This is a genomic window from Mesorhizobium sp. ESP6-5 (genome assembly GCF_020164695.1).
GTDB classification, from domain to species: Bacteria; Pseudomonadota; Alphaproteobacteria; order Rhizobiales; family Rhizobiaceae; genus Mesorhizobium; species Mesorhizobium australicum.
Map to the genome: position 1 here is coordinate 57,096 of NZ_JAIUGR010000010.1, position 110,193 is coordinate 167,288.

At 63.5% G+C, this 110,193-nt stretch carries 120 protein-coding genes and 1 tRNA gene (2 of these 121 running past the window's edge); 59 read left to right on the forward strand and 62 right to left on the reverse strand.

The window, feature by feature from the left end:
• The 4 genes in view from LB524_RS17645 to LB524_RS17660 are tightly spaced (at most 11 nt apart) and all read right to left on the reverse strand, a layout consistent with a single transcriptional unit that may run on beyond the window.
• Nucleotides 1–2,254: the 5' portion of a sarcosine oxidase subunit alpha gene (locus LB524_RS17645; RefSeq protein ID WP_224528817.1), read on the reverse strand. It extends 740 nt beyond the left edge of the window; only the first 2,254 of its 2,994 coding nucleotides appear in the window; the start codon lies at nt 2,252–2,254; its stop codon lies beyond the left edge, outside the window.
• Nucleotides 2,251–2,547, reverse strand: coding sequence for a sarcosine oxidase subunit delta (locus LB524_RS17650; protein ID WP_015315781.1), 297 nt, complete (start codon nt 2,545–2,547; stop codon nt 2,251–2,253). The genes LB524_RS17645 and LB524_RS17650 overlap by 4 nt, the downstream gene beginning before the upstream one ends.
• Before the next feature lie 11 nt (nt 2,548–2,558).
• Nucleotides 2,559–2,981, reverse strand: coding sequence for a hypothetical protein (locus tag LB524_RS17655; RefSeq protein ID WP_041163669.1), 423 nt, complete (start codon nt 2,979–2,981; stop codon nt 2,559–2,561).
• A 2-nt stretch (nt 2,982–2,983) separates the two neighbouring features.
• The gene (locus LB524_RS17660) at nt 2,984–4,237 is read right to left on the reverse strand and encodes a sarcosine oxidase subunit beta (RefSeq protein ID WP_140661744.1); all 1,254 of its coding nucleotides are present in this window, start codon (nt 4,235–4,237) and stop codon (nt 2,984–2,986) included.
• 230 nt (nt 4,238–4,467) lie between these two features.
• Here LB524_RS17660 and LB524_RS17665 point away from each other — a divergent pair, with 230 nt between their 5' ends.
• From LB524_RS17665 to LB524_RS17700, 8 genes are all read left to right on the forward strand, one after another.
• The gene (locus LB524_RS17665; protein ID WP_224528819.1) at nt 4,468–4,809 is read left to right on the forward strand and encodes a DUF2568 domain-containing protein; all 342 of its coding nucleotides are present in this window, start codon (nt 4,468–4,470) and stop codon (nt 4,807–4,809) included.
• Nucleotides 4,810–4,911: 102 nt separating this feature from the next.
• Nucleotides 4,912–5,670: an SDR family oxidoreductase gene (locus LB524_RS17670; RefSeq protein WP_224528831.1), complete on the forward strand. Its 759-nt coding sequence runs from the start codon at nt 4,912–4,914 to the stop codon at nt 5,668–5,670.
• Between the two features lie 127 nt (nt 5,671–5,797).
• Nucleotides 5,798–6,184, forward strand: a complete 387-nt coding sequence (locus LB524_RS17675; protein WP_140661742.1) for an SET domain-containing protein — start codon at nt 5,798–5,800, stop codon at nt 6,182–6,184.
• Between the two features lie 175 nt (nt 6,185–6,359).
• Complete coding sequence (gene rpsU / locus LB524_RS17680; RefSeq protein ID WP_010911429.1) at nt 6,360–6,626, forward strand: 30S ribosomal protein S21; 267 nt, start codon at nt 6,360–6,362, stop codon at nt 6,624–6,626.
• Between the two features lie 139 nt (nt 6,627–6,765).
• Nucleotides 6,766–7,608, forward strand: coding sequence for a tetratricopeptide repeat protein (locus LB524_RS17685; protein WP_015315775.1), 843 nt, complete (start codon nt 6,766–6,768; stop codon nt 7,606–7,608).
• A 208-nt stretch (nt 7,609–7,816) separates the two neighbouring features.
• Nucleotides 7,817–8,293 (forward strand): DUF992 domain-containing protein, encoded by a 477-nt coding sequence (locus tag LB524_RS17690; protein ID WP_224528833.1) that lies wholly within the window; start codon nt 7,817–7,819, stop codon nt 8,291–8,293.
• A gap of 90 nt (nt 8,294–8,383) precedes the next feature.
• Nucleotides 8,384–8,866, forward strand: a complete 483-nt coding sequence (locus LB524_RS17695; protein WP_015315773.1) for a DUF992 domain-containing protein — start codon at nt 8,384–8,386, stop codon at nt 8,864–8,866.
• Nucleotides 8,867–9,143: 277 nt separating this feature from the next.
• Nucleotides 9,144–10,580 carry an MFS transporter gene (locus tag LB524_RS17700; RefSeq protein WP_224528835.1) on the forward strand — a complete coding sequence of 479 codons (1,437 nt, stop codon included), beginning with the start codon at nt 9,144–9,146 and terminating at the stop codon, nt 10,578–10,580.
• A gap of 24 nt (nt 10,581–10,604) precedes the next feature.
• On the opposite strand, the gene LB524_RS17705 is transcribed toward LB524_RS17700, so the two are convergent.
• The 8 genes from LB524_RS17705 to LB524_RS17740 all read right to left on the reverse strand — a co-directional run bounded on the left by LB524_RS17705 (nt 10,605) and on the right by LB524_RS17740 (nt 19,874).
• Nucleotides 10,605–11,294 carry a response regulator transcription factor gene (locus LB524_RS17705; RefSeq protein WP_015315771.1) on the reverse strand — a complete coding sequence of 230 codons (690 nt, stop codon included), beginning with the start codon at nt 11,292–11,294 and terminating at the stop codon, nt 10,605–10,607.
• Nucleotides 11,291–14,026 carry a sensor histidine kinase gene (locus LB524_RS17710; RefSeq protein ID WP_224528838.1) on the reverse strand — a complete coding sequence of 912 codons (2,736 nt, stop codon included), beginning with the start codon at nt 14,024–14,026 and terminating at the stop codon, nt 11,291–11,293. Before LB524_RS17710 ends, LB524_RS17705 begins: the two co-directional genes overlap by 4 nt.
• Before the next feature lie 57 nt (nt 14,027–14,083).
• The gene (gene kdpC / locus LB524_RS17715; RefSeq protein ID WP_140721236.1) at nt 14,084–14,647 is read right to left on the reverse strand and encodes a potassium-transporting ATPase subunit KdpC; all 564 of its coding nucleotides are present in this window, start codon (nt 14,645–14,647) and stop codon (nt 14,084–14,086) included.
• 11 nt (nt 14,648–14,658) lie between these two features.
• Complete coding sequence (gene kdpB / locus LB524_RS17720; RefSeq protein ID WP_224528840.1) at nt 14,659–16,752, reverse strand: potassium-transporting ATPase subunit KdpB; 2,094 nt, start codon at nt 16,750–16,752, stop codon at nt 14,659–14,661.
• Nucleotides 16,749–16,964, reverse strand: coding sequence for a hypothetical protein (locus LB524_RS17725; RefSeq protein WP_015315767.1), 216 nt, complete (start codon nt 16,962–16,964; stop codon nt 16,749–16,751). The genes kdpB and LB524_RS17725 overlap by 4 nt, the downstream gene beginning before the upstream one ends.
• Before the next feature lie 7 nt (nt 16,965–16,971).
• Nucleotides 16,972–18,675 (reverse strand): potassium-transporting ATPase subunit KdpA, encoded by a 1,704-nt coding sequence (gene kdpA / locus LB524_RS17730; RefSeq protein ID WP_224528844.1) that lies wholly within the window; start codon nt 18,673–18,675, stop codon nt 16,972–16,974.
• 20 nt (nt 18,676–18,695) lie between these two features.
• Nucleotides 18,696–18,785: a K(+)-transporting ATPase subunit F gene (kdpF, locus tag LB524_RS17735; RefSeq protein WP_015315765.1), complete on the reverse strand. Its 90-nt coding sequence runs from the start codon at nt 18,783–18,785 to the stop codon at nt 18,696–18,698.
• A gap of 369 nt (nt 18,786–19,154) precedes the next feature.
• Nucleotides 19,155–19,874, reverse strand: coding sequence for a Crp/Fnr family transcriptional regulator (locus LB524_RS17740; protein WP_015315764.1), 720 nt, complete (start codon nt 19,872–19,874; stop codon nt 19,155–19,157).
• A gap of 219 nt (nt 19,875–20,093) precedes the next feature.
• On the opposite strand from LB524_RS17740, the gene LB524_RS17745 reads away from it, so the two are divergent.
• The gene (locus tag LB524_RS17745; protein ID WP_140721227.1) at nt 20,094–20,330 is read left to right on the forward strand and encodes a DUF6894 family protein; all 237 of its coding nucleotides are present in this window, start codon (nt 20,094–20,096) and stop codon (nt 20,328–20,330) included.
• A gap of 120 nt (nt 20,331–20,450) precedes the next feature.
• On the opposite strand, the gene LB524_RS17750 is transcribed toward LB524_RS17745, so the two are convergent.
• Nucleotides 20,451–20,753 carry a DUF982 domain-containing protein gene (locus tag LB524_RS17750; protein WP_140661736.1) on the reverse strand — a complete coding sequence of 101 codons (303 nt, stop codon included), beginning with the start codon at nt 20,751–20,753 and terminating at the stop codon, nt 20,451–20,453.
• 270 nt (nt 20,754–21,023) lie between these two features.
• Nucleotides 21,024–21,113, reverse strand: a tRNA-Ser gene (locus LB524_RS17755).
• A 370-nt stretch (nt 21,114–21,483) separates the two neighbouring features.
• On the opposite strand from LB524_RS17755, the gene LB524_RS17760 reads away from it, so the two are divergent.
• From LB524_RS17760 to LB524_RS17775, 4 genes are all read left to right on the forward strand, one after another.
• Nucleotides 21,484–22,212, forward strand: coding sequence for a DUF2569 domain-containing protein (locus LB524_RS17760; RefSeq protein WP_224528846.1), 729 nt, complete (start codon nt 21,484–21,486; stop codon nt 22,210–22,212).
• Nucleotides 22,213–22,342: 130 nt separating this feature from the next.
• Entirely contained in the window at nt 22,343–22,666 is a 324-nt protein-coding gene (locus LB524_RS17765) for a hypothetical protein (RefSeq protein WP_140661735.1), read from the forward strand.
• Between the two features lie 245 nt (nt 22,667–22,911).
• Complete coding sequence (locus LB524_RS17770; protein ID WP_015315759.1) at nt 22,912–23,901, forward strand: BMP family protein; 990 nt, start codon at nt 22,912–22,914, stop codon at nt 23,899–23,901.
• 94 nt (nt 23,902–23,995) lie between these two features.
• Nucleotides 23,996–24,472 (forward strand): GNAT family N-acetyltransferase, encoded by a 477-nt coding sequence (locus tag LB524_RS17775; protein ID WP_224528850.1) that lies wholly within the window; start codon nt 23,996–23,998, stop codon nt 24,470–24,472.
• Here the strand turns inward: LB524_RS17775 and LB524_RS17780 are convergent.
• A complete protein-coding gene (locus LB524_RS17780; RefSeq protein WP_224528852.1) occupies nt 24,451–24,849 on the reverse strand; it encodes a hypothetical protein in 399 nt (132 codons plus the stop codon). The genes LB524_RS17775 and LB524_RS17780 overlap by 22 nt on opposite strands.
• Before the next feature lie 22 nt (nt 24,850–24,871).
• Nucleotides 24,872–25,078 (reverse strand): SlyX family protein, encoded by a 207-nt coding sequence (locus LB524_RS17785; protein ID WP_224529122.1) that lies wholly within the window; start codon nt 25,076–25,078, stop codon nt 24,872–24,874.
• Between the two features lie 216 nt (nt 25,079–25,294).
• Here LB524_RS17785 and LB524_RS17790 point away from each other — a divergent pair, with 216 nt between their 5' ends.
• From LB524_RS17790 to deoA, 6 genes are all read left to right on the forward strand, one after another.
• Nucleotides 25,295–26,827, forward strand: a complete 1,533-nt coding sequence (locus LB524_RS17790) for an ABC transporter ATP-binding protein (protein ID WP_224528854.1) — start codon at nt 25,295–25,297, stop codon at nt 26,825–26,827.
• Entirely contained in the window at nt 26,824–27,963 is a 1,140-nt protein-coding gene (locus LB524_RS17795; protein ID WP_224528856.1) for an ABC transporter permease, read from the forward strand. Before LB524_RS17790 ends, LB524_RS17795 begins: the two co-directional genes overlap by 4 nt.
• 1 nt (nt 27,964) lies before the next feature.
• On the forward strand, nt 27,965–28,936 hold the full coding sequence (locus LB524_RS17800; protein WP_015315754.1) for an ABC transporter permease: 972 nt from the start codon (nt 27,965–27,967) through the stop codon (nt 28,934–28,936).
• A gap of 63 nt (nt 28,937–28,999) precedes the next feature.
• Complete coding sequence (gene cdd / locus LB524_RS17805) at nt 29,000–29,392, forward strand: cytidine deaminase (protein WP_140618828.1); 393 nt, start codon at nt 29,000–29,002, stop codon at nt 29,390–29,392.
• 13 nt (nt 29,393–29,405) lie between these two features.
• Entirely contained in the window at nt 29,406–30,215 is an 810-nt protein-coding gene (locus LB524_RS17810) for a purine-nucleoside phosphorylase (RefSeq protein WP_140713251.1), read from the forward strand.
• Complete coding sequence (deoA, locus tag LB524_RS17815) at nt 30,215–31,534, forward strand: thymidine phosphorylase (protein ID WP_224528858.1); 1,320 nt, start codon at nt 30,215–30,217, stop codon at nt 31,532–31,534. The genes LB524_RS17810 and deoA overlap by 1 nt, the downstream gene beginning before the upstream one ends.
• A gap of 6 nt (nt 31,535–31,540) precedes the next feature.
• Here deoA and LB524_RS17820 read toward each other — a convergent pair whose 3' ends face one another.
• The 3 genes from LB524_RS17820 to LB524_RS17830 form a co-directional block, all read right to left on the reverse strand.
• Nucleotides 31,541–32,104, reverse strand: a complete 564-nt coding sequence (locus LB524_RS17820; protein ID WP_015315750.1) for a TIGR02281 family clan AA aspartic protease — start codon at nt 32,102–32,104, stop codon at nt 31,541–31,543.
• Nucleotides 32,105–32,225: 121 nt separating this feature from the next.
• Nucleotides 32,226–32,855: a uracil phosphoribosyltransferase gene (gene upp, locus LB524_RS17825; protein WP_015315749.1), complete on the reverse strand. Its 630-nt coding sequence runs from the start codon at nt 32,853–32,855 to the stop codon at nt 32,226–32,228.
• A 142-nt stretch (nt 32,856–32,997) separates the two neighbouring features.
• Nucleotides 32,998–33,972: an adenosine deaminase gene (locus LB524_RS17830; protein WP_224528860.1), complete on the reverse strand. Its 975-nt coding sequence runs from the start codon at nt 33,970–33,972 to the stop codon at nt 32,998–33,000.
• 133 nt (nt 33,973–34,105) lie between these two features.
• On the opposite strand from LB524_RS17830, the gene ubiE reads away from it, so the two are divergent.
• The 3 genes from ubiE to coaBC all read left to right on the forward strand — a co-directional run bounded on the left by ubiE (nt 34,106) and on the right by coaBC (nt 38,088).
• Entirely contained in the window at nt 34,106–34,882 is a 777-nt protein-coding gene (ubiE, locus tag LB524_RS17835; protein ID WP_140661727.1) for a bifunctional demethylmenaquinone methyltransferase/2-methoxy-6-polyprenyl-1,4-benzoquinol methylase UbiE, read from the forward strand.
• A 70-nt stretch (nt 34,883–34,952) separates the two neighbouring features.
• A complete protein-coding gene (gene ubiB, locus LB524_RS17840) occupies nt 34,953–36,527 on the forward strand; it encodes a 2-polyprenylphenol 6-hydroxylase (RefSeq protein ID WP_224528862.1) in 1,575 nt (524 codons plus the stop codon).
• A gap of 88 nt (nt 36,528–36,615) precedes the next feature.
• Entirely contained in the window at nt 36,616–38,088 is a 1,473-nt protein-coding gene (gene coaBC / locus LB524_RS17845) for a bifunctional phosphopantothenoylcysteine decarboxylase/phosphopantothenate--cysteine ligase CoaBC (protein WP_224528863.1), read from the forward strand.
• Nucleotides 38,089–38,146: 58 nt separating this feature from the next.
• Here the strand turns inward: coaBC and LB524_RS17850 are convergent, their stop codons facing one another.
• Both LB524_RS17850 and LB524_RS17855 read right to left on the reverse strand, forming a co-directional pair.
• Complete coding sequence (locus LB524_RS17850) at nt 38,147–38,728, reverse strand: invasion associated locus B family protein (protein ID WP_224528865.1); 582 nt, start codon at nt 38,726–38,728, stop codon at nt 38,147–38,149.
• A gap of 36 nt (nt 38,729–38,764) precedes the next feature.
• A complete protein-coding gene (locus LB524_RS17855; protein ID WP_224528867.1) occupies nt 38,765–39,097 on the reverse strand; it encodes a hypothetical protein in 333 nt (110 codons plus the stop codon).
• 71 nt (nt 39,098–39,168) lie between these two features.
• Here LB524_RS17855 and LB524_RS17860 point away from each other — a divergent pair, with 71 nt between their 5' ends.
• Nucleotides 39,169–39,477: a hypothetical protein gene (locus LB524_RS17860; RefSeq protein WP_140618839.1), complete on the forward strand. Its 309-nt coding sequence runs from the start codon at nt 39,169–39,171 to the stop codon at nt 39,475–39,477.
• Nucleotides 39,478–39,603: 126 nt separating this feature from the next.
• The gene (locus tag LB524_RS17865; protein WP_224528868.1) at nt 39,604–40,080 is read left to right on the forward strand and encodes an NUDIX hydrolase; all 477 of its coding nucleotides are present in this window, start codon (nt 39,604–39,606) and stop codon (nt 40,078–40,080) included.
• Between the two features lie 3 nt (nt 40,081–40,083).
• Here the strand turns inward: LB524_RS17865 and LB524_RS17870 are convergent, their stop codons facing one another.
• From LB524_RS17870 to LB524_RS17890, 5 genes are all read right to left on the reverse strand, one after another.
• Entirely contained in the window at nt 40,084–40,935 is an 852-nt protein-coding gene (locus LB524_RS17870; protein WP_224528870.1) for a citryl-CoA lyase, read from the reverse strand.
• Nucleotides 40,932–42,116 carry a CaiB/BaiF CoA transferase family protein gene (locus LB524_RS17875; RefSeq protein ID WP_224528871.1) on the reverse strand — a complete coding sequence of 395 codons (1,185 nt, stop codon included), beginning with the start codon at nt 42,114–42,116 and terminating at the stop codon, nt 40,932–40,934. Before LB524_RS17875 ends, LB524_RS17870 begins: the two co-directional genes overlap by 4 nt.
• Before the next feature lie 15 nt (nt 42,117–42,131).
• Nucleotides 42,132–43,655, reverse strand: coding sequence for a tripartite tricarboxylate transporter permease (locus tag LB524_RS17880; protein WP_224528873.1), 1,524 nt, complete (start codon nt 43,653–43,655; stop codon nt 42,132–42,134).
• A gap of 4 nt (nt 43,656–43,659) precedes the next feature.
• Complete coding sequence (locus tag LB524_RS17885) at nt 43,660–44,196, reverse strand: tripartite tricarboxylate transporter TctB family protein (RefSeq protein ID WP_224528875.1); 537 nt, start codon at nt 44,194–44,196, stop codon at nt 43,660–43,662.
• A 151-nt stretch (nt 44,197–44,347) separates the two neighbouring features.
• Nucleotides 44,348–45,325 (reverse strand): Bug family tripartite tricarboxylate transporter substrate binding protein, encoded by a 978-nt coding sequence (locus LB524_RS17890; protein WP_015315736.1) that lies wholly within the window; start codon nt 45,323–45,325, stop codon nt 44,348–44,350.
• A gap of 184 nt (nt 45,326–45,509) precedes the next feature.
• Here LB524_RS17890 and LB524_RS17895 point away from each other — a divergent pair, with 184 nt between their 5' ends.
• Nucleotides 45,510–46,280, forward strand: coding sequence for an IclR family transcriptional regulator (locus tag LB524_RS17895; protein WP_140661720.1), 771 nt, complete (start codon nt 45,510–45,512; stop codon nt 46,278–46,280).
• Nucleotides 46,281–46,457: 177 nt separating this feature from the next.
• Here the strand turns inward: LB524_RS17895 and LB524_RS17900 are convergent, their stop codons facing one another.
• The 3 genes from LB524_RS17900 to nth form a co-directional block, all read right to left on the reverse strand.
• On the reverse strand, nt 46,458–46,991 hold the full coding sequence (locus LB524_RS17900) for a GNAT family N-acetyltransferase (protein ID WP_224528876.1): 534 nt from the start codon (nt 46,989–46,991) through the stop codon (nt 46,458–46,460).
• A gap of 109 nt (nt 46,992–47,100) precedes the next feature.
• Nucleotides 47,101–47,214 carry a YdeI/OmpD-associated family protein gene (locus LB524_RS29105; protein ID WP_224529124.1) on the reverse strand — a complete coding sequence of 38 codons (114 nt, stop codon included), beginning with the start codon at nt 47,212–47,214 and terminating at the stop codon, nt 47,101–47,103.
• A gap of 65 nt (nt 47,215–47,279) precedes the next feature.
• Nucleotides 47,280–48,092, reverse strand: coding sequence for an endonuclease III (gene nth / locus LB524_RS17910; protein WP_224528878.1), 813 nt, complete (start codon nt 48,090–48,092; stop codon nt 47,280–47,282).
• 22 nt (nt 48,093–48,114) lie between these two features.
• Between nth and LB524_RS17915 the strand changes: the two genes are divergently transcribed.
• From LB524_RS17915 to LB524_RS17960, 10 genes are all read left to right on the forward strand, one after another.
• On the forward strand, nt 48,115–48,609 hold the full coding sequence (locus tag LB524_RS17915; protein ID WP_140713227.1) for a DUF2244 domain-containing protein: 495 nt from the start codon (nt 48,115–48,117) through the stop codon (nt 48,607–48,609).
• 212 nt (nt 48,610–48,821) lie between these two features.
• A complete protein-coding gene (locus tag LB524_RS17920; protein WP_140713225.1) occupies nt 48,822–49,700 on the forward strand; it encodes a methylated-DNA--[protein]-cysteine S-methyltransferase in 879 nt (292 codons plus the stop codon).
• A 222-nt stretch (nt 49,701–49,922) separates the two neighbouring features.
• Nucleotides 49,923–50,393, forward strand: coding sequence for a hypothetical protein (locus LB524_RS17925; protein ID WP_140721178.1), 471 nt, complete (start codon nt 49,923–49,925; stop codon nt 50,391–50,393).
• Between the two features lie 20 nt (nt 50,394–50,413).
• Nucleotides 50,414–50,806, forward strand: a complete 393-nt coding sequence (locus LB524_RS17930) for a hypothetical protein (protein ID WP_015315728.1) — start codon at nt 50,414–50,416, stop codon at nt 50,804–50,806.
• Nucleotides 50,773–51,291 (forward strand): hypothetical protein, encoded by a 519-nt coding sequence (locus LB524_RS17935; protein WP_015315727.1) that lies wholly within the window; start codon nt 50,773–50,775, stop codon nt 51,289–51,291. The genes LB524_RS17930 and LB524_RS17935 overlap by 34 nt, the downstream gene beginning before the upstream one ends.
• A complete protein-coding gene (locus LB524_RS17940; protein ID WP_140713223.1) occupies nt 51,266–51,748 on the forward strand; it encodes a hypothetical protein in 483 nt (160 codons plus the stop codon). Before LB524_RS17935 ends, LB524_RS17940 begins: the two co-directional genes overlap by 26 nt.
• Before the next feature lie 86 nt (nt 51,749–51,834).
• A complete protein-coding gene (locus LB524_RS17945) occupies nt 51,835–52,740 on the forward strand; it encodes a ribokinase (RefSeq protein WP_015315725.1) in 906 nt (301 codons plus the stop codon).
• A 1-nt stretch (nt 52,741) separates the two neighbouring features.
• The gene (locus LB524_RS17950) at nt 52,742–54,187 is read left to right on the forward strand and encodes an amidase (protein ID WP_224528880.1); all 1,446 of its coding nucleotides are present in this window, start codon (nt 52,742–52,744) and stop codon (nt 54,185–54,187) included.
• Between the two features lie 91 nt (nt 54,188–54,278).
• The gene (locus LB524_RS17955; RefSeq protein WP_140661711.1) at nt 54,279–54,893 is read left to right on the forward strand and encodes a LysE family translocator; all 615 of its coding nucleotides are present in this window, start codon (nt 54,279–54,281) and stop codon (nt 54,891–54,893) included.
• Between the two features lie 48 nt (nt 54,894–54,941).
• Nucleotides 54,942–55,349, forward strand: a complete 408-nt coding sequence (locus LB524_RS17960; RefSeq protein ID WP_181173958.1) for a hypothetical protein — start codon at nt 54,942–54,944, stop codon at nt 55,347–55,349.
• A 45-nt stretch (nt 55,350–55,394) separates the two neighbouring features.
• Here the strand turns inward: LB524_RS17960 and LB524_RS17965 are convergent, their stop codons facing one another.
• Nucleotides 55,395–56,339, reverse strand: coding sequence for a nucleoside hydrolase (locus LB524_RS17965; RefSeq protein WP_224528882.1), 945 nt, complete (start codon nt 56,337–56,339; stop codon nt 55,395–55,397).
• A 333-nt stretch (nt 56,340–56,672) separates the two neighbouring features.
• Between LB524_RS17965 and LB524_RS17970 the strand changes: the two genes are divergently transcribed.
• A complete protein-coding gene (locus LB524_RS17970) occupies nt 56,673–57,098 on the forward strand; it encodes an Hsp20 family protein (protein ID WP_013893014.1) in 426 nt (141 codons plus the stop codon).
• A gap of 64 nt (nt 57,099–57,162) precedes the next feature.
• Nucleotides 57,163–57,420 carry a DUF1150 family protein gene (locus LB524_RS17975; protein WP_015315721.1) on the forward strand — a complete coding sequence of 86 codons (258 nt, stop codon included), beginning with the start codon at nt 57,163–57,165 and terminating at the stop codon, nt 57,418–57,420.
• 71 nt (nt 57,421–57,491) lie between these two features.
• Here LB524_RS17975 and ptsN read toward each other — a convergent pair whose 3' ends face one another.
• The 6 genes from ptsN to lptC form a co-directional block, all read right to left on the reverse strand.
• Nucleotides 57,492–57,956: a PTS IIA-like nitrogen regulatory protein PtsN gene (ptsN, locus tag LB524_RS17980; RefSeq protein ID WP_015315720.1), complete on the reverse strand. Its 465-nt coding sequence runs from the start codon at nt 57,954–57,956 to the stop codon at nt 57,492–57,494.
• Nucleotides 57,957–58,013: 57 nt separating this feature from the next.
• Nucleotides 58,014–58,598: a ribosome hibernation-promoting factor, HPF/YfiA family gene (gene hpf, locus LB524_RS17985; RefSeq protein WP_015315719.1), complete on the reverse strand. Its 585-nt coding sequence runs from the start codon at nt 58,596–58,598 to the stop codon at nt 58,014–58,016.
• A 263-nt stretch (nt 58,599–58,861) separates the two neighbouring features.
• A complete protein-coding gene (rpoN, locus tag LB524_RS17990; protein ID WP_224528885.1) occupies nt 58,862–60,385 on the reverse strand; it encodes an RNA polymerase factor sigma-54 in 1,524 nt (507 codons plus the stop codon).
• A 200-nt stretch (nt 60,386–60,585) separates the two neighbouring features.
• Complete coding sequence (gene lptB / locus LB524_RS17995) at nt 60,586–61,398, reverse strand: LPS export ABC transporter ATP-binding protein (protein WP_140713210.1); 813 nt, start codon at nt 61,396–61,398, stop codon at nt 60,586–60,588.
• On the reverse strand, nt 61,398–61,991 hold the full coding sequence (locus LB524_RS18000; RefSeq protein ID WP_015315716.1) for an LptA/OstA family protein: 594 nt from the start codon (nt 61,989–61,991) through the stop codon (nt 61,398–61,400). Before LB524_RS18000 ends, lptB begins: the two co-directional genes overlap by 1 nt.
• Nucleotides 61,978–62,691 (reverse strand): LPS export ABC transporter periplasmic protein LptC, encoded by a 714-nt coding sequence (gene lptC / locus LB524_RS18005; protein WP_140661709.1) that lies wholly within the window; start codon nt 62,689–62,691, stop codon nt 61,978–61,980. The genes LB524_RS18000 and lptC overlap by 14 nt, the downstream gene beginning before the upstream one ends.
• 353 nt (nt 62,692–63,044) lie before the next feature.
• Here lptC and sppA point away from each other — a divergent pair, with 353 nt between their 5' ends.
• The 4 genes from sppA (at nt 63,045) to LB524_RS18025 (ending at nt 65,789) form a co-directional block, all read left to right on the forward strand.
• A complete protein-coding gene (gene sppA / locus LB524_RS18010) occupies nt 63,045–64,001 on the forward strand; it encodes a signal peptide peptidase SppA (protein ID WP_224528887.1) in 957 nt (318 codons plus the stop codon).
• A 79-nt stretch (nt 64,002–64,080) separates the two neighbouring features.
• The gene (locus tag LB524_RS18015; RefSeq protein WP_006200394.1) at nt 64,081–64,365 is read left to right on the forward strand and encodes an integration host factor subunit beta; all 285 of its coding nucleotides are present in this window, start codon (nt 64,081–64,083) and stop codon (nt 64,363–64,365) included.
• 52 nt (nt 64,366–64,417) lie between these two features.
• Nucleotides 64,418–64,786 carry a DUF1049 domain-containing protein gene (locus tag LB524_RS18020; protein ID WP_224528890.1) on the forward strand — a complete coding sequence of 123 codons (369 nt, stop codon included), beginning with the start codon at nt 64,418–64,420 and terminating at the stop codon, nt 64,784–64,786.
• Between the two features lie 37 nt (nt 64,787–64,823).
• The gene (locus LB524_RS18025; protein WP_224528894.1) at nt 64,824–65,789 is read left to right on the forward strand and encodes an ornithine cyclodeaminase family protein; all 966 of its coding nucleotides are present in this window, start codon (nt 64,824–64,826) and stop codon (nt 65,787–65,789) included.
• On the opposite strand, the gene LB524_RS18030 is transcribed toward LB524_RS18025, so the two are convergent.
• Nucleotides 65,779–66,216, reverse strand: a complete 438-nt coding sequence (locus LB524_RS18030) for an EVE domain-containing protein (protein WP_140721160.1) — start codon at nt 66,214–66,216, stop codon at nt 65,779–65,781. The two genes, LB524_RS18025 and LB524_RS18030, sit on opposite strands and share 11 nt — an antisense overlap.
• Before the next feature lie 149 nt (nt 66,217–66,365).
• Here LB524_RS18030 and LB524_RS18035 point away from each other — a divergent pair, with 149 nt between their 5' ends.
• From LB524_RS18035 to LB524_RS18065, 7 genes are all read left to right on the forward strand, one after another.
• Nucleotides 66,366–66,854, forward strand: coding sequence for a DUF1772 domain-containing protein (locus LB524_RS18035; RefSeq protein WP_224528897.1), 489 nt, complete (start codon nt 66,366–66,368; stop codon nt 66,852–66,854).
• 116 nt (nt 66,855–66,970) lie between these two features.
• Nucleotides 66,971–68,053, forward strand: a complete 1,083-nt coding sequence (locus LB524_RS18040; RefSeq protein ID WP_224528900.1) for a class I SAM-dependent rRNA methyltransferase — start codon at nt 66,971–66,973, stop codon at nt 68,051–68,053.
• 1 nt (nt 68,054) lies between these two features.
• Nucleotides 68,055–68,912 (forward strand): TrmH family RNA methyltransferase, encoded by an 858-nt coding sequence (locus LB524_RS18045; RefSeq protein ID WP_015315708.1) that lies wholly within the window; start codon nt 68,055–68,057, stop codon nt 68,910–68,912.
• 13 nt (nt 68,913–68,925) lie between these two features.
• On the forward strand, nt 68,926–69,423 hold the full coding sequence (gene lspA, locus LB524_RS18050; protein WP_224528902.1) for a signal peptidase II: 498 nt from the start codon (nt 68,926–68,928) through the stop codon (nt 69,421–69,423).
• Between the two features lie 53 nt (nt 69,424–69,476).
• Nucleotides 69,477–70,466, forward strand: a complete 990-nt coding sequence (locus tag LB524_RS18055; RefSeq protein ID WP_224528905.1) for an MDR family oxidoreductase — start codon at nt 69,477–69,479, stop codon at nt 70,464–70,466.
• 144 nt (nt 70,467–70,610) lie between these two features.
• Nucleotides 70,611–72,905, forward strand: coding sequence for a PAS domain-containing hybrid sensor histidine kinase/response regulator (locus LB524_RS18060; protein WP_224528908.1), 2,295 nt, complete (start codon nt 70,611–70,613; stop codon nt 72,903–72,905).
• 240 nt (nt 72,906–73,145) lie between these two features.
• Nucleotides 73,146–74,021: a GNAT family N-acetyltransferase gene (locus LB524_RS18065; protein ID WP_224529127.1), complete on the forward strand. Its 876-nt coding sequence runs from the start codon at nt 73,146–73,148 to the stop codon at nt 74,019–74,021.
• 93 nt (nt 74,022–74,114) lie between these two features.
• Here the strand turns inward: LB524_RS18065 and LB524_RS18070 are convergent, their stop codons facing one another.
• Both LB524_RS18070 and grpE read right to left on the reverse strand, forming a co-directional pair.
• A complete protein-coding gene (locus LB524_RS18070) occupies nt 74,115–74,747 on the reverse strand; it encodes a trimeric intracellular cation channel family protein (protein WP_140618884.1) in 633 nt (210 codons plus the stop codon).
• Nucleotides 74,748–74,850: 103 nt separating this feature from the next.
• Entirely contained in the window at nt 74,851–75,483 is a 633-nt protein-coding gene (gene grpE, locus LB524_RS18075) for a nucleotide exchange factor GrpE (protein ID WP_015315702.1), read from the reverse strand.
• Nucleotides 75,484–75,721: 238 nt separating this feature from the next.
• On the opposite strand from grpE, the gene LB524_RS18080 reads away from it, so the two are divergent.
• Complete coding sequence (locus LB524_RS18080) at nt 75,722–75,922, forward strand: hypothetical protein (RefSeq protein WP_023781176.1); 201 nt, start codon at nt 75,722–75,724, stop codon at nt 75,920–75,922.
• An 89-nt stretch (nt 75,923–76,011) separates the two neighbouring features.
• Nucleotides 76,012–77,034 (forward strand): fatty acid desaturase, encoded by a 1,023-nt coding sequence (locus tag LB524_RS18085; RefSeq protein WP_224528911.1) that lies wholly within the window; start codon nt 76,012–76,014, stop codon nt 77,032–77,034.
• A 42-nt stretch (nt 77,035–77,076) separates the two neighbouring features.
• On the opposite strand, the gene LB524_RS18090 is transcribed toward LB524_RS18085, so the two are convergent.
• The 6 genes from LB524_RS18090 to cysG form a co-directional block, all read right to left on the reverse strand.
• Complete coding sequence (locus LB524_RS18090) at nt 77,077–77,697, reverse strand: DJ-1/PfpI family protein (RefSeq protein ID WP_224528914.1); 621 nt, start codon at nt 77,695–77,697, stop codon at nt 77,077–77,079.
• Between the two features lie 150 nt (nt 77,698–77,847).
• The gene (locus tag LB524_RS18095) at nt 77,848–78,381 is read right to left on the reverse strand and encodes a DUF934 domain-containing protein (RefSeq protein WP_140618888.1); all 534 of its coding nucleotides are present in this window, start codon (nt 78,379–78,381) and stop codon (nt 77,848–77,850) included.
• A gap of 169 nt (nt 78,382–78,550) precedes the next feature.
• Nucleotides 78,551–79,315 (reverse strand): phosphoadenylyl-sulfate reductase, encoded by a 765-nt coding sequence (locus tag LB524_RS18100; protein ID WP_023770638.1) that lies wholly within the window; start codon nt 79,313–79,315, stop codon nt 78,551–78,553.
• Entirely contained in the window at nt 79,290–80,960 is a 1,671-nt protein-coding gene (locus LB524_RS18105) for a nitrite/sulfite reductase (protein WP_140618890.1), read from the reverse strand. Before LB524_RS18105 ends, LB524_RS18100 begins: the two co-directional genes overlap by 26 nt.
• 45 nt (nt 80,961–81,005) lie before the next feature.
• Nucleotides 81,006–81,299, reverse strand: a complete 294-nt coding sequence (locus LB524_RS18110; RefSeq protein ID WP_224528917.1) for a DUF2849 domain-containing protein — start codon at nt 81,297–81,299, stop codon at nt 81,006–81,008.
• Complete coding sequence (cysG, locus tag LB524_RS18115; RefSeq protein WP_224528919.1) at nt 81,296–82,744, reverse strand: siroheme synthase CysG; 1,449 nt, start codon at nt 82,742–82,744, stop codon at nt 81,296–81,298. The genes LB524_RS18110 and cysG overlap by 4 nt, the downstream gene beginning before the upstream one ends.
• A 380-nt stretch (nt 82,745–83,124) precedes the next feature.
• Here cysG and LB524_RS18120 point away from each other — a divergent pair, with 380 nt between their 5' ends.
• The gene (locus LB524_RS18120; protein ID WP_224528929.1) at nt 83,125–83,574 is read left to right on the forward strand and encodes a host attachment protein; all 450 of its coding nucleotides are present in this window, start codon (nt 83,125–83,127) and stop codon (nt 83,572–83,574) included.
• Nucleotides 83,575–83,798: 224 nt separating this feature from the next.
• Nucleotides 83,799–85,583: a cation:proton antiporter gene (locus LB524_RS18125; RefSeq protein WP_224528932.1), complete on the forward strand. Its 1,785-nt coding sequence runs from the start codon at nt 83,799–83,801 to the stop codon at nt 85,581–85,583.
• A 95-nt stretch (nt 85,584–85,678) separates the two neighbouring features.
• Here LB524_RS18125 and LB524_RS18130 read toward each other — a convergent pair whose 3' ends face one another.
• From LB524_RS18130 to LB524_RS18165, 8 genes are all read right to left on the reverse strand, one after another.
• Nucleotides 85,679–86,431 carry an SDR family NAD(P)-dependent oxidoreductase gene (locus LB524_RS18130; protein ID WP_140713189.1) on the reverse strand — a complete coding sequence of 251 codons (753 nt, stop codon included), beginning with the start codon at nt 86,429–86,431 and terminating at the stop codon, nt 85,679–85,681.
• A 78-nt stretch (nt 86,432–86,509) separates the two neighbouring features.
• Nucleotides 86,510–88,783 (reverse strand): transglycosylase domain-containing protein, encoded by a 2,274-nt coding sequence (locus tag LB524_RS18135; RefSeq protein ID WP_224528933.1) that lies wholly within the window; start codon nt 88,781–88,783, stop codon nt 86,510–86,512.
• Nucleotides 88,784–89,088: 305 nt separating this feature from the next.
• Nucleotides 89,089–90,003 carry a hypothetical protein gene (locus LB524_RS18140; protein ID WP_140721128.1) on the reverse strand — a complete coding sequence of 305 codons (915 nt, stop codon included), beginning with the start codon at nt 90,001–90,003 and terminating at the stop codon, nt 89,089–89,091.
• Between the two features lie 25 nt (nt 90,004–90,028).
• The gene (locus LB524_RS18145; protein WP_140661693.1) at nt 90,029–90,175 is read right to left on the reverse strand and encodes a hypothetical protein; all 147 of its coding nucleotides are present in this window, start codon (nt 90,173–90,175) and stop codon (nt 90,029–90,031) included.
• 25 nt (nt 90,176–90,200) lie between these two features.
• Complete coding sequence (locus LB524_RS18150) at nt 90,201–90,455, reverse strand: GlsB/YeaQ/YmgE family stress response membrane protein (protein WP_015315687.1); 255 nt, start codon at nt 90,453–90,455, stop codon at nt 90,201–90,203.
• 108 nt (nt 90,456–90,563) lie between these two features.
• Nucleotides 90,564–90,767: a hypothetical protein gene (locus LB524_RS18155; protein WP_140661692.1), complete on the reverse strand. Its 204-nt coding sequence runs from the start codon at nt 90,765–90,767 to the stop codon at nt 90,564–90,566.
• Between the two features lie 13 nt (nt 90,768–90,780).
• Nucleotides 90,781–91,401, reverse strand: coding sequence for a ribonuclease D (locus LB524_RS18160; RefSeq protein WP_140618902.1), 621 nt, complete (start codon nt 91,399–91,401; stop codon nt 90,781–90,783).
• A gap of 78 nt (nt 91,402–91,479) precedes the next feature.
• Nucleotides 91,480–92,865, reverse strand: a complete 1,386-nt coding sequence (locus tag LB524_RS18165; RefSeq protein ID WP_224528936.1) for a M20/M25/M40 family metallo-hydrolase — start codon at nt 92,863–92,865, stop codon at nt 91,480–91,482.
• 426 nt (nt 92,866–93,291) lie between these two features.
• Here LB524_RS18165 and polA point away from each other — a divergent pair, with 426 nt between their 5' ends.
• The 5 genes from polA to LB524_RS18190 all read left to right on the forward strand — a co-directional run bounded on the left by polA (nt 93,292) and on the right by LB524_RS18190 (nt 99,136).
• A complete protein-coding gene (gene polA, locus LB524_RS18170) occupies nt 93,292–96,249 on the forward strand; it encodes a DNA polymerase I (protein WP_224528939.1) in 2,958 nt (985 codons plus the stop codon).
• A 73-nt stretch (nt 96,250–96,322) separates the two neighbouring features.
• Nucleotides 96,323–97,267 (forward strand): IS1595 family transposase, encoded by a 945-nt coding sequence (locus LB524_RS18175; RefSeq protein ID WP_224528942.1) that lies wholly within the window; start codon nt 96,323–96,325, stop codon nt 97,265–97,267.
• Nucleotides 97,268–97,275: 8 nt separating this feature from the next.
• Entirely contained in the window at nt 97,276–98,058 is a 783-nt protein-coding gene (locus LB524_RS18180; protein ID WP_224528946.1) for a hypothetical protein, read from the forward strand.
• Nucleotides 98,045–98,788: a type II toxin-antitoxin system VapC family toxin gene (locus LB524_RS18185; RefSeq protein ID WP_224528949.1), complete on the forward strand. Its 744-nt coding sequence runs from the start codon at nt 98,045–98,047 to the stop codon at nt 98,786–98,788. Before LB524_RS18180 ends, LB524_RS18185 begins: the two co-directional genes overlap by 14 nt.
• A 111-nt stretch (nt 98,789–98,899) precedes the next feature.
• Nucleotides 98,900–99,136, forward strand: a complete 237-nt coding sequence (locus LB524_RS18190; protein WP_224528952.1) for a hypothetical protein — start codon at nt 98,900–98,902, stop codon at nt 99,134–99,136.
• Between the two features lie 42 nt (nt 99,137–99,178).
• Here the strand turns inward: LB524_RS18190 and LB524_RS18195 are convergent, their stop codons facing one another.
• From LB524_RS18195 to LB524_RS18230, 8 genes are all read right to left on the reverse strand, one after another.
• Entirely contained in the window at nt 99,179–99,583 is a 405-nt protein-coding gene (locus LB524_RS18195) for a Fur family transcriptional regulator (RefSeq protein ID WP_224528954.1), read from the reverse strand.
• A 305-nt stretch (nt 99,584–99,888) separates the two neighbouring features.
• Nucleotides 99,889–100,935, reverse strand: coding sequence for an L-glyceraldehyde 3-phosphate reductase (gene mgrA / locus LB524_RS18200; RefSeq protein ID WP_224529130.1), 1,047 nt, complete (start codon nt 100,933–100,935; stop codon nt 99,889–99,891).
• Nucleotides 100,936–101,069: 134 nt separating this feature from the next.
• The gene (locus LB524_RS18205) at nt 101,070–102,227 is read right to left on the reverse strand and encodes a Gfo/Idh/MocA family protein (protein WP_140823905.1); all 1,158 of its coding nucleotides are present in this window, start codon (nt 102,225–102,227) and stop codon (nt 101,070–101,072) included.
• Between the two features lie 11 nt (nt 102,228–102,238).
• Entirely contained in the window at nt 102,239–102,985 is a 747-nt protein-coding gene (locus LB524_RS18210) for a sugar phosphate isomerase/epimerase family protein (RefSeq protein ID WP_140787865.1), read from the reverse strand.
• Nucleotides 102,986–103,039: 54 nt separating this feature from the next.
• Nucleotides 103,040–104,143, reverse strand: a complete 1,104-nt coding sequence (locus tag LB524_RS18215; RefSeq protein ID WP_411909923.1) for an ABC transporter ATP-binding protein — start codon at nt 104,141–104,143, stop codon at nt 103,040–103,042.
• Nucleotides 104,143–105,078, reverse strand: a complete 936-nt coding sequence (locus LB524_RS18220; RefSeq protein WP_224528957.1) for a carbohydrate ABC transporter permease — start codon at nt 105,076–105,078, stop codon at nt 104,143–104,145. The genes LB524_RS18215 and LB524_RS18220 overlap by 1 nt, the downstream gene beginning before the upstream one ends.
• Nucleotides 105,071–105,964 (reverse strand): carbohydrate ABC transporter permease, encoded by an 894-nt coding sequence (locus LB524_RS18225; RefSeq protein ID WP_015315676.1) that lies wholly within the window; start codon nt 105,962–105,964, stop codon nt 105,071–105,073. The genes LB524_RS18220 and LB524_RS18225 overlap by 8 nt, the downstream gene beginning before the upstream one ends.
• A gap of 97 nt (nt 105,965–106,061) precedes the next feature.
• Nucleotides 106,062–107,300, reverse strand: a complete 1,239-nt coding sequence (locus LB524_RS18230) for an ABC transporter substrate-binding protein (RefSeq protein ID WP_224528960.1) — start codon at nt 107,298–107,300, stop codon at nt 106,062–106,064.
• Between the two features lie 402 nt (nt 107,301–107,702).
• Here LB524_RS18230 and LB524_RS18235 point away from each other — a divergent pair, with 402 nt between their 5' ends.
• Nucleotides 107,703–108,752 carry a LacI family transcriptional regulator gene (locus LB524_RS18235; RefSeq protein ID WP_140823907.1) on the forward strand — a complete coding sequence of 350 codons (1,050 nt, stop codon included), beginning with the start codon at nt 107,703–107,705 and terminating at the stop codon, nt 108,750–108,752.
• Here the strand turns inward: LB524_RS18235 and LB524_RS18240 are convergent.
• The gene (locus LB524_RS18240) at nt 108,734–109,606 is read right to left on the reverse strand and encodes an NAD(P)H-dependent oxidoreductase (protein WP_140618915.1); all 873 of its coding nucleotides are present in this window, start codon (nt 109,604–109,606) and stop codon (nt 108,734–108,736) included. The genes LB524_RS18235 and LB524_RS18240 overlap by 19 nt on opposite strands.
• A gap of 95 nt (nt 109,607–109,701) precedes the next feature.
• Here LB524_RS18240 and LB524_RS18245 point away from each other — a divergent pair, with 95 nt between their 5' ends.
• Nucleotides 109,702–110,193 carry the 5' portion of a LysR family transcriptional regulator gene (locus LB524_RS18245; RefSeq protein ID WP_224528962.1) on the forward strand. 441 nt of this gene lie beyond the right edge of the window, so the window shows 492 of its 933 coding nt (coding positions 1–492); its start codon is at nt 109,702–109,704; its stop codon lies beyond the right edge, outside the window.

Consider the following 110,193-nt stretch of genomic DNA (forward strand, 5'->3'; position numbering starts at 1 on the left):
AGACATTAAGATGCGGGAACTCGGTCTGGAGGTAATCCTCCATGTGGTTCATGACGCGCGGCGCGCCGCCCGTCGTCGTCGTTACATGGAAGCGGTCCGGCGCCAGCCTGCCGACGACGCCGTCATCATAGATGAAGCCGTCCTCGCGCAGCATGATGCCATAGCGGCAGCGGCCGGGCTCCAGCTTCTCCCACGGATTGGTGTAGAGCAGTTCCATGAACTTCGCCGCGTCGGGGCCGACCACTTCGATCTTGCCCAGCGTCGACGCATCGAACAGGCCGGCCTGGTTGCGCACCGCGACGCATTCGCGGCCGACCGCCGCATGCATGTCCTCGCCTGCCTTGGGGAAGTACCAGGCGCGCTTCCACTGGCCGACATCCTCGAACACCGCGCCTTGCGCCTCGGCCCAGGGATGGATCGCGGTTCTGCGTGTCGGGTCGAACAGCGGCCCACGCGCGTGGCTGACGATCGCGCCGAAGGTGACAGGCGTGTAGGGCGCGCGGAACGTGGTCAGGCCGACTTCCGGGATCGGCTTGCCCAGCGTTTCGGCGGCAATCGCCAGTCCGTGCATGTTAGAGGTCTTGCCCTGGTCGGTCGCCATGCCGTTGGTGGTGAAGCGCTTGACATGCTCGATCGAGCGCATGCCTTCATGCACCGCCTGGCGGATGTCCTTGGCGGTCACGTCGTTCTGGAAATCGACGAAGGCTTTCACCGTCGTGTCCGGCCCGGCGCCGGGGCCAGCACCCAGCATGCCGCGCGACCAGCTTTCCGAGGCTTCGACCTTCGGCTTGGTGCCCTTGGACGCCTTGCCGCCTGTTTCTTTCGCCGCCTTGGCGCCCGCCGCATAGGCCTCGTCCACGGTCGCCGTCAGGCCGTCGGTGCCGTTGCAGGCGCCGACCGACACGCAGTCCTGCGCGTAGGTGCCAGGCACGAAGCGCTTGGTCTCGTCGTTGAAGGCAACCTTGCCGCGCGATTGCGAGAACAGATGCACCGACGGCGTCCAGCCGGCGGACATCAGGATCGCATCGACGGGAATAGTGCGTTCGCCGCCGCCATTCTTCGGCTGCACCGTCATCGACGACACGCGTAGCTTGCCGCCGGCGCGGATCACTGCACGGCCGAAATTGATCTCGATGCCGAGGGCCCTGGCCTCATCGATCACCGGGCCGGTCGGGTTGTCACGCAAATCGACGATCGCCGCCACGTTGATGCCGGCCTTCTTCAGGTCGATCGCGGCGCCGTAAGCCGAATCGTTGGCGGTGTAGACGCCGACATTCCGGCCAACCGCGACACCATAATGGTTGAGGAAGGTGCGCGCCGCACCCGCCAGCATGATGCCGGGCCTGTCATTGTTGGCAAACACCATGTGACGCTCGATGGCGCCGGAGGCCAGCACCACGCGCTTGGCGCGGACCTGCCAGAGCCGTTCGCGCGGCAGATCGTGGCCGGGGACCTTCAGGTGATCGCTGACGCGCTCGACCAGACCGACGAAATTCTGCGCGTAATAGCCGAACGCCGTGGTGCGCGGCAGCACCCGGACATTGTCCATCGCGCTCAGTCTGGCGATCGCCGCTTGTGCCCAGGCAAAGCCGTCCTGGCCGTCGATCTTCGCACCAGATTCGAAGCGCAGGCTGCCGCCGAACTCGGCCTGCTCGTCGGCCAGGATGACGCGCACGCCGGTCTCCGCCGCGGCAAGTGCCGCCGCGATGCCGGCCGCGCCGCCGCCCAGAACCAGCACGTCGCAATGGGCGTAGCGCGACGAATAATGGTCGGGATCGGGTTTGTCGGGCGAAACACCGAGGCCGGCGGCTTCGCGGATCTTGGGTTCGTAAAGGCTCTTCCAGGCCGCCTTCGGCCACATGAAGGTCTTGTAGTAGAAGCCGGCCGAGAACAGCGGCGAGGCCAGGTCGTTGACCGCGCTGACATCGAAGGACAGCGACGGCCAGCGGTTCTGCGAATTGGCGGCGAGCCCGTCATAGAGCTCCTGCACGGTGGCGCGCACGTTCGGCGTCTTGCGCGCGTCGTCGCGCACGATCTGCACCAGCGCGTTGGGCTCTTCCGCGCCGGCCGACAGGATGCCGCGCGGGCGGTGGTACTTGAACGATCGGCCGACCAGATGCACGCCATTGGCGAGCAGCGCCGAGGCCAGAGTGTCCCCCTCGATGCCCTCATAGGACTGGCCGTCGAAGCTGAACCGCGCGGTCTTGGCCTGGCTGAGGCGTCCGGCGCCGGGAATGCGCAACGCGCCGCTCATTTCGCTACTCCGGGCAGCTTGGAGGGTTTCGGTTCGCCGGCCTTGTAGGTCATGACGAACTTGTCAGTGACGGTGTCACGCACCGCGTTGAAGAAGCGCGCGCAGCCATGCATGTGGCGCCAGCGCTCATAGATAATGCCCTTTGGATTGGAGCGGATGAAGAAGAACTTCTCGAAGTCGTCGTCGCTCTCGCCTGATATGTTGGCCGAGCGTGCGATGTGCGCCTCGCCGGCGTTGCGGAATTCGAGTTCCGGGCGCTCTTCCTCGCAATAGGGGCAGCGGATGAGAAGCATCGTGTTTGTTCCTACAATTCGCCGTGGCCGACGCGCGCGCCAGCCGGTTGATCGCAAAGCTTCTGGCCCATAGTCATGAAGGGAGCGACGAGCCGCAGCCGCTCCTCGACGCTCGTCGCCGCGCTGAACAGATCGCGGTTGGCCATGTTGCCGAGCGTCAGCTGCATCGGATCTGTCGTAACGATGACGCCACGCGGCTGGAAATCCTCGTCTTCATCCAGCCCGTACGGCCTGCCTTCGAAGAACATCACCACTTTCTGGCCGACACTCCAGACGCAGGCGAGCATTCCCTCGTCGACAGAAAACGGCCAGCCGGTCTCGTTTCCCGCACGGCTGATCGGCTGCAGCCGCACTTCCTGCGCCGTCGGAACATGGAACATGCCCTGTTCCCCCGCCAGCATCAGCGGCACCGCGACTGCCACCTCGGCCATCATCATCAGTGCGCCACCGCCGCGGCCGCCGCCTCGTCGATGAGGCGGCCTGTGCGGAAGCGCTCGATGGTGAAGGGCGCGTTGATCGGGTGCGGATCGTCCTTGGCGATGGTGTGGGCAAAGACATGCCCGGACCCCGGCGTCGCCTTGAAGCCGCCCGTGCCCCAGCCGCAATTGACGTAGAGGCCGGGCACCGGCGTCTTGGCCAGGATCGGCGAGCGGTCGGGTGTGACGTCGACGATGCCGCCCCACGACCGCAGCATCTTCATGCGCGTGAAGATCGGGAACATTTCGCAGATGGCGTCGAGCGTATGCTGAAGAATGTGCAGCCCACCGGTCTGCGAATAGGAGACATACTGGTCGGTGCCGGCGCCGATCACCAGTTCGCCCTTGTCGGACTGCGAGATATAGGCGTGCACCGTGTTCGACATCACAACGCAAGGCACGACCGGCTTGATCGGCTCCGACACCAGCGCCTGCAGCGGATAGCTTTCCAGCGGCATGCGCACGCCGGCCATGTTCATGATGACGGAGGAGTGTCCGGCGGCGACGACGCCAACCTTCTTGGCGCCGATGAAGCCGCGCGTCGTGTCGACGCCCGTCACCGCGCCATTGGCGGCCCGCTTGACGCCGGTCACCTCGCAGTTCTGGATGATGTGCACGCCGCGCGCCGAGGCGCCGCGCGCATAACCCCAGGCGACCGCGTCGTGGCGCGCCGTGCCGCCGCGACGCTGCAGCGCCGCACCGACCACCGGATAGCGTGCGTCCTTGGACGTGTTGAGCGGCGGGCAGAATGCTTTCGCCTGCTCGGGTGTCAGCCATTCATTGTCAATGCCGTTGAGCCGGTTGGCGTGCACATGGCGCTTCAGCACCTGGATGTCGTGCACATTGTGCGCCAGCATCATGACGCCACGCGCCGAATACATGACGTTGTAGTTGAGCTCCTGGGAGAGCCCGTCCCAGAGCTTCAGCGCATGGTCATAAATCCCGGCGCTCTCGTCATAAAGATAGTTGGAGCGGATGATGGTGGTGTTGCGGCCGGTATTGCCGCCGCCCAGCCAGCCCTTTTCCAGCACCGCGACATTGGTGATGCCGTGCACGGTCGCGAGGTAATAGGCGGTCGCGAGCCCATGGCCGCCGGCACCGACGATGATGACGTCGTATTCCTTCTTCGGCTCCGGCGAGGACCATTGTTCCTCCCAGCCCTTGTGGCCGCGCATGGCTTCGCGGGCGATGGCGAATACCGAATATTTCTTCACGTTCCAGCCTCGCAAATGGCAGCCGGGCGTTCATCATCAAGCCCCGGCGCGCGAGGTGTATCACTAGCGAAACAGCGCTGCCACCCTTGCGCTGTTTGCGACGGCGCTTGCCGTTTTGCGCCGCGCTGAAAAAGAGCTATCCGGCCTGGCTCCCATGATTGCCTTCAGTCACACTTCTCGGCGCTGGGATTCGGAGGATGATGATGGGCAACGCCTGGTGGAATCTCACATTGCGCTTCCTGCTGGAGCTTGCCGCCTTGCTCGGCCTCGGCATGGCAGGCTGGAGCCTTTCGGACGAAGCGTGGCGTTGGGTCCTCGCCATTGCCTTGCCGCTCGCCGCAGCCGCGGCATGGGGTATCTTTGCGGTCCTCAACGATCCAAGCCGGTCGGGCCGGGCACCGGTGCCTGTGCCGGGCGCTGTCAGGCTGGCGCTGGAATTCATCGTCCTGTTCGGCGGCGCCGCGGGTTTCCATTTGGCGGGCCATACCATTACGGCCATCATCATGGCCTTGCTGATCGTCATCAGCTACGCGTTCTCGCTGGATCGTCTGGCATGGCTGCTGCGGCGGTAGTGGCGCGAATCTCTGCAGCTTTCGGGTGGCTGCTGTTCTGCCGATTTGCGACCAAGCATCCGATCGCCGGCGAAGCTGGCGCGAAGGACAAGGATGCCAAACATGCTCGCACTCGCCAACAAGATCGCCATCGTCACCGGTGCCAGTTCCGGCATCGGCCGCGCCACGGCAAAGCTGTTCGCCGAGGAAGGCGCCAGGCTCGTCATTTCCGCTCGCCGCCAAACGGCGCTTGATGCACTCGCAGTCGAAATCGAGGACGCCGGCGGCACGGCCGTCGTTCTCGCGGGAGATGTCACCGACGAGACCTATGCGAAAGCCCTCGTCGAGTTGGCGGTCGGCAGCTTCGGCGGCCTCGACATCGCATTGAACAATGCCGGCTCCGTCGGACTGATGGGCTCCGTCCCCGACATGTCGGCACAGACATGGCACGGGACGATGGATACCAACCTGACCAGCGCCTTTCTCGGCGCGAAGTATCAGATACCCGCCATGCTGGAGCGCGGCGGCGGCTCGCTGATCTTCACATCGAGCTTTGTCGGTTACACCGCCGGCATGCCCGGCATGGCCGCCTACGCTGCCGCCAAGGCAGGCCTGATCGGTTTGACGCAGGTGCTGGCCGCCGAATATGGACCGAAGGGACTGCGCGTCAACGCGCTGCTGCCGGGTGGCACCGACACACCGGGTGCGACGACGACCACACCCGAGGCCCGCGCCTTCGTCGAGGGCCTCCATGCCCTGAAACGCATGGCCCAGCCGCAAGAGATCGCCCGCTCGGCGCTTTACCTTGCCTCTGACGCCTCGAGCTTCACCACGGGTACCGCGTTGTTTGCCGATGGCGGTGTGTCGATCAACCGGACGTGAAGGATTTTTACGGAGAACTGCCTGTTCGTCGTTGTGACGCAGGCCGCCGCTCTTGCTTTTTCGGCGCGATTTGGCGATTCCGTTTCCTGTCGAAACGGGTCTTCTTGCCAAGACGGGTTGTGAAACCATGATGCTGGTCCGAACCTATGTCGCCCAGAGCGCAATCGAAGGCGTCGGCATGTTCGCCGCCGAACCAATCCGGAAGGGCGCCTCGATCTGGCGCCTGGATCCGGATTTCGACCGGCTGATTCCGATGGACAAATATGAGGCCGCACCCCAGCCCCTGAAGGAATTGCTCGACCGCTATGCCTATCCGAGCCCGGACAAGCCCGGTTTCATGGTCTACGAGGTCGACAATGGCCGCTTCATGAACCATTCGGCGACCCCGAACACCGACTTTTCGCAATATGGCGGTGCGACCGCGACCCGGGATATCGCCGTCGACGAGGAGATCACCTGCGACTACGGTGAGTTCTTCGAGGATTTCGAGCGGCTGCACCTGGCGACGGCGTAACGGGCACACTATCTCAAGGCGACGTGGCAATTTGGCTGTCGTCTCTCATTTCGACTGTGGACAGCGAGGCTTGATTCTGCTATCAGCCGCCACAATTCGTGGTGTCGAGCGCCGCGGAGGCTTGCGGCTATGGCTGCTTGCCTGTTGATATCAAACCCGAAAGACAGGATTGCCCGTGCAGGTACTCGTCCGCGACAATAACGTTGATCAGGCGCTTCGCGCGCTCAAGAAGAAGATGCAGCGCGAAGGCATTTTCCGCGAAATGAAGATGCGCGGCCACTACGAGAAGCCTTCCGAGAAGCGCGCCCGTGAAAAGGCCGAAGCCGTTCGCCGCGCCCGCAAGCTGGCCCGCAAGCGCGCACAGCGCGAAGGCCTGCTGCCAATGACCCCACGTCCGGTCGCTGCTGGCGGTGCCGCCGGTGCAGCGCGTCCGCCGCGCTGACTATCGCCAATATTTCGTCCTTTTCGAAGGATACCAGGGTGGCGCGATGCGGAATCGCCGCCACCCTTTTATTTTGATGTGACCGGCCCGGAGGGGGGAACCGGACCTGAACGACGGCGCAAGTGAGGACAGGGCAGACATGAACGCAACAAGCGTGGAGCGCGGGACCGCATTGCGTGGTTTCGCCCTGACAGCGGCCCTGCTTTCCGGACTGATGCTTGCCGGCTGCCAGACATCGGGGCCGGCCGGTGAATTCAACAACATCGACAAGGCGCAAGGGTCGAGCGAGAATATCTCCTCGCTGTCGGCGGTCATCCAGCGCAATCCCCAGGATCCGGAAGGCTATAATGTCCGCGGCTCGGCCTATGGCCGCGGCGGCCAGTACCAGGCGGCGCTCAAGGATTTCAACCAGGCCATCCAGCTCAATCCGAATTTCTACCAGGCCTATTCGAACCGGGCCCTCATCCAGCGTTTCCTCGGCAACCAGGAAGCAGCCCTTGCCGACTACAATCGCTCGATCCAGATCAACGGCAATTATGACGCCGCCTATATCGGCCGCGGCAATCTCTACCGTAAGGCGGGCCGCACCCAGGATGCGTTCAACGACTTCCAGAAGGCGATCCAGCTCGACACGACGGACGCCCGCGCCTATCACAATCGCGGCCTGATCTATCAGAGCCAGGGCCAGCACAAATTCGCCATTGAGGATTTCTCGACCGCTATCTCGCTGGCCCCCGACGCCGCCGAACCCTACAACGGCCGTGGCCTCTCCTATCTGGCGACCGGCGACGAGGATAACGCCTTCTCCGATTTCAACATGGCCATCAAGCTCGACGGCCAGAACGCCGAGGCCTGGGCCAACCAGGCGCTGATCTACGAACGGCGCGGCGACAAGGCAAAGGCGGCGAAGGCCTATCGCGAGGCTGTGCGCCTCAACCCCAGCTACCAGCCGGCCAAGGACGGCCTCGCCCGCGTCAGCTGACGTCGGCTCATCAGGCCCACGGCAAGGTGCGCACTGCATCGTGCGTATCCGAAAGGACACGCGGCGTTGAAGATCGCCGCCAATCCGGCAACCCTGTATTAACCCCCGCGACAAGCCGTTAACCCTCGCCTTGTTCGCGCCAAGTTTTCGGCGGAACGGTCGCGGCGCTCGAGACGTTACTGAAGACCGATTGCGAAAGGACCCTCCCATGATCAAGAAACTCGTCTGCGCTGCCGCCCTTGCAACGACTATGTTCGCTGCCGCCCCGGCCAGCGCCGGCAGGTTGCAGCTCGGCACGCTCGACTGCACCATCGATGGCGGCACCGGCTATCTCGTGACCTCCAACAAGGGCGTGTCCTGTGTGTTCCGGCCCTATCATCACGGGCCGTCTGAAATTTACACCGGCGTCATCTCGAAGCTCGGCGTCGATCTCGGCAAGACGCACCAGGGCCAGTTGGTCTGGGCGGTGTTTGCCGCGACCCGCGACCGTGACGCGGGCTACCTTGCCGGCAGCTACTACGGCGTCAACGCCGAGGCGAGCGTCGTCACCGGCGGCGGCGCCAACCTGCTGGTCGGCGGCTTCGACAGCGCCTTCATGCTGGAGCCGCTCAGCGTCCAGGCGCAGACCGGCGTCAACCTGGCGGTCGCCGTCACCTCGCTGGAGCTGATCCACTCGCTCAAGTGATTGCACGGAGCCACGCGCTCCACGACCCCTCACCCTGCGGCGCGGAACCAGATAGTATGGTTCCGCGCCGTTTGATTTTGAGGGACCGCCATGTTCAGGACAGCCATCGCCGCTGCCGCGACCACGATCATGCTTGCGGGCGCCGCACGAGCGCAGGACCAAGGCATCGAACTCGGTGCGCTTGAATGCGCCATATCGGGCGGCACCGGCTTCATCTTCGGCTCGAGCAAGGATTTGAGCTGCACCTTCACCCCGGCCGACAAGAGCTTCGCGCCGGAAGCCTATTTCGGGGCCGTCAACAAATACGGCCTCGACATCGGCACGACCAAGCAGGCGGTGATGCGCTGGCTGGTGCTGACGCCGCTGAAGAACATCTACGCGCCGGGTGCATTGGCCGGCGACTATATCGGCGCCAGCGCCGAAGTGACCGCCGCCGTCGGCGCCGGCGCCAATCTCCTGGTCGGCGGCTCCTCGCAGGCCTTTACCCTGCAGCCGCTCAGCCTGCAGACGCAGACCGGCATCAATCTCGCCATCGGCGTCAGCCAATTCCAGTTGCGCAGCACCGAGAATTGACTGGGCCATGAGGGCGGCTTCCGCAGCGATTCGTCATCCACGGGCGGAGCTAGGAGCGTAGCGACGCGGCGCAGACCCGAGGATGACGAAATTGAGAGGCTTCGCGACGTCTGCAAAAAAGCCGCTTGAACTCAACCATGCTTGAGGTTTTAGAAGCCTGCCCTTGGGTAGACAGCGCCTGGATACGGCGCTGTCGATCCTTATGGTCCTGCCGGAAGCCCGCACTGGCCTCTGGCACCATGCGCTACAAGCGAGATAGGCAAAGGCAGGGGTGAACATGACTGAAATCACCAGCAACAAGGTCGACTGGCGCGCATTGTGGGCAAGCGGCGACCTCGCCCGCTTCTGCTTCATCAGCCTCGGCATCCTGCTGCACGCCACCAATGAGACGATGGTGGCGACGGTCATGCCGGCCATGGTCAGCGAACTGGCCGGCGTACAGCTCGTCGGCTGGTCCCTGGCGATCTACGAACTCGGCGCCATCGTCGCCGGTGCCGCCGCCGGACGCCTGGTGAGTTATGTTCCGCTGCGCACCAACATGGTGGTCGCGGCCCTGCTTTATGCCGCCGGCGCGCTGATCTGCGCCACCTCGCCGTCGATGCAATTGTTCCTTGCCGGCCGCTTGATCGAGGGCCTCGGCGGCGGCGCGCTGGTATCGCTGGCCTTCGTCTCGGTCGAGCGGCTGTTTTCGCGTGCCATCTGGCCGCAGCTTTTCGGTATCATGTCGGCTATCTGGGGCGTCGCGGCGTTCAGCGGACCGTTGCTCGGCGCTGTTATGACCGAATTGCTGTCCTGGCGCTGGGCCTTCGGCGTCTTCACACTCGGTGGCACCGCCATGGCGCTGGCAAGCTTCCTCGTACTCAACACGCCGGAGGCGAAGAAACCCAGCACGAGTGCCGGCAAGGCGCCGCCCTTCCCTTTCGTGGCGCTTGGTTGTCTTGCCGTCGCCGTGCTGCTGATCGCCTCGGCCGGCGTCGACATCGCCCTGTTGCGTTCCTCGCTGCTGATCTTGTTGGGCCTGACGGGCCTCGCGCTGTTTTTCTACGTCGACGCGCTGAAGCCGCGCTCCAGGCTGTTCCCGGCGCGGCTGTTCTCCTGGCGCACGCCGGTCGGCGCCGGCATGACGATGGTCGCCGCCTTTTCCATCGCGACCTGCTCCTTCGGCGTCTACGGGCCGCTGCTCTTGACCAGCCTGCACGACATTCCGCTGCTGACCACCGGCTACATCATCGCCGCCGAATCGATCGCCTGGTCGATCCTGTCGATCCTCGTCGCCAACGCGCCGCCGCGACGCGAAAGGCTGATCATCGTCTGCGGCGCGCTGATGATCGCGGCGGGCATCGCCGGCTTCGCCTACACGATACCGCTGGGCTCGATCCCGCTGATCCTGGTCTGCGCCCTGCTGCAGGGCGGCGGCTTCGGCATTGCCTGGCCGTTCCTGACCCGCGTCATCGTCGCCTCCGCACCGGACGACGAGCAGACCATCGCCTCGGCGGCGGTGCCGACCATGCAGCGCATCGGCTATGCCGTGGGCGCCGCTATTGCCGGCATCGTCGCCAATGCCAGCGGCTTTTCGCAAGGCCTGAATCACGACGCGGCGGCCAATGTCGCGAGCTGGCTGTTCCTTGCCTTCGTGCCACTCGGCATTCTGGGCTGTCTCGCCGCCTTGCGGATATCGGCGGCGGCAAATCGGCCTCTGGAGGCGATCGGCTGACGCAGGTTTATCGGACAGGCTATTTCACTCGACACGCAGGCGATAGCCGACACCGGTCTCGGTGGTGATGTAGCGCGGCTGGTCGGGGGTTTTTTCGATCTTCTGCCTGAGCTGGCGGACATAGACCCTGAGGTACTGCACGTCTGTCGAATCGTCCCAGATCTGCTTCAGGATGAAGTGGTGGGTCAGCACCTTGCCGGCATGCTGCACCAGGATGCGCAGTATGTCGTACTCTTTCGGCGAGAGCTTTACCTCCCTGTCCTCGACCTTGACGACGCGCTTGACCAGATCGACGCTGAGGTCACCGCTCTGGAATATCGGCTTCTCACCCTGTTGCTGGAACTTGTGGCGCAGCGCCACCCGGATGCGTGCCACCAGTTCGTTCATGCCGAACGGCTTGGTGACATAGTCGTCGGCGCCGAGTTCGAGCGCGCTGACGATGCCGGCCTCGTCGGTGCGGCTGGAGAGGATGACAACGGGAACGTCGACGCCCTCCTCACGCCATTTGCGCAGGAGGTCATGGCCCCCCATGCCGGGCAGGCCGAGATCGAGCAGCACCAGGTCCGGCTTCTCCTGTTCCATCAGCTCGATCGCCAGCTTGGCGTTCGGCGCCTCGCTGACCGCGTAACCCTGGCTGCCAAGGCCGACCCGCAGCAGCTTGCGGATCGGCGGCTCGTCGTCGACGACCAGTATCCTGACATTCGAATTGGTCATCGAGGCTGATCCATGCCGGGCTCGTCGCCGCGGTTGCCGATATCGCGCGCTTGCGCCGGCACCGGCATCGTGACGGTGAAGGCGCCACCGGGGCGGTCGGTCCGGTTGGCGGCCGCGATCGTGCCGCCCATCGCCTCGACGAAGCCACGGCAGATCGACAGGCCGAGCCCGGTGCCGGCGCGCACCTGATCGCCCTTGCGCACCCGGTAGAAGGTATCGAAGACACGTTCCAGGTCCTGCGCCGGAATGCCCGGTCCCTCGTCCATGATCCGCACGATGATGGAGCCATTGTCCGCCCAGGCCTGGACGCGGATCGTCGAGCCGGGCGGCGAATATTTCGAGGCATTGTCGAGAAGGTTGAACAGGACCTGTTCGAACAGCACGGGATCGAGCCGCAGCATCGGCAAGTTGGGCGGAATATCGACCTCGATCTTGTGCTCGCTGGTGATCTTGCGGGCACGGTCGAGCGCCGTGCCGACGATATCACCAACATAATGGAGGGCGTAGTTCGGCTCCATCGCCCCGGATTCGATCTTGGTCATGTCGAGCAGGTTGGCGATGAAGCGGTTCAGCCGCTCCGATTCGTCGATCACGGTCGACAGGAGCTCGGCCCTGTCCTGCTCAGGGAGGTCGGGCGCGAATTCCTTGAGCGTGCCGGCCGCGCCCATGATGGCGGCGAGCGGCGTTTTCAGGTCATGCGAAATCGAGGTCAGCAGCGCCGAGCGCAGCCGGTCGGCTTCGGCCGCGAGCTTGGCGCGGTCGACATCGGCAACGAGCTGGATGCGTTCGATCGCCACCGCCGCCTGATCGGCCAGCGCGTCGAGCAGCCGCTGCTGCTCGGGCGTCAGAAGCGGGCCCTGCTTGTCATTGTCGAGGCCGACGACGCCGATTGCGGTGCGTCCCGTGCGCAAGGGAAGATAGAGGCGCTTGGCGCCAGGAAGCGTGTCGGCGCCGCGTCCGGCGGCACGGTTGTGCTCCCAGGCCCAGCGTGCGGCGGCAATGTCGGCCTCGGCCAGCGTGTCGTCGGGCGGATAGCCTGCCTTGACGGTGATCGTGCCCTCTTCCGGCAGCAGCAGCACCACGCGCAGCTTCAGCATCGAGGCGATCTGGAAGGCGGTGGCCCAGAGCACGTCGTCGAGCGTGCCGGCGCCTGCGAGCTTCTTGGAGAACAGATAGATGTCCTCGGTTGCCCGCGCCCGCGAGCGGGCGGCGGCGGCCTGACGCTGCACGCGCGCCGTCAGGTTGCTGGCGATGACGGCAACGGCGACGAAGACGGCAATCGCGACGATGCTCTCGGGATCGCGGATCGTCAGCGTGTAGCGTGGCTCGAGGAAAAAATAGTTGAAGGCAAGGACACTGAGGAAACAGGCGTAAAGCGCCGGCCAGAGACCACCAGCCACCGCCGACGTCAGCACGGAGAGCAGGAAGACGATCGCCAGATTGCGAACGTCGAGGAACTGGTCGAGAACGGTGCTGACGGCCAATGATCCGGCAACGTAAGCCGTGGCGAGCAAATACGGCTTGGCCTGGAAATGCCTTTCCTCGGCTGCCGCGTTCACTCTCCTGGAAGACGTTTCGGTGTCCCGCTCCGTTCCGGAGATGACATGGACGCTGATGTCGCCGGCATTGCGGATCAGATCATAGGTGAGCGACCCTTCGATCAGTTCGCGCCAGCGCGACCGGGTCGGCCTGCCGACCACGATGTGGGTGAAATTGTTGGCCGTCGCATGGCGAACGATGTCCTGCGCGACGCTCTGGCCCGGGATGGTCGTCACCTCGGCACCGAGCTGCTCGGCAAGGCGCAGCAGTGTGGCGAGCCTGTCCTTGTCATCCTCGGACATGCCGGCGGAGCGGGGCGTGTCGACATGAAGCGCCGTCCATGGCGCACGAAGCCTGTCAGCCAGCCTGCGTGCGTAGCGAATGCGGGCTGCCCCGCCCGGACGGGCATCGACGCAGACAAGAACCCGCTCCCCCGCCGCCCACGGACCCTGGATGGCGTGGGACTGCATGTGGTTGAGCAGTTGCTCGTCGACGCGCTGGGCGGTTCGGCGCAGCGCCAGTTCCCGCAACGCCGTCAAATTGCCGGGCGAAAAATAGTTCTCGACGGCGCGCTGCGCGGTGTTGGGGAAATAGACCTTGCCCTCCTCCAGCCGCTTGATCAGGTCGTCGGGCGTCAGATCGATGATCTCGACATCATCCGCCTGGTCGATGATGGAGTCTGGAACCGTCTCGCGCACCCTGACCCGGGTAATCTGGGCGACGACGTCGTTCAGGCTTTCGACATGTTGGATGTTCAGCGTCGTATAGACGTCTATGCCCCGCGCCAGGATTTCCTGGACATCGAGATAGCGCTTGGGGTGGCGGCTGCCGGGCGCGTTGGTGTGGGCGAGTTCGTCGACCAGGACCAGCGCCGGACGCCGGGCAAGGATGGCATCGATATCCATCTCGTCGAGGACGCGCCCCTTGTAGTCGACCCTGCGGCGGGCAATGACTTCATACCCCTCGACCAGGGCCTGTGTTTCCTTGCGGCCATGCGTCTCGACCACGCCGATCACCACGTCGGCACCGTCGGCCACCCTGGCACGACCCGACATCAGCATCTCGTAGGTCTTGCCGACACCGGGTGCCGCGCCCAGGAATATGCGCAGACGGCCGCGCCCTTCCCGCTCGGCATGCTCTAGCAGCGCGTCGGGAGATGGTCTGTTTTCGACGTAGCTTCTGTCGTCCGGCATCGGGTCCGATCATGAATGGCGCCGGGGACCGTGTCGATCCCCGGCGCCGGACATCACCTACTTCGCGGCATCCAGCGCCAGGTTGAGGGCCAGCACATTAACCGCCGGCTCGCCGAGCACGCCCAATTCCCGGTCCTCGACCTGGCTGTCGACGAGCGCCTTGACCTTGGCCTCGTCGATGCGCCTTGCCTTGGCCACGCGCGGAACCTGGGAATAAGCGGCCTCGGGACTGATCTGCGGATCAAGGCCGCTGCCGGACGTCGTCACCAGGTCCATCGGCACCGGCTGGTCCGGGTTCTCAGACTTCAGCTTTTCCGCGTCGCCCTTGATGCGCTCGATCAGCTTCGGGTTGGTCGGACCGAGGTTGGAGCCGCCGGAGGCGCTGGCATCGTAGCCGTTGCCGGCAGCCGACGGCCGTCCGTGGAAATACGTGTCGCTGGCGAAAGCCTGGCCGATCAGTTCGGAGCCGATCACCTTGCCGCCCCTCTCGATCAGGCTGCCATTGGCCTGGCGCGGGAACAGCGCCTGGGCGATGCCGGTCATGCCGATGGGATAGACGAGCCCGGTCAGCACGGTGAAGAAAACGATCATGATGATCGCGGGTCTGATCTGCTTGAGCATCGGAATGATCCTTATGCAAAGCCAAGGGCGGTGACGGCCATGTCGATTGTCTTGATGCCGACGAACGGCACGACGATGCCGCCGAGACCGTAGACGAGAAGGTTGCGGCTGAGCAGCGCACCCGCGCCGATCGCCCGGTACTTCACACCGCGCAGCGACAGCGGGATCAGCGCGATGATGATCAGCGCGTTGAAGATGATGGCCGACAGGATGGCGCTCTGCGGTGTCGCCAGATGCATGATGTTGAGCGCTTGCAGCGGACCTGTGGTCTGGCCGGGCGCGACGTAGAAGACGGCGAACATGGCCGGGATGATGGCGAAATACTTGGCCACGTCATTGGCGATCGAGAAGGTAGTCAGCGAGCCGCGGGTCATCAACAGCGCCTTGCCGATTTCGACGATCTCGATAAGCTTGGTCGGATCGCTGTCGAGGTCGACCATATTGCCGGCCTCGCGAGCAGCGACCGTGCCGGTGTTCATGGCGACGCCGACATCGGCTTGCGCAAGGGCTGGCGCATCGTTGGTGCCGTCGCCGCACATGGCGACCAGTTTGCCCTTGGCCTGCTCGTCGCGGATCAGCTTCAGCTTGTCCTCCGGTGTGGCCTGGGCAAGGAAGTCGTCGACGCCGGCTTCGGCCGCAATGGCGGCTGCCGTCATCGGGTTGTCGCCGGTGATCATGACCGTGCGGATGCCCATCTTGCGCAGCTCGGCGAAACGCTCGCGGATGCCGCCTTTGACGATGTCCTTGAGGTGCACGATACCCAGCAGGCGCCCGTCCCGCTCGACCGCCAGCGGCGTGCCGCCGGATTTCGCGACGTCGTCGGCGATCGCCTGCAAATCCCTGATCGTGTCGCTGTTCGGGCGCGTCGCGCAGCTGGTCGATGTCGCCTGGCTGACATGGGCGAGCACGGAATCCACCGCGCCTTTGCGTACCGACGAACCGTCGATGTCGACGCCGCTCATGCGGGTCTGGGCGGTGAAGGGCACGAAGGCAGCATGCAATGTCGCCATGTCGCGGGCACGGATGGCATGCTTTTCCTTGGCCAGCACCACGATCGAGCGGCCTTCCGGCGTCTCGTCGGCGAGCGAGGCAAGCTGTGCCGCGTCCGCCAGTTCCTGCTCGCTGACGCCCTTGACCGGGCGGAATTCCGTCGCCTGGCGGTTGCCGAGCGTGATGGTGCCGGTCTTGTCGAGGAGCAGCGTGTCGACGTCGCCGGCGGCTTCGACGGCGCGACCCGACATGGCCAGCACATTGAAGCGCACCAGCCGGTCCATGCCGGCAATGCCGATGGCCGACAGCAGCGCGCCGATCGTGGTCGGGATAAGCGTCACGAACAGCGCGACGAGCACGGTCACCGAAATATAGCCACCCGAGTAGTGGGCAAAGCTCGGGATGGTCGCTGTGGCCAGCACGAAGATCAGCGTCATGCCGACGAGCAGGATGTTGAGCGCGATCTCGTTGGGCGTCTTCTGGCGCTCGGCGCCTTCGACCAGCGAGATCATGCGGTCGAGGAATGTGTGGCCCGCGGCGGCGGTGATGCGCACGCGGATCCAGTCCGACAGCACCTGCGTGCCGCCGGTGACGGCCGATCGGTCGCCGCCGGATTCGCGGATCACCGGCGCGGATTCGCCCGTTATCGCCGCCTCGTTGACCGAGGCGACGCCTTCCACCACCTCGCCATCGGACGGGATGATGTCGCCGGCTTCGACGAGAACGATATCGCCGACCTTCAGGCTGGTGCCGGGTACCAGCTTGAACCTGGTGCGGTCCACGCCGGTCAAAAGCTTAGCCTGGGTTTCGGTGCGAGCCTTGCGCAGCGAATCCGCCTGCGCCTTGCCGCGCCCTTCGGCGACGGCTTCGGCGAAATTGGCGAACAACACGGTGAACCACAGCCAGATGATGATCTGCAGCGTGAACAGCAAATCACCGCCGCCGGTGACGAGGTCCTTGACGAACAGCACCGATGTCAGCGCCGAGACGACGGCGACGACGAACATCACCGGGTTGCGGGCCAGCGTGCGCGGATCGAGTTTGCGGAAGGCGCCGCCGATGGCGGGCCACAGGATGCCGGCATCCATGATGCTGGCTGACTTTGACTGACTCATTTTGAAGCTCCGGCTTCAGTGTTGGTGTGCGGCGGCGATTGGTCGGATGCCGAAAAAAGATGAGGAAGCCCGTAGGCCAGCAGCCAAAGCGCGATCATGGCGGCGGCAAGCCCAAGAAACGTCGACATGGTCGGGAAGGGAGGCGGCAGCCCCTCCTTCCCCGGATCGGCCCGATGCCTGATATTGCGGCGCTTGTTGCTGAACCAGGACATGTCTGCCTCAGAATGTCTGTCCATGGATCATCGCCAGGTGCTCGACGACAGGTCCGACGGCGAGCGCCGGGAAGAAGGTCAGGCCGCCGACGATGACGATGACGCCGACCAGCAGCCCGACGAACAGCGGACCGTCGGTCGGGAAGGTGCCGGCTGAGGCGGGGACGGTCTTCTTCGCCGCCAGCGCGCCGGCGATGGCGAGCGCCGGGATGATGACCAGGAAGCGGCCCATCAGCATACCGATGCCGAGCGTGATGTTGTACCAGGGCGTGTTGCCGCTGAGGCCGCCGAAAGCCGAACCGTTGTTGGCCGCCGCCGAGGTGTAGGCGTAGAGAATCTCGGAGAAGCCGTGCGGCCCGCCATTGGCGATCGACGCCACCGCGCTCGGCAACACCACCGCGATCGCCGTGAAGATCAGCGTCGCCAGCGGCAGGCATAGGATCGCCAGCATCGCCATCTTGACCTCCTTCGCCTCGATCTTCTTGCCGAGATATTCGGGCGTGCGGCCGACCATCAGGCCGGCAACGAAGACGGCGATCAGGATGAACATCAGCATGCCGTAGAAGCCGGCGCCGACGCCACCGACGATGACCTCGCCGAGTTGCATGTTGATGAGCGGAATCATGCCGCCGAGCGCGGTGAAGCTATCGTGCATGGCGTTGACCGCGCCGCAGGAAGCGGCCGTCGTGATGACGGCGAACAAAGCCGAGAGCGCGATGCCGAAGCGGGTCTCTTTCCCTTCCATATTGCCGCCGTCGATGCCCAGCGCATGCACCAGCGGATTGCCCGCGGCTTCCGCCCAATAGCAGACAGCGACGCCAACGATGAACAGCACGCCCATGGAGGCGAGGATCGCCCAGCCCTGGCGCTGATTGCCGACCATGCGGCCGAAGACGTTGGTCAATGCGGCGCCGACGACGAAGATCGACAGCATCTGGATCAGGTTGGAGACGGCGTCGGGATTCTCGAATGGATGTGCCGCGTTGGCATTGAAGAAACCGCCGCCATTGGTGCCGAGCATCTTGATGGCGACCTGCGAGGCGACCGGCCCCAGCGCGATGGTCTGCTTGGCGCCCTCAAGCGTCGTGGCGTCGACGTAAGGCCCCAGCGTCTGCGGCATGCCGAGCCAGACATAGACCAGGGTGAGCACGACGCAGAGCGGCAAGAGCACATAGAGCGTGGCGCGCGTCATATCGACCCAGAAATTGCCGATCGATCTTCCGGAAGCGCGGGCGAAGCCGCGGATCAGCGCGATTGCAATGGCGATGCCGGTGGCGGCCGAAACGAAATTCTGGACCGTCAGCCCGGCCATCTGCACGAGGTAGGACATCGTGCTTTCGCCGCCGTAGTTCTGCCAGTTGGTGTTGGTCGTGAAGCTTACGGCGGTGTTGAAGGCGAGCGCTGGGTCGACCGCGCTCATGCCGGCCGGATTGTAGGGCAGACTGCCTTGCAGGCGTTGCAGGACATAGAGCAGCAGGAAGCCCGCCAGGTTGAACATCAGGAGAGCCACCGCATAGGTGGTCCAGTGCTGTTCTTCCCGCTCGCTGGTTCCGCAAATGCGGTAGAGCCCGCGCTCGAGCGGGCCGAGGACCGGTGAAAGCGGTGTGCGATCGCCATTGAAGACGCGGTGCATGTAGAAGCCAAGCGGCTTCACCAGCAAAACGAGGATCCCGCAATAGAGGAGTATCTGTATCCATCCGTTCAGTGTCATGGCTGTGGCTTTCCGTGCCTTCAGAAGCGTTCTGGACGAATGAGCGCGTAGGTGAGGTAGGCGAGCAGGAACAAGGTCACGCCACCGCCGAGGATGTAATCGACAAGCATGGTTCGATCCTTCAGCTTAAATTCTGTCGCAAGCTTTGACGTAGACGATGGACAGGCCGAAGAACAAAACCCCGATCCCAAGAACAATAATGTCCATTGTGCTTTTCCTTGCTTCCAGTTTCTACTGTTCGCCTGCCAAAGACAGGTCGGCAATACCGTGAGACGGCGCACTGCACTGGGCGGCGTCCGAGGGCTTTTGCTCGACGTGAATATGACCCGATCGCCATAAAGGTTCGAGACGGGGCGGATGGGAAAGAAATAGGAATTCTATAAAGGTTTCCGGCGCGGCTCGCCGTCGAAGAGCAGCTCGTCGACGCGGATTGCCGGGAAGGATATGCCGCCGCGCTTTGCGGCCTTGCTGGGAACGCTCTACCGCGGCTCCCGCGTCAGGCTGAGATAGGTCGGATCGAACTCGGCGATTTCCTGGAGCCTGTGCCAATCCAGGATTGTCACCGTGTGATTTGCCCAGTTGACGACGCCGACTTTGCGCAAGGCACCGATGACGCGGTTCATGTGTACGACGGAAAGACCGAGCACATCGGCCAGCTCGGCCTGTGAGAGCGGCAGGTGAAAGCTCATGCCGTTGGTGCGCTGCACCACCTGCAGCCGTACGAAAAGCTCACAGAGGAGATGGGCCAGGTGTGAGGTCTTGGAGCGGCGGCCCATCGCCACGATCCACTCGCGATGGATGGCGCCGTCGACCAGCGTGTCCAGCCACAGCAGCCGCGTCAGATGCGGCGCTTCCTCGGTGATGGCGCGAAGCCGGCTGTGATCGGCGAACATCACATGACAGGGCGACATGGCAACGATGCCGTGATCCATCGTCTTCAGGAGGAAGGCGTGGAGATCGACGAAATCGCCAGGCACCTGCAGCGAGGTGAACTGCCGGCCGCCGTTCTCGAGCACCTTGTAGCGCGCTGCCAAACCGTCGAGGATCAGGGTCGAATGGGTGGGCCGTGCGCCCGATGCGACGATATCCTGGCCGACCGCGAAATGCCGCTCGAAAGTCATGGCCTCAGCCAGCAGCGCCTTTTCGGCATCGGAAAGCGCGTCGTGCTGGGCGAGATTCAGATACAGGGATTCCAGCACCGCTATCTCCAGCGAAAGGGCTCAGAGCCGATCGCCAACTGTCGAAAGCAAGAGGCGGCTACCGAAGCACTAGGTTGTCGGGCGCCGGCGGGCATTAACATTTGTTAGAAGGCGCTTATTCGCCAACGAAGATCATCTCTGATGGAACAACGGCTTAGCCCGCGAATTGTCGCTCAAGTCTCTTTTGGAAATTTCATCAGCTCGGGATCCGGCCGCATCATGCCCAGATACTTTCTCGACCTTTACAATGGCGATGGCCTGACGGTGGATGACCATGGTCAGGTGTTCGACTCGCGCGAGCGTCTGCGGCGCGAGGCAATCCTTATCCTGCCCGACATCATTCGCGACGAGATGATCGAAAACGACCGAACGGCCATCACCGTGAAGGTGCGCGACGAGAGCGGGCGCCATGTCTTCGAGGCATCGCTCGTCATCTCATCGAGTTGGTGCGATTGACCGCGGCCTGGTCTGCGGACCCTCCGCAAGATGGAACGGAAAAGCCGGGCTCGGAGGGCCAAGCCGGGCTTTCGGGGGAGCGGCCGTACGAACCGGCCATCGCAATGACAGCTCGAACGATCAGGCGGCGTAGCCGCCATGGCCGCGTGCGACGGCCCTCGCCACGATGACCGGCTCGATCTCGGGCCAGAGAATACCGGTGGCTTCCGCGAATTCAACAAGCGCATGGCGCGCCTCGTCCCTCGTGATGCAGCCTTCCAAGGCCAGGCTGCACGCCTCGACGGCATTGCGATAAAGCGGACCACGTCGGGAGGTCGTCCAGTTGGTCAGGAAATCGTGCATTTCGGCCAGCGAGGCGATTTCGCGCTTGAAGCCGAGACCGACGGTCAGTGCGACGGGCGAATGAAACAGCTTGTCATACATGAAGCGGGCTCCTGATTGGACGCGGTTCTCGGAGAAAATCCTGGCGGGGATCTATGATGAGACGCCGGGTAACGCATCGCGAGCTGGGAGGTTCCGGAGCAAACAGGACCGTTTGCGAAACGCACGCCTGAGTGCGCCGGAAATCTTGCATCCTGATCCACCGGCCATGGCTGCTACTCCGTCGGACCGGCGAGAAGACGGATTAAGGTTCGATAGTCGAGATGCTAGTATGCTAGACTGCACCCAGAAGCGCCCGGCGAAAAGGGAAGCTGGCGGAGAGAGCGGGATTCGAACCCGCGTTACGGTCTCCCGTAAACACACTTTCCAGGCGTGCGCCTTCAACCACTCGGCCACCTCTCCGTCCTTGCATTTTTCGCGACGGCCGGTTTCGCCGCGCGGGTTGGGGACAATGCAGTCCCTTCAGGGAGGAGTAGCGATTTCCGCGCTATGGGTGCCGCCAACCAGCGGACACCTCTCCCCGGCACCTGAGCCGTCAAAGCAACAGGCGCGGGGCTCATCTAGTCGATCCCGCGCCGAATGCCAAGCCATAACGACAGTCTATTCGCTTTGCCGGCCACACAGCGCTTCGCGAGGCCGCCGCGGCATCCGTTTCGAGGTGCCGACGCCCCGAATGATGTGCACAGGCGAGCCCGCAAGGCCGGCCGCGCTTGACTTCGTCGCGGGCCACCTGTCGAGTGGAACGGAGGCTTTGCGGGGGCATCGTCCGGGCATGACATCAGGCAGTGAACAACCCAGCGGTGGGATGCCGGGGCAGGCGCCAACCGGACGCCCGGACAGCGGGCTGTCCTACGTGCCGGTGGGCTGGCTCATCTTCGTCATGGCGTGGTCGGTCTACGGCCTGGCCTCGGCCTGGTGGCTGACCGGCAATTCCGGCCTGCCGGACAGGATCTTCTATTTCCTCCTTGGCGGGCTTGCCGTCGACATCATCACCATCCTGTGGGGGCTTTATTTGCTCGGCCTTGCCTTTGGCCGCTCGGCGCGCTTCCCGCGCCAGTTCATCATTTGGCAGGTGGCGACCATCGCCTGGGTGCTGGCGAGGCAGGCCTATGTGCTCGCCGTGCCCGATTTCGTCTTTTCCGCCAGGAGCCTGCTTATCGGCGGCGCCGAAATCGCCATCGGCCTGCTCTGCATCTATCTGCTGCGCCGTGGGTCGGGCGCCGAGGGCGTCTATGCCAGGCCGCGGGCCGAAGCGCCGTCGGTCTTCGTTTCCATCGTGGCTGCCTTGCTCGGCATCGTCCTGGGCGCGGTCATTGGCGCCGTTGGCGGATTCCTGGCTGGCTCGGTGATCGCCGATGTCGCCGAGGTCAGCTGCTTCGAGGGCGGCTGCGGCTACTTTGCCGCCTTCATCGGATTGGCCGGGCTGGTGGTCGGCGCCATTGCCGGAGGCATTCTTGCCGTCTGGCTCGTTCACCGCCCCAGGCGCGAGCCGGTCGCATAGGGCCCAGAAAAGCGCGGGCCTCAAATTCGCGTATCGCGATTGCAGCTGAACCGCACGCATTCTATTTCTGTTTCGGATATGTGCCGGTGGTCTTCTGGTCAGCGTCCAGGGGGAACCGGGGGAGAGCCTGATGTTTCGCTTCGTCTTTCGTCTTGCGGCCATGGTCGCGCTGTCGGTTTCCGTCATCATGGCGGTGCTCGACACGACGCGCACGGTGGCGGCTTCGGCCCTTGTGCTGACCCCGCTCAACGCCAGTTGGCTGGCCGTCTCGCCGGACACGCGGGCCGCCTTCGAAACCTTCGTGCGCGCCAAGGCCAGTCCGCTGCTGTGGGACACGGTCATCGCCTGGGTGCTCAACCAGCCGGGCTTTGCCGTCTTCGCGGTGCTGGCCTTGCTGCTGTACGCCATCGGCTATCGGCGGCAGCGGCGCACAGGACAGTTCGCCGCCAACTGAACCCATCTCCCGCACCATTCCGGCCGGCTGCTGAAAGCTTGCACGCAAGATCGGATCGCGGCGTGGCTTGCCCGTGGCACGCTTTTCCAAAAGGTCAAAATTCCGCGTGAATTTTGTTTCGGGCCGTGCCAGATTGCCCGGGAGCGGGAGGGCAATACACTCCTGGCTAACGTCGTTTGCTTGCCGGAGAACCGGGCAGGCAGGCGGTGTGCAACGGAAAAAATAACCGACAGGGTGTGGATCACATGAAACGTATCGTTCTCGGCCTTCTGGCCGCAACCGCAATGGTTCTTCCGGCTTTCGCCGCGGATGTCCAGCCGGCCATCCTCTATGATCTGGGCGGCAAGTTCGACAAATCCTTCAATGAGGCTGCCTACCATGGCGCCGAAAAATTCAAGACCGAGACCGGCGTCGCCTATGTCGAGTTCGAAGTGTCCAACGCCTCGCAGCGCGAGCAGGCGCTGCGCCGCTTCGCCGAGGACGGCCACAACCCGATCGTCATGGCCGGCTTTGCCTGGGAGGATGCGCTGAAGAAGGTCGCGGCCGAATACCCGGACCTCAACTTCGCCATCATCGACGATGCGGTCGACCTGCCCAATGTCCGCTCGCTGGTGTTCAAGGAGAATGAAGGCTCCTATCTCGTCGGCATCATGGCCGCGATGGCGTCGAAGTCGAAGAAGGTTGCCTTCGTCGGCGGCATGGACATCCCGCTGATCCGCAAGTTCGAATGCGGCTATGTCGGCGGCGCCAAGTCCGCTGGCGCGACCGACGTCATCCAGAACATGACTGGCGATACGCCGGCGGCGTGGAACGATCCGGCCAAGGGTGGCGAGATTGCCAAGACGCAGATCGACCAGGGCGCCGACGTGGTTTACGCGGCCGCCGGCGGCACCGGTGTCGGTGTGTTGCAGGCGGCGGCCGATGCCGGCAAGCTCGGCATCGGCGTCGATTCCAACCAGAACGGCCTGCAGCCCGGCAAGGTGCTGACCTCGATGCTGAAGCGCGTCGACGTTGCCGTCTACACCGCCTTCATGGATGGCAAGAACGGCACCTTCAAGGGTGGCGTCGAGAATCTCGGCCTCAAGGAAGGCGGCGTCGACTACGCCATGGACGACAACAACAAGGCACTGGTGACCGACGAAATGAAGGCGGCCGTCGAAAAAGCCAAGGCCGACATCATCGCCGGTACTGTCAAGGTGCACGACTACACCGCCGACAACGCCTGCCCCTATTGATCGGCGGCACCGTACGGCCATGATCTGCAACCGCCGGGCGAAAGCCCGGCGGTTTTGCTTTTGCCGATCGAACGAAGCTGGCATGGAGCGAGGAATGCAGCCAACGATCGAACCCATCCGCGGGCATGACATCGAAGTCGTCGCGCGACTGCGGATTGCCGCCTTCTTCGAGGGGACGGGAAGGACCCTGGAAGAGGATGCGGCAGGGCTTCGCAACCTGCTGACCAGCGACGGCCTCGAAAAGGCTCTGGTTGCCCGTGTGAACGATGTGCCGATAGGCACCTGCCTGCTGGTCCGCCACGAACTGGAACCGGCGCATGATCTGACACCGTGGCTGGCCGGGCTTGTCGTCGATGCCGGCCATCGAGGCAAGGGAACCGGCACCGCGCTGGTCAAGGCGATCGAAGCGCATGCAGCGTCAGCCGGCGTCGAGACGCTCTACCTCTACACTTGGCAAGCGCGCGAGTTCTACGTGGCGCTCGGCTGGGACGCGATCGAGCTGTGCGAACAGGACGGCGAAACGATGATGCTGATGTCGCGCCGGCTCGATCACAATGTGCCCAGGAGATAGCCGAGCGCGAAGGCCGCAATCAGCCCGGCCATGACGACAAGTCCACGCCGACCGCCGAGCGAATGCACGCCAACGCCATACGGCTGTCGGGACAGGCTTCGGATCACTGTCGGCGACTTTGCATCGTTGCCGCCCAGGCCAACGCCTCGCATCTGCGGCAATTCGGCGAGTCGCTGCGTAACCAGTTCCCAATGATTGACGCCGGCTGGTTTTTCGGCGCGATCGAAGACATGCATGCGCTCGGCCAGCTGCACCACCGCGTCGCGGAACGCAGGGTCGATCTCGAGATCGCGCTCGGCGCGCTCGCGCTCGGCATCGTTCATCAGGCCCAGCACATAGTCGCCGGCCCTTGCGACACGATCGCTCTCACCGGCCATGATCCGTGCCCTCCCCCTCTCCTTACCAGTGTGGCGGCTTGGTCACCGGCACATCCGGTGCCGCCTGCTCTTCAATCGCCAGGAAGCGGTCGGTCAGCGCATCGAGCTTGCGCTGCATGCGGTCGATCACCTTCCACTGCTCGGCGATCTGGCCCGACAGTTCCTCGATGGTCTTCTCCTGCTCGGCGGCGCGGATTTCCAGCGTCGTCAGCCGGTCGGCGGGCATCATCATGCAAAGTCCCCAGTTTGTACCGCGACACCTTGCGCCGCAACGTCAAATCGACCTCGCCATAGTAGCGAATGTGAGAGCTTCGGCCACGTTCGAAATTGACAAGCGCGCGGGGATTTGTCGAGAGTGGATGCTGCTCCGGACAATTGGCATGGGCGGAGTGCCATGCTAGGCGTTTTGACCAAGCGATAAAAAAATAAGAGTGGGACAGGCTGCATGGCGCAAGCCGCAATCGAACTGATCGGCATCAACAAGAGTTTCGGCGCGGTGCGCGCCAACCGGGACATCAATCTGGAGATCGCGCGCGGCACCATCCACGGCATCGTCGGCGAGAACGGCGCCGGCAAGTCGACGCTGATGTCGATCCTCTACGGTTTCTACCAGGCCGACAGCGGCGAGATCCGCGTCGGCGGCAAGCCGGCATCGATCAAGACACCCAACGACGCGATCGCGCTCGGCATCGGCATGGTGCACCAGCATTTCATGCTGGTCGACAATTTCTCGGTGCTGGAGAACATCATCCTCGGCGCCGAAACCGATGCGCTTCTGAAGAGCAGCATCGCCAAGGCGCGCTCCGAGCTTGACCGGCTTGAGCGCGAATACGGGCTGGAAGTCGATCCCGATGCGATCATCGAAGAACTGCCGGTCGGCCTGCAGCAGCGTGTGGAAATCCTGAAGGCGCTTTATCGCGGCGCCGAAATCCTGATCCTCGACGAGCCGACGGGCGTTTTGACGCCGGCCGAGGCCGACCACCTGTTCCGCATCCTCAGGCAGTTGAAGGAACAGGGAAAGACGGTGGTGCTGATCACCCACAAGCTGCGCGAGATCATGGCCATCACCGACACCGTTTCGGTGATGCGTCAGGGCACGATGGTGGCGACCCGGGAGACCAGGAAAACCACCGTCGAGGAACTGGCCGAACTGATGGTCGGGCGGCGTGTCCTCTTGAGGGTCGAAAAGGGCGAAGCCGAGGCCGGTGCCGTCAAGCTCGCGGTCAAGAACCTGACGGTCAGGGATTCCCGTGGCGTCACCATGGTCGACGACGTCTCCTTCGATTTGCGCGCCGGCGAGATCGTCGGCATCGCCGGCGTTGCCGGCAACGGGCAATCCGAGTTGCTTGAGGCGATTTCCGGCATCAGGCACGCCGTTTCCGGTTCCGTGACGCTCGACGGCAAGCCGATCGATCTCACCGGCAAGGCCGATCCCGGCGAATTGCGCGACCGTGGCCTCGCCCACGTACCGGAAGACCGCCACCATGTCGGGCTGGTGCTGGCCTTCGAGGAGAACGAGAATTCCATCCTCGGCTACCACGACGATCCCCGTTACCTCAGGGGACCGTTTCTCAACATCGATGCCATCATGGCCGATGCCAGGGACAAGATCGAGAAATACGACATTCGTCCCGGCAATCCGCGCCTGAAGACGGCCAATTTTTCCGGCGGCAACCAGCAGAAGATCGTGCTCGCGCGTGAAATCGAGCAGGACCCCGGCGTGCTGATCGTCGGCCAGCCGACGCGGGGCGTCGACGTCGGTGCCATCGAGTTCATCCACAAGCGCCTGATCGCCATGCGCGACCAGGGTAAGGCGGTGCTGGTGGTCTCGGTCGAGCTAGACGAGATCCGCTCGCTCTCCGACCGCATCCTGGTGATGTTTGCCGGCCGGGTCGTTGGCGAGCGCGGCCCCGACGCGACCGAAGGCGAGCTTGGCCTGCTGATGGCCGGTGTCGAGCATCGGGAGGCGGCGCAATGAGCACGCCTTACGCCAAATTGCCGGCCTGGGCCGACTACGGGCTGATCCCGCTGATCAACCTGTCGGTCGCCTTCATCGTCGCTGGCTTCGTCGTCATGCTCGTCGGCGAAAACCCCTTCCGTGCCGCCGTCATCCTGGTCGAAGGCGCCTTCGGCAAGGGCACCGGCATCGCCTTCACCCTCTTCTACGCCACGACCTTCATATTCACCGGGCTTTCGGTGGCGGTGGCGGCGCATTGCGGACTGTTCAACATCGGCACCGAGGGGCAGGCCTACATCGCCGGCCTCGGCATCGCCATCGTCTGCCTTTCCTTCGACAGCACACTGCCCTGGTGGCTGACTTTTCCGCTGGCCATCGTCGCCTCGGCGCTCGTGGGCGCATCGTGGGCGTTTATCCCCGCCTACCTGCAGGCCAAGCGCGGCTCGCACATCGTCATCACGACAATCATGTTCAACTTCATCGCCGCCTCGATCATGGTCTACCTGCTGGTCGGTCCGCTGAAGCCGGCAGGGTCGCAGGCGCCGCAGACGCGCAACTTCCTCGCCGGTGCGGAACTGCCGAAACTGAACTGGATCATCGAATTGTTCGGCGCCAAGATCCGCTCGGCCCCGCTCAACATCTGCTTCCTGCTGGCGCTGGTGATGGCTTTCCTGGTCTGGCTGCTGATCTGGCGTACCAAGCTCGGCTATGAGATGCGCACCTATGGCCACAGCCCGAAAGCGGCCCGCTATGCCGGCATTTCGGAAACCCGCATCATCATCACTGCGATGATGATCTCGGGCGCGCTGGCCGGCATGATGGCGCTCAACCCTGTGATGGGCGACCAGCACAATGTCGCGATCGACTTCGTTTCGGGCGCCGGTTTCGTCGGTATCGCCGTGGCGCTGATGGGCCGCCTGCATCCGGTCGGCATCGTGCTGGCGGCGATCCTGTTCGGCATGCTTTACCAGGGCGGCGCCGAACTCGCCTTCGAGATGCCGGCAATCAGCCGCGACATGATCGTCATCATTCAAGGATTGGTCATCCTCTTCGCCGGCGCGCTGGAGCATATGTTCAGGCCCTATATCCAGGCTCTGTTCGCCTCGTTCAGCCCGAAATCGGTGGGCATGCAGGCTGTCAACGGGAAGGGCGCCTGAGATGGATATCTTCAACGCGATCATCCAGGTGCTGGACTCTACCATCCGCCTGTCGGTGCCGCTGCTGCTTGCCTGTCTCGCCGGCCTCTATTCGGAGCGGGCCGGCATTTTCGACATCGGCCTCGAAGGCAAGATGCTGGTCGGCGCCTTCGCGGGTGCTGCCGCGGCTTCCGTGTTCCATTCGGCGCTTATCGGTCTCGGCATGGCGATCCTGATCTCTGTCGCCTTCGCTTTGGTGCACGGCTTTGCCTCGATCACCCATCGCGGCAACCAGATCGTTTCGGGCGTTGCGATCAACTTCGTCGCCGCTGGATCGACCATCATTCTCGGCCAGGCATGGTTCCAGCAGGGTGGCCGCACGCCGGCGCTGCAACCGGGCGAACGATTCGAGGCGATCATCTGGCCCGGCGCCGATGCAATCAGGGGCGTGCCGATCATCGGTCCGATCTATGCCGAACTGATCTCCGGCCATTCGATCCTCGTCTATTTCGCCTTTGCGATGGTGCCGTTCACCTGGTGGGTGCTGTTTCGCACGCGTTTTGGCCTCAGGCTGCGCGCGGTCGGCGAGAATCCGGCCGCGGTCGACACCGCCGGCATCTCGGTCGCCTGGCTGCGCTATCGCGCGCTGATCTGCACGGGCATCCTGACCGGATTTGCAGGCGCCTATCTTTCGATGGTGCAGAATGGCGGCTTCGTGAAGGACATGACCGCGGGCAAGGGCTACATCGCGCTGGCCGCGCTGATCTTCGCCAAATGGAAGCCGGTCAACGCCATGTTCGCCTGCCTTCTGTTCGGCTTCCTCGACGCGGCGTCGATCCGCCTGCAGGGAACACCGCTGCCCATTGTCGGCAAGGTGTCGGTGCAGTTCATGCAGGCCCTGCCCTATATCCTCACCGTCATCCTGCTTGCCGGCTTCATCGGCAAGGCCATCCCGCCGCGCGCCGGCGGCGTGCCCTATGTCAAGGAACGCTAAAGGTCGACAGTTCGGCGCGGACGAGCGCCGGGTTTGCACACGATCATCGGAGAGAACATCTGAATGTCGCATGATCTGTTCGAAGCGGCCAAGGCTGCCATGGCTAAGGCTTATGCGCCTTATTCCAAGTTCCCGGTGGGTGCCGCCATACGCACCGAGGACGGACGCGTCTTCACAGGCGCCAATATCGAGGTCGCCTCCTATCCGGAAGGCTGGTGCGCCGAGACCACCGCGCTTGGCCATTATGTCATGGGCGGCGGCGGCAAGATCGTTGAAATCGCCGTCCTTGCCGAACGCATGGCCAAATGCTCGCCTTGCGGCGGCTGCCGCCAGCGACTGGCCGAATTCTGCCGCCCGGAAACGAAGCTCTATCTCTGCGACAACACCGGCGTGGCCGAAACCGTGACCATGGGCGACATGCTGCCCTACGGCTTCCGCGGCGACATTCTGAAATGAAGAGCTGGCTGATATGACGCAAAAAACGGTCGACCACCTTATCGAAAGGCTGGACGGCCTGGCGCCGTCGACCGCGCTTGTGCTGGGTTCGGGCCTGGGCGGCCTGGTCGACCGGATCGAGAATCCGATCCGCGTCTCCTATGCCGACCTGCCCGGCTTTCCCAGGAGCGGTGTCAGCGGCCACGCCGGCCAAGTGGTCGCCGGGCTGTTTGCCGGCGTTCCCGTGCTTATGCTGTCCGGCCGCGCCCACTACTATGAGCATGGGAACGCCGCGGCGATGCGTCCGGTGCTGGAAGTGCTCGCCGGCATCGGCATCACGAAACTGATCCTCACCAACGCGGCCGGCTCGGTCGATCCGGATATGCCGCCGGGTTCGGTGATGCTGCTCACTGATCATATCAACTTCTCCGGCACCAACCCGCTGATCGGCGAGCCCAGCGACCGCCGTTTCGTCGGCCTCACCGAAGCTTATGATGCCGGCATCCGCGACGCGATCGAAGGCGCGGCGAAGGCGACCGGCACTGCGCTTCACAAGGGCGTCTACATGTGGTTCTCGGGCCCCTGCTTCGAGACGCCGGCCGAAATCCGCATGGCGCGCATCATGGGCGCCAACGCCGTCGGCATGTCGACCGTGCCGGAAGTGATTCTCGCGCGTTTCCTCGGCCTTCGCGTCGCTGCCTGTTCGGTCATCACCAATTTGGCCGCCGGCATGACCGGAGCCGAGCTTTCGCACCAGGAAACCAAGGACATGGCGCCGGTTGGCGGATCGCGGCTGGCAACGGTGCTGCAGCGCGTGTTCCGTGACGGGCTGCTGGAGAGCTGATGCTTCCACAGGAAATCATCCGTCACAAGCGCGACGGCCACAGGCTGGCGCCTCACGAGATCGCCACCTTCATCGACGGCGTGACGTCGGGTACCGTCACCGACGGCCAGGTCGCGGCCTTTGCCATGGCGGTGTTCTTCAACGGCATGAACCGCGACGAGGCGGTGGCGATGACGCTGGCCATGCGCGATTCCGGCGACGTGCTCGACTGGTCGGATTTGCCAGGCCCTGTCACCGACAAGCATTCCACGGGCGGTGTCGGCGACAATGTCTCGCTGATGCTGGCGCCGATCGTTGCCGCCTGCGGTGCCTATGTGCCGATGATCTCGGGCCGTGGCCTCGGCCATACCGGCGGCACGCTGGACAAGATGGATGCCATTCCCGGCTATATCAGCCAACCCGACATCACGCTGTTCCGCAAAGCCGTGCTTGAAACCGGCTGCGCCATCATCGGCCAAACCGCCGACCTGGCACCTGCCGATCGCCGGCTCTACGCCATCCGCGACGTGACCGGAACCGTGGAGTCCGTGCCGCTGATCACCGCATCGATCCTGTCGAAGAAGCTCGCGGCGGGCCTGCAATCGCTGGTGCTCGACGTCAAGGTCGGCAATGGCGCCTTCATGGAGAAATCCCGGGATGCGACCGCGCTTGCCAATAGCCTCGTCGAGGTCGCCAGCGGCGCCGGACTGAAAGTCTCGGCGCTAATCACCGGCATGAACGAACCGCTTGCCTCCGCCGCCGGCAATGCCGTCGAGGTGCGCAATGCCGTCGATTTCCTGACCGGCCGCCTGCGCGACCGGCGGCTGGAGGACGTGACGCTGGCGCTGGCAGCCGAAATGCTGCAGTCGGCGGGACTGGTATCGTCGAACCAGGACGGCATGCGACGCGCCACCGAGACACTCGCCAGCGGCCGCGCAGCCGCCACCTTCGCGCGCATGGTGACGGTGCTTGGCGGCCCCGCCGATTTCATCGAGAAGCCAGAGAAATATCTGTCGGAAGCAGCAACGGAAATCGCGGTGAAGGCGACGTCGGAGGGTTTCGTCACTGGCATCGCCACCCGCGACATCGGTCTCGCGGTCGTCGGCCTGGGCGGCGGGCGCACCCGGCCCGACGACAGGATCGACCCCTCGGTCGGCATCACCAGGCTGCTGCCCATAGGCGCGGAAGTACGCGCCGGAGATGCGCTGGCGCTGATCCACGCCCGCTCACCGTCCGATGCCGAGACGGCAGCCGCGACCGTGCTTTCAGCCTATGCGATCGGCGCTTCGAAGCCGGCCGCCGACAAGTCGGTCATCCGGCGGATTCTGCCGCGTGGCTGAGTGGACCTACTGAACCAGCAGCAATGTGCCGTTTTCGGCCTGGTATTTGCCGAGTCTGTTGAGAAAGCTCATGCCGATCAGGTTGGTGCGCAGTGCCCTGTCGTCGAGTACGATCGCCTGCACACCTTCGACGCTGATGCTGCCGATCTGCAGACGATCAATCGTCACCACGGCTGCCTTGATGGTGCCGTTGGCGGTGTTGACTTCGTGGCTGAAATCGGAGGGATTGAGCGACAGTCCGATCCGGCGTGCCGTCGACATATTGACCGCGACCAGCGTCGCACCGGTGTCGATCATGCCGTCGACTTGACGGCCGTTGAGCCTGAAGGTCGACGAGAAGTGTCCGCGCCCGTCCGCCGCGACCACGACCTTCCGGCCGGTCGGCAGCGGCGCTACCGGCTTGTCGGGAACGGAGGCCAGGCTGACATCCGGTTGCGTCTCGGCCGCTGGCTTGGCCGTCACCGCCGATTTCAGCAGGTTTTCGAATATTCGCGGATTCGACTGGTAGACGACCGGGATCGATGCCGACGCACCGGCAAAGACGCTGAGAATGAGAAGCTTGCGCAGCATGGATCGGCCTTTGTGAAGAGCTGATCATTAGCGCCGGATGGTGTTTGCCGCTTTAACGCGCGCCGGAACCACGTCTTTGCGTAAACGCCTGGTAAAAAATACCAAGCACATTGCTCGGGTATTACTTCGTCCCGTACATGCGGTCGCCGGCATCGCCAAGGCCGGGCATGATGTAGCCCTTCTCGTTGAGCTGGCGGTCGATGGACGCGGTGAAGACCGGAACATCCGGATGCGCCTTGGTAAAGCGCTCGATGCCTTCGGGCGCCGCCAGCAGGCACAGGAAGCGGATGTTGGTGGCGCCGCGCTCTTTCAACTTGTCGATCGCCGCGATCGCCGAATTGGCTGTCGCCAGCATCGGGTCGACGACGATGACCAGCCGGTCGGCGAGGTCGCTCGGCGCCTTGAAGAAATACTCGACGGCCTCCAGCGTTTCATGATCGCGGTAGAGGCCGACATGGGCGACGCGGGCCGCCGGCACCAGGTCGAGCAAACCTTCGAGCAGGCCGTTGCCGGCGCGCAGCACCGAGGCGAAGACCAGCTTCTTGCCCTCCAGCGTCGGAGCCTCCATCGTCTCCATAGGCGTTTCGATCGTTGTCGTCGTCAGTTCGAGATTGCGGGTGACCTCATAGCCGAGCAGCAGCGATATCTCACGCAGCAACCGCCGGAAGCCGGCCGTCGAGGTCTCCTTCTTGCGCATGATGGTCAGCTTGTGCTGGACAAGCGGATGATCGACGACGGTGACGCCCTTCATGATGTGCTCCGACGGAATAGTGAGTGGTGAACAGTGAGTAGTGAATAGTGAATAGTGAGCCGATTTGCGAGTCCCTGCGTCAGTGAAAGCGCCGGCCTTCAACCGCTCGATGCGTGCACCGTCACTACCGACTACTGACTGTTCACCGAACTTTCGCGTCCAACCGACCGAGCAGCGCTGTCTTGGTCTTCCTGTCGACGAAGGCGGCTTCGATGGCTGTTCTGGTGACAGCGGCAAGCGCCTTTTCGCTCATCGAGAAATGTTCGGCGGCGATATCGTATTCGTGCTTCAGCGAGGTCCAGAAATAGGGCGGGTCGTCGGAGTTGAGCGTCACCTTGCAGCCGGCCGCCTGCAGGGCGGGAAAGGGATGGTCGGCGAAACTGTCGAACAGCTTGAGCGCGATATTGGAGCCGGGGCAGCATTCCAGCACGACACCCTGGTCGGCGATGCGCCGGACAAGGTCGGGGTTTTCGATGGCGCGCACGCCATGGCCGATGCGCGACGGGCGGATATGGTCGAGTGCCGCCTGGACGGTTTCCCAGCCCGTCAGTTCGCCGGCATGGACGGTGATGCCGAGCCCGGCCTCGCGCGCGATCTCGAAAGCCCTGACATAGTCCTCCATCTCGCCCATGCGCTCGTCGCCGGCGACGCCGAACCCGGTAACCAGCGGATGGCCGCAACGCGCCGCGAAGCGTGCCGCGCGCTCGATCGACTCGACACCGACATGGCGCACGCCGGTGACGATCATGCGGCCCTCGATGCCGGTCTTTGCCTTGGCGCGCAGCATGCCTTCGCCGAGCGCATCGGTGTAGGCCTTGGATGACAGCCCGGCTTTCGTCGCGTGGTCGGGCGAGGTGAACACCTCGGAGTAGATGGCGCCATCGCGGGCCAGGCTGGTCAGATAGTGGTCGGCCAGCCGCGCATAATCCTCCTCGGTCCGGAACAGGTCGGCGGAGAAGTCATAGGCGGCGAGAAAGGAGGTGAAATCGTGCCAGACGAAAGAACCGTTCTGGATATAAGGCGAGGTGTCCTTGCCGTATTTCTGCGCCTGGCGAATGACGAGATCGGGCGCCGCTGCCCCTTCGATGTGGCAGTGCAGTTCCGCTTTCAGAGGCATTCAAACATCCCGTCGGTCAGTCCAGGTCTTGAAGCCCACCACCTGGAAGCGCGGCTGAACACCGCGCCTTAAACAATAGCGCCCGCATCATCGATCGGCTATGGTCCCGCCGGTTTTATGACGGATCAAAAAAATGTCAGTTGAGAGAACCACGGCCGCCGGCGGCATGGAAACCTCCTATGGTTTTAAGCGTGTAGGGAAAGGCGAGAAGCAATCCCTGGTCAACGATGTTTTCCACAAGGTCGCTGACCGCTACGACCTGATGAACGATTTGATGTCTGCTGGCCTGCACCGGCTGTGGAAGGATGCCATGGTCGCCTGGCTCAATCCGCCCAAGCGCGCGGGCTGGCGCGTGCTCGACGTTGCCGGCGGTACCGGCGACATCGCCTTTCGCATCGTCGATGCCAGCCATGGCCATGCCCATGCCACCGTGCTCGACATCAATGGCTCGATGCTCGCCGTCGGGCGCGACAGGGCCGATAAGAAGGGATTGTCCGGCAACACCGATTTCGTCGAGGCCAACGCCGAGGAACTGCCCTTCCCCGACGCCAGCTTCGACGCCTACACCATCGCGTTCGGCATTCGAAATGTCCCGCATATCGACGTGGCCCTGGGCGAGGCATTGCGCGTGCTGAAGCCCGGCGGCCGTCTCCTGTGCCTGGAGTTCTCCGAGGTCGAGATGCCGCTGCTCGACAAGGTCTACGAAGCCTGGTCGTTCAATGCCATCCCCAGGATCGGCAAGTTGGTCACCGGGGACGGCGAGCCCTATTCCTATCTGGTCGAATCGATCGCAAAATTCCCCAATCAGCAAAACTTCGCGGCGATGATTTCTCGGGCCGGCTTCGACCGCGTCTCCTTCCGCAACTATTCCGGCGGCATAGCGGCCCTGCATTCGGGCTGGAAGCTTTGAAGCCGTCGCCGATCTTCCTCACGCGACGAGCCTTGCGCCAGTTCGATGAACCGGTAGGGCGGACGCGGCCATGAGCACCGTCAGCGCGGCGTTCCGGCTCGTACGGGCCGGTTGGGTGCTGGTGCGCGAGGGCGTCGTTGCCGCCTTGCCCGGCGAGGAACTATCCGGCCTGCCGAAATTCGGCTGGCGGCTGGCGCGGCTGTTCACCCGCCGCCGCGCGCTCGCCTATGAGCGCAGCGATCGGCTGGCCAAGGCGGTGGTCCGGCTCGGCCCATCCTACGTCAAGCTTGGCCAGTTCCTGGCAACGCGGCCCGATGTCGTCGGCAACGACATGGCGCTCGATCTCGCAATGCTGCAGGACAAGATGCACACCTTCCCGACAGCGGAAGCGGTGGCCGCCATCGAAGCCTCGCTCGGGCGCAGGCTCGGCGATCTTTACAAGCAGTTCGGCGACCCGGTCGCCGCGGCTTCCATCGCCCAGGTCCATGCCGCTGAAACCGTCGATGGTGGCGTCGCCAGGAAGGTAGCGGTCAAGGTCATCCGGCCGGGCGTGCGCCGCCGCTTCTTCCAGGACCTCGAAAGCTATTTCCTCGCCGCCCGCCTGCAGGAGAAATACATACCGTCGTCGCGCCGGCTGAGGCCGGTCGAGGTGACCGAGACGCTGGCGCAGACCACCAGGATCGAGATGGACCTGCGCCTCGAGGCGGCCGCGCTCTCGGAACTTGGCCAAAGCACCAGGGAAGACCCTGGCTTTCGCGTCCCTTCGGTGGACTGGGAACGCACCGGCCGCGACGTGCTGACCATGGAATGGGTCGACGGCGTCAAGATGAACGACATCGCCGGCCTGCAAAGCGCCGGCCATGACCTGAAGGCAATCGCCACCAACCTCATCCAGTCCTTCCTGCGCCATACGCTGCGCGACGGCTTCTTCCACGCCGACATGCATCCGGGCAATCTGTTCGTCGAGGCGAACGGCACCATCGTTGCCGTCGATCTCGGCATTGCCGGACGCCTTGGCAAGAAGGAGCGCCGCTTCCTCGCAGAAATCCTCTACGGCTTCATCACACGCGACTATCTGCGCGTCGCCGAGGTGCATTTCGAGGCCGGCTATGTGCCGCGCCAGCACAATGTCTCTGCCTTCGCGCAGGCGATCCGCGCCATCGGCGAGCCGATCCATGGCCAACCCGCCGAAACCATTTCGATGGCCAAGCTTCTGACGCTGCTGTTCGAGGTGACCGAACTCTTCGACATGGCGACACGGCCGGAATTGATCCTGCTGCAGAAGACCATGGTGGTTGTCGAGGGCGTGGCGCGCACGCTCGATCCGGCTTTCAACATGTGGAAGACCGCCGAACCGGTGGTCGGCGGCTGGATAGCCGGGAACCTCGGGCCGCGCGGCCTGCTGGCCGACGCGCGCGACGGCGGCAAGGCAATACTGACGCTGATCCGCCAGGCGCCGGAACTCGCGGCCCGTACGGAACGGCTGTCGCGAGAGATCGACCTGATGGCCGAGCACGGCCTGCGCTTCGATGAGGCGACCGCCCGCGCCATAGGCAAGGCCGAAGCGCGCTACAGCCGTTCCGGCCGTGTCGCATTATGGGTGATCGCGCTGACGCTGGTCTACATTGCCTGGAAGCTTCATTAGGCCTGTGTTCGCGGCAAGCCAGCTGCTTGCGGCAATTTGATTGCATTGCTATCATCGCCATCAAGTAAGATGAGTAGAGTGCAATCACATGGCCAGCATCACGATCCGCAACCTGGACGATGAGGTCAAGGAGTTGCTGCGCCGTCTGGCGGCGGAAAACGATCGCTCCATGGAAGAACAGGCGCGGGTGATGATCCGGGCCGCCGTCGACGGCCAGGTCGGCCCTGTTGGCCGTCTCGACCAGATCGAGAAAGCGCTGCACAAACTGGCCACTTCGCAAGGCACCCCGACCCCGGCGTCGGCATTAGCAGGCAAGAGCTTGCCGCGAGGCACGCTTTCCAACAAGCGCATCCTGCTTATAATCGGCGGCGGCATCGCCGCTTACAAGGCGCTCGATCTCATTCGCCGGCTGCGCGAGCGCGGCGCGGCGGTGCGCGTCGTCATGACATCGGCGGCGCAGGAGTTCGTCACCACGCTGTCGGTCGGTGCGCTCTCCGCCGACCATGTCTTCACCGACCTGTTCGACCGCAATGACGAGCACGATGTCGGCCACATCAGGCTGTCGCGCGAGGCGGACCTCCTGGTGGTGGCGCCCGCCACTGCCGACCTGATGGCCAAGCTCGCCAATGGCCATGCCAGCGATCTGGCCTCGACCGTGCTCATCGCCACCGACAAGCCGGTGCTGATGGCCCCGGCGATGAACCCCAGGATGTGGTCGCATCCCGCCACCCGCCGCAACCGCGCGAGCTTGGGCAAGGACGGCATCACCTTCGTGGGCCCCGCCAAGGGTGAGATGGCCGAGAGCAATGAGGCCGGCGAAGGCCGCATGGCCGAACCGCTTGAGATCGTCGCCGCGGTCGAGGCGCTGCTCGATGCCGGCCCCAGGCCACTGGCGGGGCGCAAGATCATCGTCACGTCGGGCCCGACGCACGAGCCAATCGACCCGGTGCGCTATATCGCGAACCGCTCGTCCGGCAAGCAGGGCCACGCCATCGCCGCGGCATTGGCAAGGCTCGGCGCCGATGTGCGCCTCGTCTCCGGTCCCGTCACCATCGCCGATCCGGCCGGAGTGAAGACCCTCCATGTCGAACGGGCGCAGGAGATGCGCGACGCGGTGGAACAGCTTCTGCCCGCCGACGCCGCGGTGTTCGTCGCCGCCGTTGCCGACTGGCGCACCGAGAATTCAGCCGGTGAGAAGATCAAGAAGGTCGCGGGCGAAGGCCCGCCGGTGCTGCGCATGGTCGAAAACCCCGACATCCTGGCGGGTGTCGGCCATCACAAGCAGCGACCAGGCCTGGTCGTCGGCTTTGCCGCCGAGACGCAGGATCTCTTGCGCAACGCCGAGGCCAAGCTCACGAAAAAAGGGGCCGATCTCATCGTCGCCAACGATGTGTCGCACCAAAGCGGCATCGGTCCTTCAGGCGTGATGGGGGGTGATCGCAACCGGGTGCGGATCGTGTCGAAGGCCGGCGTCGAGGAATGGCCTGAAATGACCAAGGACGAGGTGGCGGCACGGCTTGCCGCGCTCATCGCCGAGCGGTTGAAAATCATCGTCGTCTGACAAGTGCCGGCGGAAGCGTTTGCCGCCAACATCCTGTCGCTTGCGGTGAGCCAAGCCGTCAGTTGGCCAAAAGCTCCGCCGTGCGGGCAAGCGCACCGCCGAAGCCATTGAGCGGGATGGAAAAGCTTACGACTTGCCCCGTATCGGCCGCGAACGCATCGATCTTGAGCGTGGTGCCGTTCTTGAGCAGCGGCGTGACATTGGCATCGAACGCCACCGGCACCAGGCAGCCGACCACCTGGCAGGTGCTGAACGGCAGGCTGCCGTCGAGCTTCTGATCGTCGATGGTCAGCGCGACACCCTTGGCAAGCGCCAGACCGAAAGGCAGGGCAAGCGTTCCGGTCGCATCCTCGCCGGTCTTGCTCGATAGCTCGATCGCCAAAAGCCGTTGGTTGCTTTGCTTGTTGAACTGCTGGTGCGACAGGCTGCAGACCTTGTTCGTGCCCGATATCTGGCAATTGACCGTCCAGTCGCCATGGGTTTCGGACAAGGCCGAAGCACCACCCGGCAGTTGCGGCACGTCAGCTGCGGAGGGCGGCGTTGCCGCCACCTTGTCGCCCTTGGTTTGCGCCGCCATGGCCGGCAGGCCTGAGATGCAGGCAGCACCCAACACTGCTGCGAAATACGCGTATTTCCTCATCAAGATCTCTCCCGCCCGGCTCCGCCTCGAGCCAGCCTAGAAACTGACCTTGAGAGACGCGCTGACTGCATTCTGTTTGACCGTTTCCCCGAAGGCGCCATTATATCTGACGGACATGACGACGCCATCGACGCAATTCAGCTCGAGGCCGGCGCCGACCCGATAGAGCGGCGAATCGATCGCCTCCGTCAAGTGCAATGCGGGGGGGGCCAGCAGATTCTCCGCCGCGTCGAAGCGGCCTTCGATCTCCCACTCCTTGGTGGAAAAAAGTTGAAACCTGCAACCGACCCTTCTTCCTTGCCGGAAACACGCAGCCAGCGCGGGTGGCAGCCCTTGAGCGGGCGCGGTTGGTGTGAGGGTGATCGGCATTCTCGCATGGCATCGTCGGGCAAAAGCCCTATATATCTGGTGTGATGAGATTTTTTTGCAGGAATAGATGGATGTGTGCGCGTCGTTCATCGATGATATCAACCTTGGTGGTGCTGGCTGGAGCGGTTTGCGCCGGCTTTGCGATGCCCGCTTCCGCGCAGGTGCTCAATCCCACGGTCAGAAACAACACAGTCATCCAGCAGAACGATCTGCAGGCGTTGCAAAACCGGGTTCAGCGGCAGCAGTTTCAGCAGCAGCAACAGCAGTATCGTGCCCAGGATCGCATCATCGTCCAGCAACCGCCGCCGGTCGTGCCGCAGGTTAGGCCGAGCTGCCAGACGCAGATAATCGGCAACACCGCCGTGAGCACCTGCCGCTGACGAACGGCAGCTTCTTTTATTTAGCCGACTTACATGATAGGGCACTTCAGGTGCCCCTGCGGCAGTTTGGATTTTGCAAAGGCGTCGCAGCACGCTAAGGGGCATTGCAGCGACTGGATTATTGAGATGGCAGCCACCAAGAAAAAGGCCGTAAGCCAAGCCAAGAAAGGCGAGAGGATCCGCCAGGTGGCGGCGATCCCCTTCCGGCTGAACGCGCATGGCGGCATCGAGGTGATGCTGGTCACATCGAGAACCACGAGACGCTTCATCGTGCCCAAGGGATGGCCGATGAAAGGCAAGAGCGGACGCAAGGCAGCCACCATCGAGGCACTGGAGGAAGCCGGCGTGCTCGGCAAGACGCTGAAGCAGCCGGCGGGCACCTATTCCTACTGGAAACGCTTGGCCAACCGCTTTGTCCGCGTCGACGTCGTCGTGTTTCTGCTGGAAGTGACGGAAGAGCTTGCCGATTGGCAGGAAGCCAAGCGGCGGCAGCGGGCCTGGCTGGCGCCGGCCGACGCCGCGATGCTCATCGACGAGCCTGATCTCTCGACGCTGGTGAACACCTTGAAGCTTCCCGGGCCCGCGCCGCTCGAGCAGGCATAAGCCTCAATTGTCCGCGCCCTCATCTTCAGGAAGCGGCCGTGCCGGCGGGCCGCTATAGGCCCACAGCCATTCGCGCGGCAGCGGCCCCTTGTTGCGCTCGGACTGCTGAGATTGCTCCCAGGCATGCGCCAGGATGCCGACGGAACGCGACAGCACGAAGAGTCCGCGCGTCAGCGGCGGCGGAAAGCCGAGCTCGCCATAGATGACGGCGGTGGCGCCATCGATGTTGAGCGGGATTTTTTTGCCCTTGCGCCGCGCGACGTCGGCCTCGATCGCCTCGGCAATGTCGGCAAAGCGGCCGTTGACCACGCCACGCGCGGCAAAATCTCTGACCAGTTCCAGCAGGCGCGGCGCGCGCGGATCGACAGGATGGAAGCGATGGCCAAGCCCCGGCACATAGCCCTTCTCCTGCCCGAAGAACCGGTCGAGACGTGTCGAAACCGCTTCGTTGAGGCCCATGCCGCCATCAAGCGCCACGGCAATATCGCCATAGAAGGAAAGCGCCTGCTCGCCGGCGCCACCATGCACGTCGCCCAGCACGTTGATGGCCGAGGCCATGGCGCTGTTGATGCCGACGCCACAGGTGGCCGCCATGCGGGCGATGGCGATCGACGGCGCCTGCGGCCCGTGGTCGACGGCCGCCCCCAAGGCAATGCCGAGCAGTGCCGCCTCGTCTTCGCTGGGCAATTCGCCACGCAGCATCAGCCAGATGACAGCCGGGAAGCTGACGCGGCCGATCAGGTCCTGGATCTCGTAGCCGCGCAGCCGGATCACACCGGGGCTCATCTCGATGATGCCGGTCTGCCACCATTCCTCGCCGCGCCCGCGGCCTGTTTTCTTCTCCACGCCGCTCATGTCAGGGCCTTTGCCTTGGCGCGCGGCGGCAGGCCGGCGAACACCTCGTCCATGTGCTCGCCCAGCACAGGCGGCGGCCGCGTCGGCAACGGTGCCGTACCGTCTACCATGAACCCGCCGCGCAGGACGGTCAGCGGCCCATCCATGCCAGCCACATCCTCGAAACGAGCCGTCACCTGGCGTTCGAGCACTTGTGGTTCGGTCAGCACTTGCGGGATCGTCAGTACCCGGCCCGCCGGCACGCCGGCTCGGTTGAGCGTCTCTTCCCAAATTGCCGCCGGATCGCTTGCCAGAGCATCCTCGATCTCGACCTTGAGCGCGGCGCGGTTCTGCTTGCGGGTCTCACGCTCGGCAAAGCGCGGGTCCGACGCCAGTTCCGGCCGTCCGATCAGCCGGCACAGCGTCACGAACTGCTCCTGCTTGTTGGCGGCGATGTTGATGAGCCCATCGCCGGTGCGGAAGGCGCCGGAGGGAGCCGCCGTCATGTTCTCATTGCCCATCGGCTTGGGATCGACCCCTGCCGTCAGGTAATTGGAAACAGGCCAGCCAAGCGCGGAAAGCGTGCATTCGAGCATCGACACGTCGAGGAACGCGCCCTCGCCCGATGTCTTCTGCCTGACCAGCGCCGCGGCGATCGAGAACGCGCCGACCAAGCCTCCCAGCGTGTCGGCGACGGGATAGCCGACGCGCAGCGGCGCGGTTTCCGGCGTGCCGGTTATGCTCATGATCCCGGAAAGACCCTGGATGATCTGGTCATAGGCCGGGTTGTCGCGCATCGGCCCGCTCTGCCCGAAACCCGATATCGCGCAATAGACGAGGCCTGGGCGGACCACCCTCAGCATCTCGTAGTCAAGCCCGAGGCGTTTCATCACGCCGGGCCGAAAATTCTCCACCAGCGCATCGGCGCTGGCGACCAGGTCCAGGAAGCGCTCGCGATCCGTCTCCTTCTTGAGGTCGAGCATGACCGATCGTTTGCCGGCGTTTTGGGCCAGGAAGGATGCGCCCATGCCGGCGCTGTTGAGCTTTGGCGAGCCGCCAAGCTGGCGCGCCAGGTCGCCGCCATGCGGCCCCTCGACCTTGATCACGTCGGCCCCGAGCAAGGCCAGCTGATAGGCACAGTAAGGCCCGGCGAGCACATTGGTCAGGTCGAGGACGCGGATACCGGAAAGCAGGTCTGTCATATCTTTTCAGATCGCTCAGGCATCGCCCGGCACATGTTCGGGACCGCGCCGCCGCCGGTGCTCGATGAAGGCCCAGACATGCGGCCCGACCAGGCCGATGAAGGCGAGCGTCAGCAGGGTCAGCGACAGCGGATGCTTGTAGAACACCGACCAGTCGCCGTTCGAGATGGTCATCGCCCGGCGGAACTGGGTTTCGGCGAGCGGCCCCAGGATCATGCCGATGATGACGGGCGCGGTCGGGAAATCGAACCGCCGCATCAGGAAGCCCGCGGCGCCCAGGAGATAGAGGATGACGAGATCGATCGGGGACTGCGAGATGCCATAGGTGCCGACAGTGGCGAACACCAGGATCCCGGCATAAAGCTGCGGCGCCGGGATCTTCAGCAGCCGCACCCACAGACCGATCAGCGGCAGGTTGAGGATGACCAGGATGACATTGGCGATGAATAGGCTGGCGATCAGGCCCCAGACAAGGTCGGCCTGTGTCGTCAGGAGCAGCGGTCCCGGATTGATGCCGTAGCTCTGGAAGGCCGAGAGCATGATCGCCGCCGTCGCCGAGGTCGGCAGTCCAAGCGTCAGCATCGGCACCAGCACGCCGGCGGCGGACGCGTTGTTGGCGGCTTCCGGCCCTGCAACGCCTTCGATGGCGCCGACCGTACCGAACTCCTGCTTGTGCTTCGACAGTTTCTTTTCGATGGCATAGGACAGAAAGGTCGGGATCTCGGCGCCGCCGGCCGGCATGGCGCCGATCGGGAAGCCGATCGCCGCTCCCCGCAGCCAGGCCTTCCACGAACGCCCCCATTCGGCCGCCGTCATGTAGAGCGAGCCTTTCAGTGGCACGATCTCGTCTTTGCCGGCATAGCGGCGCGAGGCCATGTAGAGCGTCTCGCCAACCGCGAACAGGCCGACGGCGGCGATGATGACGTCGACGCCGTCGAGCAACTCGGTCATGCCGAAGGTGAAGCGCGGCTGGCCCGTCTGCAGATCGACGCCGATCATCCCGATTACAAAGCCGGCAAACAGGCTGGTCAAGCCTCGCACCGACGACGACCCAAGCACCGCCGAAACAGTGATGAATGCCAGCACCATCAGCGAGAAATACTCCGCCGGGCCGAAGGCCAGCGCGAACTTGACCACTATAGGCGCCAGAAAGGCGACGCCCAGCGTGCCGAGTGTGCCAGCGACGAAAGAGCCGATCGCCGAGGTGGCGAGTGCTGCGCCGCCGCGGCCGGAGCGGGCCATCTTGTTGCCTTCCAGCGCCGTCACGATGGTCGCGCTCTCGCCGGGCGTGTTGAGCAGGATCGACGTCGTCGAGCCGCCATACATGGCGCCGTAATAGATACCGGCGAACAGGATGAAGGACGCCTCCGGCGCCACCTGATAGGTGATCGGCAAGAGCAGCGCGATGGTCAGTGCTGGCCCAAGGCCAGGCAGCACGCCGATGGCGGTGCCAAGCGTCGTGCCGAGCAGGCACCACAAAAGATTGGTCGGGCTGAAAGCGACCGCGAAACCGTGTGCGAGATGGCCGAGCGTATCCATGGCGTCAGCCTCCCAGCGTGCTGGTGAACGCGTCGATCGCCATGTTCAGCTGGTTCTCGACGACACCAGCGCCGATGTTGACGCCGAGCGCCTTGGCAAAGCCGAAATAAGCAGCCAGCGCCAGCACCAGGCCGGTGAGCACATCGCGCAGCGTATGCCTGCTGCCGAAGCCGTAGCAGACGAGAACGAACATGATGACCGACGCGGCGGTGAAACCGAGCGGCTGGATGAGCACAAGATTGGCCAGCAGACCGATGACGACGAAGCCCATCGCCTTCCAGTCGGTCGGCGTTTCCTTTTCCTCCTCCGGCTGCCAGCCGCCGCGAAGCGCGGCGAGGATGAGCAGCAGGGAAAGCACAATCAGGCCGACCATGGTCAGATAGGGAAAGACGGTCGGACCAACCTTGGAATAGAGCGGCGAGACCGGGATCGCCAGCGTCTGCCAGGCGACGGCCCCGGCGCAGGCCAGGAGGCCGACGCCGATCAACAATTCCGGTACGGCAAGTCGCGGCGGCACTGCCTGCTGGTCGGTGGTGCTCATGAATGTCCTCCCCGCTATGGATGGCCACGATCTGGTGGCCAAAACAGCCGCCTCCAGCAGCCGGCTTCGTCGTACCTTCACGCTGCATGGCCGCATGCGATCGATGCGTCGAGAAAAGGAGGAGGCGGCACGAGCCGCCCCCTTGGGGAAATCAGGCGAGACCGAGATCCTTGAGGATGGCCTCGATGCGAGCCGAATCCTCAGTGACGAATTTGGCATAGTCGTCGCCGGTGAGCAGGATGGACGTCCAGTTGCGGTTCTTGCATTCGGTCGCCCATGCATCGCTCTTGGCCATGGCTTCGACCAGCGTGATCATGGCCGCCTTGTCGGCGTCGGAAATGCCGGGCGGCGCGAAGACGCCGCGCCAGTTGAACAGTTCCACATCGATACCGGCTTCCTTGAGCGTCGGCGCGTCGATGCCGTCCTGGCGCTTGTCGGCCGAAATGGCGAGCAGCCTGAGCGCGCCCGCCTTGACTTGCTCGGAGAACTCGCCGAAGCCGGAAATGCCGGCCGCCACCTGGTTGCCGAGCAATGCCGACAGAGCTTCGCCGCCGCCCGCGAACGGTACATAGGAGAGGCTGGGAGCCGGAACGCCGACCGTCTTGGCGATCAGGCCGAACAGGATGTGGTCGGACCCACCGGCCGAGCCGCCCGCGACAGGAACCTTCGTCGGATCGGCCTTGAGTGCCGCGACGAAATCGGCGGCCGTCTTGAACGGCGAGTCCGCCGGCACCACCAGCGCCTCGAACTCTCCGGTGAGACGGGCGATGGGCGTGACTTGGGTCAGGTTGTTGGCCGCCTTGTTGGCGATGATGGCGCCCACCATGACCATGCCCGCGACCATGAGCGCATTGCCTTTGCCGCTCCACTGATTGATGAACTGCGGCAGCCCTACCGTTCCGCCGGCACCACCGACATTAGTGATCTGCGAGCCGGAGATGAGCTTCTCGCCGCGCAGCACCTGATCCATCGTGCGCGCCGTCTGGTCCCAGCCGCCGCCGGGCGCCGCCGGCACGAAGATCTGGACTTGAGGCGCACCTTCGGCGAAGGCGGGTGAGAAATGCGATGCCACCAGCCCGGCCGCGCCAGCCGCCGCCGTACTCATCAAAAATCTGCGTCTGTTCAGCATGGGATTCCTCCAGATCACGACACCTCCTCCGGTGCCTGCCAAAACGCGCCTGTTCACAGACCCGTGATCAAGTTCAAGCAGATTTTACCTTGTTCCGTCAACAGGAACGACATTCTGCTGGACAGAACGGTCCGGTGGCGCGACAGAGTGGTTCCGCTCGGGCTTCACCGAATTGGGAACCGCAATGGACCTACCAGGCAACTCGGCTGATGCGGAAATCCGGCGCACCTCCGTCGAAGGTGTTGCGGCACTCGACCGGGCGATCGCCATCCTCGATGCCTTCAGCACGGCCGAACGCTCGCTAAGTCTTGCTGAAATCGCGATGCGCACCGGTCTTTACAAAAGCACGATCCTGCGGCTCGCCAATTCGCTGTTGCGCGGGCAACTGCTCGAGCGCCTGGACGATGGGCGCTATCGCGTCGGACCCGCCGCCTTTCGGCTGGGCGCGCTTTACCAGCGTTCGGTGGTGGCGATGGACATCCTGTTGCCGATCATGCGCGATCTCTCCGAACGAAGTTGGGAGAGTGTTGCCTTCTACGTCCGCTCGGGAGACGTGCGCACCTGTCTTTACCGGGTCGAATCCAAGCATCCGATCCGCTACACGATACGCGAAGGCGACGTATTGCCTCTGCTGGCCGGCTCGGGCGGGCGCGTGCTGGCGGCCTTTTCGGGACAGCAGGGCGAACCCTACGAAACCATTCGCAAAACGTGCAATTGTCTCGCTGTGGGTGACCGCGACCCCGAAACGGCAGGCGTCTCGGCGCCGGTTTTCGGGCCGGGACACGCGCTGCTTGGCGCCTTGACGCTGGCTGGTCCAAGCACGCGCGTCGACGCTGCCTTCCTTGAGCGCATGAAGCGCCCGCTGCTCGAGGCGGCGGCCCGCGCCACTCGCGCCTTCGGCGAGGATGCCTCCATGCTGGAGCAGGCGAGCCTCGCGACGGCGGCTTTGCCCTAGCTCCCGCGGTGATGGCATCGGAAAGGCCTCCAACTTCCGCTCGCCGCCCCTGTAAGGAAGCTGCGCGCCCAAGGCCGGTTGCGGCAGGTCAAGGTGTGCAGCGGTTTTCCGTCCGGATTGCGCGTTTGTAGCGCCTGGCCGGGTGATTGTCGGCGCCCTCGCCTCGCCTGACACCCCTCAGGGCAGCCGCTCCAGCAGCATGGTCGGCGCATCATGGTAGAGGGTCTGCGTCAGCTCGATATAGCCGCACTTCCTAGCGACGTTCAGCGAAGCCGTATTTTCGGGATCGATGATGCAGACGGTTCTGGCACGTCCGAACGTCTCGTCGCCCCAGCCATGCACGCGGCTGACGATCTCCGTGGCAAGGCCGGCGCCGTGCGCGGCCGGTGCGAGCGCCCACCCCGCCTCGGGGATGCCTTCGATCGACGGCTCCATGTCGCGCCTCAGATCGTGGAACCCGGCCTCACCGATGAAACGGCCGGTCGCTTTCTCCTCGATGGCCCAGAAGCCGTAGCCAAGCAGCGACCACAGGCCGGCATGGCGCAGGAAGCGCATCCAGCTTTCCTCACGCGTGCGCGGCTTGCCGCCGATGAAACGGGTGACGACGGGGTCGGCCCACATGGCGGTATAGGCGTCGAAATCCTTCAGTTGGTGCGCCCTTAGAATGGTTCGCTGGGTCTCGATGACCGGAACACCGTGCGGATTTTTCATGACGATATGCCTCGCTGATCTTCAGCGCTTAGCAAATCGCTGGTGCGGGGCAAGGGCCAGGGGGATGCGCGCCATCATCCAGGGAAGGCCTAGTAATCGAAGCAGAACTTCAGCCGTGCCAGACCATATTCATGTAGACACCACCACGCTCCAATTCATCCAGCATCTGGTCGAGCCGCTTTCGCCTGGTGTCCGGACGCTTGGCGCGGCCGATCCAGCCCAGATAGTCGTTCTTCTGATAGTCCGGCCGAGCCTAATCCCGGTGTTCGCGGCGGCGATGGCGCGCGGCTACGGCGCCTGATCGTCGGCGGCGACAGTTTCAAGCGGGGCGATCGGCACCAGGGGCGCCGGAATGCTGGTCGTCTTCACCTCTGCCTTGCAAATATCGGCAATGACGCAGGCCGGGCAATCCGGCTTGCGCGCCTTGCAGACATAGCGTCCGTGCAGGATCAGCCAGTGATGCGCATGGCGCATATATTCCTCCGGGATGATCTTCAACAACCCCTGCTCTACCTGTTCCGGCGTCTTGCCGGGCGCCAGGCCAAGCCGGTTGCCGATGCGCAAGATATGCGTGTCGACCGCCATCGTATGCTGGCCGAAGGCCATGTTGAGCACGACATTGGCGGTCTTGCGCCCGACACCGGGCAAATTGACCAGTTCATCGCGGTCATCCGGCACCTCGCCGCCATGGTCGCGGATCAGCGCCTGCGATAGGGCGATGACGTTCTTGGCCTTGTTGCGCCAGAGACCGATGGTCCTGATATGGTCGCCGACCTTGGTTTCACCGAGCGCCAGCATCTTTTGCGGCGTGTCCGCAACCTTGAACAGAGCCCGCGTTGCCTTGTTGACACCGGCATCGGTCGCTTGCGCCGAAAGCACCACCGCCACCAGCAGCGTGAAGGCATTGACGTGTTCGAGTTCGCCCCTCGGCTCCGGCCGCTGCACCGAAAAACGCCGGAAAATCTCATGCACTTCAGCCGGGCTGTAGCGGGACGAGCGCCGCGCCGGCCGAGGGCGCGGCTTGGCATTGGAGCCATCACGGCGTCCGGCCGGCAGCTCTTTTTCGGGCATGGAAGACTCATTGGACTTGGGACGCGCCATTTCCCTCCTATAATAGTCTGTCATGAGTGACACAAACGCCTCGTTTCAGGCTGACGAGCCCTTCTTTCATGCGTTGCTGACCCCGCACCGGTCGCTGGGCAGGACGGGCTTCCTGATCCTGATGGGCGCACTGATGTTCGGCTGGCTGGTGACGGGTGCGTTTTTCCTGTCGCGCGGTGCCTGGCCGGTGTTCGGCTTCTTCGGCCTCGACGTGGTGGCCGTCTACATCGCCTTCCGCGTCAATTACCGGGCTGCACGCGCCCGCGAGGAAGTGTCGGTCTCGCGCACCAGCCTCGACATTCGCAAGACGGCCCCCTCGGGAAAGTCGGAAGCGCATCGCTTCAATCCGTTCTGGGTACGGTTTTCGATCGCCCGGCACGCCGAGATCGGCATCATCAGAATGACCGTGGAGGCACAAGGCCAGAACGTGCCGATCGGCGGCTTCCTCGACCCCGATTCGCGCGAGAGCTTCGCCACCGCCTTCTCGCGCGCGCTGGCGACCGCCAAGGCGCGCTAAAAGCAATTCCAGGAAATTTCCGTTGGGAAAGCCTTGCCGTAGAGTGTCATGAGCAAGCTCTCTTTTGCCCCTGTCAGATGGACTTTTTCGCCAGCCATCAGCGGCTCCCTGGCTCGAATCCCGAGTCTATCTGGGCAAGTGCTGCAAGAAGGCAGGTTTCGGGTGGCGATCGGCGCCCCGAGGGGCGATATTCCAGCCCAAGGAGACAGTCCATGAGCACACACACGGCAGTCCTCAAGAAGGACATCACGCCTGAGGGCAGCGACTACGAAATCGTACGCCGCGCCATCGAAAAGATCAGTCTCGACTATCGCGACCAGCCATCGCTGGAAGAACTGGCCGAGGAGGTCGGCGAGACGCCGACCGGCTTGCAAAAACTCTTCACCCGCTGGGCCGGCCTGTCGCCCAAGGCTTTCCTGCAGGCGGTGACGCTGGATCATGCGCGCAGGCTGCTTGATTCCGGCATGCCTCTGCTCGAAACCTCCTTCGAACTGGGCATGTCCGGCCCCGGCCGGCTGCACGACCTGTTCGTCACCCATGAGGCGATGTCACCGGGCGACTACAAGACGCGCGGCGCCGGCCTCACCATCCGCTACGGCTATCACACCTCCCCGTTCGGCACTGCCCTGATCATGGCCACCGACCGCGGGCTTGCCGGCCTCGCCTTCTGCGACGCAGGCGAGGAACGCACCGCTTTTGCCGACATGTCCGGCCGCTGGCCGAACGCGCTCTATATCGAGGACAGGGAAGCGACAGGGCCCTATGCCGCGCGCATCTTCGAGCCGACGCTGTGGCGCGCCGATCAGCCGCTTCATGTCGTCATGATCGGGACCGACTTCCAGGTCCGCGTCTGGGAGGCGCTGCTCCAGATTCCGATGGGCAAGGCCCGTACCTATTCCTCGATCGCGGCCAGCATCGGTGCGCCGAGCGCCAGCCGCGCGGTCGGCGCCGCCAACGGCGCCAACCCGCTCTCCTTCGTGGTGCCTTGCCACCGCGCCATCGGCAAATCAGGCGATCTCACCGGCTATCACTGGGGCCTGACCCGCAAGCGCGCCATCCTCGGCTGGGAGGCAGGGCAGATTTCGTCGTGAAATGTCGATTTTTGCTTTCTGCCACAGAAAATATATGAGTATTTGGAAATACGCAGTATTATTGCGCTTGATTTTGGAACTTCTAGATACAACCGTGGACAACCGCCGGTTTCTTCACGAGCGTTATTTCGATATCTTATTTAAGTTTACGCTAAATTAACCACGATAAAGCGATGATGACCCATATTAATTCGGGCGATCCGACTTAATAGGAGAATCTCGATGAAGTTGTTCCGCACCGTGTTTGGTGCAGCCTTGCTGGTCGCGTGCCTGGACCACGCGGCGATGGCCACAACGCAGAATGTCATCTTCAATGGCACGGTCACCGCGACCTGTACGCTTGTCGTCGGCACCAACGGCACCATGACGGTGAGCGCCGACCTTCAGTCGCTGAGCTCCCACAACAGCGGCGGTTCGGCTGGAACAGTCACGCTCACCACCACCGGAGGTGTTTCACTTAGCGTCGATCCGGTGACCCTCACCACCGTGCCCGCCGCCGACAGCACCGCCACCACCTGGACACCGACCTATTCGGCCAGCGGCGCCCACACGACCGCTGAAACGGGGGCCGCCACCGCCCTCGCTGTCCCCGGCGCCGACCTTGTCTCGGTCCATCTCGCTGGCACCAAGGGCGGCAGCAACCGCTTCGCCACCGGAAACTATCAGGCAACGGTAACACTGCGCTGCGAATAGCCGTCGCGAAGGAGGGGTCCTTGAAACATGCACGAATCCTGGCGGCGGCGCTGGCCGTCGGCCTGCCGGCCCTTGCCGCCAACGCCCAGTCGATGTCGCCGATGCGGGGTGAGGTCAACAGTTTCACCGACGCCTTCGCGGTCCGCGTGTTTCCCGCCAATCCCTACGGCCAGAAGATCAAGGTCGAAATCCACGTTTACGATCAGAATTTTCAGCCAGTGGATGCCAAGATCTCTCCGAGCGTTTTCCAACTGGGCTCGCAGGCTTCCCGTCCTGTCCTTGTGGTCGTGCCCTTCGGCGGCGCTGCCGAGCGTAAAGTGCGTATCTGTACCGAGAGCATCCCCTTTCCCAATCAACAGACGCAGATAAGGGCACAGATATGCGGAAAGTTTTTTGGGCACCGCAAGTCCTGACAGTCGCGTTTGCGGCAACCTGGGCAGGGATCTCGCCGGTTCTGGCCGAGGATGTCTACAACCTCAATCAGAATGAGAGCGGCTTCAACTTGCCCGGCGTGACCTTGCCCCAAGGGCAGGATGAGGTCCACGCTTCCGACGGAACCACCTGCCGGTCCGCCGTATCGGGCACCGGTGCCTATCTCGACCTGGGCGTCATCAGAGGCAACAATCAGGCGAACAACGACGTCGCCACCTACGGCCGCGTGGTGATTCCGATCGGGCGTACGCCGAAGCGCGTCGATTGCAGCCGCCTCTACGAGCTTGAGGTCGAGCGCCTGCAGCTGGAGCTGAAGCTCCTCAAGATGGGCCTGGGCGGTGACGGGCCGACCGCGAGCGTGGCCGCCAGCGCACCTACGCCCGTGGCCGCGTCACCCGGATGGGCCAACGAAGGCTGGAGCATCAGAACCGGAAGCGGCGATGGCAAGAAAAAGAAGAAGAAATAGCAGCGCGCTGCTCGCGATGGCCGCGCTCGCCGGCTGCTGCCTTCCGGCGCAGGCCGCGATCATCGGCACCTGCAGCATCATGGTCGGGGCATCGGGCACGATGACCGCAAATCCGGCCATCGGCATACTGGGCTCCAAGCAGGCAGGCGGATCAAGCGCCAGCGCCACCGTGGTGGCAAGTTCCCTGCTGTGCTCGCTGCTCAATTTGCTGGACTGCTATTCGGTTTCAGCATCGGCGCCTGCCGCATTCTCGTCCGCGCCGAGCGGCGGCGGCACCAACGTGACCTTCGCCTCGGTCTTCCGCCTCGATGGCTCGGGGGTCGACAATAATGGGGGCGTGCCGCAAAGGGTCGCCAATGGCACCCACGCCATGCAGATCGACCTCACCGCCACCAAGTCGAGCGGTATCTTTCCCGCCGGCAACTATCAGGGCATCGTCACTGTGCTTTGTGAATGACGCGGCAAATCACGCTGGACCATTCGCGTGGTCTGGCATCGAACGGCTTGGCAGGATAGCTTCCGCGCATCAGCAGGAGGCATTTCTTGATTATCGTAGTCGGTTCGATCAACCTCGACCTTATCGCCAATGTCGACCGCTTGCCGAGCCCCGGTGAGACGGTGAGCGGTTCCAGCTTCACGACGGCCCCCGGCGGCAAGGGCGCCAACCAGGCACTCGCCGCCGCGCGTGCCGGCGCTCAGGTGCGCATGGTCGGCGCCGTTGGCAAGGACAATTTCGCCCCCGAGGCACTGGCTTTGCTGCGCGAGGCCAAGGTCGACCTGTCGGGCGTGGGAGAGACCTTTGCCTCGACCGGCACGGCGCTGATCATGGTCGGCGATGACGGCGAAAACATTATCGCCGTGGTGCCCGGCGCCAACGCTTCCGTGGTGCCCGGCGACCTCTCCAAGGCTTTTCTGACAAAGGGCGACGTCGTGCTGCTGCAGCACGAGATCCCGCTCGCGACGGTCGATGCGGCCCTCGACCAGGCAAGGGTGGCCGGCGCGATCACTGTCCTCAACACGGCCCCTTTCCATGGCGGGGCAGCCGCCTTCCTCGGCAAGGCCGACTATGCGGTCGCGAACGAAACCGAATTCGACCTCTATGGCGAAGCCCTTGCCCTGAAAGGCCGCGATCGTGCAGCGCGCATGCGCGACTATGCCAGCAAGACTGGACGCATCATCGTCGTCACGCTCGGCGGCGACGGCGTGATGGCGGCAACGCCAGGCGAATTCCTGACCCTCCCTGCTTTGCAGATCACGCCGGTCGACACGGTCGGGGCCGGCGACACTTTCTGCGGCTATTTCGCCGCCGGCCTGTCGTCGGGCCTCACGCTCGAACAGGCATTGGCGCGTGCCGGCGCCGCCGGCTCGCTGGCTTGCCTTAAGCCCGGCGCCCAACCGGCGATCCCACTGGCCAAGGATGTCGACCAGGCGCTGCAAGAGGCCGGTTGAAATGATGCGTCCCCGCACGAAGCATGCCGTACCGGCGGCCAGCGACATCTGCCGCCTGTCGGCTGTCGAACTTGCAGACGCGATCCGCCGAAAGAAGCTCTCCGTGCGCGAGGTGGTGACGGCGTTCCTCGATCGCATCGATGCGGTCAACCCGCTGGTCAACGCCATCGTCTCGTTGCGCGACCGTGCCGACATACTGCGCGAGGCCGATGCCGCCGATATCAGCCGGACCGATGGCACCGGCGCGCTCTTTGGCCTACCCATCGCCATCAAGGACCTTGCCTCGACCACCGGCCTCAGGACCTCGTTCGGCTCGCCGATCTTCGCCGATTTCGTGCCGCGGGAAGACGATTTCTTCGTCGAACGCATCCGCGACGCCGGCGCCATCATCATCGGCAAGACCAACGTTCCCGAATTCGGGCTCGGCTCCAACACCTACAACAATGTTTTCGGGCCGACGCTGAACGCTTTCGATCCGGCGCTGACCGCGGGCGGCTCAAGCGGCGGAGCGGCGGTGGCGCTGGCGCTGGACATGGTGCCCGTCGCCGATGGCAGCGACTTCGGCGGCTCGCTGCGCAACCCGGCGGCCTGGAACAATGTCTACGGTTTCCGGCCGTCACAGGGGCTCGTGCCCAGCGGTCCCGACTTCGAGGTCTTCCACGCGCAGATGGGCGTCGAGGGGCCGATGGGCCGCAACGTCGCCGACATGGCGCTCTTGCTCGACGTGCAGGCCGGCTACCATCCGCAGGCGCCTCTCTCCTATGAGAAGCAAGGCTCCTTCCTCGAAGGCCTGGCGACGGCGGCGACCGGTGGCCGTATCGCCTGGCTCGGCGATCTCGGCGGCCATCTGCCGATCGAGCCCGGCATCCTCGACTTATGCGAGGCAGCACTCGCACGGTTCACGGATGTATCTTTCCTGACCGAGCCCTTGCGACCGGATTTCGATTTCGAGGCACTCTGGCAGGCCTTCGTGACGCTGCGCCAGGCCAGCAGCGGCTGCGCCCTGAAAGTACACTATGACGACCCCGCCAGGCGTGGCCTGCTGAAGCCGGAAGCCGTATGGGAAGTGGAAAACGCGATGCGGCTGACGGCGCCGCAGATACGCGGGGCCTCGGTCGTCCGAACCTCCTGGTACCGCACGCTGCTGTCGATCTTCGACCGCTTCGACCTCATCGCGCTGCCGACCGCGCAGGTCTTTCCGTTCGATGTCGGCACCCATTGGCCGCGCGAGGTCGGGGGGCGGGCAATGGACAGCTATCATCGCTGGATGCAGGTTTCGGCCTTCGCCACCCTGGGCGGTTGCCCGGCGGTCAATGTTCCCGTCGGCTTCGACGACAGGGGCCGGCCGATGGGCATGCAGCTGGTCGGCAGGCCACGCGGCGACCTCGCCGTGCTGAAGGCCGCGGCTGCCTATGAGACGACGCTGCCCTGGCCCGCCGGAGCCTGAGCCAGACCGGCGCGCCGGCTTGCGTCGTCCTCGCCGTCATGCATTGATTGTTGCATGCTAGGCCGCGATAGCGGCATTGCGAGGAAAAATCATGTCGTTGGAACTCTACGCCGCCTATGTCCTTGCCTGCATCGTGATCATCCTGGTGCCTGGGCCGACGGTGACCCTGATCATCGCCAACAGCATCCGCCACGGCACTCGCGCCGGTCTCGCTAATGTCGCCGGCACGCAAGCCGGCCTAGCAGTCATGATCGTCATCGTCGGCATCGGCCTCAACACGCTGATTTCGGGCATGGGCCACTGGTTCGAGTGGGTCAGGCTGATCGGCGCGGCCTACCTGATCTGGATGGGCGTGCAGATGTTCCGCTCGAAGGGCACGCTGAACGCCGACGGAACCGCCCGCAAACCACGCGGCGGCTTCTTCCTGCAGGGCTTGGCCGTGGCGCTGAGCAATCCAAAGACGCTGATCTTCTTCGGCGCCTTCTTTCCGCAGTTCATCTCTCCCGCCGGCAACTACCCACTGCAGATCGTCATCATGGGCCTGACCGCCATGATCTTCGCCGCCATGTCGGACTCGACCTATGCGCTCGCCGCCGGCCGCGCCGGGCGCATGCTGTCAGCCAGCCGCATCAAGCTCCTGTCGCGGATCAGCGGCAGCTTCATGGTCGGCGGCGGCCTGTGGCTGGCGTTTTCGAAGGCAAAGTAACGGCGAAAGCGCCTTCTCCATAAATTTTTGCGGAGACATATTGAAGAATTGTACGCTGCTGCACAACTCTTCACTATGCGCAAATCAAACGTTTCCTTTCGGGATCGCTTGCTTATTTGGCAATACGAGTACAGCGACGCAGTGATCGGCACCGCTTTCTTTTGCGCCTTTGCGCTGATGAAATCCATTGCGGTTGTAGGGCTCCAGGCCAATCCGGTCGTCACCACTCAACGCGTGATGGCCGTGGTAGAATACATCAGAGTGAAACCTGTCAGCCCGTATGCCATGGTAGGTCACAATCTATACTACACCTACGACGTGCGCCTTGATGACGGCAACACGCGGATTTCGATCGACGACGACGTCGAGCGACCGCATCTTGTTGGCTCACTCGTTCCTATTGAACGTCAACACCACAAGCGCGGCGTCGACACCTATCGATTGCTCAATGGGTGACAACGCGCGCCGGTGACACCGCGCGCTTGTCGGCGATTCCAAACGTCAGTTAAGCCGCCCCAGCCTTTCCACCAGCAGCGCGAAAAACCCATCATGGTCGATGTCGCGCATCACCATGGCGTTCTTTTCCCTGGAGGTGACCCCCCACCAGTCGACCACGGTCATGCCCATGGTCAGTTCGGAGGCGGTTTCCACGGTGACGTTGCAATGGCGGCCTTTGAACAGGTCGGGCTTCAGGAGATAGGCGATGACGCAGGGGTCGTGCAGCGGCCCTCCATCCGTGCCGTATTTGCCTTCGTCATAGCGCTCGAAGAATTCCAACATCTCGGCGGCGGCGATGCCGACCCTGGTGCCGAGCTTGCGGAACGCCTCGATGCGCTTGGACGTGGTCAGCGCCTTGTGGGTGACATCGAGCGGCATCATCACGATCGGGATGCCGGACCGGAAGACGACGTCGGCGGCATGCGGATCGACATAGATGTTGAATTCGGCCGTGGGCGTGACGTTGCCGCCCTCGAAGAAGCCACCGCCCATCAGCACGATTTCCTTGATGCGCGGCGCAATCCGGGGCTCTCGGATCAGCGCCAGCGCAACATTGGTGAGCGGTCCGAGCGGGCAGAGCGTGATGGTGCCGCTCTCTTCCTTCATCAGCGTCTCGACGATGAAATCGACGGCATACTGGTCCTGCAGCTTCATTGTCGGTTCGGGCAAATCCGGTCCGTTCAAGCCGGTCTTGCCATGGACCTCCTCGGCCGTGACCAGTTCGCGCGCCAACGGACGGATGGCGCCGGCGTAGACCTTGATTTCGGGCCGGCCGGCCAGTTCGCAGATCTTGCGGGCGTTCTTTTCGGTGAGCTTCAGCGGCACGTTGCCGGCGACGGCCGATATGCCGGCGATCTCCAGTTCAGGACTGCCAAGCGCCAGCAGAATGGCGATGGCGTCGTCCTGGCCGGGATCGGTGTCGATGATGATCTTGCGTGGTTGGGGCATTTCAATTCCTTGTTTGGCTGGCCATCAGCTCACCGGGCCGGTCCTGCGCCCGAAAGACGCCAACCGGCTGCAAAGCTGCTGAACCGCTTGACGGGGGACGGTTCCGGCCTGCGCGCTTCTCCTTGCATCCGCGCGTCGATTCAAGCGCCATGTCGATTATTCCTGTGAGTCCACGATGATCCTGGGCTATTTCCGTGGGTCCGCGACATGGTCTCCTTGGGCGGGTCTTTTGGTGGCTTGAACTTGGTCGCGGGGCGGACCATATCAAGACCATCGGGAAAAATGCCATTTGGGTTTTTCCAGTTTATGTCGCTCTTGAGAGGACAGTGTAACATGAGCCGAATGACGCCTTTCTCCAGCCCGCTTCTCCTGGGTTTCGACGCCATGGAAAAGACCCTGGAGCGTCTGGCGAAGTCCGGTGACAGCTACCCTCCCTACAACATCGAGCGCCTGAGCGGTGCCGACGGCAAGGCCGAAAGGCTGCGCATTACACTCGCCGTCGCCGGGTTCGCCGAAAGCGATCTCGATGTGACAACGGAGGAAAACCAGTTGGTCGTGCGCGGTCGCCAGACCGACGATACCGAGCGCGAATTCCTTCATCGCGGCATTGCCGCACGCCAGTTCCAGCGCTGCTTCGTGCTGGCCGACGGCATGCGTGTGATCGCGGCGGAGCTGAAGAACGGCCTTTTGTCGATCGACCTTGATCGGCCGGAGTCGGAACGGCTGGTACGGAAAATAAACATATCGGTGAAAGACTGATCTTCACCGATGGCTCTCATGCGGGATGGCCTTGAGCGGCGTCCTCGCGCCAAGGAGGCTTGAAATGACCAGAACTGACGAAACCATCACCATGACCAGCGGCGAATTCGCCCATCTCGGCGAAGGCTCTGTCGCCTATCTGCGCAAGGTCTCGAGCGACGAACTGCTCGGCCGCTTCCCCAACATCGGTGAAATCGCGCCCGGCATGGAGCTGTGGGCCCTGTTTGGGGCCAATGGCCAGCCGATCCTGCTTTCCGACGCGCGTGACCGCGCGCTGGCCGGCGCCATGGAAAACGACCTGACCACCGTCGCCATTCATTAAAGACAATTGGTTGGCTGAACTGAAAAGGGCCGCTCATGGCGGCCCTTGGAGCAATATTTAAAAAGATGGCTTCAGGCCGCGTGCGAGGCCTGCGTATCCGACAAAAGCGCATGGATCGCCGCGGCGTCGCGCGTGCCCCTGACCTTGGCCACGGTGTCGGCGTCGCGCAGCACGCGCGCAATGCGGGACAGTGCCTTGAGATGATCGGCACCCGCCCCTTCGGGCGCCAGCAGCAGGAACACCAGATCGACCGGCTGGTCATCCAGTGATTCGAAATCGACCGGCGTCTCCAGCCGGGCGAAAACGCCGGCGATGCGCTTCACGCCCGCGAGCTTGCCGTGCGGGATGGCGATGCCGTTGCCGACGCCGGTCGAGCCCAGGCGCTCGCGCTGCAGGATGGTGTCGAACACCTCCCGTTCCGGAATGCCCGAAATCGTTGCTGCCCGCTCGGACAGCAATTGCAGTAGCTGCTTCTTGGAGTTCGCCTTCAACGCCGGCAAAATCGCCGGAACGCTGATAAGATCGCTCAGATCCATGCTTGAAAATCCTTGTTCGCCTGCCGCGCCAGTCCCCACCCCTCGTGCGGCTGGCTTTTATCCCTGTGCGACTTTGGTCGTGGACGGATCGATCCAGCCGATGTTTCCGTCGGGCCGGCGATAGACGATGTTGAGATGGTCGGTTCCGGCATTGCGGAAAACAAGCACGGGACTGTCCTTGGTATCGAGTTCGATGACCGCCGAGGCCACCGACATGGTCTTCAGCGTCATGGTCGATTCGGCGACGATGGCCGGTGCGAAATCCTCCGGGATTTCCTCATCGTCATCGGCAAGCGGTGCCATCACCGTGTAAGCGATGTCGGTCAACTCGCCATTGCCATTGCCTGAATTGTGCGATTTCAGACGGCGCTTGTATCGCCGAAGCCGGGTCTCCAGCCGATCGGCCGCGGCCTCGAAGGCGAGTGTCGGGTCCTGGGCATCGCCGGTGGCCTGCAGCGAGGCGCCGGAATCCAGCCGGATCATGCAATCCGCGGAATAGCGCGAGCCCGATTTGATGACGGTGACATGCCCCGCGAAGCCGCGATCGAAATATTTGCCGATCGCTTCACCGACACGATCGTTGATGCGTGTACGGAACGCATCGCCGATATCCATGTGCTTTCCCGAAATGCGCAGATTCATCTGAAAACTGACCTTCCTTGCTCAGGCTTCAAACTGGCCCGAGTTTATACTCGTGATCCGTGCGCACAAGCTTTGCGGCGTCACTCGCGCCGATTTAAATCCGAACTTTCCGGTTGATCACAAGCCGCCTTCTTGACCGTCCGGGTCATTGTCGTGACGGACCATCCGCTAGCGGGCATCAAGCCCGTCTCATGCGGGCGGGCTTCTAGCCACTTCACCGTGGCTTGTCAATGAAACTTGAAAGCTGTGGAAATCGTGAACGCCTAGCGGCCGGCGCTGGCGAGCGCCCGTTTCTCGCGCCGGCGCTGTACCGAGGAGGGAATATTCATGCCCTCCCGGTACTTGGCGACCGTGCGCCGGGCGATATCGACGCCGCTTTCCCTGAGCATGTCGACAATAGCATCGTCCGACAGCACATCGACGGGCTTCTCCTCGTCGATCATTTGCTTGATGCGATCACGCACCGCTTCCGAGGAATGCGCATCGCCACCACCCGATGCCGCGATCGAGGCCGTGAAGAAATAGCGCAGCTCGAACACACCGCGCGGGGTGAGCATGTATTTGTTGGCGGTCACCCGGCTGACCGTCGATTCGTGCATGCCGATGGCGTCTGCCACCGTGCGCAGGTTGAGTGGCTTCAGCTGGCGCACGCCATGGACCAGGAAGGCGTCCTGCTGGCGCACGATTTCCGAGGCCACTTTGAGGATCGTCTTGGCCCGCTGGTCGAGGCTCCGTGTCAGCCAGTTGGCGTTCTGCAGGCACTCGGCCAGGAAATCCTTTTCCGCCTGGTTCTTCGCGTGCGGCGACACCTGGGCGAAATAGATGTGGTCGACGAGCACGCGCGGCAGCGTTTCGGCATTGAGTTCGACGGTCCAGCTGCCGTCATTGGCCGCCCGCACCTCGACATCGGCGACGATCGCATCGCTGGCGCCGCCAGAAAACGCCATGCCCGGCCGCGGGTCGAGCGCCCGGATTTCGGCCAGCATGTCCAGCAAATCCTCCTCGTCGACGCCGCAGAGCCGCTTCAGCGTCTGGAAATCGCGGCGCGCCAGCAGTTCGAGATTGGCGACCAGGGCCTTCATGGCCGGATCGAGACGGTCACGCACGGCAAGCTGCAGCGAAAGGCATTCCGCGAGGTCGCGGGCAAACAGGCCGGCCGGCTCGAAGGTCTGGCACACGGCCAGCACCTTGCCCACCGCCACCTCGTCAGTGCCAAGCCGCGTGGCGATCTCCGCCAGATCGGCCCTGACATAGCCGGTCTCGTCCAGCCCATCGGCAAGTTCTCCGGCGATCAGCCGCGCGACGGGATCGATGAAGGCGAGCGCGACTTGCTCGCCGACATGGTCGCGCAGCGTGATCCCGCTCGCAGCCATGTCGCCGGCGTCGAGCCCCTCGGACGAGGAGCTTCCACTGCCCGAAGCCGATTTCCATTGCGCCGTCAGGTCGGGACCCAACCGCTCGCTGGTGCCGGGATCGTCGGGAAACAGGTTTTCCAGGGACGTATCGAGCTTTTCCGAGATGGCTTCGGCACTCCATCCCGCCTCGTTCTCGAACCAGTCGCCATCGGCGGCCGCTTGCGGCTCTACGTCGAGCTTCTGCGCCTGGTCGCTCGCGGCATCATCCTGCGGCTCGGCGCGCTCCAGAAGCGGGTTGCGCTCGATCTCCTCGTCGATGAAGTGCTCTAACTCGGTATGGGTGAACTGCAGCAGCCGAATCGACTGCATCAGCTGCGGCGTCATCACCAGCGACTGCGACTGTCGGAGCTGTAGTTTGGCCGCCAATGCCATGGTTCGGTTTCAAACGCCTCCTCTACGCGTCCCCAACTTCCGGAAATCAATTTCACGGCCGGCCATAGAAACTGGCCCGGCTTTTGCTTGTCAAGGCAAAGCCTAGCAAAACCCGCTTACCGGTGCGTTATCCCGGAGCAAAATCGCGGAAAACAGGTCGCCGGCGCGCAAATAATCGTATCAGGAAACAAATTTCACGCTCAGAGCGTAAAACCCTCGCCGAGATAAAGCCGCCGCACATCAGGATTTGCCACCACTTCGTCGGCGCGGCCATGAGTGAGCACCTGGCCGGCGTGGATGATGTAGGCGCGGTCGATCAGGCCGAGCGTCTCACGCACATTGTGGTCGGTGATGAGGACCCCGATGCCGCGCGCCGTCAGGTGACGCACCAATTGCTGAATATCGGCGACGGCGATCGGATCGATGCCGGCGAAGGGCTCGTCGAGCAGCATGTAGGCCGGGCGCGTCGCCAGCGCGCGCGCGATTTCCAGGCGCCGCCTTTCGCCGCCCGAGAGCGACATGGATGGCGCCTTGCGCAGATGGCTGATGTGAAATTCCTCAAGCAGTTCGTCGAGGTTGCGCTCGCGGATCTTGCGATCCTTTTCGACCACTTCGAGCACGGCGCGGATGTTCTGCTCGACATTGAGGCCGCGAAAGATCGAGGCCTCCTGAGGCAGATAGCCGATGCCGAGGCGCGCGCGACGATACATCGGCATCGAGGTGACGTCGAACCCGTCGATCTCGATCGTGCCTTCATCCACCGGCACCAGGCCGGTGACCATGTAGAAACAGGTCGTCTTGCCGGCGCCGTTGGGGCCGAGCAGCCCGACGGCCTCGCCTGCGCGCACGCCCAGCGTGACGCCGCTGACGACCTTGCGGCCCTTGTAGCTCTTGGTCAGACCCTTGGCGATCAAGGTTCCCTTGAACTTCGCCTTGTCGACCGTGGCCGGCGCCGAAAGCTTGCCTGCGGCCCGTCCCGGAAGACGTGCCGTCAGCGACGACAGGCTGACCATCAGGGGTTCGTCGCTCCCGATTTCGGCGGCGGTGTGATCGACATCTGCACACGCTGCCCAGCACATGGATCGACCTGGGCCAGCCCGGTTTTCATCTGCACGGTGAGCTTGCAGCCGACCAGCACATTGTCGTTTTGCGAAAGGACGACCTTTTTGCCCGAAAGCACCAGCACCTGGCTCTTCATGTCGAAACTGCCCTGATCGCCAGTCGCGACCTGCTGATCCGACTTGATGTAGACCTTGTCGGAGATCTCCAGGTGATCGATGTTGGCCGAGCCGGTCATGGCTGCCGCCCCGGCGGCTTCGGCGCCCTTGGCGCCCGCATTGGGGTCCTTGACGTAGTAGACCATCATCTTGCCGGCCTTCATCAGCGTCGGCCCCTGGACGACGGTGACATTGCCGGTGAAGATCGCGACGCTGTCGGCCTGGTGGACTTCCAGCTTGTCGCTTTCGATCTGGATCGGCTTGTCGCCGGCCAGTTTGAGACCCGACACCTGGCTGGCCGCTCCCGACTGCGCCAGCGACGGCGCCAGGCTGAGCAGGAACAGCGCCGAAGTTGCGGCCGCAAGCCGTGTCGAATTATTGAGCCACATTCGCTTCTTCGCCCTTTGCCTCAGCCGCCTTCAGAACGGCGGGATCGATGTTGACACGAACCTTGTTCTCGAACACCAGGATCTTGCCATTGTCCTGGACCGACATCGAATCCGCCCTGATCTGCGACCCGCCACGGCTGACATCGACGGGATCATCCGTCTTCATAGTGCCTTTGCCCATGTCGAGGAAGACGGATTTGAACTTGGCCTGCATGCCGTCGGTGGTGCTGATGGTGACGTCGCTGTTCAGCTTCATCGTATTGCCATCGCGATCGTAGGTACCGCGCGAGGCTTTAATCGCCGCGACATTGTCGGGGGCGATCGGCACCTTGGCGTCGATGCCTTCGAGTTCGATGATGCCTTGCGTGCTCACATCCTGGATGGCGCGCAGCGCCGTCATCGAATAGGGCTGCTTCTGCTTGGTGAAACCATTGAGTTTGGGATTGGCCATCACCAGCTTACCGTTCGAGAAGGCGGTGCCTTCGGCCTGCACCGCGACGGAAACGGGCGCGGCGAGGTAGGAATAGACTGGGAAGGCGACGGCGATCAATGCCGCGGCCAAGGGCACGGCGAATTTGAGCACGCGCACGCGGCGTGAATGACGCTGGGCGCGGTCGAAAGCTTCGCCCCGCGTCCAGTCATCCGCCGGGGGAGCCAACTCCGTCTCCGGGCTGGTCGGTTCATTCGGTCGCGCTAACATGACTGCTTTCTTCTAAAACCCTGCCCCGGGAGCACCGCCTATAGGTGGGACGCCAGCGCCCTCGCGCAAGCACAAGCCGACGAAAACCGCAAAAATGTGACAGCTGCCGTGCACAAACGAAACCCGGGTCAGCGCAACAGCCAGTGCTTCATAGCAGAAATAGACGCCCTTGCGTCTTTTTTCACCACCGAAGTTCTTCCCACTTACCTTGCGTCGCCCGCACAGGCCAGTCACAAAACAGACAACACGGACCGCCGCGCGCGGATTGCCGCGCCATGTGCGGGACGGAACTGCTTCCCGATCAAGACATCATGGTCTAAAAGCGTCTCTTCCCGATGACTGTGAGGCTGACGATGGCATTGAGAGCCGACGACCTGATCGACCGCCGCCGCTTGCGGCGCAAGCTGACTTTCTGGCGTGTCGCGGCCTTCGGCATCGTGGCGCTCGGGGTGATTGCGGTGTCGGCCTGGTTCTATGGCGACGATTTCGGCGGCTCCGCCGTCGACCACATCGCCAAGGTCAGGATCGAAGGCACCATCACCGAGGACGACGAACTGATCAAGCGGCTGGAGGCTATCCGCCAGTCGCCGAAAGTAAAAGGCGTGATCCTTGTGGTCGATTCTCCTGGCGGCACCACCGTCGGCGGGGAATCGATCTACGAGGAGGTGCGCAAGCTGGCCGCCGACAAGCCTGTCGTGGCCGAGGTCGGCACGCTCGCCGCGTCGGCGGGTTACATGATCGCCAGTGCCGCCGACCATATTGTCGCCCGCAAGACCTCGATCGTCGGCTCGATCGGCGTGCTGATCCAGTATCCCGACGTAAGCGGCCTGATGGACAAGCTCGGCGTCAAGCTGGAGGAGGTCAAGTCCTCGCCGCTGAAAGCCTCACCCTCGCCCTTCAAGCCGACCAATGACGACGAGCGCGCCATGGTCCGCAAGCTCATTCTGGACAGCTACGACTGGTTCGTCGGCATCGTCGCCGAACGTCGCAGGATGACCCACGAACAGGCGCTGGCGCTGGCCGACGGTTCGATCTTCACTGGCCGCCAGGGTGTTGCCAACGGGCTGATCGACGCCGTCGGCGGCGAGTCCGTGGCGATCGACTGGCTGGCGACCAAGGGTGTCGATGCCAAGCTCAAGGTGGTCGAGTGGAAGGACACGGAACGGCGCGGCGGTTTCCTGTTCTCGAAGGCGATGGCACGCACGATCGCCGGCGCGCTCGGCCTGCCGGACTCCGGCGGCGACGTGATCCATGAACTTGGCGCCGACCGCTTGTTTCTTGACGGTCTCGTTTCCGTCTGGCACCCTTGAGACGCGTTGGGACAGCTAAAAAAGCAAATAAAATCATCCTGATAATTTTGGCCGAACTGCTTTCACGGGGACCCGTCTGATGATCAAGTCCGAGCTTGTGCAGATTATTGCCACGCGCAATCCGCATCTTTTCCTGCGCGACGTCGAAAACATCGTCGGCGCGATCTTCGATGAAATCACCGACGCGCTTGCCGAGGGCAACCGGGTCGAATTGCGCGGTTTCGGCGCTTTTTCGGTGAAGAACCGACCTGCCCGCACCGGCCGCAACCCGCGCACCGGCGAATCCGTCGAGGTCGAGGAGAAATGGGTGCCGTTCTTCAAGACCGGCAAGGAACTGCGTGAAAGGCTGAACGGCGGCAAGTAGGCGCGTCAGCGCCGGACGGCCTTATCGCGGCCCGCTTGCGACGGAAAACATCATGCTCAATCGTTTCATGCTCATCGTGGTCTTCGTGCCCCTGGCGATCATCCTGATCGCTTTGGCCGTCGCCAATCGCGAAGTCGTCGCCTTCACGCTGGACCCGTTCAATCCCGGAAATCCGAAGCTGACGCTCACCTTGCCGCTGTTCATCTTCCTGTTCCTGGCGCTCGCTATCGGCATGGTCGTCGGCAGCCTGGCGACATGGGTGAAGCAGGGCCACTACCGCAAACTGGCGCGCCAGCGCGGTGTCGAGGCCGAAAACCTGCGCCAGGCAGTCAGCCGCACGCCCTCGGTGCCGCAGGCGTCAGCCCAAGCACCGGCCCAAGGATCGGCCCAAGGGTCGGCATTGCCGAAGCCGACCAATTGAGCCGCAGGTCGGCGCGTTTCTTTTCGCGGAGCTTTTCATGCTGACCATTTCGGCCGCGGAGGTCGATCGTGCGCTGACCTTTCCTGGACTGGTCGAGACATTGCGCACGGCATTTCGCGAGGGCGCGGTGCAGCCGGTCAGGCATCATCACGCGGTCGAAAGGCCAGACGGCGCGGCGTCGACCTTGCTGCTGATGCCCGCATGGACCGATTTTCACGCCGCGGGCCGTTCCGCCGGCGGCCATATCGGCGTCAAGATCGTCACCGTCTCGCCCGACAACAACGCCGTCGGCAAGCCCGCCGTGATGGGGCTCTATCTCCTGCTCGATGGCAGCACCGGCGAGCCGGAAGCCCTGATCGACGGCCAGCGGCTGACGCAGTGGCGCACGGCGTGCGCCTCGGCGCTGGCGGCGTCCTATCTGGCCCGCGACGATGCCTCGCGGCTGCTCGTGGTCGGCGCCGGCGCGCTGTCGCCCTTCCTGGCCAAGGCGCACAGCGCCGTGCGGCCAATCAAGACCATCCGCATCTGGAACCGCACCCCGGCCAACGCCGAGAAAGTCGCGGCCGATCTGCGCGCCGAGGGCTTCGCGGCCAGCGCCGCGACCGATCTCGATGCCGAGCTTGGCCAGGCCGACATCGTCTCCTCGGCGACAATCACCACCACGCCGCTGATCAAGGGCACGTTGCTGCGGCCGGGAACCCATGTCGACCTGGTCGGCGGCTTTACGCCTGCGATGCGCGAAAGCGATGACGACGCGGTCATGCGCGCCCGCGTCTATGTCGACACCCGCGCCGGCGCCACCAAGGAAGCCGGCGACATCGTCCAGCCACTGGCCTCAGGCGTGCTGAAACCACAAGCCATCGTCGCCGACCTGCACGACCTGGCGCGCGGCCAAAAGGAAGGTCGCGGCAGCCCGGACGAGATTACGCTGTTCAAGTCGGTCGGTGCCGCGCTGGAGGACTTGGCCGCCGGCATTGCCGTCTACAAGGCGCTCAGGGGCTAGTCGAAGCGAGTTTGGCGCCCATCGTCTCCGCGATCAAAGCGAAATCTGCCACGCTGATCGGGAACAAGCCAAAGCGCAACGGGTAACCCCAGTTCGATTTGCCTGAGGTGAACTCCAGCCTCTCAAGCAATGGCTTGATCGGCGTTTCCTGTGCCTGCGCCCAGTCGACATCGCGACGGAACGGCGTGAAGCCGCCGCCCATGTCGCCTTGATAGGGGTCTCCTTCCCGCACCATGCCGATCGCCGTGAACGCCTGCAGACCGTCTTTCTCCCCCAAAACCGTGGTCGGCGAATAATAGACGATGCCATCACCGGGCCTGACGCGGCGCAGCGGTGCCGCCTTGCCATGGTTGACCTGCATGAAGCCGCCCTTGCGGCCGCGCCGGACATGTTCGGCCGACGCCACGGCGATCCAATACGCGCTCATTTCTGCTCCTAATTGGCCAGTTGTCCGTCGGCCAACGCTTGCCCGCTAATCGGCCCGCAGTGCCGGAGCGCCAAACGATAGGGCTGGGGCCGCGGCAATGGCAAGTGCGGCCGTTCGGAACGGCTTCGGCCCGGAACCGTTGTTGCGTCATGCGACTATATGGCTTCCTGCTGTTCTGGTCTGTCTTGGCCACCATGATCGCTGCGCTCAGCCTCGGGCCGTCCTTCGCCCATGTCCTGGAATCGGTGCCCCGGCTCACCCGATGGTCCCCGGCGCTTTGGCGCGAGGCCACCGTTTTCAACGGCCAGTTCCTGCCCTTCGCAATCATTGGCGCGCCGCTGGATGTCGCGGCAATCATCTGCCCGGGACTGCTGGCGTGGCTGCTGCGCCAAGATCGGTCGGCGTTCTGGTTCGCACTCGCCGCCACCTTGCTCTATGCGCTATCCCTCGTACTTTGGTTCGTTCTCGTCAAACCGGCCAATAAAGTTCTCGCCACCTGGGTGCCAGGGCCGATTCCAGACAATTTCGACGCCATACGGCTGCGCTGGGAAACCGGCCACATGGCCGTCGCGGCGGCCAAGGCTGCCGGCTTCGTTTCGCTGGTTGTCGCACTGCTCTCGATCGGGCGTGGCGGCTAAGCCATCCGCAATCGCCGCAATTGCCCAATCGTTGCTATCGCAATGTCGCGCGGGTTTGTTGCGCCGATGGGCATAGCTGTGGCAGAAGCGGGCCGAACCGCCGGAGAAGCTGTCTCTTGAAGTCTTTTCGCGACAAACGCCGCGACGGCCGCCCGCACCAGCCGGGCAAAGGCGAAGCCGCGCAATCGCGTCCACCGGAAGGTCGCGGCGTGGCCAGGCCGGAGGTCAGGCCGCGGCAAGACCTGAAGCCGGACCAGCCCGCACCGAAATCCACGCCCCGCAACCTTGCCCGTCGCGACGGCGTCCTGCCCGCTGAGCAACTTCCGGTAATCCTCGAAGTGGCACCCAACGCGGATTACGCGCTGCTCGACAGCGGCGCTGGACAAAAGCTTGAACAATATGGACCCTATCGCATCGTGCGGCCCGAGGGCCAGGCGATCTGGCAGAAGGCTCTGCCGGCCAGGGACTGGGAGCGTGCCGACGCGATCTTCACCGGCGACACCGACGAGGAAGGCATCGGCCGCTGGCGTTTTCCCAGGACGCCGCTCGGCGAAACCTGGCCGATGAAGCATGACGGCATCGACTATCTCGGCCGCTTCACCTCGTTTCGCCATGTCGGCGTCTTTCCCGAGCAGGCGTCGCACTGGGACCATATGGCCGGGCTGATCGCGGCCGCCAGGCGGCCAGTCAAGGTACTCAACCTGTTCGGCTATACCGGCCTTGCCTCGCTGGTGGCGGCGCGCGCCGGCGCTGAGGTCACCCATGTCGACGCCTCGAAGAAGGCGATCGGCTGGGCTCGCGAAAACCAGGAGATATCCGGACTTGGCGGCAAGCCGATCCGCTGGATCGTCGACGACGCGGTCAAGTTCGCCGAGCGCGAGGAGCGGCGCGGCAGCCGCTACGACATCATCCTGTTCGATCCGCCGGCCTATGGCCGCGGCCCCAAGGGCGAGGTCTGGCAATTGTTCGAAGATCTTCCCGATCTGACGGACCTCTGTCGCTCGATCCTGACCCCAAGACCGCTTGCCGTGGTGCTGACCGCCTATTCGATCCGTGCCTCCTTCTTCGCCATCCACGCTCTGGTGCGCGACACGTTCGCCGGCATGGGCGGCAAGGTTGAATCGGGTGAGCTGATCATCCGTGAAAAGTCCGCCGGCCGGGCGCTTTCGACGTCACTGTTTTCGCGCTGGGTGGCCTGACATGAACGAACGGCATGCCGGCGCGCCCGGTCAGGTGAAGGAAGTCACCAGCCTTGCCAATCCGCTGGTCAAGGACATCAAGGCACTTGCCTTGAAGAAATTCCGCGACCAGCAGAACGCCTTCATGGCCGAGGGGCTGAAGCTGGTCATCGATGCGCTCGACTTGGGCTGGCAGATCAGGACGTTGGTTTTCGCCAAGGCAGGACGCGGCAACGCGGCCGTGGAAAAGGTCGCGGCACGCACGGTCGCCGCCGGCGGCACCGTGCTCGAAGTATCGGAAAAGGTGCTTGTCGCCATCACCCGCCGCGACAATCCGCAAATGGTGGTCGGCGTCTTCTCGCAGAAATTCCTGGCCCTGAAGGACATCCGTGCCGACAATGGCGATGTCTGGGTGGCGCTCGACCGGGTGCGCGATCCCGGCAATCTCGGCACCGTCATCCGCACCGTCGATGCCGTCGGCGCCAAGGGCGTCATCCTGGTCGGCGACACCACCGATCCGTTTTCAGTGGAAACGGTGCGCGCCACCATGGGGTCGATCTTCGCCATACCGGTGGCCAAGGCAACGACGGAGGCATTCCTTGCCTGGCGCGGCGGCTTTTCAGGGCTGGTTGCCGGCACGCATCTGAAAGGCGCGGTCGACTACCGCTCGGTCGATTTTTCCCGCGGGCCGGTGCTGCTGATGATGGGCAATGAGCAGCAGGGCCTGCCCGAAAGCCTGGCGGCAAGCTGCGACAGGCTGCTCAGGATTCCGCAGGCGGGCCGTGCCGATTCGCTCAATCTCGCGGTCGCCACCGGCATCATGCTGTTCGAGATCCGGCGCGGCGCGCTGAAGCTCGAACCAATTTCGGACCAGCAATGAGGGTTGCCCAATCGTGAAATCATGGTCTCCCTACGCGCTGCTCGTCATCGTTGCCATCGCGCTCGACCAGTGGATAAAGACACTGGTCGAAGCCGGACTGCCCTTCCAGGAAAAGCTCGACCTCCTGCCCTTCCTGGCGCTGTTTCGCACCTACAACACCGGCATCGCCTTCTCGATGTTCTCCTCCTTCGGCGACATCGGCCTGGTTGTCATCGCGGTGCTGGTCGTTGCTTTCGTGCTTTACCTCGCCACGCGCACGCCATCGGGCCATGTCATCGCCCGCACCGGCTTTGCCCTGATCATCGGCGGCGCGCTGGGCAATCTGATCGACCGCGCCGTCTATAGCCACGTCATCGATTACATCCTGTTCCACACGCCGGTCTGGTCCTTCGCCGTCTTCAACCTTGCCGACGCCTTCATTTCGGTGGGCGCGGCCCTGGTCGTCTTCGACGAACTCATCGGCTGGCGGCGTGAACCCGCGCCTCCGAACGCCAAGCCTTCCAAGGATTGACCCCGCGCGGCCATCGCCGCACAGTCACGCCGAGCAAGTTCGCGGAGAAAAAGATGACCGAAACCTTCAAAGCCATCCTCGTTTCGCGCGATGCCGAGAAAAAGCAGTCGGTCGCCGTGACCGATCTCACCGAGGCCGATCTGATGGAGGGCGACGTCACCATCGCAGTCGAGGCAACGACGGTGAACTACAAGGATGGACTGGCGATATCGGGCAAGGCGCCGGTGATCCGTCGATGGCCGTTGGTGCCGGGCATCGACCTTGCCGGTACCGTCATCTCCTCTTCGAATCCCGACTGGCGCAAGGGCGACAAGGTCATCCTGAATGGCTGGGGTGTTGGCGAAACCCATTTCGGCGCCTATGCCGGGCGCGCCCGCGTCAAGGGCGACTGGCTGGTGCCCCTGCCGGAAGGCATGAGCGCGCATGATGCCATGGCGGTCGGCACCGCCGGCTACACGGCCATGCTCTGCGTCATGGCGCTGGAGCGGCACGGCATCCTGCCTGAGCGCGGACCTGTCGTGGTGACGGGTGCTGCGGGCGGCGTCGGTTCGGTCGCGGTCTCGATCCTGTCCAGCCTCGGCTACCATGTCATCGCGTCGACCGGCCGCAACGCCGAAAGCCCCTATCTGATCAACCTCGGCGCCGCCGAGGTGATATCGCGCGACGAGCTCAACCAGCCCGCCAAGCCGTTGGCCAAGGAGCGCTGGGCCGGCGGCATCGATTCGGTCGGCAGCCACACGCTGGCCAATGTGCTGTCGATGACCTCCTATGGCGGCGCGGTCGCGGCCTGCGGCCTGGCCGGCGGCATGGATCTTCCGTCGAGTGTCGCCCCCTTCATCCTGCGCGGCGTCTCCCTGCTCGGCATCGATTCGGTGATGGCGCCGAAAGCCGTGCGCCTCGAGGCCTGGCGGCGCATCGGCTCCGATCTCGATGTGAACAAGCTCGCCAGCCTGTCCACGACCATCGGCTTCGACGGCATCATCGGTGCGGCACACGACATCGTCGACGGCAAGATCCGCGGCCGCGTCGTCGTCGACATGTGACCCGGTTCAGGGGTGGCAGGCGCCGGGCGGAATTGCCACATTGGCTGGCAAATCCGTCGCCGCCGGGCCAAAAACGCCCGATCCGCTAAAATTCGAACGATCCCCCGCAATTTTCCATAATCTCTGTCTGGCAAAGGATTTCGCATGATCGCGGAATCCGACAGCCAACAGGCCGACGCCGGCGACGACATCGATGCGGCATCGGTGCAACCGCCGGTATCGGCGCGGCGGTTTATCGCCGCGCCGCCGCTTGTCCCTGATCAGCAACCGGCCAAGCGCGAAGGCCTGCCGATCCTGACCTTCGTTGCCGTCATGCTGCTGGCCGGTCTCTCATCCCTGACGGGGGCGCCAGTCTTCATCAGCCTTGCCTTGCTGGCAACCGGCCTTGCTGGCCTGGCCATGCATCTGCGCGCCAGACGCAGCGTACGCCGCACTGCCGTCCTGCTCGACGAAACCACCGCCCGTAACCGCGCCGAGATCGAGACGCTGGCCGACCGCATGTGGGAGATGCAGGAAAGCGAGGAGCGCTTTCGCGGTCTTATCGACGCGCTCGGCGATCTCGTCATCCATCGCGACCGCGACGGCTACATCGTCTACGCCAACAAGGTGTTCGCCGACCTCGTCGAAACCGATCCGCGCGATCTTGCCGGCAAGACGTTGGCCGAACTCGGCATCGAGGTCGGTATCGTTCCCGATGCGGCTTTCTCGGATCATGAATGCCTGAGTTCCACCGACGTTGCCATCCGCACGCCGACGGGCCCGCGCTGGTTCTCCTGGATCGAGCTGTCGGTGCGCGAAAAGGACAGTGGTGCCGTCTCGCATCGCGCCATCGCCCGCGACATCACAGCACGCAAGCGCGCTGAATCGTCCATGATCACCGCGCGCGAGCGGGCCGAATTCGCGAGCCAGGCCAAGTCGCGCTTCCTCGCCACCGTCAGCCATGAGATCCGCACGCCGATGAACGGCATCATGGGCATGGCCAGGCTGCTCGCCGACACCAGCCTTTCGCCGGAGCAGCAGACCTATGTCGGCGCCATCTCGACCTCGGCCAGCGCCTTGCTTGCCCTGATCGAGGACTTGCTCGATTATTCCAAGATCGAGGCCGGACGCTTCGATCCCGAACCGCAGCCCATGTCGGTGCGCGAGATCGCCGACAACATCATCGAATTGATGGCCGCGCGCGCCTTCGCCAAGAATATCGGCCTCGGCTGCCATGTCGAACCGGATGTGCCGCAATTGATCACCGCCGATCCGGGCCGGGTCAGGCAGGTGCTGCTCAACCTCATCGGCAACGCCATCAAGTTCACCGACAGTGGGGGCGTGCTGGTCAGCGTCGCGCGCGCCCGAACCGAGACCAGCGACCGCATGTGCTTCACCATCGCCGATACCGGTCCCGGCCTGCGCGACGAGGACATGGAGCGCATCTTCGAGGAGTTCGAGCAGGCCGACGGCACCTCGACGCGCACGCATGGCGGTGCTGGACTGGGACTTGCCATCTCCAAGCGCCTGGTGGCCGCCATGGGCGGCACGATTTCGGTTTCCAGCCGGCTTGGCCAGGGATCGGAATTCGTCTTCGAGATTCCCGCCACATCAGCCACCGAGCCGCCGCAGGGCCGGTTGAACGCGCTTGCCGGGCGACGCGCCGTGATCGTCTCCAAGAACACCGTCGAGGCCGACGCCATCGCCCGCACCATCCGCTCCAATGGCGGAGCGGCCGGAATCGCCACCACCGTGGCTCAGGCCGCATCCTTTGCCGACGGCTGCGACGTGCTTCTGGTCGACGCGGCCATGGAAGAGAGTGACGGAAGGCTGCTCAAGCGGCTTCGCCAGCATGGGTTTTCCGATTGCGAAGCCGTCACGCTGATCGCACCCACCGACCGCGGCATGCTGGGCGAGTTTCGTGCCAGCGGCTACGCGACTTTCCTTGCCCGGCCAGTGCGCGGAGGAACACTTTTGCGTGTCCTTTTGAGCAGCCACGCACCGGTCCTGGCCCAGCCGCAGCCGGAAAAACGCCGCGCACCGGCGCTTCGTGCCTCAGGCGAACGCCAGCAGGGCCTGTCCGTGCTGATCGCCGAGGACAACGACATCAATGCCATGCTGGCCCGCGCGACGCTGTTGAAGGCCGGGCATCGCGTCAAGGTGGTCGGCAACGGCAAGGCCGCCGTCGAGGCGGTCACCGGTGCCGGCCACAAGCACCGCTTCGACGTGGTGCTGATGGATCTTCATATGCCCGTCATGGACGGACTGGACGCCATTGCCGCGATCCGCCGCCATGAAGAGGAGGCCTCCGTGCCGCCGGTGCCGATCATGGTGCTGTCGGCCGACAGCCAGGAAAAGACCCGCCATGCGGTGCTCGCCCACGGCGCCAGCGGCTTCGTCACCAAGCCGCTCGACCCCGATGCGCTGGTCAGTGCCGTCGAGGGCCAGGTCGCCGCTTGAGCCAGCTTTTTCCGGGTGCGTGGCTGGTCAAGGCCGCCAAAAACCAGCCCATTTTCGGCGCCCGCGAACGCGGCGCGCCTGGGGTCTTGTGACGCAACGTAGCCGGTTGACCGTTTTCGCCAGCCGACGAAGTATTGCCCGCGACGCCGTATCACGGTACTGTCACAATCCTGTTGCACCTACACCGTATCCCCGTGCCAAGAGGGATGGCTCGAAGGAGAATCACTCGTGCATACAGTTATGCCGGAATGTGACACTCGGCCGAACGCCAGCAGCGCCTTGATCGCCGGACGTAATGTCGATTCCGTCATAAAGGGCGCGGCGCTCGGCCGTATCGGCAATCTCGAAGTGCGGCTCGCCCGCAACGAGGCCGAGATCGCGGCCGCGCAGGAAGTGCGTTACCGTGTATTCTATGACGAGCTTGGCGCCAGGAAGGATCTGTTCCAGGCGCAAGACCGCCGCGACGCCGACCGCTTCGACCCGCTCTGCGACCATCTGCTCGTCCTCGACACCACGCTGTCCGGCCCTGAGCACCGCCGCATCGTCGGCACCTATCGGTTGCTGCGGCAAGAAATCGCGGCAACCGCCGGAGGCTTCTATTCCGAAGGCGAATTCGAGCTGACCAAGCTCATCGCCCGCCATCCCAGCCAGCGCTTCCTTGAACTCGGCCGTTCCTGTGTCTTGCCGGAATACCGTTCGAAGCGCACCATCGAAGCGCTATGGCAAGGCATCTGGGCGTACATCAATCACTACGAGATCGGGGTGATGACCGGCTGCGCCTCGTTCCATGGCACCGTGCCGGCCGCGCATGCGGAGGCGCTCACCTATCTTGCCCATCACTGCCGCACCAACTCGGCCTGGGACGTGCGCGCTGTGTCGGGGCGCTATTGCTCCATGGATCTGATGCCGATCGAGGCGGTGAACACCAAGGCGGCGATCGCGGCGATGCCGCCTCTGGTCAAGGGCTATCTGCGGGTCGGCGCTCGCATCGGCGATGGTTGCGTCATCGACCGCGAATTCTCCACGGTGGACATTTTCGTCGTGATGCCGGTCAAGGAGATCGGTGCCCGCTACGTCAACTATTATGGCGGGGAAGCGCAGCGCTTCGCCGCGTGAGCGATTAGGCAGTAGTCAGCAGTCAGTAGTCAGTAGTCAAGACGACACGATTCGCGCTTCGGCGACTACTGACCACTCCCCTACTCCCTCTCCTCACGGAATGTCTTCCGGCCGCCGGCCGGGCCGGCTCTTGTAGGCTGGAAAGGTCCAGCCGAAACGGAGCGCGCCGCCGCGCACGGCGAACGCCGCGGCGAAGCCGGCCAGCTCTGAAACGATCGGCGGCAATCCTGTGACGTCGCCAGCCGTGAAGATGGCAGCGCCCGTGAGAGCGGCCGTAACATAGATTTCCGGCCTCAGCAGCACCGAGGGTTCGCCGGCCAGCAGATCGCGCAGGATGCCGCCGGACGTGGCGGTGAGCACGCCGGTGATGACGGAGACGACCGGAGAACCGGTAATGGCCAGTCCCTTGGCCGCACCCATCACCGAAAAAGCGGCCAGCCCGATGGCGTCGAGCCAGAGCAGCCATTTCCAGCGGGATTCGATACGGTGCGCGGCAAAGAAAACCAGCACAGCGGCCGCCGCGCAAATCAGCACGTAGCTGGAGTTGGCGACCCAGAAAACCGGCAGATTGAGGATGACGTCGCGAAGCGTGCCGCCGCCGATGCCGGTGACGCTCGCCAGGAACAGGAAGCCGATAATGTCGAGCTGTTTGCGCGACGCCGCCAACGCCCCCGTCGCCGCGAAGACGGCAACGCCGGCATAGTCGAGGAGAGCGATCGGGTTCATGGAGTGAGTAGTGAAGTAGTCAGTAGTGAATGGCAATTGGCGAAGCAGGCGCCTCCCCGGCCCGGTCCTTGCTACTCACAACTCTCTATCGCTACCCCACTAATCACGCATCCTTCTCGGCCTGCTCATTGACCGGCCCTGGCTCGACCGGCGCGTCGGCGGCGATTTTCGGACCGCCCTTGGCGACGCCGACCATGGCCGGGCGCAGCACCCGCTCGCCGATCGAATAGCCCGGCTGCACGACCTGGACCACGGTGTTGGCCGGAACATCGGGATTGGGCACTTCAAACATTGCCTGGTGGAAATTGGGATCGAACTTCTCGCCCTCGGGAGCGAGTTTCTTGACCCCATGCCGCTCCAGCGCCGACAGCATGGCGCGCTCGGTCAGGTCGACGCCTTCGATCAGCGCCTTGAAGCCGGCATCCCCCGATGCCTTGGCCTCGGCCGGAATGGCATCCAGGGCGCGGCGCAGATTGTCCGACACCGACAGCATGTCGCGGGCGAAATTCGCCACCGCATAAGTGCGCGCGTCATGCACGTCGCGCGCGGTGCGGCGGCGCAGGTTTTCCATCTCGGCCGCGACCCGCAGCGCGCGGTCCTTCAGTTCTTCATTTTCCTTCAGCAGCCGTACAAGCGCTTCGTAGTCGCCATCGGTGCTGCCTTCCGTGCGCTCGGCATTGGCCTCGGCCGCCTCGGCTTCATTGGGCGTGCGTTCGTCTTTTGCCTGGTCGCTCATCGCCGTTTCCCGTCATCTCGAATAGTATGGATTTTGTGCCCGATATCGAGGTTCGCAGGCCAAAAATCAAGGGGAAAGAGACCGCAAGGGCCTGCGGCCTGACCAGGAAAGCACGATGGGGACGCTTCGATTTTAATTCAAATTTTACCGTAGTTGCCGGCTTTGCTTGCCACGAGGCGGTGATGCGGGAACCATTCCGCTGCTGGGGGAGTTTCGGAGCCGACGCAGGATTTTTGAAATGATGACCCGCAACAAGCTTGAAAAAGGCGAAAGGCTCGCTGCGGAGGTTCGGCGCCAGTTCGGCGCCGAGGCAGTGACGCGCTTTCTGCGCACCTTGCCAGCCTTCCGCATCGAACCTGACATCCCGGACCGGTTTGAGCAATTGCTCGAGCATCTCGACCGGGTCGAGGATGGCGACGCCGGCTGGCGACGGCAGTAGGACCGCCCGGGCTTTACGCGACAATTACGCACAGTAACTTTGCGTGATCCTTGGCTTGCGGTGGCGGCGCACCCTGCCTATGCTTCCTGATGAACATGATTTCCCCCGAGGCAGCTGCCAACAGCAAGCGCGCCTGGCTCAAGATCCTGGCGCGCTACAAGAAGCCTGACAGGCGGCGTAGCACACTCGAACTCGCCATCACCCTCATTCCTTTCGCCACGCTGTGGGCTCTGTCTTCCGCTGCCTATGCCTATGGTCATTGGTGGGGACTGGTGCTGATCCTGCCCGCGGCCGGCTTCCTGGTGCGGATTTTCATGATCCAGCACGATTGCGGCCATGGCTCCTTCTTTGCCAATCGCATTGCCGATGACTGGATCGGCCGCGCGCTGGGCATCCTGACGCTCACCCCCTACGACTGCTGGCGGCGTGCCCATGCCACCCATCATGCCAGCGCCGGCAATCTCGACGAACGCGGCATGGGCGACATCAGGACGCTGACCGTCGCCGAATACCGGCGGATGTCCTGGCGGGGTCGCCTGGCTTATCGCCTCTACCGTCATCCCCTGGTGATGTTCGGCCTGGGGCCGATCTGGCTGTTCATCTTCTCGCAAAGGCTGCCCGTCGGCATGATGCGTGGCGGCCTGACGCCCTGGGTGTCGTCAATGACCACCAATCTTGGCATCGCGCTTGCCGCGGCCATCCTCATCTGGGTCATCGGCCCCGGTGCGTTCCTGATCGTCCATCTGCCGATCGTCATTCTCGCCGGTTCGGCCGGCATCTGGCTGTTCTATGTCCAGCACCAGTTCGAGGAGACCGAATGGGCGAAGGATGAGGAATGGGAGTTCCAGCGCGCCGCCCTGCACGGCTCGTCCTATTACGACCTCCCGCCGGTGCTGAACTGGTTCACCGGCAATATCGGCGTTCACCACGTCCACCACCTCTCCGCCAAGGTGCCCGGCTACCGGCTGCAGGAAGTGCTGCGGGATTATCCCGAGCTGCGCGGCATCGGCCGCGTCACGTTGCTCGAGAGCCTGCGCTGCGTCAAACTGGCCTTGTGGGACGAAAGCCGCCACAAACTGGTGTCATTCCGCGAAGCGCGGATGGCGGCGTAGAGCATACCGCCGCGCCAGCGCGGCGGTAGTTCCCAAACTTTCTCAGGCCGCTTGCCGCTCATCGCGCATCAGGATCTGGCCATGGCGGATCTCCGTGCCCAGCACCTTCAGGCATTCGCGGATGAAATTGGACAGGCCCGGCCAGCCCTTGGCCGAAACGAGATTGCCGTCGACATGGGCCCCGTTCGGCGCGACGTCGATATAGATGCCGCCGGCCAGCGTGACTTCCGGCTCGCAATAGTGAAGCGCCGCCACTTCCCTGCCCCGCACCACGCCGTCGACCGCGATCAGGATCTGCACGCCATGGCAGATGGTGAAGATCGGCTTGCCTGTCTCGTGGAAGTGCCGCACCAGCGCCTGCACGCGCTTGTCGATACGGATGTATTCGGGACCACGCCCGCCTGCCGCGTAGACGGCATCGTACTGGGCCGGATCCACCTCGGAAAACGTCTTGTCGAGAATGTAATCGTGTCCGGGCTTCTCGGTGTAGGTCTGGTGGCCCTCGAAATCGTGCAGCGATGTCTTCAGCACATCGCCCGCCTTCTTGTCCGGGCAAACGACATGCACTGTATGGCCAACGGCATGCATGGCCTGTTCAAAGACGAAAATCTCGTATTCCTCGCTGAACTCGCCAACGAGCATCAATATCTTCTTGCCAGCCATTCCCGGTTCCTCCCTTTGTGGCCATTTATTTCGGGTCGCGAAATAACAGCGGTATCCTAAGGGCAAGATGCCGGAAGGAAAAGCGCAAATCGCACAATTGGTACGACCAGTTTTTTGGAGTAGAGGCCTTCGACCTTGCTGGAAAAAGCGTCAGCTGTTGCGAAGGCGCCGCCAGGAATATTTCGGACCCTTGGTCTCCGTTATGGCGGCCGGCTGGTAATAAAGCCCCAACCCGCCGGTGCGGCCTTCTTCCAGACGCTTCAAGAGCACTGGATTCGAGATCTCGAATTCATCGAAGCCAAGCCGCAGCATGTGCGGCAACGGGTCGACCAAGACCTGCCCGGTGGCACGCAGCGCGCCCGTGAAATGATAACGGCTGCGCAGCAGTTCGCCCTTGGAGAAGGAGCGGCCGTCGCCGAAAGCCGGGAAGGCCAGCGCCACCAGCGATAGCTGGTCGAGCAGGTCGGCGATCTTCTCGAGCTGGTCGCCGGGCTGCAGCACGACGCCGAGCCGCTCCTTCGCCGAGCGGCGCACCTCCGGGTCGAGATCGAGGAACGCCTGCAGCGGCAGGATGAATCGGCCATTGCCGGAAAGCGCGTCGGCGCTCTCGGCATGGCTCCACTCGTCCTCGCGAAAACCCTCCGGGGTCCAGAGCCGGGTCTCCGGTGTCGTCGGTCCAGTCATTAAAATTCCTAAAATTCGAAGAGCTCGAGCGTGTGTTGAAATTCAGGTCAGGCTGTGTCGAAAACGGCGGCTTGCGAGAACCGGAGCGGAACGCACTTGCAGTCCGTGAGCACCGGAAGCGCAGGAAGCCGCCGTTTGCAGCCCGGCCTCACCTGAATGGCAACATACCTTATAGTGATGCGTCGGTCAGCGACACTTCCAGTCCCGACAGGTGAATGCCGCACTCGGTCTTGGCGTGGCCGGCCCAGCGGCCGCTGCGCGCATCCTCACCCGGCTGCACCGGCTGCGTGCAGGGAAAGCAGCCAATCGACAGATAACCATAGGCGACCAGTGGGTTTTCGCGCAGCGCATGCGCGCGCATGTAGTCGGCCTGGTCCGACGTCGTCCAGTGCGCCAGCGGATTGATGCGAATGCGAGGGCCGACCGCCTCGAACACCGGAAGTGCGGCCCGTGTCGAGGCCTGGAAGCGTTTGCGGCCCGTGAACCAGGCGCGAAAGGGTGCGACGCCACGTGCCAGCGGCTCGACCTTGCGCACGTCGCAGCAGGCATCGGTGTTGTTCTGGTGCAGATTGCCGGTCGGGTCGATCCGTTCGAGCGCCGCTTCGTCCGGCTTGATCACCCGGATGTTGGTCAATCCGAAATCGGCGACCAGCGCGTCGCGATAGCCGAGCGTCTCCTCGAAATGCTTGCCGGTATCGAGGAAGATGACCGGCAGCGTGCGGTCGATCTTGGCGATCATATGCAGCAGCACTGCCGAATCCGCGCCGAACGAAGACACGGCGGCGATCTCGTCGTGAAACAGATCGTTGGCCGATCGTTCGATGATCTCGATCGGGCTGAGATGACCGTAGAGCGCGTCAAACCCCGCCGCTTTGGCGGCGATGCCGTCATCGACATCGGCAATATGGTCAAGCGGCCTTGGCTTCGCCAGCATAGAGCGCCTCCTTGAACGGCGCGGGACCGACACGGCGGTAGGCGTCGATGAATTTTTCCTGCGGGTTGAGCCGAAGGCCGAGATAGGTGTCGACGATCTGCTCGATGGCGTCGGTGATTTCTTCCGAAGAGAAGCCACGGCCGATGATCTCGCCGACCGAAGTGTTCTCGTCGGCCGAACCGCCCAATGTCACCTGGTAGAGTTCGGAGCCCTTCTTCTCGACACCGAGGATGCCGATATGGCCGACATGGTGGTGGCCGCAGGCATTGATGCAGCCGGAGATCTTCAGCTTCAATTCGCCGATCTCGCGCTGCCGCTCCAGCGAGGCGAAGCGGCGCGAGATTTCCTGTGCGATCGGGATCGAGCGTGCCGTCGCCAGCGCGCAATAATCGAGGCCCGGGCACGAGATGATGTCCGAGATCAGGTTGGAATTAGCCGTCGCCAGCCCGATGTCGACCAGCGCGTCATAGACCGCCTTGAGGTCGGCACGCGCCACATGCGGCAGGATCAGGTTCTGCTCGTGGCTGACGCGAAGCTCGTCGAAGGCATATTTCTCGGCAATGTCGGCGACCGCTTCCATCTGGCTGTCGGTCGCATCGCCCGGCACCTCGCCGATACCCTTGAGCGAGATCGTCACCGCCGCGTAGTCGGGGTGGCGGTGCGTCACCACGTTCTGGTCGAGCCAGTCCGAGAAGCCCTTGGAATCCAGCCGCGCCACCTTGACGGCAGCGTCGCCGTCCGGCCGCCCGGTCAGCGCCGGCGGTGCGAAATAGGCCTCGATCGCGCGGATGTCCGCCTCGGGCAGCTTCAGCTCCGCGTCCTTCAATTCCTGCCACTCGGCCTCGACCTGCCGGGTGATTTCCTCGGCGCCGGTCTCGTGGACCAGGATCTTGATGCGCGCCTTGTACTTGTTGTCGCGGCGGCCATAGAGATTGTAAACGCGCAGGATCGCCGTGCAGTAGGAGAGAAGGTCGGCTTCGGGCAAGAAGTCGCGGATCTTCCTCGCCACCATCGGCGTGCGGCCCTGGCCACCACCGACATAGACGGCGAAGCCGAGTTCGCCGGCGGCGTTCTTCTTCAGGTGCAGGCCGATGTCGTGTGTCTGGATGGCGGCGCGATCGCGCTCGGCTCCCGTCACCGCGATCTTGAACTTGCGCGGCAGGAACGAGAATTCCGGATGCACCGAAGACCACTGCCGCAGGATTTCCGCATAGGGACGCGGATCGGCGACCTCGTCGGCGGCAGCCCCGGCAAAATGATCGGCGGTGACATTGCGGATGCAGTTGCCGCTGGTCTGGATGGCGTGCATCTCCACGCTGGCCAGGTCCGCCAGAATCGCCGGAACGTCCGACAGCGCCGGCCAGTTGAACTGGATGTTCTGGCGCGTGGTGAAATGGCCGTAGCCCTTATCGTATTTGCGGGCGATGTGGCCGAGCATGCGCAACTGCTTGCCGTTCAGCGTGCCGTAGGGCACCGCGATGCGCAGCATGTAGGCGTGCAGCTGCAGATAGACACCGTTCATCAGCCGGAGCGGCCGGAACTGGTCCTCGGTGATCTCGCCGGACAGCCGGCGCTCGACCTGGTCGCTGAACTCGGCGACGCGGGCCTGGACAAAATCGTGGTCGAACTCATCGTAACGGTACATGCTTCGTCTTTCAGGGCGCGTCCGCCCGTTCACCTGGTGTCCTGGCTATGCCGCCCGCTCGGCCTGCTTGCCGAGGTCGTTGCGGATGGTCGGGCCGGCGGCGCGGATCTTCTCGCGCAGCCGCACCGGCTCGACAACGCCATCGACGATGTCCGCGTCGATCAGATTGACGTCGACCACTTCATTGTCGGCATGGGCCTTGGCGCCGATCGCCTCCAGCCGATCCTCGGCCGCCTTGTCCTGGGCAAGGTCCGCATGGTCCACCGTCTCGGCCCAGCCGCCATCGGCGTACCACACGGCAATGCCGTCGCCGAGGCGATTGGCGGTCAGTATCTTCATGGCTGAACTCCCTCGGCGGCTGCTACGGGCACGCTCTCGTGCCTGTGTGCCGCGAGCGGCTCGGACCGCTCGAAATTGGCGCCGGCGACGGCGTCGCCGATGATGGTCATGACCGGGCCCGACAGATCGGCGCGCGCTTCCAGCGACGGCAGGTCGGCAAGTGTGCCGTGGAAGCGTCGGCGATTGGCCAGGCTGGCATTCTCGACCACGGCGACCGCCGTGTCCGGCGACAAGCCCGCCTCGATCAGCCGGCCGGCAACTTCGGCCGCGACCGAGCGGCCCATGTAGACGGCAACGGTAGCGCCGGAAATCGCGAGCTTGGCCCAATCCGGCAGTGAATTGCCCTTGAGATCGTGGCCGGTGGTGAACACCATCGAGGAGGAAACGCCGCGCAGCGTCAACGGCAGTTCGAAATCGGCGGCAGCGGCAAAGGCCGCTGTGACGCCTGGAACCACCTCATAGGCGATGCCGGCGTCACGAAGCGCGGCCATCTCCTCGCCGGCGCGGCCGAACACCAGCGGATCGCCCGATTTCAGCCGCACGACGCGCTTGCCCTGACGGCCGAGATCCACCAGCAGCGCATTGATTTCCGCCTGGCTCTTGGTATGGCAGCCCTTGCGCTTTCCCACCGGCAGGCGCTCGGCATCGCGGCGGCCCATGGCGACGATCGCCTCCGGCACCAGCGCGTCATGGACGATGACATCGGCCTCCACCAGCAGACGATGCGCCCGCAGGGTCAGGAGGTCCTCGGCGCCGGGACCGGCGCCCACCAGGGCGATGTGGCCGCGAATGGGCGCGTCGGACAACAGCAGATCGGTGGCGGCTTCGCGCGCCTGTGAAAATTCGCCGGCCTCGACGGCGCGTGCTGGCGCTCCGCCGAAGAAGTCGCTCCAGAAACGGCGACGTACATTGCCCCTGGGCAATCTCTCGGCGGCATTGCGGAACGACGCCGCAAGCGCTGCCAGTGGCCCGAGCGAGGGCGACAGCATGCGGTCGATGCGGCTGCGCAGCATCTGGGCAAGCACGGGGCCCGCGCCTTCGGTACCGATCGCCACGGCGACCGGTGCGCGGTTGACCAGCGCCGGAGTGAAGAAATCACAGAGGTCCGGCCGGTCGACGGCATTGACGGGAATGCCCAGCCGGCGCGCGTCGGCGGCGACGCGACGGTCGAGCGCCTCGTCGCCGCTGGCGGCAAACACCATCACGGCGCCTTCAAGCTGCGAAGCATCATACGCGCCGGGCATATGGTTCGCGCCCGTCTCGGCGATGAAGGCCAACAGATCCGGTTCGGCATCCCCACCGATGATGTGCAGGACCGCGCTCGACTGGGCGATCAGCCGCGCCTTGGCCAAAGCCTCCTCGCCGCCGCCGACAATGGCCACGGCTTCGCCCTCGACCCGCATGAAGACGGGGAAGGCGTTGAGCTTGGTGGTGGCTTGCGACATGACAAAGCAGATCCGGGAACAGGGTCGCAGTTTTACGCCCAAGCGTAAAAAAGCAGAAGCAAAGCACTCGCGCATCCGGCGATGGCAGGCAATCGCTTTTCCGCAACCGCGAAGGGCGGGAGAAAAATATTCCATGCCCACGCACCGGGAGCGCCCGGGCTGCTGAAACGCGCCTTGATTTCAAGCACTTTTAGCTGCCGGCTACCTATCCCACAAAACAGTTTTTTCTAATTTCTACCAATTCAGTAGATTAAAGTCGTGCGGTGGTGATTTCGTCTTCAGCGCCTGCCTGCACGGCCACTCGGTCCTCCGTTCGGGTGGAACGTTGACGGGTCAAAATGCGTTCCCGGTATAGCCACCACTCAACAAGGAGCGTCCCTATGAACACGATCAAACTGAAGCATGGCATTTGGGTTTTGGTGGCCGACGGCGAAAAGGCGCTCCTGCTCAAGAACACCGGCGACACCAAGTTTCCCAACCTTGAAGTCGTGCAGGTGATGGAACAGGAGAACCCGCCCACACGCGAACAGGGAAGCGACAGCCCCGGTCGATACAATGACGGCCCATCCGTGCATCGCAGCGCGGTCGAGGAGACCGACTGGCATCGCATCGGCAAGGAACGCTTCGCCGAGGAGATTGCCGCCCGCCTCTACAAGCTTGCACATGAGGGTGCATTCGACAGTCTTGTGCTTGTCGCCCCGCCCATGGTGCTCGGCGCGATGCGCAAGAAGCTGCATAAGGAGGTTGGCGACAAGGTGACGGCCGAAATCCCGAAGACCATGACCAACCACGCCATTTTCGAGATCGAGGCATTGCTGCAGGCAGCCTGACCACGCGCGGCGAAGGCGCCTATCGGGTCGCAGCACGGTCGCCACTGAACCCAAGCACCTGACCGGCAGTCACTCAGCTGCCGGTCAGATTTTTGCCGTCTCGACGTCGATTTCGCGGCTTTGCGGGTTGCATCGCCGACACCCCGTCCACCATATTGCAAACAGGCGGCGGCTTAGGGCGGCGCATATCCGACATCGCTGGCTTGAAAGGCGCTCCATAGACAATGCCGCATGACACGCCCCTTGTCGCCACCATCGTCGCCGGTCTGGGGCTGGCTTTCGTCTTCGGCGCTCTCGCCAATCGGTTCCGCATTCCGCCGCTGGTCGGCTATCTCGTAGCCGGCGTGCTGGTTGGGCCGAACACACCCGGTTTTGTCGCCGACGCCGGCCTTGCCAACGAATTGGCCGAAATCGGCGTCATCCTCCTGATGTTCGGCGTCGGCCTGCATTTTTCGCTGAAGGACCTTCTGTCGGTCCGCGCCATTGCCGTGCCGGGAGCCATTGTCCAGATCGGCTTTGCCACGGCGCTCGGCGCCGGGCTGTCCTGGATGCTCGGCTGGTCGATGGGGGCGGGCGTGGTGTTTGGCCTGGCGCTATCGGTCGCCTCGACCGTGGTGCTGCTGCGCGCGCTTCAGGAACGCCGCTTGATCGAGACCGAGCGCGGCCGCATCGCCGTTGGCTGGCTTATCGTGGAGGATCTGGCTATGGTGCTGGCGCTGGTGCTGTTGCCGGCCCTTGCCGGCGTACTCGGCGGCCAGGAACCGGCCGATGCCCATTCGAGCGGCCTGCTGGCGCTGCCGGCCAGTTACGGCATCTGGGGTGTCGTCGGCATGACGCTGGCGAAGGTCGCCGCTTTCGTCGTCGTCATGCTGGTGGTCGGCCGCAGGGTCATTCCCTGGATCCTGCACTACGTTGCCCATACCGGGTCGCGCGAACTGTTCCGCCTCTCGGTGCTGGCAATAGCGCTCGGCGTCGCCTTCGGCGCGGCAAAACTGTTCGGCGTCTCGCTGGCGCTGGGCGCCTTCTTCGCCGGCATGATCATGAGCGAATCCGAGCTCAGCCACCGTGCCGCGGAAGAATCGCTGCCGCTGCGAGATGCTTTCTCGGTGCTGTTCTTCGTCTCCGTCGGCATGCTGTTCGACCCCCTCAGCCTGTTCAGCAACGGCCTGCCGATCCTGGCGACGCTGGCCATCATCGTCATCGGCAAGTCGCTGGCGGCGTTCGTCATCGTCGTCGCCTTCGGCTATCCGCTGGCCACGGCCTTGATGATTTCGGCCAGCCTCGCCCAGATCGGCGAATTCTCCTTCATTCTGGCCGAACTCGGCGTCGGGCTGAAACTTCTGCCCGAACAGGGACGGGACCTCATCCTGGCCGGCGCCATCCTGTCGATCGTGCTCAACCCGCTGATGTTCCTGGTCATCGACTGGATGAAGCCGTGGCTCGAGGCCCGCGCCGCCAGGACGGCGCCGCCGGCGGACGCCAAGCCGGTTGGCCCGGCGACGGAACCGGGCCATGTCGCCTCGGTCGCCATGGCATCCAAAAAGGAAGACGGCCCGCCACCAAGGACGGCGCTCACCGGTCATGCCATCCTGATCGGCTACGGCCGCGTCGGCGGCCTCGTCGGCGCCGCGTTGAAAGAAGCAGCACGGCCTTTCCTGGTCATCGAGGATGCCGACAAGACGCTGGCGAGGCTGAAAACGGACGGCGTCGAAACCGTTGCCGGCAACGCCGCCAACGCCGAAGTCTTCGCCGCCGCCAATCCCAAAGGCGCCACGCGGCTGATCCTTGCCATTCCCAACGCGTTCGAGGCTGGCCAGATCGTGCTGCGGGCACGCGCCGCCAATCCCAACATCAACGTCGTCGCCCGCGCCCATTCCGACGCCGAGGTCGAGCATCTCAAGGGGCTCGGCGCCGATACGGTGATCATGGGCGAACGCGAGATCGCGCGCGGCATTGTCGAAGAGGTGCTTGGCCAAAAGCCGCGGGTCGCTGAACCGTCCGCTGCCTGAGCCGGCGCTGCCCACAGGCGCGTTGATCAAGCCACGAATGAACTGCGAAGGCTGTTGTCACCCTGGCCAGATGAGCGGGCCTTGGCTCGATCAGTTCACACGTGCTGGCCGCCATTGATGTGGATTTCCGAGCCGGTCACGTAGGACGCTTGGCTCGAGCACAGGAAGAAGATGATGTCGGCGACCTCAGCCGTGGTGCCCAGGCGCCGCAGTGGGATGGTCTCGACGATTTTTTCCGTGCCCGGCGACAGGATCGCGGTGTCGATCTCGCCTGGCGCGATGGCGTTGACACGGATGCCGTGCGGGCCGAAATCATGCGCCATCTCGCGCGTCAGCGAGCCGAGCGCGGCCTTCGAGGTCGCATAGGCGGTGCCGGCGAAGGGATGCACGCGGGTGCCGGCGATCGACGTCACATTGACGATCGAGCCCCTGGCCGCCGCCAATTCCTTGAACAGGCCGCGCGCCAACATGATCGGCGCGAAGAAATTGACCTGGAACACGTCGCGCCAGACATGCATCGGCGTGTCGATCGAGTTCATGCGGCTGTTGCCGTCCTTGAGCTTGGGCGAAATGCCTGCATTGTTGACCAGCGCGTGTAACTGGCCACCATGGGATTCCAGCCGATGGCGGATTTCCGAGACCGCAATACCGACATCTTCCTGATCGGCGAGGTCGACCTTGATGTGATCCTCGGGACCGGCCGGCCACGGGCAATCCTCGGCAAAGGCCTGGCGTGAGCAGGTGATGACGCGCCAGCCCTCGCGCGAAAAGCGTTTGACAGTGGCATGGCCGATACCGCGGCTGGCGCCGGTCAGCACGATGGTTTTTCTGGTGTCGGTCTCGGTCATGTCGCGGTCTCCGGGCTGGACATGTAGCCGAATGCCGCCGAGGTGGCGAGAGGCGGATTGACGCCGCCAGCCGGCTGCTCAGCCGCCGCCAAGGATATCCAGGATCGACGTCTGCCGTTTCTTGAGCCGACCGCCGACGCTGCCTGGCGGCACCGGATGTCCGACCGAAGCGGTGGTGCCGTCATCCGCCGGCATATCGAAGCCATCGGCATCGACGGTCTGGGCAGGCCGCGCCGCACGGACCGGCCCTGGCGTCGCCTGTGCCGCGGCCTGCGCGGCTGGCGCCTGCTGGCCGACGGACGCCGACGGAACCGGTGCCGGCTGGTTGTTGCTGGCAGAGGGAATCTCGTCGGGGACGATGGTGTCGGCCGGCGTCGATTTCCAGGTGCCGGGCAGCGGCCGCACCGGCACGCCCTCATGCGCGGCGACCATGAATTCGTGCCAGGCCTGCGCCGGCAGCGCGCCGCCGGTGACCTTCTTCATCGCCGTGCCGTCATCATTGCCGAACCATACGCCGGTGGTCAGATTGGCGGTGTAGCCGACGAACCAGGCGTCGCGCGAATTCTGGCTGGTGCCGGTCTTGCCGGCCGACGGCCAGGCGAAAGCCGCCTTCCTGGCGGTGCCGACCTCGACCGTGCCGGTCATCATCGAATTCATCATGCCGACGATCTCGGGCTTGATCACGCGCGGTGCGCTGCCGCCGGCGCTGTCGTAGAGCACCTTGCCGTCTGACGTCGTCACGCGGCGGATGAAATGGATGTCCGGCTTGTAGCCGCCATTGGCGAAGGGCACATAGGCCGAAGTCAGCTCCAGTGGCGTCACTTCCGAGGTGCCGAGCGCTATCGAGGTGTTGGCCTGCAGGTCGGACTGGATGCCCATGCGGTGCGCGGCTTCCACCACCGCGTTCGGTCCGACTTCCATGGTCAACTGCGCGGCAACCGAGTTCAGCGATTTTGCCAGCGCTGTTGCCAAGGTGACCTTGCCAAAGTACTTGCCGCCGTAATTGTCCGGCGTCCAGTTGCCGATCTTGATCGGCGCATCGTTGCGGATGCTGTCAGGCGTGCGGCCGGCCTCAAGTGCCGCCATATAGACAAACGGCTTGAACGCCGAGCCCGGCTGCCGGCGCGCCTCCGAGGCACGGTCGAACTGGCTGGTCGAATAGTCGTAGCCGCCGACCATGGCGCGTACCGCGCCGGAATCGTCGATCGATACCAGCGCGCCCTGGGTGACGTTGAGTTTCTTGCCGCTGTCGTCGATCAGCCGGCGTATCGACTTTTCGGCAAGTTTCTGCAGGTTCAGGTCCACGGTAGAATCGATGACGATATCGCCGCGCACGTCGCCGATCAGGTCGGGCAATTCTTCCATGATGGTGTCGGCGACATAGTTTTCCGAACCCGTCCAGTAGGATGGCGAGCGCGTCGCCGGTGCGCTGAGCGCCGTTTTCAACTCTTTCTCGCTGATCTTGCCCTCCTCGCGCATGGCGCCGAGCACCAGCTGCGAACGCTCCTCGGCGGCCTTGGGATCGCGCGCCGGCGACAGCCGCGAGGGCGCCTTCAAGAGGCCGGCAAGCAGGGCGGCTTCGGACAGCGTGACGTCGCGTGCGCTCTTGCCGAAATAACGGCGCGAGGCCGCCTCGACGCCATAGGCGCCGGAGCCGAAATAGACCCGGTTGAGGTACATTTCGAGGATCTGGTCCTTGCTGTGCTTGTGCTCGAGCCATAGGGCCAGCAGCACCTCCTGCACTTTACGCTCCAGTGTACGGTCCGGCGTCAGGAACAGGTTCTTGGCCAATTGCTGCGTCAGCGTCGAACCGCCTTGCGAGAAATGCCCGCCGATGAGGTTGGTGACCATGGCGCGCGACAGGCCGATCGGATCGACACCGAAATGCGAATAGAAACGGCGGTCCTCGATGGCGATGACTGCCTCGGGGATATAAGGGGACATTTCGTGCAGGCCGACCGCCTCGCCGCCGCTCATGCCGCGATTGGCCAGCAATTGCCCATCGGCCGAGACGATCTTGATGTTGGGCGCACGATCGGGAATCGACCAGGTCGTGGCCGCCGGCATCTTGGCGCCATAGTAGACGACGACGCCGGCCACCGCGATGCCGCCCCAGATGGCGAGCACGAAGCACCAGTAGAACAGCCGGCCGAGCACGCCGAACAGCCCGCGCCCGCCTCCGCCGCGCCTCCCCCGCGGCGATTTCGCCTTCGATGATTTGCGTTTGGCGGAGGCTTTGCGGTTGCTCGGCACGACGCGGTCCTCCTCGCTCACCGAAAGACCCGTCTGGGATCTCGCTCGCGGCGGTCCCTCGAAGCTGGGCTCGATGCGACTGTCTCTGCGGTTCGCCATGCGCTGCGCTTGATGTCCCCGGTGCCAATGGCGCTCGGGTTGAAGAGTAGATGCGGCGATTTAAGGGCGGGTTAAGCAGGCCTTCGGCCAAACCTCTGAATTCCGTTAGGGATTTGTTAATCCTCTTGTCTCCGACACCGTCGGTTCGCCACCGGGAAACGGCCGGCGCCCGGCCTGCGCTTAAAAGCGCGCCAAGCCTGGCTCGATCCCCGAGCTTGCCGTTCCGACAATCGACGCCGCCAGCGCCTGCTCCTCGCAGGTGACCGCAACGACATTGTTAGAGCGGTCAACGGACCCCGATCCTTCTAGATCGGCTCGAACTTCACATCCAGCTGGTCAGGACCCGCAGCTTGCCGCAACAAGGCGACAAGTTGTTCGCGCCTGTCAACCGGCTGCCTTCGCCAGTTCGAGGCATTGGTTACATGCAGCCAGCCGTCGACCGACATGAAGAAATCCTCGTGCTCGTCATCGCCCTCGCCGCAGCGCAGCAACTTGTTCTCGGTAAATCTGACCAGCGCCTGGTCGATCGTGCGGTAGAGCAGCGGCCAGTTGCCGCCACCCGAGTCCATACGGAATTTGTAGCTCGGCGCGAAATCCAGCCGCTGCCGCAACAGGCTTCCGTCGAAAAAACAGAAGGCGGGCCACAAGAACCAGCCGCCCGGCGTCGGAGTGTCGCGCCGGACACTGCCGTAAACGCTCTTGCCCTTCAGCCGGTCGCGGATTGAAAAAGATTCCGTCGGAAAGATGTCATGGTCGATGAAGCCGAAGACCTTCGGGGCCAAGCCGGTCATGAAATTGCGCACGATCCAGTTGAGCGCCTGGCCGTGCGATCTGCTGACCGTCAGCCTGTTCCTCGGCAACGCTACATAGGGGACGTGCTGGCGCAGGCAGAGGTCGCGGATGGCTTCCCTCGCCTCCTCCTTCTTGCTGTTGTCGAAGACGATATAGCTCTCGTGCTCGGCCAGGTGTCGGCGCACGAGGTGGATCTGCCATGCGATCACATCAGGCCGGTTGAAGGCAACGCTGGCGACGACCGCGTCACGGAACGATTGCTGTCGTCCCTGCAATTCGCTAACCGGCGCGGATGTCCTCAGGAAGCGAAAAGTCCGCCAGTAATAGCGCAGCAACGCCTCGCGTCGTGGCGGCCGGTTCAGCCTCTCCCATTCCGCCACGGTAATCCTGGGCCGCTCTCCGCTCTGCCACGCGTCGGAAGCCCCCATGTCACGCTCCTGGATCCCGGCGGGTTCAGTTCTGCTGGATTGAAATGCCCTTGTCGTCGATCTTGAGTTCGACGCCTTTCGGCCTGGCCTGCTCGCGGTAGACGTAGGCGCCCAGCGCGACGACCACGACGATGAGCGCGCCAATGATGAGATAGAGCGTATTCTGCTTCATGGCGCGCCTTTTGTCGTGCCGAACCTCAGGCTCGTTTCAGCACCCTGACCAGAACCAAAAGGATGATGGCGCCGATCGTGGCGTGGATTATGGAGGCGATGATGCCACCACCGATCGAGAAGCCGATGCGCGGAAACAGCCAGCCGGCGATGAACGCGCCGATAATGCCGACGATGATGTTGCCGATCAGGCCGAAGCCGAAACCCGAAACGATGAGACCGGCGAGCCAGCCGGCGATGGCACCGATGAGGATGAAGACGAGAAGGCTTTCGACGCCCATGGCGGGTTCCTCCGTGCAAGAGGGCGGGTGCGGAGCGGAAGGCTCCGAATCGGCCCCGATATCAACGGCTTCAGGCTAGTCGAAAGCAGCCGGCCTCGCCAGCGGCGCTCACTGGTCGTCGTCGTCGCTGGCAGCGGGCCGCCAGCTGGTCGGCTCGACCTTCTTCTGCGTATGGCTGTCGGTGTAGACCCACCAGCCGCCGTCGCGGTATTGCGCTAAGGATTCATTGAGGACTCCGTCGCTGTCCTTCCAGGTGACGGTGACCTTGGAGCCATCGGTCGGCGCGCTCGATATCGGCTTTCTGTCCGCCATCTCATCCCTTTTCTCAACTGTGAGCGAAGATATCCTCTTCGCCCCAGCCCATCAGGTCAAGCTTGGCCCGCGTCGGCAGGAAACGGAAACAGGCGTCCGCCTCCTTCGTCCGGCCCTCGCGCGCCAGCCGTCCCGCCAGCGCATCGCGCAAACGATGCAGATAGAGCACATCGGAGGCGGCGTATTCGAGCTGTTCGGGCGACAGCGTTTCGGCCGCCCAATCCGACGATTGCTGCGCCTTGGACAGACCGACGCCGAGAAGCTCGAAACAGATGTCCTTCAGCCCGTGCCGGTCGGTGTAGGTGCGCGTCAGCCGCGAGGCGATCTTGGTGCAGAACACCGGCTCGGCCATCACGCCAAACGCGTGGTAGAGCACGGCGAGGTCGAAGCGACCGTAGTGGAACAGCTTGGTCACCCTGTCGTTTGCCAGCAGCTTGACCAGGTTTGGTGCTTCCTTCTGGCCCGGCGCGATCTGGATGACATCGGCGCTGCCGTCGCCAGGCGAGATCTGCACCACGCAGAGCCGGTCTCGGTGCGGGTTGAGGCCAAGCGTCTCCGTATCGATCGCCACCGCCGCGACATCGTAATGCGAAAGGTCGGGCAGATCGTTTTTATGGAAGCGGATATCGCTCATCGTTTTCTCCGGGTCGCGGCGTTACCCGTCCTCGCCGCGATCCAGTGAAAAATCAACAAGAAAACGTGTTTTCCGCGCTCAGCGTGTCAGCGCATCCAGAATGCGCGCCCAGGAGCGCTGGCCCTTGTGGAAGGAGCTGAGCTCGTATTTCTCGTTGGGCGAGTGGATGCGGTCGTCATCGAGGCCGAACCCGACCAGCAGCGATTCCATGCCGAGATAGGTCTGAAAGTCGCCCACCACCGGAATGGAGCCGCCGCTGCCGGTCGTCACCGCGGGCTTTGGCCATTCGTCGGAAAGCGCCGTCTTGGCGTTGGCCAGGAAGGGCGAGTCGTAAGAGAGCTGGATTGCCGGTGAGCCGCCATGGGCATGGAATTCGACCGAACAATCGGCCGGGATGCGTTCCTTGACGAATTTCTGGAAGGCCGCGCGGATCTTGGCCGGATCCTGCTTGTGGACAAGGCGGAACGAGATCTTTGCCGAGGCTTCCGCCGCGATGACGGTCTTGAAACCCTTGCCGGTATAGCCGCCGATGATGCCGTTGAATTCGGCGGTGGGTCGCGCCCAGGTCAGTTCCAGCACCGAGCGGCCTTTTTCGCCCGATGGGATGGACAAGCCGACAGGCCCAAGGAAGGTCTCGGCCGTCTCGCCCAGCGTCTCCCATGATTTCAGCACCTGCGAGGGGGTTTCCTCGACGCCGTCATAGAAGCCCGGGATGGTGATATGGCCGTCCTTGTCGTGGATGTCGGCCAGTACCTTGGCCAAGATGCGGATCGGGTTGGCGGCAGCCCCGCCATACAGGCCCGAATGCAGGTCGCGGTCGGCGGCCTTCACCGTGATCTCCTCGCCGACCAGACCGCGTAGCCCGACGCAGATCGACGGCGTGTCGCGGTCCCACATGCTGGTATCGCAGACCAGCGCGAAGTCGGCCTTGAGCTCCTCGGCATTGGCCTCGAGGAACGGCTTCAGCGAGGGCGAGCCGGATTCCTCCTCGCCTTCGAACAGGATGGTGACCCGGCACGGCAGGCTGCCGTGCACCTGTTTCCAGGCACGGCATGCCTCGACGAAGGTCATCAGCTGGCCCTTGTCGTCGGCCGAGCCGCGCCCGGTGATGATCTTGTGACCAGGTCCCACCTCCTTGATCGCGGGGGCGAAGGGATCGTTTTCCCACAATTCGATCGGGTCGACCGGCTGCACGTCGTAGTGGCCGTAGAACAGCACATGCGGCGCGCCAGCCGGCCCATCATGATGCGCAACCACCATGGGGTGGCCGGGCGTGTCGCGCACACTGGCGTCGAAGCCGATCAGTTTGAGTTCCGCCACCAGCCATTCCGCCGCCTTGCGGCAGTCGGCGGCGTAGGCTGGATCGGTGGAGATCGACTTGATCCCGAGCAGGCCGAAGAGCCGTTCCAGGCTCTGGTCGAGATTCTTGTCGAGACGGTCGAGGACGGGGGAGACTGCGGACATTTGCAATAGCCTTTCGGTTCAGTGTCGGAACCGTAAAGGCAGAGCGGCGAAACGAAAAGCCCGGGACGATTGGACCACGACCCGGATGGCCGCCGCGGGCAAAAAAATGCCGCCGTGGTGGAGGGGGAACCACGGCGGCCTTTTACTCGAAACGATGCGGCAGCCCGGAGAGGGGGGATAGGCTGCCGCAATTGTCCGGTATAGGCGGGGGACGGGCCTTGCTCCGGACTTCGGCGAAAACTGCCGATGACGTGTATTTGGGTCTGTGAACGTGGCGATTCAAGGGCGTCAACGTTACACTTTTGTAACGTGCCCGTGAGCGGGCCTGTATGCCTCCGATCGGTCAGGTCGCGATCTGTCAGGGTGTTGTATCTGGCGCTGTCTTTGGCATGGACCAAGCCATCGCGCCGCGCTATCCCTGCCCGCATGAAAAAAGGCGATCATCTCTTTCTCATCGACGGCTCGGGCTACATCTTCCGCGCCTATCACGCGCTGCCGCCGCTGACCCGCAAGTCGGACGGCCTGCCGGTCGGTGCCGTTTCCGGCTTCTGCAACATGCTGTGGAAGCTGATGCAGGACGCCCGCAACACCGATGTGGGCATTGTGCCGACGCATTTCGCCGTCATCTTCGACTATTCCTCGAAAACCTTCCGCAACGACCTTTATCCCGAATACAAGGCCAACCGTTCGGCTCCGCCCGAGGATCTGATCCCGCAGTTCGGCCTGATCCGCCAGGCTACCAGGGCGTTCAACCTGCCCTGCGTCGAGATGGAAGGCTTCGAGGCCGACGATCTCATCGCCACCTATTGCCGGCTGGCCTGCGAGGCCGGCGGCGACACCACCATCATCTCCTCCGACAAGGACCTGATGCAGCTGGTTGGCGAAACGGTCGGCATGTACGACCCGATGAAGGACCGGCAGATCGGCATCCCCGAAGTCGTCGAGAAATGGGGCGTGCCGCCGGAAAAGATGATCGACCTGCAGGCGCTGACGGGCGACTCAGTCGACAATGTGCCTGGCGTGCCCGGCATCGGGCCAAAGACCGCGGCGCAACTGCTCGAGCAGTTCGGCGACCTCGACGGATTGCTCGCCCGCGCCGGCGAGATCAAGCAGGAAAAAAGGCGGGAATCGATCATCGCCAACGCCGACAAGGCGCGCATCTCGCGCCAGCTGGTGACGCTGAAGAACGATGTGCCGGTGGCAGAAGGATTGGACGATTTCGTCCTGCATGCCCCCGACGGACCAAAGCTGATCGGCTTCCTCAAGACCATGGAATTCACCTCGCTGACGCGCCGTGTGGCGGAAGCGACCGGCACCGAGGCCGGCGACGTCAAGGCTGTCGCGGTGCCCGTCGAACGCGCCGATAACGCCCATGGCCCCGATGTCGGCGCCGGAACACCGCCCGTTGCCCGGAACGGGACGGGCTCCGAGCCTGGCCAGGCTGCTGAAATCGAGACGACGGAGACGCCAAAACAAGGTGACACCCCTTCCCTCCTGGCCGCATTGCGGCTGGAGAGAGCGTCGACCGCCAAGATCGATACCTCCGCCTATCAGTGCATCCGCGATATCGCGACGCTGAAAGCCTGGGTCGCGGAGGCGCGGGAGGCCGGTATCGCTGCCTTCGACGTCAGGGCCACCTCGGCCGATCCGATGCAGGCCGAACTGATCGGCTTGGCCATGGCCACAGCGCCTGGCCGCGCCGGCTATATTCCCTTCGCCCATAAGAGCGGCAATGGCGACCTGCTTGGCGGCGGCACGCTCGAAAACCAGATTCCGCTTCGCGAGGCTCTGGCGGTCCTCAAACCCCTGTTCGAGGACAGGTCGGTCCTGAAGATCGCGCAGAACCTGAAATACGATCTGGTCATCCTGAGCCGCTATGGCATCGATGTCGCGCCGTTCGACGACACCATGCTGATCTCCTACGTGCTCGACGCCGGCACGCCGCATGGCCACGGCATGGATGCCCTTGCCGACAAGTGGCTTGGCCATAAACCCCTTCAACTCAAGGACGTGACCGGTTCCGGCAAGAACTCTGTCGGTTTTGACCAGGTCGATATCGACAGGGCGACCGCTCACGCCGCCGAGGATGCCGACGTGACGTTGCGGCTGTGGCGGGTGCTGAAGCCCCGGCTTGCCGCCAAGGGCCTGGTCTCGGTCTATGAACGCCTGGAGCGGCCACTGGTGCCGGTGCTGGCGCGCATGGAACAGCGCGGCATTTCGGTCGATCGGCAGATCCTGTCGCGGCTGTCGGGGGAACTGGCGCAAGGTGCGGCCCGGCTCGAAGAAGAAATTTACCTGCTCATCGGCGAGCGCATCAACATCGGCTCGCCCAAGCAGCTCGGCGACATATTGTTCGGCCGCATGGGCCTGCCCGGCGGCTCCAAGACCAAGACCGGCCAGTGGTCGACCTCGGCGCAGCTGCTCGAAGACCTTGCCGCGGAAGGGCACGAACTGCCGCGTAAGATCGTCGATTGGCGCCAGCTGACCAAGCTGAAATCGACCTACACCGACGCCCTGCCCGGCTTCGTCAATCCCGACACGAAACGCGTCCACACCTCCTACGCGCTCGCCGCGACGACGACGGGCCGTCTGTCGTCTTCCGACCCGAACCTGCAGAACATTCCGGTGCGCACGGCTGAAGGCCGCAAGATCCGGACCGCCTTCATCACCGACAAGAGCCTCCGGCTGGTGTCAGCCGACTACAGCCAGATCGAACTGCGCGTGCTCGCCCATGTCGCTGAAATCCCGCAATTGCGGCAGGCCTTTGCGGATGGCGCCGACATCCACGCCATCACAGCGTCTGAAATGTTCAACGTGCCCGTGGAGGGTATGCCGTCGGAAGTGCGCCGCCGTGCCAAGGCGATCAATTTCGGCATCATCTATGGCATCTCGGCCTTCGGTCTCGCCAACCAGCTGTCGATCCCGCGCGAGGAGGCGAGCGCCTACATCAAGAAATACTTCGAGCGCTTTCCCGGCATCCGCGATTATATCGAGGAGACCAAGGCCTATGCCCGCGAGCACGGCTTCGTCGAAACGATCTTCGGCCGCCGCATCCACTATCCCGACATCAGGTCCTCGAACCCGTCGCTGCGCGCGTTCAACGAGCGCGCCTCGATCAACGCCCGCCTGCAAGGCACCGCCGCCGACATCATCCGCCGCGCCATGATCCGCATGGAGGAAGCCTTGGACAAGGCCAAGCTGTCGGCCCGCATGCTCCTGCAGGTGCATGACGAACTGATCTTCGAAACGGTCGAGGCGGAAGTCGAGGCGACGATCCCCGTCGTGCGCCATGTCATGGAAAACGCGGCGATGCCGGCGGTCTCGATGTCGGTGCCGCTGCATGTCGACGCGCGGGCCGCCAGCAACTGGGACGAGGCACACTGACGCGCTACCGAGGGGAATTGTATACTTGACAAGTACGACGGCGGACTCTATGTTAAGAGTCAAGGGGTTAGCCATGTCCGTTCTGTCTCAACCTCATTTCCACAACGAAGTCGCAGCGATATCTCGGCTTGAGGAAATCGTGTGGCCGAATGGCGTGCACTGCCCGAGTTGCGGCGGCTTTGACCGTATTACCACGGTCAAGGGCGGTCGCGCTGGCTTGCGCCGCTGCGGACCTTGCAAGCGCGAATTCACTGTCACAGTCGGCACTGTGTTCGAGCGCAGCCATATCAAGCTGCATCTTTGGTTTCAGGCTGCGCATCTCATGGCGTCCAGCAAAAAGGGCATCAGCGCTCACCAGTTGCACCGCACGTTGAAGGTCACTTACAAGACGGCTTGGTTCATGGAACATCGCCTGCGCGAAGCCATGCGCGAAGGTCATTTCGTCATGGGCGGCGAAGGCAAAACCGTCGAAATCGACGAGACGTTTGTGGGTGGTCTTGAGAAGAACAAGCATCCGAGCAAGCGCAAGCACCTTGGCACTGGCGGGGCTGGCAAAGAGGCCGTTTTCTCCTTGGTAGAGCGTGGCGGCTTCGTTCGCTCCCACCACGTCCCACAGGTCACGGCAAAGACGCTACGCCCTATCCGTCAAGCGCAGGTCGACGGCCCTACGTTCGTCATGACCGATGAGGGCGGCGCCACCAAGAAAATCGGCAGCGAGTATGATCGCCATGAGTCCGTCAATCATGGCGCTGGCGAGTACGTTCGCGGCGGTGCGCATACGAACACGATTGAGGGATACTTCAGCATCCTTAAGCGCGGTATTATCGGCACCTATCACTATGTCAGCCAGCAACACCTGAAGCGCTACCTTGCCGAATTCGACTTCCGGTACAATTACCGTATGGCGCTTGGCATAGGCGATGAATCTCGCGCGGACGCTCTTGTTCGTGGTATCGTTGGAAAGCGTCTAATGTACAAGGACTCGTTTCCGGCGTCGATCTCCGGCCACGCCAACTAGAGTTGCCAATGGCTATGCCAAGCAAACCCAAGAGCGCTGTAAGCGGTGAAGGCACCGCGTTCCAGTTCAAGATCGACGCCTATAGCCCTGCAACCATGCCAATGGCACGGCTAGCTCAGTACATGGCTGAATTGGCTCTGTTGCTGGGCGAACAGAACGCCGTTCACTTCAACGGCGTGACCAAGGGAAGCACCGTCCTGAATGCGAAAATTGACCGTGAGGCGGCTCCAAAGGTCCGTGATCGCGTGGCATCCGTGCGCGCCGGTAAGGCACCAGGTGAACCGATGCGCGCCTTCAATACGCTGAACAGATTTCTCCGGGATGACAATGCAATCGGTGTTTTGCGGGATACTGCTCCTCGCGGTATCGTAGTGCGCTTCCCCGGAAGGGAGAGCATAGAGGAGAAGTTTGCTTCCATTCGGCAACAGGGGTCCGTCGATGGCATCGTGACCGGTATACGGGGGAAAGACGATACAATTCACATAACGATTCAATCCGAAGGGCAGCAAATCAGCGGTTGCGAGACCAATAGAACAATCGCGAAACAGCTTGGAGCCAAGCTTTTTGAGCCTGTGCGATTGTTCGGGCGCGGTCGCTGGAGCCGCGATTCTGTAGGTGTTTGGAGCCTCCAATATTTCAAAATCGAAAGTTTTGAAGCATTGCAGGATACGTCTTTGACCGATGCTCTCACCGCACTCAGAGAGATTCCGACAGAGTGGGGTGACGACGCGTACAGTGACCTTGGAAAGCTGCGCCACGGACCCGGAGGCCAGCGGAATGGTGGTCATTGACGCCACCATGTTGTTGCTGATGCTCCGTCCCGGAACACCAGTTCCGAGCGGTCCGAACGGAGTCCCGATTGATCATCCCAAAGAGCGGATTGAGTATCTGATACAGGTTCTAGACAAGGCAAGGACCAAGATCATTATACCTACGCCAGCACTAGGCGAGGCATTGGTGAGAGCTGGTGCGGCGGCCACCCAGCAAATCATCGAATATTTGCAGCGATATTCGGTTTTCAGTCTTGAGCCATTCGACACGCGAGCCGCTATCGAGGTCGCCGCGATGTCTCGTGAAGCGCTCGGAAATGGCAAGAAAAAGGGGAATTCAGACGCCACATGGGCGAAGGTAAAATATGATCGTCAAATAGTTGCTATCGCCAAAGTCAATGGTGCAACCACGATCTATTCGGACGATGGCGATATCGCAACCTTGGGAAAGCGCGCCAAGATTGAAGTGGTCGGTTTGGCGGAATTGCCGCTCCCGCCTCAAAAGGCGCAGTTGGATATGCTTGAACAAGCTGAGTTCATGAAGGCCGCAGGTGAGAAAATGACGGAAACCAAACGCCGCCTGAGCAAGGATGACCCTGAGCAGTCAAAGCTGTTCATCGACAAGGCGCGGGAGATCGAAGCGGACGAAGAAAATTCGGTTGCGGACGAACTCATGAAACGAATGGCAAAGACGCCGCCAGAGCCGCGCGTTAAGAAGGCTGCAAAGGCCCAAAGGCGCTCTTCAAACTGAGGTGGTTCGATGCGTTGCTTATTCCCGCTTGTAGTTTGCGCGATGCTCGGGAGTGCCGCCACGGCGGCTCCTGTCGATGATGTGACGGCACAAGTACTAAGGTGCTTGAAGATGCCGTCTGATGCCCCAGCCAATTATCGTTTCGTGCTTCGCCTTCAGATCATTGACGGACTAATCAAAATGGCGGCCGCCAATTTTCCTGAGAATCGAGCGCCATCAGCATGGGAAATGGCGGCCATGAAAGCGATTGCGGATGCATCTACCGACTGCGAGCCGTATGGCAAGCTGACATCCATCTTCGACATTCCAGTGGACGAAAAAATCGTCAAGCAGGCTGCCGCCAAATAGCCGTCGTACTTGTCAAGTATACAATTCCCCTAGCGAGGCCCCTCAGGCCGCTTGCGCCAAACATTTCGCGCAGGTCCCGCGAAATTCGATCACCGCCTTCTTGACGGCGAAGCCGGTCGAGTTGACCCATTCGGTCAGCCGGTGATCGACGTCATGATCGGACATTTCGGTCACCTGCCCGCAAGTATCGCATATGGCGAAGGCGGTCATCGAGTGGCTATGGTCGTGTGGCTCGGCGCACGCGACGAAGGAATTGATGCTTTCCAGCCGGTGCACGAAGCCTGATTTCACCAGCGTGTCGAGCGCGCGATAGACCTGCAATGGGGCGCGAAAACCGCGCTCGCGAAGCTGATCGAGCAAGGTGTAGGCGCTGAGCGGCCCGCTGGCGATCTCGAGTTTCTCGAGCACGCACAACTGGTTTTTCGTCAGCACATCCCTTGCCGCCATGGTCCTGTTCCACTTGTCTTGCGCTGTTGGCGGGCTGTCCGCGCGTGCAAACGGCCCGATCCCATTCAGATAGCGACGAACCGCCGTCTTTGCTACTCTTCAGTTGTTGTCCCGGGCCGATCGATGACGCGCGGGCATATTGGCAGAATCTCGACGAGGGTAGCCAAGGGTGTGTCAGGCACCATTGGCCTGCCGACCCACGCGGCGATCAACGCCGCCTCAGGGAGGCCGGCCACGCCCTGACTGGACTTCATCCGCGAAGGCCGGCGCGAGCAATTCCGCCAGCCTTTATTAGCCGGCTTCAGCTATTTCCTCGGCGGGCCTTTGCGTTCGGCGGAAGCAGCCCACAGGTTGATATCGGACTCGCGCGCGTATGTATCGATTTCGGCCAGTTCGGCGTCGCTGAAGTCGAGCACCTTCAGCGCCCCGACGCAATCCTCGACCTGCTCGGGCCGGCTGGCGCCGATCAGCGCCGAAGTAACCCGGCCCCTGCGCAGCACCCAGGCCAAGGCCATCTGGGCCAGCGTCTGGCCGCGCTTGCCGGCGATCGCGTTGAGCGCCTTGATGTTGGCAATGGTGCGGTCGTTGATGAAAGCTGTCTTGAGCGACTTGCCTTGGGAGGCCCGGCTGCCATCGGGAATGCCGCCGAGATATTTGTCGGTCAGCATGCCTTGCGCCAGCGGCGAGAACACGATGGAGCCGACGCCGAGCCCCTCGAGCGTGTCGAGCAGTCCGTCCTCCTCGACCCAGCGGTTCAGCATCGAATAGCTCGGCTGATGGATGACGCAGGGCGTACCGAGTTGCCTCAATACGTCGGCGGCCTCGCGGGTGCGCTGCGAATTGTAGGACGAGATGCCGGCGTAGAGCGCCTTGCCCGAACGCACCGCCTGGTCGAGCGCGCCCATGGTTTCTTCGAGCGGCGTATCGGGATCGAAGCGGTGCGAGTAGAAGATGTCGACATAATCGAGGCCCATTCGCTTCAGGCTCTGGTCGAGGCTCGCCAGCATGTATTTGCGCCCGCCCCATTCGCCGTAGGGGCCGGCCCACATTTCGTAGCCGGCCTTGGTCGAGATGATCAGTTCGTCGCGATAGGCGGCAAAATCAGTACGCAGTATCTCGCCGAAAGCCGTCTCGGCCGAGCCGGGCGGCGGCCCATAATTGTTGGCGAGGTCGAAATGGGTGATGCCAAGATCGAAGGCCTTTCGCACGATCGCCTGCTTGGTCCGATGCGGCGTGTCGTCGCCGAAATTGTGCCACAGCCCGAGCGAGATCGCCGGCAGCTTGAGGCCGGACCGACCGCAGCGGTTGTAGATCATTTTCTCGTAGCGGTTTTCAGCGGCGATATAGGGCATGGGGAAATCCTCGAATTTGAACGGACAGGGCACCGTCATCGCAGAGGCGATGAGCATGCCCGTACCCCATCCTTTACCCCCTCCCCGGAGGAACGGGGAGAGGGGTAAGGCAAAATTATCGATAATCCATGCGACTACGTCTTCTTGGCCAGCAGCTCCTTGGCCTGCTTGACGCCAAGCGCGGCCGGACGCTCGCAAGTGGTCTGCATGGCGACGAACTTGCCGGTTTCGCCGGAGCGCAGGAGGCCGGTCATGACATCGACGGCATGCAGCGCGAGTTCCATCGAGCAGCGGTGCGGCCGCCCTTCGGCGATCGCCAGCGCCATGTCGGCCAGGCCCGCCGTGCGGTAATTGGCCATCATGCCTTGGCCATGCATCTCATTGGGAACGCCAAGCGGATGCTTCCATTTCGGCAGCTTCTTGACCGGCTTGCCTTCTTCGGTGAAGCGCACGTCGCCGCCGAAGAAGTTCGGATCCGGCACGAACACCGTCCCGCCCTCGCCATAGAGTTCCATCGGCGCGTGGCCGTGAGCCCACACATCCCAGCTGGTGTTCAGCGTCACCACGGCGCCGTTCTCGAATTCCAGCAGGCCATGGATGGTGGTCGGCGTGTTGACCGGGATTTTTTCGCCCGCGCGCGGCTTTGAGCTGATGGTCCGTTCCTTGGCGGGGGTCGTCGCGAAGGCCGCTACCTGCTTCACCGGCCCGATCAGCTGGATCAGATTGGTGATGTAGTACGGTCCGATGTCGAGCACTGGTCCCGCCCCGGGCTGGAAGAAGAAGTCGGGATTGGGGTGCCAATGCTCCATACCGTGGCCCATGACGTGGCAGGTGCCGCTGGTGATCTTGCCAAGCCTCCCCTCGTCGATCAGTTCGCGCACCAGCTGGTGCGCGCCGCCGAGGAACGTGTCCGGCGCCGAGCCGATGCGCAGCCCCCTCTTCTGCGCCCGCGCCTTGAGGTCCTGACCCTCCTTGAGCGACAGCACGAACGGCTTTTCGGAATAGACATGCTTGCCGGCATCGAGCACCTGCTTCGAGACTTCGTAATGCACGGCCGGAATGGTCAGGTTGACGATGATGTCAATATCGTCGGCCTTGAGCAGATCCTCGACGGTCTCGGCGCGCAGCTTGAATTCCTTCGCCCGCGCCCTGGCCGCGTCCATGTTGATGTCGGCGCAGGCGCGCATCTCGATGCCGCGAAACAACGGCGCCAGCGAAAAATACGCCTTCGAGATGTTGCCGCAGCCGATGACGCCAACACCCAATTTCCCAGTACCCAGCTTCTTTGCCATGGTGGTTGTTCCTAGTAGCTCTTGACGGTTGCGATCGAGCGGCGGGCGAAGCGCTCGATGTCGTTGGGATTGTCCTGTTCCATGACAAAGTATTTCGCCGCGCTCTTGGCCCGCAGCACCTTGATCAGGCCGGCCCAATCGATCGTGCCGTGGCCGACATCCGACCAGCCATCCTCATCCAGCCCCTCGCCCGCCTTCGCCATGTCCTTGACATGGACGGCGACGATGCGCTGGCCCTGCTTTTCGATCCAGGGCAGCGGGTCGGAGCCGCCGCGCACTACCCAGGCGACGTCCATTTCCCAGCCTATATTGGGCGCGGACGACAGGATATGGTCCTGCGGCACCGAGCCGTCGGCGAGTGTCTTGAACTCGAAATCATGGTTGTGCCAGGCGAAGCCATAGCCGGCCTTCGACGCGACCTCGCCGACCTTGGCCAGGCGCTCGCCAAAGGCGCGCCAGCCGGCGGCGTCGGATGGCCTGTCCTCGGCCATCAGATAGGGACAGATCAAAAGCTTGACGCCGAGCGTTTCGGCGATCCGGCGCACACCGTCGAAATCATTCTCCAGCGCATCGATGGAAAAATGCCCGGTCGGCATGGCAAGGCCGTTCTTGTCGAGCTCGGCGCGGAAGGCCTTGGGATCGTCATAGACGCCGCCGAACCCTTCGACCTCGGCGTAGCCGAGCTCGCCGAGCATTTCGAGCACATCGGTCCAAGGCAAGAAATTGCGGGCGCTGTAAAGTTGGAATGACCAGTTCATCATCTCTGTCCGTTCTGCTTGGGATTGTCCTTGGGAGGATGGTTTTCTTGGGAGCTACATGCGGTTGCCGGATGGGGTTTCGAACAGCGAGGCGCGGGCAGGATCAAAGCCGATCCGGATCGGATCGCCATTGCGCAGCGTTTTTTCCGCCTCGACACGGAAGGAGAAAATGCGGCCGCCGAGCTTCGTCCACACCAGCGTATCGGAGCCCATCGGCTCGACGATCTCGACGGCGGCATCGGTGGCAAAGGGCATGGAATTCGCGGCCTCGCCAAAGGCAACGTGCTCGGGGCGAATCCCGAACACGCAAGGCCCGCTCTTGTTGTCGGTGCCGTCGAAGCCATAACGATCGAGCGGTATGGCCAAATCCCCGGTCTTGAACACCGCCGTCGTGCCAGCCTCCAACTGACCCTCGACGAAATTCATCGCGGGTGAACCGAGGAAGCCGGCGACAAACCGGTTGACCGGGCGGTTGTAGATGGTCTGCGGCGCGTCGAGCTGCTGGATGACGCCGCCCTTCATCACCGCGATGCGATCGGCCAGCGTCATCGCCTCGATCTGGTCGTGGGTGACATAGATCATCGTGTTCTGCAGCTTGCGGTGCAGAAGCTTGATCTCGACGCGCAGCTCCGAACGCAGCTTGGCATCGAGATTGGACAGCGGTTCGTCGAACAGGAAAACGTCGACATCGCGCACCAGCGCCCTCCCGATTGCCACGCGCTGGCGCTGGCCGCCGGACAGTGCCGCCGGCTTGCGCTGCAGCAACGGCTCGATCTGCAGGATCTCGGCGGCGCGCGCGATGCGCCTGGCGATCTCGTCCTTGGCGATGCCGGCGACACGCAGCCCGAAGGACAGGTTCTTCTCCACCGTCATTTGCGGATAGAGCGCATAGGACTGGAAGACCATGCCGATGCCGCGGTCCTTGGGCTCTTCCCAGGTGACGTTCTTGCCCTTGATGAAGATGCGGCCTTTCGAAATGTCGAGCAGGCCGGCGATGCAGTTGAGCAAGGTCGACTTGCCGCAGCCGGAGGGCCCGAGCAGCACGATGAACTCGCCTTCGGCGACATCGAGATTGAGCGTCTGCAGCACCGAGACCGCGCCGAAGTTCAGCGACAGATCCTGGATCGAAACGCTGGTGCCATTCGCCGCCATCGCCATCACCCTTTCACCGCGCCGGCGGCGATGCCGCGCACGAACAATTTGCCGGAAATGAAATAGACGATCAGCGGCACCAACCCGGTCAGGATGGTGGCAGCCATGTTGACGTTGTATTCCTTCACGCCTTGCACCGAATTGACGATGTTGTTGAGCTGCACCGTCATCGGATAGGTGTCGGGACGGGTGTAGACGACGCCGAACAGGAAGTCGTTCCAGATGCCGGTCACCTGCAGGATGACGGCGACGACGAAGATCGGCAGTGACATCGGCAGCATGATGCGCAGGTAGATGCCCCAGAAGCCGGCGCCATCGACGCGCGCCGCCCGGAACAGTTCCTCCGGCATGGATGTGAAATAATTGCGGAACAGAAGCGTCAGGATCGGCATGCCGAAAATGGAATGCACGATCACCAGGCCGGTAAGGCTGCCATAGAGGCCGATCTCGCGCAGGATGATGACGATGGGATAGATCATCACCTGATAGGGAATGAAGGCGCCGACGATCAGGATGACGAAGAAGGTGTCGGCGCCCTTGAAGCGCCCGTTGGCCAGCGCGTAGCCGTTCACCGAGGCGATTGCGATCGACAGGATCACCGAGGGAACGGTGATGCGCACCGAATTCCAGAACCCGCGCGAGAGCCCGTCGCAATTGAGGCCGGTGCAGGCCTGCGACCACGCCTTGACCCAGGGCTCGAAGGTGATCTCGAGCGGCGGCGAGAAAATGTTGCCGAGGCGGATCTCCGGCATGCCCTTCAGCGAGGTGACGACCATCACATAGAGCGGCAGAAGATAGTAGAGCGCCACCACGATGAGCGTGCCGTACAGGAAAATGTTCCGGCGCGAGAACACGTGCCGCGGCTTTGGTCCGCTCGGGCCGGAGGCGCCAGCCCGGAGGTTTGACGACGTGGCGGACAAGGAGACGGCATGATCAGACACGCTTGCGGCCTCCGAATTCGAGATAGGCCCACGGCACGATGACGATCATCACCGACAGCAGCATCATGGTCGAGGCGGCAAAGCCCTGGCCGAGATTCTGGGCGAAGAACATGTAGTCGTAGACGTATTTGGCCGGCACTTCGGAGGCGATGCCCGGCCCGCCGCTGGTCTGCGCGACGACGAGGTCATAGACCTTGACGATGCCCGACGCGATGATCACCAGCGTGGTGATGAACACCGGCCGCATCATCGGGATGATGATGAACAGATAAGTCTTCCACATGGGAATCCCGTCCACCCGTGCGGCCTTCCAGATGTCCTCGTCGATGCCGCGCAGGCCCGCCAGCATCAGGCACATGATCAGCCCCGTGCCTTGCCAAAGCGCCGCGATCGATATGCCGTAGATGACGATGCTGGAATTGTAGAGCGGATTGAAGTCGAAGCTGGTCCAGCCGAGGCTTCGTACCACGCCCTGGACGCCGAAATCCGGATTGAGCAGCCATTGCCAGACAAGGCCGGTGACGATGAAGGAGAGCGCGAAGGGATAGAGGAAGATGGTGCGGAACGTGTCCTCGAAACGGATCTTCTGGTCGAGCAGGGCCGCCAGCAGAAAACCGATCACCAGCGAGAACACCAGTGAGATCACACCGTAGATCAAGAGGTTCTCGATCGAAATCAGCCAGCGCGGCGTCGCCCACAGCCGGTAATACTGGTCGAGCCCGACGAAATTCAGCCGCGGCAGCAGCTTCGAATTGGTGAAGGAATAGAGCACCGTCCACGCGGTGCCGCCGACAAAGACCACCATTGCGGTGAGGATCATCGGGATCGAAGCGACCTTCGCGTTGAGATTGCGGAAGAGTTGGCTCGGGCGTTCGCTCTTGCTCATCGGTACAGCCGTGCTGGATCGGATAAGGGCGGAAAGTCAGCACGCCTTGGCTCCCGGCCCTGTCTGGCAAGGTCGGGAGCGGACGGCTCGTCGGTCGTCAATCAGCCGAAGCGATGATGTCGGCGAAGCGCTTCTGCGCCTCTTCGAGGCTCATGTCGGGCTTGGCGAAGAACTCCGAGAACAGATCCTCCTTCTGCTTCTGGCTGTCCTGCGAGAGCAGCTGGTCCGTCCACGGGATGACCGCGCCCTTGGCCAGGATAGCGAGGCCTTTCTTCATGCAGTCATTGGCCGCGTTGAGATCGACGTCGCCGCGCACCGGCAGCGAGCCTTTCTTGAGGTTGAACGCAACCTGGGTCTTGGGATCGAGCAGCGTCTCGGCCAGCACCTCCTGCGCCTTGGCCTTTTCGGCGTCCTTGAGCAGCGGGAAATAGAAGGCGTCGCCGCCCGTTGCGATGACCTCGTTCAGGCCGAGGCCGGGAAGGCAGGTGTAATCCTTGCCGGCGGTCTTGCCGGCGACCTGGAACTCGCCCTGCGCCCAGTCACCCATGATCTGGCCGCCGGCCTTGCCGGTGATGACCATGTTGGTGGCCTGGTTCCAGTCCTGCACATTCGTGTTCTTGGCCATCTTGCGCGCATCGTCGGCCGCCTTGAACACCTTGGCGACTTCAGGACCGGCTGCGAACTTGGCGTCCTTGTCCTTGTAGACCTTGAGGAAGGTGTCGGTTCCGCCGACCGCGGCAAGCAGCACGTCGAAGGCGCCCGATGCCTGCCAGGCCTGCCCACCGACCGCGAGCGGCACGATGCCTGCCTTCTCCAGCGCCGGAGCGGCGGCCACATACTCGTTCCAGTTCTTCGGCACCGGCACGCCGGCCTTCTCGAACGCCGCGTTCGACAGCCACAGCCACTGCCAGGAATGGATGTTGACCGGCACGCAATAGATCTTGCCGTCGATGGTGCAAGAATCGAGCAGGCTCTTGGGCCGTACCACTTCCGTCCACTTGCCCCTGGTGGCGACATCGGTGAGGTCGCGCATAAGGCCAGCCTGAACCAGCTCTTCCGCTTGCCTGCCATGATTGAACTGCGTGGCCCCCATCGGATCGCCGCCGGTGATGCGGCTGATCATGATCGGCCGCGCCGTGCCGCCGGATCCGGCGATGGCGCCGTCGACCCAGTGATTGCCGGTGGCGTCGAATGCCTTGGCGAGTTCGGCGACCGCCGCCGCCTCGCCGCCGGAGGTCCACCAATGGGTGACTTCCAGATCGGTCGCGGCCGCCGGCCCGGCAAAGTTGAAAGCAACCGTCGCGGCAAAGGCAGCGGTCAGGAATTTGTATCGCATTTCGGCTTCCTCCCAGAAATCTGAAACGTTACAGATTTTCGATACGGCAATTGAAGACCATACGCAACCCCTTCCGGCAGAATGTCACTTTGACATTTTTCGAGCTGCGAACAAAATCATCTCGCTGCCGCGGCATTGTGCGACGCAATATGCAAACTGCACCGCTCTCTAGGTAAGAACAGCAAGAAACTTGCCAAGAGCGCGCTTCCCTCTGAATCCCAACGCTTTTTCGCCCCGCGGTTGACGGCGTCTTTTTTGCGTCCGCCCGCGCCCGTTTACACTGATCGTGACAAGCTGTAACGTTTCAGTATACTACTTCCACTGCAGGTGACGCGCCACGGGGAGCGGCCGCAACATTGCCGGGCTGCCCGGCGGCTGCTATGCGCCTGATGGGCGGGACGGATGAACAGACAGCGCACGGCCAAGGATGACGAGGCGACGGCACAGGAGCGGCCGACGCTGAAGACGCTTGCCTTCATGACCGGGCTCGGCGTCACCACCGTCTCGCGGGCCTTGAAGGACGCGCCCGAGATCGGCGCCGAGACCAGGCGCCGAGTCCAGCTCGTGGCCAAGCAGATCGGCTATCGGCCGAACCGCGCCGGCGTGCGCCTCAGGACCGGCAAGACCAATGTCATCAGCCTCGTGCTCAACACTGAGCACGAACTCATGAGCTTTGTCTCCGACATCATCTATGGCGTCACGGAAGTCATCGCCGACACGCCCTACCACCTGATCGTCACGCCCTATTCGCGCTCGCAGGATCCGCTGGATCCGGTGCGCTATCTCGTGGAGACCGGCTCCGCCGACGGCGTCATCATTTCACGCACGCAGCCGAACGACCCCCGCGCCCGCTACATGCTGGAGCGCGGCATTCCCTTCGCGACCCACGGCCGCACCGATATGGGGCTCGTGCATCCCTATCATGATTTCGACAATTACGCCTTCGCGGCCGAGGCGGTGCGCCATCTCGCCGGCCTAGGCCGCCGCCGGCTCGCTTTGGTGACGCCGCCGGTGGGTTTGAGCTACTACCGCCACACGGTCGACGGCTTTGCCGATGCGCTGAGCGAAGTCGGCGCCAGCGAGGTGCCGTTCAACACCGTTTCGATCGACCATTCGATCGAACAGATCAGGACGAGGACCGCGCAGCTGATGCGGCGCGACATCAGGCCGGACGGCATCGTCAGCAGCGCCGCCGCCGCGACCCTCGCCATCGTCGCCGGCATCGAGGACGCCGGCCTCAAGCTCGGCCGCGACGTCGACGTGGTGTCGAAGCAGTCGTCGGAACTGCTGCATCTGTTCAGGCATGAATTGCTGGTCGTGAACGAAGACTTCCGCCTGGCCGGGTCCGAACTCGCCCGCTCGGTGCTCGGCTGGATCGGCGGCGCCGCGCCCGGCTCGCTGCAGAGCCTGAGCGAACCGAAGGGCGTCGTGGCCTATCGGCGCTCTGACTGAGCGTCTGCCCGGATCTGATCGGGCAAGTCCACATGCATCCCGTCAAACCAGGAACCGTTCTGGTCGGTAGCCCCGCGGTTCACATGAAGTCCGAAGCCGGTTGCTCCCGGATCGGCTAGTTCGGCACGAAGCCGCATGCTCGGGATCAGATAATCGCCACCATTCTGCCGCCGATAGGGAATGGGCGCCGTGGTCGCCAGTGTCCGCATCCGTTCGCGCAGGCGTTCGGCGACAAGCTCGAAGCCAGCTGCATCGAGACGGTCCGCACTGTACATCACGAACGGCGGAAGCACGTCGTAGCCCGGATAATAGAGGATTCCGTGATTGATCGGGAACAGCAGGTCGTCGATCGGTCCGTTGACGCCGCGCGGGGAGTAATGATCCTCCCAGCCGCCGGCTGTCACAATCAGCATCGCTCGCTTGCCCGCGAGTGTGCCCTCGCCGTACCGGTCACCCCATCGCTTGTCGCTATGTTCGCCGACGCCGTAGGCGAAGCCGTAGGCGAAGACCCGATCGACCCAGCCTTTCAAAATCGCCGGCATGGTGAACCACCACAGCGGAAACTGCAGGATCAGCGCATCGGCCCAAAGCAGCTTCTCGATCTCGGTCTTGACGTCTGCGGTCAGAGCATTGGACTCGTATGCTTGTTTGGAGGCCCCCACCGGCACCAGCCGCGCGTCTGGCGAAAGCTCGGGGAAGTCAGCGCGGTCGACCTCCGATTTCCAACCGTCCGCATAGAGGTCGGACACCCGAACCTCGTGGCCTTGAGCCTTGAGTTCCTTGACGGCGACGTCACGCAGCGTGCCGTTGAGCGACCGTGGCTCGGGATGGGCAAAGACAAGTAGGACTTTCATGATCCGTCGATCCTCTGTTGGAAACATTGACCCTGAGATAGCCAACAGCCGCATCATCCGCTACATGTCGAGAATGCATAATATTCTGCCAATTAATGGATAAATCAGCTGTCACGCTCGAGCGCATGCGCACCTTCGTGCGCGTTGCTGAACGAGGCAGTCTGTCGGCGGTCGCGCGTGAACTCAGGATCGGCCAGTCGACAGTCACGCGCCATTTGAGGGAACTGGAGGAGGCCGTCGGCGTCGCCCTGCTCAGCAGGACCACCCGGCGTGTCACGATGACCGATGAGGGCAGCCGCTATTATGCAGACAGCGTGCAGATCCTGCGCCTTGTCGAACAGGCGGGCGACGAGGTTCGCGGCACGCGCGCGGCGCCCGCGGGCACGATCCGGCTCTCCTGCACCGCCGCCATTGGGGTGCTGCATGTCAGCCGGCTTATCTTCGCGTTTCAGGACCGCTATCGCGACATCGGCGTCGATCTCAGCCTCACCGACGAACGCATCGACCTCGTCATGGAAGGCGTCGACATCGCGCTTCGTCTCGGCCCGCTCACCGACAGTTCCATGAAATTGCGAGCGCTCGGCCAA

Coding starts and splice junctions, on each gene's coding strand:
- LB524_RS17925 (WP_140721178.1), top strand. CDS start 49,923: ATGAAGTTGTTCCGCACCGTGTTTGGTGCAGCCTTGCTGGTCGCGTGC.
- LB524_RS17725 (WP_015315767.1), bottom strand. CDS start 16,964: ATGTCCTGGTTCAGCAACAAGCGCCGCAATATCAGGCATCGGGCCGAT.
- LB524_RS17785 (WP_224529122.1), bottom strand. CDS start 25,078: ATGATGCCCGCCGACCGGCTGACGACGCTGGAAATCCGCGCCGCCGAG.
- LB524_RS18130 (WP_140713189.1), bottom strand. CDS start 86,431: ATGACCGAGACCGACACCAGAAAAACCATCGTGCTGACCGGCGCCAGC.
- LB524_RS18240 (WP_140618915.1), bottom strand. CDS start 109,606: ATGAAAGTCCTACTTGTCTTTGCCCATCCCGAGCCACGGTCGCTCAAC.
- nth (WP_224528878.1), bottom strand. CDS start 48,092: ATGGCGCGTCCCAAGTCCAATGAGTCTTCCATGCCCGAAAAAGAGCTG.
- LB524_RS17965 (WP_224528882.1), bottom strand. CDS start 56,339: ATGCCCCAACCACGCAAGATCATCATCGACACCGATCCCGGCCAGGAC.
- LB524_RS17935 (WP_015315727.1), top strand. CDS start 50,773: ATGCGGAAAGTTTTTTGGGCACCGCAAGTCCTGACAGTCGCGTTTGCG.
- LB524_RS18190 (WP_224528952.1), top strand. CDS start 98,900: ATGCCGTCTGATGCCCCAGCCAATTATCGTTTCGTGCTTCGCCTTCAG.
- LB524_RS18085 (WP_224528911.1), top strand. CDS start 76,012: ATGAACATGATTTCCCCCGAGGCAGCTGCCAACAGCAAGCGCGCCTGG.
- LB524_RS17970 (WP_013893014.1), top strand. CDS start 56,673: ATGAGCCGAATGACGCCTTTCTCCAGCCCGCTTCTCCTGGGTTTCGAC.
- LB524_RS17685 (WP_015315775.1), top strand. CDS start 6,766: ATGAACGCAACAAGCGTGGAGCGCGGGACCGCATTGCGTGGTTTCGCC.
- LB524_RS18110 (WP_224528917.1), bottom strand. CDS start 81,299: ATGAAGATACTGACCGCCAATCGCCTCGGCGACGGCATTGCCGTGTGG.
- LB524_RS17650 (WP_015315781.1), bottom strand. CDS start 2,547: ATGCTTCTCATCCGCTGCCCCTATTGCGAGGAAGAGCGCCCGGAACTC.
- LB524_RS18030 (WP_140721160.1), bottom strand. CDS start 66,216: ATGAGCGCGTATTGGATCGCCGTGGCGTCGGCCGAACATGTCCGGCGC.
- deoA (WP_224528858.1), top strand. CDS start 30,215: ATGCTTCCACAGGAAATCATCCGTCACAAGCGCGACGGCCACAGGCTG.
- LB524_RS17870 (WP_224528870.1), bottom strand. CDS start 40,935: ATGAGCGGCGTGGAGAAGAAAACAGGCCGCGGGCGCGGCGAGGAATGG.
- LB524_RS17750 (WP_140661736.1), bottom strand. CDS start 20,753: ATGTATGACAAGCTGTTTCATTCGCCCGTCGCACTGACCGTCGGTCTC.
- LB524_RS17920 (WP_140713225.1), top strand. CDS start 48,822: ATGAGCACACACACGGCAGTCCTCAAGAAGGACATCACGCCTGAGGGC.
- LB524_RS17860 (WP_140618839.1), top strand. CDS start 39,169: ATGTGTGCGCGTCGTTCATCGATGATATCAACCTTGGTGGTGCTGGCT.
- LB524_RS18165 (WP_224528936.1), bottom strand. CDS start 92,865: ATGTCCGCAGTCTCCCCCGTCCTCGACCGTCTCGACAAGAATCTCGAC.
- LB524_RS18060 (WP_224528908.1), top strand. CDS start 70,611: ATGATCGCGGAATCCGACAGCCAACAGGCCGACGCCGGCGACGACATC.
- LB524_RS17710 (WP_224528838.1), bottom strand. CDS start 14,026: ATGCCGGACGACAGAAGCTACGTCGAAAACAGACCATCTCCCGACGCG.
- LB524_RS18020 (WP_224528890.1), top strand. CDS start 64,418: ATGCTCAATCGTTTCATGCTCATCGTGGTCTTCGTGCCCCTGGCGATC.
- LB524_RS17830 (WP_224528860.1), bottom strand. CDS start 33,972: ATGCCTCTGAAAGCGGAACTGCACTGCCACATCGAAGGGGCAGCGGCG.
- ubiE (WP_140661727.1), top strand. CDS start 34,106: ATGTCAGTTGAGAGAACCACGGCCGCCGGCGGCATGGAAACCTCCTAT.
- LB524_RS18055 (WP_224528905.1), top strand. CDS start 69,477: ATGACCGAAACCTTCAAAGCCATCCTCGTTTCGCGCGATGCCGAGAAA.
- LB524_RS18100 (WP_023770638.1), bottom strand. CDS start 79,315: ATGCTGGCGAAGCCAAGGCCGCTTGACCATATTGCCGATGTCGATGAC.
- LB524_RS17775 (WP_224528850.1), top strand. CDS start 23,996: ATGCAGCCAACGATCGAACCCATCCGCGGGCATGACATCGAAGTCGTC.
- LB524_RS17790 (WP_224528854.1), top strand. CDS start 25,295: ATGGCGCAAGCCGCAATCGAACTGATCGGCATCAACAAGAGTTTCGGC.
- LB524_RS17880 (WP_224528873.1), bottom strand. CDS start 43,655: ATGGATACGCTCGGCCATCTCGCACACGGTTTCGCGGTCGCTTTCAGC.
- LB524_RS17655 (WP_041163669.1), bottom strand. CDS start 2,981: ATGATGGCCGAGGTGGCAGTCGCGGTGCCGCTGATGCTGGCGGGGGAA.
- LB524_RS17810 (WP_140713251.1), top strand. CDS start 29,406: ATGACGCAAAAAACGGTCGACCACCTTATCGAAAGGCTGGACGGCCTG.
- LB524_RS18145 (WP_140661693.1), bottom strand. CDS start 90,175: ATGAAGCAGAATACGCTCTATCTCATCATTGGCGCGCTCATCGTCGTG.
- upp (WP_015315749.1), bottom strand. CDS start 32,855: ATGAAGGGCGTCACCGTCGTCGATCATCCGCTTGTCCAGCACAAGCTG.
- LB524_RS17795 (WP_224528856.1), top strand. CDS start 26,824: ATGAGCACGCCTTACGCCAAATTGCCGGCCTGGGCCGACTACGGGCTG.
- LB524_RS17940 (WP_140713223.1), top strand. CDS start 51,266: ATGGCAAGAAAAAGAAGAAGAAATAGCAGCGCGCTGCTCGCGATGGCC.
- LB524_RS18090 (WP_224528914.1), bottom strand. CDS start 77,697: ATGGCTGGCAAGAAGATATTGATGCTCGTTGGCGAGTTCAGCGAGGAA.
- kdpA (WP_224528844.1), bottom strand. CDS start 18,675: ATGACACTGAACGGATGGATACAGATACTCCTCTATTGCGGGATCCTC.
- LB524_RS17780 (WP_224528852.1), bottom strand. CDS start 24,849: ATGGCCGGTGAGAGCGATCGTGTCGCAAGGGCCGGCGACTATGTGCTG.
- LB524_RS17865 (WP_224528868.1), top strand. CDS start 39,604: ATGGCAGCCACCAAGAAAAAGGCCGTAAGCCAAGCCAAGAAAGGCGAG.
- LB524_RS18195 (WP_224528954.1), bottom strand. CDS start 99,583: ATGGCGGCAAGGGATGTGCTGACGAAAAACCAGTTGTGCGTGCTCGAG.
- LB524_RS18225 (WP_015315676.1), bottom strand. CDS start 105,964: ATGAGCAAGAGCGAACGCCCGAGCCAACTCTTCCGCAATCTCAACGCG.
- LB524_RS17950 (WP_224528880.1), top strand. CDS start 52,742: ATGATGCGTCCCCGCACGAAGCATGCCGTACCGGCGGCCAGCGACATC.
- hpf (WP_015315719.1), bottom strand. CDS start 58,598: ATGAATCTGCGCATTTCGGGAAAGCACATGGATATCGGCGATGCGTTC.
- LB524_RS17760 (WP_224528846.1), top strand. CDS start 21,484: ATGACATCAGGCAGTGAACAACCCAGCGGTGGGATGCCGGGGCAGGCG.
- cdd (WP_140618828.1), top strand. CDS start 29,000: ATGTCGCATGATCTGTTCGAAGCGGCCAAGGCTGCCATGGCTAAGGCT.
- coaBC (WP_224528863.1), top strand. CDS start 36,616: ATGGCCAGCATCACGATCCGCAACCTGGACGATGAGGTCAAGGAGTTG.
- LB524_RS18160 (WP_140618902.1), bottom strand. CDS start 91,401: ATGAGCGATATCCGCTTCCATAAAAACGATCTGCCCGACCTTTCGCAT.
- LB524_RS18185 (WP_224528949.1), top strand. CDS start 98,045: ATGGTGGTCATTGACGCCACCATGTTGTTGCTGATGCTCCGTCCCGGA.
- LB524_RS17705 (WP_015315771.1), bottom strand. CDS start 11,294: ATGACCAATTCGAATGTCAGGATACTGGTCGTCGACGACGAGCCGCCG.
- mgrA (WP_224529130.1), bottom strand. CDS start 100,935: ATGCCCTATATCGCCGCTGAAAACCGCTACGAGAAAATGATCTACAAC.
- lptB (WP_140713210.1), bottom strand. CDS start 61,398: ATGGTCAGCCTGTCGTCGCTGACGGCACGTCTTCCGGGACGGGCCGCA.
- LB524_RS18125 (WP_224528932.1), top strand. CDS start 83,799: ATGCCGCATGACACGCCCCTTGTCGCCACCATCGTCGCCGGTCTGGGG.
- LB524_RS18210 (WP_140787865.1), bottom strand. CDS start 102,985: ATGAACTGGTCATTCCAACTTTACAGCGCCCGCAATTTCTTGCCTTGG.
- LB524_RS17700 (WP_224528835.1), top strand. CDS start 9,144: ATGACTGAAATCACCAGCAACAAGGTCGACTGGCGCGCATTGTGGGCA.
- LB524_RS17850 (WP_224528865.1), bottom strand. CDS start 38,728: ATGAGGAAATACGCGTATTTCGCAGCAGTGTTGGGTGCTGCCTGCATC.
- LB524_RS17690 (WP_224528833.1), top strand. CDS start 7,817: ATGATCAAGAAACTCGTCTGCGCTGCCGCCCTTGCAACGACTATGTTC.
- LB524_RS18065 (WP_224529127.1), top strand. CDS start 73,146: ATGCCGGAATGTGACACTCGGCCGAACGCCAGCAGCGCCTTGATCGCC.
- LB524_RS17695 (WP_015315773.1), top strand. CDS start 8,384: ATGTTCAGGACAGCCATCGCCGCTGCCGCGACCACGATCATGCTTGCG.
- LB524_RS18135 (WP_224528933.1), bottom strand. CDS start 88,783: ATGGCGAACCGCAGAGACAGTCGCATCGAGCCCAGCTTCGAGGGACCG.
- LB524_RS17885 (WP_224528875.1), bottom strand. CDS start 44,196: ATGAGCACCACCGACCAGCAGGCAGTGCCGCCGCGACTTGCCGTACCG.
- LB524_RS18080 (WP_023781176.1), top strand. CDS start 75,722: ATGATGACCCGCAACAAGCTTGAAAAAGGCGAAAGGCTCGCTGCGGAG.
- LB524_RS18045 (WP_015315708.1), top strand. CDS start 68,055: ATGAACGAACGGCATGCCGGCGCGCCCGGTCAGGTGAAGGAAGTCACC.
- kdpB (WP_224528840.1), bottom strand. CDS start 16,752: ATGAGTCAGTCAAAGTCAGCCAGCATCATGGATGCCGGCATCCTGTGG.
- LB524_RS17675 (WP_140661742.1), top strand. CDS start 5,798: ATGATGCTGGTCCGAACCTATGTCGCCCAGAGCGCAATCGAAGGCGTC.
- LB524_RS17890 (WP_015315736.1), bottom strand. CDS start 45,325: ATGCTGAACAGACGCAGATTTTTGATGAGTACGGCGGCGGCTGGCGCG.
- LB524_RS17915 (WP_140713227.1), top strand. CDS start 48,115: ATGAGTGACACAAACGCCTCGTTTCAGGCTGACGAGCCCTTCTTTCAT.
- LB524_RS17770 (WP_015315759.1), top strand. CDS start 22,912: ATGAAACGTATCGTTCTCGGCCTTCTGGCCGCAACCGCAATGGTTCTT.
- kdpC (WP_140721236.1), bottom strand. CDS start 14,647: ATGCTCAAGCAGATCAGACCCGCGATCATCATGATCGTTTTCTTCACC.
- LB524_RS18015 (WP_006200394.1), top strand. CDS start 64,081: ATGATCAAGTCCGAGCTTGTGCAGATTATTGCCACGCGCAATCCGCAT.
- LB524_RS18180 (WP_224528946.1), top strand. CDS start 97,276: ATGGCTATGCCAAGCAAACCCAAGAGCGCTGTAAGCGGTGAAGGCACC.
- ubiB (WP_224528862.1), top strand. CDS start 34,953: ATGAGCACCGTCAGCGCGGCGTTCCGGCTCGTACGGGCCGGTTGGGTG.
- LB524_RS18140 (WP_140721128.1), bottom strand. CDS start 90,003: ATGGGGGCTTCCGACGCGTGGCAGAGCGGAGAGCGGCCCAGGATTACC.
- LB524_RS18105 (WP_140618890.1), bottom strand. CDS start 80,960: ATGTACCGTTACGATGAGTTCGACCACGATTTTGTCCAGGCCCGCGTC.
- ptsN (WP_015315720.1), bottom strand. CDS start 57,956: ATGGATCTGAGCGATCTTATCAGCGTTCCGGCGATTTTGCCGGCGTTG.
- LB524_RS18155 (WP_140661692.1), bottom strand. CDS start 90,767: ATGGCGGACAGAAAGCCGATATCGAGCGCGCCGACCGATGGCTCCAAG.
- grpE (WP_015315702.1), bottom strand. CDS start 75,483: ATGAGCGACCAGGCAAAAGACGAACGCACGCCCAATGAAGCCGAGGCG.
- LB524_RS18150 (WP_015315687.1), bottom strand. CDS start 90,455: ATGGGCGTCGAAAGCCTTCTCGTCTTCATCCTCATCGGTGCCATCGCC.
- LB524_RS18215 (WP_411909923.1), bottom strand. CDS start 104,143: ATGGCGATGGCGGCGAATGGCACCAGCGTTTCGATCCAGGATCTGTCG.
- polA (WP_224528939.1), top strand. CDS start 93,292: ATGAAAAAAGGCGATCATCTCTTTCTCATCGACGGCTCGGGCTACATC.
- LB524_RS18095 (WP_140618888.1), bottom strand. CDS start 78,381: ATGACTGGACCGACGACACCGGAGACCCGGCTCTGGACCCCGGAGGGT.
- LB524_RS17900 (WP_224528876.1), bottom strand. CDS start 46,991: ATGAAAAATCCGCACGGTGTTCCGGTCATCGAGACCCAGCGAACCATT.
- LB524_RS17895 (WP_140661720.1), top strand. CDS start 45,510: ATGGACCTACCAGGCAACTCGGCTGATGCGGAAATCCGGCGCACCTCC.
- kdpF (WP_015315765.1), bottom strand. CDS start 18,785: ATGCTTGTCGATTACATCCTCGGCGGTGGCGTGACCTTGTTCCTGCTC.
- LB524_RS18205 (WP_140823905.1), bottom strand. CDS start 102,227: ATGGCAAAGAAGCTGGGTACTGGGAAATTGGGTGTTGGCGTCATCGGC.
- LB524_RS18230 (WP_224528960.1), bottom strand. CDS start 107,300: ATGCGATACAAATTCCTGACCGCTGCCTTTGCCGCGACGGTTGCTTTC.
- LB524_RS17800 (WP_015315754.1), top strand. CDS start 27,965: ATGGATATCTTCAACGCGATCATCCAGGTGCTGGACTCTACCATCCGC.
- LB524_RS17975 (WP_015315721.1), top strand. CDS start 57,163: ATGACCAGAACTGACGAAACCATCACCATGACCAGCGGCGAATTCGCC.
- LB524_RS18175 (WP_224528942.1), top strand. CDS start 96,323: ATGTCCGTTCTGTCTCAACCTCATTTCCACAACGAAGTCGCAGCGATA.
- LB524_RS17955 (WP_140661711.1), top strand. CDS start 54,279: ATGTCGTTGGAACTCTACGCCGCCTATGTCCTTGCCTGCATCGTGATC.
- LB524_RS17745 (WP_140721227.1), top strand. CDS start 20,094: ATGCCCAGATACTTTCTCGACCTTTACAATGGCGATGGCCTGACGGTG.
- LB524_RS17855 (WP_224528867.1), bottom strand. CDS start 39,097: ATGCCGATCACCCTCACACCAACCGCGCCCGCTCAAGGGCTGCCACCC.
- LB524_RS18070 (WP_140618884.1), bottom strand. CDS start 74,747: ATGAACCCGATCGCTCTCCTCGACTATGCCGGCGTTGCCGTCTTCGCG.
- cysG (WP_224528919.1), bottom strand. CDS start 82,744: ATGTCGCAAGCCACCACCAAGCTCAACGCCTTCCCCGTCTTCATGCGG.
- LB524_RS18235 (WP_140823907.1), top strand. CDS start 107,703: ATGAACAGACAGCGCACGGCCAAGGATGACGAGGCGACGGCACAGGAG.
- LB524_RS18000 (WP_015315716.1), bottom strand. CDS start 61,991: ATGTGGCTCAATAATTCGACACGGCTTGCGGCCGCAACTTCGGCGCTG.
- LB524_RS18025 (WP_224528894.1), top strand. CDS start 64,824: ATGCTGACCATTTCGGCCGCGGAGGTCGATCGTGCGCTGACCTTTCCT.
- LB524_RS17820 (WP_015315750.1), bottom strand. CDS start 32,104: ATGCTGCGCAAGCTTCTCATTCTCAGCGTCTTTGCCGGTGCGTCGGCA.
- LB524_RS18120 (WP_224528929.1), top strand. CDS start 83,125: ATGAACACGATCAAACTGAAGCATGGCATTTGGGTTTTGGTGGCCGAC.
- LB524_RS17765 (WP_140661735.1), top strand. CDS start 22,343: ATGTTTCGCTTCGTCTTTCGTCTTGCGGCCATGGTCGCGCTGTCGGTT.
- LB524_RS18035 (WP_224528897.1), top strand. CDS start 66,366: ATGCGACTATATGGCTTCCTGCTGTTCTGGTCTGTCTTGGCCACCATG.
- LB524_RS17670 (WP_224528831.1), top strand. CDS start 4,912: ATGCTCGCACTCGCCAACAAGATCGCCATCGTCACCGGTGCCAGTTCC.
- sppA (WP_224528887.1), top strand. CDS start 63,045: ATGGCATTGAGAGCCGACGACCTGATCGACCGCCGCCGCTTGCGGCGC.
- lptC (WP_140661709.1), bottom strand. CDS start 62,691: ATGTTAGCGCGACCGAATGAACCGACCAGCCCGGAGACGGAGTTGGCT.
- LB524_RS17875 (WP_224528871.1), bottom strand. CDS start 42,116: ATGACAGACCTGCTTTCCGGTATCCGCGTCCTCGACCTGACCAATGTG.
- rpoN (WP_224528885.1), bottom strand. CDS start 60,385: ATGGCATTGGCGGCCAAACTACAGCTCCGACAGTCGCAGTCGCTGGTG.